The 92,063-nt window shown below is 51.4% G+C and carries 80 protein-coding genes, 4 tRNA genes, 3 rRNA genes, 1 pseudogene and 1 riboswitch; of the genes and pseudogenes, 34 read left to right on the top strand and 54 right to left on the bottom strand.

Features of this window, described 5'->3' with window-relative positions; translation table 11 throughout:
* Nucleotides 1-404 precede the first annotated feature (404 nt).
* On the top strand, nucleotides 405-854 hold the full coding sequence (locus tag BZJ17_RS06660) for an RNA-binding protein (protein ID WP_077458406.1): 450 nt from the start codon (nucleotides 405-407) through the stop codon (nucleotides 852-854).
* Here the strand turns inward: BZJ17_RS06660 and murI are convergent.
* Together murI and BZJ17_RS06650 are read right to left on the bottom strand one after the other, a co-directional pair.
* A complete protein-coding gene (murI, locus tag BZJ17_RS06655; protein ID WP_077640183.1) occupies nucleotides 808-1,626 on the bottom strand; it encodes a glutamate racemase in 819 nt (272 codons plus the stop codon). The two genes, BZJ17_RS06660 and murI, sit on opposite strands and share 47 nt — an antisense overlap.
* Nucleotides 1,627-1,706: 80 nt before the next feature.
* Nucleotides 1,707-3,521: a TonB-dependent receptor gene (locus BZJ17_RS06650; RefSeq protein ID WP_077640182.1), complete on the bottom strand. Its 1,815-nt coding sequence runs from the start codon at nucleotides 3,519-3,521 to the stop codon at nucleotides 1,707-1,709.
* A 31-nt stretch (nucleotides 3,522-3,552) separates the two neighbouring features.
* Nucleotides 3,553-3,786, bottom strand: a riboswitch (cobalamin riboswitch).
* A gap of 122 nt (nucleotides 3,787-3,908) precedes the next feature.
* Between BZJ17_RS06650 and trmA the strand changes: the two genes are divergently transcribed.
* Nucleotides 3,909-5,012 (top strand): tRNA (uridine(54)-C5)-methyltransferase TrmA, encoded by a 1,104-nt coding sequence (gene trmA, locus BZJ17_RS06645; protein WP_077640189.1) that lies wholly within the window; start codon nucleotides 3,909-3,911, stop codon nucleotides 5,010-5,012.
* 91 nt (nucleotides 5,013-5,103) lie between these two features.
* On the opposite strand, the gene BZJ17_RS06640 is transcribed toward trmA, so the two are convergent.
* On the bottom strand, nucleotides 5,104-5,487 hold the full coding sequence (locus BZJ17_RS06640; RefSeq protein WP_069586865.1) for a YijD family membrane protein: 384 nt from the start codon (nucleotides 5,485-5,487) through the stop codon (nucleotides 5,104-5,106).
* A gap of 11 nt (nucleotides 5,488-5,498) precedes the next feature.
* Nucleotides 5,499-6,134, bottom strand: a complete 636-nt coding sequence (fabR, locus tag BZJ17_RS06635; protein WP_069586866.1) for an HTH-type transcriptional repressor FabR — start codon at nucleotides 6,132-6,134, stop codon at nucleotides 5,499-5,501.
* A 195-nt stretch (nucleotides 6,135-6,329) separates the two neighbouring features.
* On the opposite strand from fabR, the gene sthA reads away from it, so the two are divergent.
* A complete protein-coding gene (sthA, locus tag BZJ17_RS06630; RefSeq protein WP_077640181.1) occupies nucleotides 6,330-7,745 on the top strand; it encodes a Si-specific NAD(P)(+) transhydrogenase in 1,416 nt (471 codons plus the stop codon).
* Between the two features lie 62 nt (nucleotides 7,746-7,807).
* Here sthA and cysQ read toward each other — a convergent pair whose 3' ends face one another.
* The 14 genes from cysQ to gspC all read right to left on the bottom strand — a co-directional run bounded on the left by cysQ (nucleotide 7,808) and on the right by gspC (nucleotide 20,366).
* Nucleotides 7,808-8,620, bottom strand: coding sequence for a 3'(2'),5'-bisphosphate nucleotidase CysQ (gene cysQ, locus BZJ17_RS06625; protein ID WP_069591221.1), 813 nt, complete (start codon nucleotides 8,618-8,620; stop codon nucleotides 7,808-7,810).
* Nucleotides 8,621-8,623: 3 nt separating this feature from the next.
* Nucleotides 8,624-9,178, bottom strand: a complete 555-nt coding sequence (gene nudE / locus BZJ17_RS06620; RefSeq protein WP_069591222.1) for an ADP compounds hydrolase NudE — start codon at nucleotides 9,176-9,178, stop codon at nucleotides 8,624-8,626.
* Nucleotides 9,179-9,219: 41 nt separating this feature from the next.
* Complete coding sequence (locus tag BZJ17_RS06615; protein WP_077640180.1) at nucleotides 9,220-9,966, bottom strand: type II secretion system protein N; 747 nt, start codon at nucleotides 9,964-9,966, stop codon at nucleotides 9,220-9,222.
* Between the two features lie 2 nt (nucleotides 9,967-9,968).
* Nucleotides 9,969-10,463, bottom strand: coding sequence for a type II secretion system protein M (locus BZJ17_RS06610; RefSeq protein ID WP_077640179.1), 495 nt, complete (start codon nucleotides 10,461-10,463; stop codon nucleotides 9,969-9,971).
* Complete coding sequence (gene gspL / locus BZJ17_RS06605; RefSeq protein ID WP_157893168.1) at nucleotides 10,460-11,725, bottom strand: type II secretion system protein GspL; 1,266 nt, start codon at nucleotides 11,723-11,725, stop codon at nucleotides 10,460-10,462. Before gspL ends, BZJ17_RS06610 begins: the two co-directional genes overlap by 4 nt.
* Complete coding sequence (gene gspK / locus BZJ17_RS06600; protein ID WP_077455741.1) at nucleotides 11,694-12,698, bottom strand: type II secretion system minor pseudopilin GspK; 1,005 nt, start codon at nucleotides 12,696-12,698, stop codon at nucleotides 11,694-11,696. The genes gspL and gspK overlap by 32 nt, the downstream gene beginning before the upstream one ends.
* Nucleotides 12,695-13,333: a type II secretion system minor pseudopilin GspJ gene (gene gspJ, locus BZJ17_RS06595; RefSeq protein ID WP_069591227.1), complete on the bottom strand. Its 639-nt coding sequence runs from the start codon at nucleotides 13,331-13,333 to the stop codon at nucleotides 12,695-12,697. The genes gspK and gspJ overlap by 4 nt, the downstream gene beginning before the upstream one ends.
* A gap of 12 nt (nucleotides 13,334-13,345) precedes the next feature.
* A complete protein-coding gene (gene gspI / locus BZJ17_RS06590) occupies nucleotides 13,346-13,579 on the bottom strand; it encodes a type II secretion system minor pseudopilin GspI (protein WP_077640188.1) in 234 nt (77 codons plus the stop codon).
* Nucleotides 13,579-14,130, bottom strand: a complete 552-nt coding sequence (gspH, locus tag BZJ17_RS06585) for a type II secretion system minor pseudopilin GspH (protein WP_077640177.1) — start codon at nucleotides 14,128-14,130, stop codon at nucleotides 13,579-13,581. Before gspH ends, gspI begins: the two co-directional genes overlap by 1 nt.
* Nucleotide 14,131: 1 nt before the next feature.
* Entirely contained in the window at nucleotides 14,132-14,590 is a 459-nt protein-coding gene (gspG, locus tag BZJ17_RS06580) for a type II secretion system major pseudopilin GspG (RefSeq protein ID WP_077480046.1), read from the bottom strand.
* 4 nt (nucleotides 14,591-14,594) lie between these two features.
* Nucleotides 14,595-15,830, bottom strand: a complete 1,236-nt coding sequence (gene gspF, locus BZJ17_RS06575) for a type II secretion system inner membrane protein GspF (RefSeq protein WP_077640176.1) — start codon at nucleotides 15,828-15,830, stop codon at nucleotides 14,595-14,597.
* Nucleotides 15,830-17,353, bottom strand: a complete 1,524-nt coding sequence (gene gspE, locus BZJ17_RS06570; RefSeq protein WP_108743789.1) for a type II secretion system ATPase GspE — start codon at nucleotides 17,351-17,353, stop codon at nucleotides 15,830-15,832. Before gspE ends, gspF begins: the two co-directional genes overlap by 1 nt.
* Entirely contained in the window at nucleotides 17,353-19,332 is a 1,980-nt protein-coding gene (gspD, locus tag BZJ17_RS06565) for a type II secretion system secretin GspD (protein ID WP_077640187.1), read from the bottom strand. The genes gspE and gspD overlap by 1 nt, the downstream gene beginning before the upstream one ends.
* 71 nt (nucleotides 19,333-19,403) lie before the next feature.
* Entirely contained in the window at nucleotides 19,404-20,366 is a 963-nt protein-coding gene (gene gspC, locus BZJ17_RS06560) for a type II secretion system protein GspC (RefSeq protein WP_077640174.1), read from the bottom strand.
* Nucleotides 20,367-20,567: 201 nt separating this feature from the next.
* On the opposite strand from gspC, the gene hslR reads away from it, so the two are divergent.
* The 4 genes from hslR to BZJ17_RS06540 all read left to right on the top strand — a co-directional run bounded on the left by hslR (nucleotide 20,568) and on the right by BZJ17_RS06540 (nucleotide 25,825).
* Nucleotides 20,568-20,972: a ribosome-associated heat shock protein Hsp15 gene (gene hslR / locus BZJ17_RS06555; RefSeq protein WP_077640173.1), complete on the top strand. Its 405-nt coding sequence runs from the start codon at nucleotides 20,568-20,570 to the stop codon at nucleotides 20,970-20,972.
* Nucleotides 20,973-21,014: 42 nt separating this feature from the next.
* Nucleotides 21,015-21,890: an Hsp33 family molecular chaperone HslO gene (gene hslO / locus BZJ17_RS06550; RefSeq protein WP_069591237.1), complete on the top strand. Its 876-nt coding sequence runs from the start codon at nucleotides 21,015-21,017 to the stop codon at nucleotides 21,888-21,890.
* 329 nt (nucleotides 21,891-22,219) lie between these two features.
* Nucleotides 22,220-23,848, top strand: coding sequence for a phosphoenolpyruvate carboxykinase (ATP) (gene pckA, locus BZJ17_RS06545; RefSeq protein WP_069591238.1), 1,629 nt, complete (start codon nucleotides 22,220-22,222; stop codon nucleotides 23,846-23,848).
* A 126-nt stretch (nucleotides 23,849-23,974) separates the two neighbouring features.
* Nucleotides 23,975-25,825 (top strand): AsmA family protein, encoded by a 1,851-nt coding sequence (locus BZJ17_RS06540; protein ID WP_077640172.1) that lies wholly within the window; start codon nucleotides 23,975-23,977, stop codon nucleotides 25,823-25,825.
* Between the two features lie 4 nt (nucleotides 25,826-25,829).
* On the opposite strand, the gene BZJ17_RS06535 is transcribed toward BZJ17_RS06540, so the two are convergent.
* Genes BZJ17_RS06535 through BZJ17_RS06525 form a run of 3 tightly spaced genes read right to left on the bottom strand, consistent with a single transcriptional unit; the run spans nucleotide 25,830 to nucleotide 28,134 of the window.
* Nucleotides 25,830-26,774, bottom strand: a complete 945-nt coding sequence (locus tag BZJ17_RS06535) for a bifunctional GNAT family N-acetyltransferase/hotdog fold thioesterase (RefSeq protein WP_077480053.1) — start codon at nucleotides 26,772-26,774, stop codon at nucleotides 25,830-25,832.
* 24 nt (nucleotides 26,775-26,798) lie between these two features.
* Nucleotides 26,799-27,233: a D-aminoacyl-tRNA deacylase gene (gene dtd, locus BZJ17_RS06530; protein ID WP_069591243.1), complete on the bottom strand. Its 435-nt coding sequence runs from the start codon at nucleotides 27,231-27,233 to the stop codon at nucleotides 26,799-26,801.
* A complete protein-coding gene (locus tag BZJ17_RS06525) occupies nucleotides 27,205-28,134 on the bottom strand; it encodes a virulence factor BrkB family protein (protein ID WP_198534108.1) in 930 nt (309 codons plus the stop codon). Before BZJ17_RS06525 ends, dtd begins: the two co-directional genes overlap by 29 nt.
* Before the next feature lie 94 nt (nucleotides 28,135-28,228).
* Here BZJ17_RS06525 and BZJ17_RS06520 point away from each other — a divergent pair, with 94 nt between their 5' ends.
* The gene (locus BZJ17_RS06520; protein WP_077455752.1) at nucleotides 28,229-28,864 is read left to right on the top strand and encodes a DUF2959 domain-containing protein; all 636 of its coding nucleotides are present in this window, start codon (nucleotides 28,229-28,231) and stop codon (nucleotides 28,862-28,864) included.
* Between the two features lie 58 nt (nucleotides 28,865-28,922).
* Here BZJ17_RS06520 and typA read toward each other — a convergent pair whose 3' ends face one another.
* Nucleotides 28,923-30,749 (bottom strand): translational GTPase TypA, encoded by a 1,827-nt coding sequence (gene typA, locus BZJ17_RS06515; protein ID WP_077455753.1) that lies wholly within the window; start codon nucleotides 30,747-30,749, stop codon nucleotides 28,923-28,925.
* Between the two features lie 516 nt (nucleotides 30,750-31,265).
* Here typA and glnA point away from each other — a divergent pair.
* The 6 genes from glnA to add all read left to right on the top strand — a co-directional run bounded on the left by glnA (nucleotide 31,266) and on the right by add (nucleotide 39,686).
* Nucleotides 31,266-32,675: a glutamate--ammonia ligase gene (gene glnA / locus BZJ17_RS06510; protein ID WP_069591248.1), complete on the top strand. Its 1,410-nt coding sequence runs from the start codon at nucleotides 31,266-31,268 to the stop codon at nucleotides 32,673-32,675.
* Between the two features lie 111 nt (nucleotides 32,676-32,786).
* Nucleotides 32,787-33,344, top strand: coding sequence for a DUF4124 domain-containing protein (locus BZJ17_RS06505; protein WP_077640170.1), 558 nt, complete (start codon nucleotides 32,787-32,789; stop codon nucleotides 33,342-33,344).
* 124 nt (nucleotides 33,345-33,468) lie between these two features.
* On the top strand, nucleotides 33,469-34,533 hold the full coding sequence (glnL, locus tag BZJ17_RS06500) for a nitrogen regulation protein NR(II) (RefSeq protein WP_069591252.1): 1,065 nt from the start codon (nucleotides 33,469-33,471) through the stop codon (nucleotides 34,531-34,533).
* Entirely contained in the window at nucleotides 34,526-35,935 is a 1,410-nt protein-coding gene (gene glnG, locus BZJ17_RS06495; protein WP_069591253.1) for a nitrogen regulation protein NR(I), read from the top strand. Before glnL ends, glnG begins: the two co-directional genes overlap by 8 nt.
* Nucleotides 35,936-36,055: 120 nt before the next feature.
* Nucleotides 36,056-38,599 carry an EAL domain-containing protein gene (locus BZJ17_RS06490; protein ID WP_198534101.1) on the top strand — a complete coding sequence of 848 codons (2,544 nt, stop codon included), beginning with the start codon at nucleotides 36,056-36,058 and terminating at the stop codon, nucleotides 38,597-38,599.
* A gap of 85 nt (nucleotides 38,600-38,684) precedes the next feature.
* Nucleotides 38,685-39,686 (top strand): adenosine deaminase, encoded by a 1,002-nt coding sequence (gene add / locus BZJ17_RS06485; protein WP_077640186.1) that lies wholly within the window; start codon nucleotides 38,685-38,687, stop codon nucleotides 39,684-39,686.
* A gap of 49 nt (nucleotides 39,687-39,735) precedes the next feature.
* Here add and hemN read toward each other — a convergent pair whose 3' ends face one another.
* The 5 genes from hemN to BZJ17_RS06460 form a co-directional block, all read right to left on the bottom strand.
* Nucleotides 39,736-41,109, bottom strand: a complete 1,374-nt coding sequence (gene hemN / locus BZJ17_RS06480; RefSeq protein ID WP_077640168.1) for an oxygen-independent coproporphyrinogen III oxidase — start codon at nucleotides 41,107-41,109, stop codon at nucleotides 39,736-39,738.
* A 173-nt stretch (nucleotides 41,110-41,282) separates the two neighbouring features.
* Nucleotides 41,283-41,777 carry a DUF2489 domain-containing protein gene (locus tag BZJ17_RS06475; protein ID WP_077640167.1) on the bottom strand — a complete coding sequence of 165 codons (495 nt, stop codon included), beginning with the start codon at nucleotides 41,775-41,777 and terminating at the stop codon, nucleotides 41,283-41,285.
* A gap of 13 nt (nucleotides 41,778-41,790) precedes the next feature.
* Entirely contained in the window at nucleotides 41,791-42,270 is a 480-nt protein-coding gene (gene yihI / locus BZJ17_RS06470; protein ID WP_069591261.1) for a Der GTPase-activating protein YihI, read from the bottom strand.
* Entirely contained in the window at nucleotides 42,267-42,908 is a 642-nt protein-coding gene (locus BZJ17_RS06465) for a class I SAM-dependent methyltransferase (RefSeq protein WP_069591276.1), read from the bottom strand. The genes yihI and BZJ17_RS06465 overlap by 4 nt, the downstream gene beginning before the upstream one ends.
* 713 nt (nucleotides 42,909-43,621) lie before the next feature.
* Nucleotides 43,622-44,239 carry a c-type cytochrome gene (locus tag BZJ17_RS06460; RefSeq protein WP_069590267.1) on the bottom strand — a complete coding sequence of 206 codons (618 nt, stop codon included), beginning with the start codon at nucleotides 44,237-44,239 and terminating at the stop codon, nucleotides 43,622-43,624.
* A 149-nt stretch (nucleotides 44,240-44,388) separates the two neighbouring features.
* Here BZJ17_RS06460 and yihA point away from each other — a divergent pair, with 149 nt between their 5' ends.
* Complete coding sequence (gene yihA / locus BZJ17_RS06455; RefSeq protein WP_077640166.1) at nucleotides 44,389-45,042, top strand: ribosome biogenesis GTP-binding protein YihA/YsxC; 654 nt, start codon at nucleotides 44,389-44,391, stop codon at nucleotides 45,040-45,042.
* Nucleotides 45,043-45,801: 759 nt separating this feature from the next.
* On the opposite strand, the gene polA is transcribed toward yihA, so the two are convergent.
* Nucleotides 45,802-48,552: a DNA polymerase I gene (gene polA, locus BZJ17_RS06450; protein WP_077640165.1), complete on the bottom strand. Its 2,751-nt coding sequence runs from the start codon at nucleotides 48,550-48,552 to the stop codon at nucleotides 45,802-45,804.
* Nucleotides 48,553-49,003: 451 nt separating this feature from the next.
* On the opposite strand from polA, the gene elbB reads away from it, so the two are divergent.
* On the top strand, nucleotides 49,004-49,654 hold the full coding sequence (gene elbB / locus BZJ17_RS06445; RefSeq protein WP_069590273.1) for an isoprenoid biosynthesis glyoxalase ElbB: 651 nt from the start codon (nucleotides 49,004-49,006) through the stop codon (nucleotides 49,652-49,654).
* A gap of 547 nt (nucleotides 49,655-50,201) precedes the next feature.
* Here the strand turns inward: elbB and BZJ17_RS06440 are convergent.
* From BZJ17_RS06440 to recQ, 4 genes are all read right to left on the bottom strand, one after another.
* The gene (locus BZJ17_RS06440; protein WP_077640164.1) at nucleotides 50,202-50,672 is read right to left on the bottom strand and encodes a GNAT family N-acetyltransferase; all 471 of its coding nucleotides are present in this window, start codon (nucleotides 50,670-50,672) and stop codon (nucleotides 50,202-50,204) included.
* 61 nt (nucleotides 50,673-50,733) lie between these two features.
* Nucleotides 50,734-51,402: a 7-cyano-7-deazaguanine/7-aminomethyl-7-deazaguanine transporter gene (locus BZJ17_RS06435; RefSeq protein WP_077640163.1), complete on the bottom strand. Its 669-nt coding sequence runs from the start codon at nucleotides 51,400-51,402 to the stop codon at nucleotides 50,734-50,736.
* A gap of 112 nt (nucleotides 51,403-51,514) precedes the next feature.
* Nucleotides 51,515-51,817 carry a DUF3630 family protein gene (locus BZJ17_RS06430; RefSeq protein ID WP_077640162.1) on the bottom strand — a complete coding sequence of 101 codons (303 nt, stop codon included), beginning with the start codon at nucleotides 51,815-51,817 and terminating at the stop codon, nucleotides 51,515-51,517.
* A complete protein-coding gene (gene recQ, locus BZJ17_RS06425) occupies nucleotides 51,804-53,684 on the bottom strand; it encodes an ATP-dependent DNA helicase RecQ (protein ID WP_077640185.1) in 1,881 nt (626 codons plus the stop codon). Before recQ ends, BZJ17_RS06430 begins: the two co-directional genes overlap by 14 nt.
* 171 nt (nucleotides 53,685-53,855) lie before the next feature.
* Here recQ and rarD point away from each other — a divergent pair, with 171 nt between their 5' ends.
* The 3 genes from rarD (at nucleotide 53,856) to BZJ17_RS06410 (ending at nucleotide 56,286) form a co-directional block, all read left to right on the top strand.
* Complete coding sequence (gene rarD / locus BZJ17_RS06420; RefSeq protein WP_069590342.1) at nucleotides 53,856-54,773, top strand: EamA family transporter RarD; 918 nt, start codon at nucleotides 53,856-53,858, stop codon at nucleotides 54,771-54,773.
* A gap of 54 nt (nucleotides 54,774-54,827) precedes the next feature.
* Entirely contained in the window at nucleotides 54,828-55,565 is a 738-nt protein-coding gene (locus tag BZJ17_RS06415; RefSeq protein WP_077599905.1) for an AraC family transcriptional regulator, read from the top strand.
* Nucleotides 55,566-55,641: 76 nt separating this feature from the next.
* On the top strand, nucleotides 55,642-56,286 hold the full coding sequence (locus BZJ17_RS06410) for a LysE family translocator (protein WP_077640161.1): 645 nt from the start codon (nucleotides 55,642-55,644) through the stop codon (nucleotides 56,284-56,286).
* 96 nt (nucleotides 56,287-56,382) lie between these two features.
* On the opposite strand, the gene uvrD is transcribed toward BZJ17_RS06410, so the two are convergent.
* The gene (uvrD, locus tag BZJ17_RS06405; RefSeq protein ID WP_069590284.1) at nucleotides 56,383-58,563 is read right to left on the bottom strand and encodes a DNA helicase II; all 2,181 of its coding nucleotides are present in this window, start codon (nucleotides 58,561-58,563) and stop codon (nucleotides 56,383-56,385) included.
* A 241-nt stretch (nucleotides 58,564-58,804) separates the two neighbouring features.
* On the opposite strand from uvrD, the gene BZJ17_RS06400 reads away from it, so the two are divergent.
* Genes BZJ17_RS06400 through BZJ17_RS06385 form a run of 4 tightly spaced genes read left to right on the top strand, consistent with a single transcriptional unit; the run spans nucleotide 58,805 to nucleotide 61,143 of the window.
* Nucleotides 58,805-59,065 (top strand): DUF2282 domain-containing protein, encoded by a 261-nt coding sequence (locus BZJ17_RS06400; RefSeq protein ID WP_077455769.1) that lies wholly within the window; start codon nucleotides 58,805-58,807, stop codon nucleotides 59,063-59,065.
* 54 nt (nucleotides 59,066-59,119) lie between these two features.
* Nucleotides 59,120-59,959 (top strand): DUF692 domain-containing protein, encoded by an 840-nt coding sequence (locus BZJ17_RS06395; RefSeq protein ID WP_077640160.1) that lies wholly within the window; start codon nucleotides 59,120-59,122, stop codon nucleotides 59,957-59,959.
* On the top strand, nucleotides 59,956-60,696 hold the full coding sequence (locus BZJ17_RS06390; protein WP_077640159.1) for a DNA-binding domain-containing protein: 741 nt from the start codon (nucleotides 59,956-59,958) through the stop codon (nucleotides 60,694-60,696). The genes BZJ17_RS06395 and BZJ17_RS06390 overlap by 4 nt, the downstream gene beginning before the upstream one ends.
* A gap of 3 nt (nucleotides 60,697-60,699) precedes the next feature.
* Complete coding sequence (locus BZJ17_RS06385; RefSeq protein ID WP_077640158.1) at nucleotides 60,700-61,143, top strand: DoxX family protein; 444 nt, start codon at nucleotides 60,700-60,702, stop codon at nucleotides 61,141-61,143.
* Here BZJ17_RS06385 and BZJ17_RS06380 read toward each other — a convergent pair.
* From BZJ17_RS06380 to BZJ17_RS17405, 6 genes are read right to left on the bottom strand one after another with little or no spacing between them, the layout of a single operon-like run.
* Complete coding sequence (locus tag BZJ17_RS06380; RefSeq protein ID WP_157893167.1) at nucleotides 61,140-61,868, bottom strand: HAD-IA family hydrolase; 729 nt, start codon at nucleotides 61,866-61,868, stop codon at nucleotides 61,140-61,142. The genes BZJ17_RS06385 and BZJ17_RS06380 overlap by 4 nt on opposite strands.
* Nucleotide 61,869: 1 nt before the next feature.
* Nucleotides 61,870-62,841, bottom strand: a complete 972-nt coding sequence (xerC, locus tag BZJ17_RS06375; RefSeq protein WP_077640156.1) for a tyrosine recombinase XerC — start codon at nucleotides 62,839-62,841, stop codon at nucleotides 61,870-61,872.
* Nucleotides 62,838-63,530, bottom strand: coding sequence for a DUF484 family protein (locus BZJ17_RS06370; protein WP_069590298.1), 693 nt, complete (start codon nucleotides 63,528-63,530; stop codon nucleotides 62,838-62,840). Before BZJ17_RS06370 ends, xerC begins: the two co-directional genes overlap by 4 nt.
* Entirely contained in the window at nucleotides 63,527-64,357 is an 831-nt protein-coding gene (gene dapF / locus BZJ17_RS06365) for a diaminopimelate epimerase (RefSeq protein WP_069590300.1), read from the bottom strand. Before dapF ends, BZJ17_RS06370 begins: the two co-directional genes overlap by 4 nt.
* Nucleotides 64,358-64,365: 8 nt before the next feature.
* Nucleotides 64,366-65,619: a diaminopimelate decarboxylase gene (lysA, locus tag BZJ17_RS06360; RefSeq protein ID WP_077640155.1), complete on the bottom strand. Its 1,254-nt coding sequence runs from the start codon at nucleotides 65,617-65,619 to the stop codon at nucleotides 64,366-64,368.
* A gap of 24 nt (nucleotides 65,620-65,643) precedes the next feature.
* Nucleotides 65,644-65,754 carry a lipoprotein gene (locus BZJ17_RS17405; protein WP_096630268.1) on the bottom strand — a complete coding sequence of 37 codons (111 nt, stop codon included), beginning with the start codon at nucleotides 65,752-65,754 and terminating at the stop codon, nucleotides 65,644-65,646.
* Between the two features lie 77 nt (nucleotides 65,755-65,831).
* Here BZJ17_RS17405 and cyaY point away from each other — a divergent pair, with 77 nt between their 5' ends.
* Complete coding sequence (gene cyaY / locus BZJ17_RS06355; RefSeq protein ID WP_077455777.1) at nucleotides 65,832-66,143, top strand: iron donor protein CyaY; 312 nt, start codon at nucleotides 65,832-65,834, stop codon at nucleotides 66,141-66,143.
* Nucleotides 66,144-66,193: 50 nt separating this feature from the next.
* Here cyaY and BZJ17_RS06350 read toward each other — a convergent pair whose 3' ends face one another.
* On the bottom strand, nucleotides 66,194-68,779 hold the full coding sequence (locus BZJ17_RS06350; protein WP_077640154.1) for a class I adenylate cyclase: 2,586 nt from the start codon (nucleotides 68,777-68,779) through the stop codon (nucleotides 66,194-66,196).
* A 390-nt stretch (nucleotides 68,780-69,169) separates the two neighbouring features.
* On the opposite strand from BZJ17_RS06350, the gene hemC reads away from it, so the two are divergent.
* The 4 genes from hemC to BZJ17_RS06330 are packed head-to-tail and all read left to right on the top strand — an operon-like array spanning nucleotide 69,170 to nucleotide 73,182.
* Nucleotides 69,170-70,105, top strand: a complete 936-nt coding sequence (gene hemC / locus BZJ17_RS06345; RefSeq protein WP_069590307.1) for a hydroxymethylbilane synthase — start codon at nucleotides 69,170-69,172, stop codon at nucleotides 70,103-70,105.
* Nucleotides 70,102-70,866 (top strand): uroporphyrinogen-III synthase, encoded by a 765-nt coding sequence (locus BZJ17_RS06340; RefSeq protein ID WP_077640153.1) that lies wholly within the window; start codon nucleotides 70,102-70,104, stop codon nucleotides 70,864-70,866. The genes hemC and BZJ17_RS06340 overlap by 4 nt, the downstream gene beginning before the upstream one ends.
* Nucleotides 70,859-71,989, top strand: coding sequence for a uroporphyrinogen-III C-methyltransferase (locus BZJ17_RS06335; protein ID WP_077640152.1), 1,131 nt, complete (start codon nucleotides 70,859-70,861; stop codon nucleotides 71,987-71,989). Before BZJ17_RS06340 ends, BZJ17_RS06335 begins: the two co-directional genes overlap by 8 nt.
* The gene (locus tag BZJ17_RS06330) at nucleotides 71,986-73,182 is read left to right on the top strand and encodes a heme biosynthesis HemY N-terminal domain-containing protein (protein WP_077640151.1); all 1,197 of its coding nucleotides are present in this window, start codon (nucleotides 71,986-71,988) and stop codon (nucleotides 73,180-73,182) included. The genes BZJ17_RS06335 and BZJ17_RS06330 overlap by 4 nt, the downstream gene beginning before the upstream one ends.
* A 74-nt stretch (nucleotides 73,183-73,256) precedes the next feature.
* Here the strand turns inward: BZJ17_RS06330 and BZJ17_RS06325 are convergent, their stop codons facing one another.
* The 8 genes and pseudogenes from BZJ17_RS06325 to BZJ17_RS06290 all read right to left on the bottom strand — a co-directional run bounded on the left by BZJ17_RS06325 (nucleotide 73,257) and on the right by BZJ17_RS06290 (nucleotide 80,402).
* Nucleotides 73,257-74,069: a hypothetical protein gene (locus BZJ17_RS06325; protein WP_077640150.1), complete on the bottom strand. Its 813-nt coding sequence runs from the start codon at nucleotides 74,067-74,069 to the stop codon at nucleotides 73,257-73,259.
* 119 nt (nucleotides 74,070-74,188) lie between these two features.
* Nucleotides 74,189-75,071 (bottom strand): annotated as a pseudogene (locus tag BZJ17_RS06320) (ABC transporter permease).
* Between the two features lie 3 nt (nucleotides 75,072-75,074).
* Nucleotides 75,075-76,052, bottom strand: a complete 978-nt coding sequence (locus tag BZJ17_RS06315; RefSeq protein WP_069590320.1) for an ABC transporter permease — start codon at nucleotides 76,050-76,052, stop codon at nucleotides 75,075-75,077.
* Between the two features lie 56 nt (nucleotides 76,053-76,108).
* Nucleotides 76,109-77,662, bottom strand: coding sequence for an ABC transporter substrate-binding protein (locus tag BZJ17_RS06310; protein ID WP_069590322.1), 1,554 nt, complete (start codon nucleotides 77,660-77,662; stop codon nucleotides 76,109-76,111).
* A 92-nt stretch (nucleotides 77,663-77,754) separates the two neighbouring features.
* Nucleotides 77,755-79,473, bottom strand: a complete 1,719-nt coding sequence (locus BZJ17_RS06305) for an ABC transporter ATP-binding protein (RefSeq protein ID WP_077640149.1) — start codon at nucleotides 79,471-79,473, stop codon at nucleotides 77,755-77,757.
* Between the two features lie 640 nt (nucleotides 79,474-80,113).
* Nucleotides 80,114-80,190, bottom strand: a tRNA-Pro gene (locus BZJ17_RS06300).
* A gap of 25 nt (nucleotides 80,191-80,215) precedes the next feature.
* A tRNA-His gene (locus BZJ17_RS06295) sits at nucleotides 80,216-80,291 on the bottom strand.
* 34 nt (nucleotides 80,292-80,325) lie between these two features.
* A tRNA-Arg gene (locus BZJ17_RS06290) sits at nucleotides 80,326-80,402 on the bottom strand.
* A 322-nt stretch (nucleotides 80,403-80,724) separates the two neighbouring features.
* On the opposite strand from BZJ17_RS06290, the gene BZJ17_RS06285 reads away from it, so the two are divergent.
* A complete protein-coding gene (locus BZJ17_RS06285) occupies nucleotides 80,725-81,159 on the top strand; it encodes a cytochrome c5 family protein (RefSeq protein WP_077640148.1) in 435 nt (144 codons plus the stop codon).
* A 55-nt stretch (nucleotides 81,160-81,214) separates the two neighbouring features.
* Here BZJ17_RS06285 and rep read toward each other — a convergent pair whose 3' ends face one another.
* Entirely contained in the window at nucleotides 81,215-83,236 is a 2,022-nt protein-coding gene (gene rep / locus BZJ17_RS06280; RefSeq protein ID WP_077640147.1) for a DNA helicase Rep, read from the bottom strand.
* Between the two features lie 129 nt (nucleotides 83,237-83,365).
* Here rep and BZJ17_RS06275 point away from each other — a divergent pair, with 129 nt between their 5' ends.
* The 4 genes from BZJ17_RS06275 (at nucleotide 83,366) to BZJ17_RS06260 (ending at nucleotide 88,551) form a co-directional block, all read left to right on the top strand.
* Nucleotides 83,366-83,965 carry a TetR/AcrR family transcriptional regulator gene (locus tag BZJ17_RS06275; RefSeq protein ID WP_241836770.1) on the top strand — a complete coding sequence of 200 codons (600 nt, stop codon included), beginning with the start codon at nucleotides 83,366-83,368 and terminating at the stop codon, nucleotides 83,963-83,965.
* 21 nt (nucleotides 83,966-83,986) lie between these two features.
* On the top strand, nucleotides 83,987-85,093 hold the full coding sequence (locus BZJ17_RS06270) for an efflux RND transporter periplasmic adaptor subunit (protein WP_077640146.1): 1,107 nt from the start codon (nucleotides 83,987-83,989) through the stop codon (nucleotides 85,091-85,093).
* A gap of 12 nt (nucleotides 85,094-85,105) precedes the next feature.
* The gene (locus BZJ17_RS06265; RefSeq protein WP_077640145.1) at nucleotides 85,106-88,198 is read left to right on the top strand and encodes a multidrug efflux RND transporter permease subunit; all 3,093 of its coding nucleotides are present in this window, start codon (nucleotides 85,106-85,108) and stop codon (nucleotides 88,196-88,198) included.
* A 92-nt stretch (nucleotides 88,199-88,290) separates the two neighbouring features.
* Nucleotides 88,291-88,551, top strand: coding sequence for an accessory factor UbiK family protein (locus tag BZJ17_RS06260; protein ID WP_069590334.1), 261 nt, complete (start codon nucleotides 88,291-88,293; stop codon nucleotides 88,549-88,551).
* A gap of 55 nt (nucleotides 88,552-88,606) precedes the next feature.
* Here the strand turns inward: BZJ17_RS06260 and ilvC are convergent, their stop codons facing one another.
* Nucleotides 88,607-90,094 (bottom strand): ketol-acid reductoisomerase, encoded by a 1,488-nt coding sequence (gene ilvC, locus BZJ17_RS06255; RefSeq protein WP_077640144.1) that lies wholly within the window; start codon nucleotides 90,092-90,094, stop codon nucleotides 88,607-88,609.
* Nucleotides 90,095-90,225: 131 nt separating this feature from the next.
* On the opposite strand from ilvC, the gene ilvY reads away from it, so the two are divergent.
* Nucleotides 90,226-91,089, top strand: a complete 864-nt coding sequence (gene ilvY / locus BZJ17_RS06250) for an HTH-type transcriptional activator IlvY (protein ID WP_069590338.1) — start codon at nucleotides 90,226-90,228, stop codon at nucleotides 91,087-91,089.
* 182 nt (nucleotides 91,090-91,271) lie between these two features.
* On the opposite strand, the gene BZJ17_RS06245 is transcribed toward ilvY, so the two are convergent.
* The 4 genes from BZJ17_RS06245 to BZJ17_RS06230 all read right to left on the bottom strand — a co-directional run.
* Nucleotides 91,272-91,348: transfer RNA gene (locus tag BZJ17_RS06245), tRNA-Asp, on the bottom strand.
* A 59-nt stretch (nucleotides 91,349-91,407) separates the two neighbouring features.
* Nucleotides 91,408-91,539: ribosomal RNA gene (rrf, locus tag BZJ17_RS06240) — 5S ribosomal RNA — on the bottom strand.
* A gap of 115 nt (nucleotides 91,540-91,654) precedes the next feature.
* Nucleotides 91,655-91,770: ribosomal RNA gene (rrf, locus tag BZJ17_RS06235) — 5S ribosomal RNA — on the bottom strand.
* A gap of 116 nt (nucleotides 91,771-91,886) precedes the next feature.
* Nucleotides 91,887-92,063: ribosomal RNA gene (locus BZJ17_RS06230) — 23S ribosomal RNA — on the bottom strand; the annotation flags it as partial.

Here is a 92,063-nt window from a genome sequence, read left to right as displayed (position 1 = left end):
ATGCCAACCGGCGAAAACAAAACCTCTTTTTGACTCCCCTAACGCGTTGTCGGCGTTAAGTAGGTGGGCTATCTTAATCATTTAAAAACTGACGTCAAGCGTTTATTTTTATTTGATTTTTTGCCCCGACATGGCCGCTGAGCGCTTGCCCTGTGTGCCGTGTCGATGGAGGCGCATTATAGCGACCCGGATCACACTGACAAGGGTTTTTCGCGTTTTTTATTTCGAGTGGACAATAATCCACCTAAAATGATGAATAACCAGCGATTTGAAACATTATAGCTACGCGCCTTTTACCAAGAAGTAACGCTGGTTGATTTTCTAAGAACCATTTAAGGGTACGCCGCTGCCAAATTGTCTTGCGTACCATCACTTTATTACTTGTATTAACGCTTATGACGCTTATGAAATCACCAATTGCTTTTGTATTGATTATCACCATCGCCATCCTCGGTGCCATTGTAGTAAACCTAATGAGTACGGTTTCTCCCGCTTTGGCTTTCGCTGCCGGTGCGGTTATCAGTGGTATTGCCTGCTTATATGCTCCTCAAGCCACAGTGACCGTTGCAACAAAAGAGGAAGAGCCCCCTCAGAGTAAGACGATTTATGTCGGCAACCTGCCCTATCGCGCCAATGAAAATGATGTGAAGTCCCTGTTTGGCGAGCATGGAGAAGTATTTGCGGTACGGTTAATGAAGGACAAGCGTACCGGTAAACGTCGTGGCTTTGGTTTTGTTGTGATGGCGGCTGCGCATGCAGATGATGCTATCGATGCCCTAAACAACAATGTTTACGGCGAGCGAACACTTAAAGTGCGTGAAGCGAACGATCCAAAAAAGCGGGAGCATAGCTAACGCGCTCTAGTCCAATCGAGCGGATATAATCAGACAAGGCGGCGGCTTTTATAGGCGTCGCCGTCGCGTATGCGCGATTGCCATCACTGTTATCGCTAGTGATAGATGCTTGCGGCGTGACCAATGAGGCAACACGACGTGCAATGGCACTGCCGGAGTCAACCAACTGGACCTGTTTACCCATCGCCGCCTGTATTTCATCATGTAAGAGTGGAAAGTGGGTACAGCCTAGCACCAAGACATCGATGTGCGAATCAAACGGTGCAAGTATGGCGCTAAGGTCTTGCTGATTCACCGCCTCCCCTCGCAGTTTACGCTCTGCCATATGTACTAATGCTGTTGTCCCTACCGAGACAATTCGGCAATCTTTGGCGAAATCTGCGATCAGTTGTGCCGTATAAGGCCGGCTGACGGTGGCTGGGGTCGCGAGCAGACCGATAGCTTTGTGTTGACTCAAAGCCGCCGCTGGCTTGATCGCTGGCACCACGCCAACAACCGGTATAGAGAGTGCGTCACGCAGTGTCGGCAGCACGAGTGTCGAGGCCGTATTACACGCGATGACGATGATATCGACTGCATGGCGCTCACAGGTTGCTTTGATCAGAGTAAGTACGCGATGCACTAGGCGTTGATCTTCTAATTCGCCATAAGGGAAAGCGGCATTGTCGAACAGGTAGGTATATTGAGCGCTCGGCAAGCTTGCCTTGATCGCTTGGTAGACAGATAAGCCTCCGACACCGGAGTCAAAGATCAGAATATGGGGTTGCGCCATGATCCAGCCACTCAATAAAAAAACGCCCTTATCATAACGATAAAGGCGTGATTAAAGCTAGTTTCGCCGTGAAACAGGCACTAGTACTGATAGTCTAACGTCATAAAATAGCCGCGTTCAGCTGACGGATAACCACCCGCGGTTTCGTAGTCTTTATCAAATACATTATCGACTTTACCTTTTACGGTCAGATTATCGGTCGCCTGATAGGAAGCAGTAATCGTCCACAGGCTATAGCTTCCCAACATCTCTCCACCGGAATAATCCAGACGTTCACTTTGATACTGCCACTGAGTACCGAGCTGCAGTCGCTCCCATTGGTAGGATGCATCCCACTTCGCTATCCGTTTAGCGCGACGTGCGAGCTGCTCGCCTGTTTTCTCATTTTTAGGGTCTTTATATTCTAACGATATGCGGTTATTTAAAGCGTGGACATCAAAGTTAGCAATAAACTCAACGCCTTCGATCTTAGCTTCGCCCACGTTTTGGTTCTGACCGTTGGGGTAACTACCTGCATACTGAATGAGATTATCAATGCGATTGATATAGCCGGTGAGTGACCAATCAACGTCAGCCGTCACACCACGAAGAGCAAGCTCGGTGTTGGATGATTCCTCCGGCTTGAGTGTTGCATTACCGCCCCATCCGTAAAGTTCAGTCAGACTTGGGGCCTTAAAAGCGGTGCCGTAGCTGGCGACCAATTGATACCCTTCCGCTATCGCAAGACCCGCGCTTGTCTGCCACGTCGTATGTTGTCCGTATTGTTCGTTATCATCCGAGCGTGCGCTTGCCTCAATAGATAGTGCCTCTACTGGACTAAATTGCGTTAAAAGGTAAGTGCCAAGGTTATCACGCGGGTTGATTGCAATATCATCGGGGTTGGTAATCAAGCTTCCTTCATTAAAGGTATCTTGACGATAATCCACACCACCACCAAGCAGCCAATCCTCCGTGGCTTGATACTGGAGTCCCAACGAGGTAGAGATTTGCTCAACATCTGAAGTTTTATTGTTTTTACGGTCACTGCCAGGGCTGTAGTCGAAGTTTTCTTGTTGGGAGATTTCTGCGCTGAGTGTTGCACTCCAGACATCAGAGCGATAGTTCAGCGTGCTGGCCAGTGCTTGGCTTTCTAACCAGCCATGTTTTAAGCTACCAAAATTATCGTAATCGTACTCATTCTGGTACCAGCGCCCCGTGATATCGGCCGACCAAGATGGATTCCAGCGATGACTGTATCCAAGCTGCGCATTGCGGCCGGTAAAACCATGCTGATCACCTTGGTTACTTGTCGTTGGATGAACATTGTATCCATCATTCGACTCATACCCAGCCGCACCAGAGAAGTGACCGTGATCGCCCAATTTTGTTGCCCATGCGCCACTAACAGCATGATGATCCAAACTGCCTACGGTCGCTGAGACATTGGCTCGCTCTTTATTGCTTTTGGTGATGATATTAATCACCCCGCCGATCGCGCTCGACCCATAAAGTGTGGCGCGTGCGCCGCGAATAATCTCAATACGCTCGATACTGTTTACTGGGATCTGATTAAAATCCACCGAGCCTTTGATGGATGACGCCATACGCATGCCATCAATCAAGACTAAAGAGTGGTCTGATTCCGTGCCGCGCATAAAAATAGAGGCAATTTGTCCACGGCCTCCGCTTTGAGCAATCTCGATGCTCGGCACCGTACGCAATACATCGACAAGGCTTCGCGCCTGCAAGCGCGCAATGTCTTGACGCGTTAAGATAGTTGCCGATTGCAACACTGAAGCATCTGACTGCTCAAACCGACTAGCAGTCACCACCACCGTTTCGGTATTTTGCTCGGCCCACGCGCTCACAGGGAGTAATGACGCCGCCACTAGGCTCGCCAAAATCTGTTTGTTCATTGGTTATTCCTTTCTATCGCGAGAATATGCAGCGTTATGCTGCGGGGCGGGCTGTGTTCGGACTTAAGAGCATGGCTTTTTCGCCGCCTACTGCTAACGACTTCCCATCGCATACTGTTAAACAGTATTGGCGACAGTGTCTGGCCTAGCGCCGAGTTAGGGTCGTTCTCTTACACCGCTGCGCGTCAGTTGCGGATTCTCACCGCATTCCAGTGACCAACAGGCTTATACTTGCTGATCGCGTACCCGCTCACGGATAGTAGCCGTCTAGATGGATATTGTCCATTGATAACCCTATTGAATAAAGGAGAATCGTGAGCAAGGGTGGACATGGCTGGGGATTTGTCTAAAATCTGCGCTCATTTTCCAATCGCTGAGGCAGCCATCATGACCAAGGCTCACACCGCCGTTGACTACGACACACAGCTTGCTGAGAAAGTCCAACGACTCACTACCCAACTCGCGCCGTTTCATGCGCCTGAGCTAGAGATCTTTCGCTCACCGGAAACCCACTATCGGATGCGCGCAGAGTTTCGAGTATGGCATGAAGGCGACGACCTGTATTACATCATGTTTGATCCTGCGACCAAGCAGAAGTATCGAGTCGATACCTTTCCTGCCGCAAGCCGTTTGATCAATGATTTGATGCCGCTATTGATGGATGCCATCAAGCCTAACGACGCGTTGCGACGTAAGCTCTTCCAAGTTGATTTTCTCTCCACTTTAAGCGGTGAGATCTTGGTGTCTTTGCTGTATCACCGCCAGCTAGACGAAGAGTGGGGCGAGGCCGCGCAAGCGCTTAAACAACGTTTGAACGATGAGGGCTTTAACCTCAACCTGATTGGCCGTGCGCGCAAGCAAAAGAAAGTGCTAGACCGCGACTACGTTTTGGAAAAACTCAATGCCGATGGTCAGACATTGATCTACCAGCAAATTGAAAACAGCTTTACCCAACCAAACGGGCCGGTGGCGGAGAAAATGCTGGAATGGGCCATTGATTGCACCCGCGATAGCCAAGGTGATTTGCTGGAGCTGTATTGTGGGAATGGCAACTTCTCACTGGCACTAGCGAAAAACTTTCGCCGCGTCCTCGCCACCGAGCTGGCGAAACCTTCGGTACAATCGGCGCAATACAATATTGCCGCCAACAACATCGACAATGTGCAAATTATTCGCATGTCTGCCGAAGAGTTCACTCAAGCGATCAATGGCGAGCGCGAATTCCGCCGCTTAAAAGACCAAGGGGTAACGCTGAGTGACTATCAGTGCAATACCATCTTTGTCGACCCTCCTCGTGCGGGCATGGATGATGAAACCTGCAAAATGGTGCAAGGTTACGATCGGATTTTATATATCTCCTGTAACCCTGAGACTTTGGTCGAGAACCTAGAACGCCTCAGCCAAACACACCGCATTAGTCGCTGTGCGCTGTTCGATCAATTCCCGTTCACCCACCATACCGAAGCGGGTGTGTGGTTGGAGCGTAAATAATTACAGGAAGCGAGTTCGTTACAACGTAAAAAGGCGTCTCTCGACGCCTTTTTTATTCACTCGTTTTAGTGTGCGATTCGCCGCGCAGGGCTCATACGTCAGAGGCTGTATCGTTTTTGGCTTTGCGGCTGAAAAAGCCCAGCTTATGACCCACCCAAAACGCCAATACCATAGCAACCAAAATCGAGAAGAAGTTACCGCCCAATTCTGGCATTTGCATACGCATGAACGCAGAGTACCCAAACGCACCCACTAAGAAACACGCAAACGCGATCAGCGGTGTGCCTTCAGTGAGGGGTTGGCGTTCATGCAATTGGTAACAAGCATGTACGGCCAACACAAACGCTAGAATGGGGAAAATAGAAAACGCCACACCACCGACAAATAGCGTGGCGAGAGTGGCACTGCCACAGATACCTGTGATCAATGACAGTACTAAGAATTTACGCTCAGATTTAACTTGCTCATGTTCCATGTTTTCACCTGTTATGACAGCTTTTTCTGTAATGCCCGCCGCTCACGATCTTTACGATACCAGTAAGCTCCCTTGGCTATCATGCGCAATTGTATCACCATTCGCTCGGCCAATTCTGCCCGTGAATGTGTATCAAGATCTAACGCTTCCGCGCCGGAGTTGAATACCAAGATCACGCAGGCTTCAGCCTGATTGTACGCTTCTTCATAGGTGAGCTGCGTGCGAGACTGCAAATACTCGGTCAATTCTGCGACAAAGTGCTGAATTTCTCGTGCTACAGCCGCACGGAACGCCGCTGAGGTACCTGAACGTTCGCGAAGCAGCAAGCGAAAAACGTTGGGGCTGCTTTCAACAAATTCCATAAAGGTTTCGACCGAGGTACGCACCACACTACCTTCTGCGGCAATACGCTGACGGGCTTGACGCATCAGCTGACGAAGCAGGAGCCCCCCCTCATCGACCATGGTTAATCCCAACTCATCCATGTCTTTAAAGTGGCGATAAAATGAGGTTGGCGCAATGCCTGCTTCACGCGCGACTTCTCGCAAACTCAAGCTCGAGAAGCTTCGCTCCGCACTCAATTGGCTAAAGGCCGCATCAATCAATGAGCGACGCGTCTTTTCTTTTTGTTCTGCTCGAATACCCATCACACTCAACCTGCCGTCATCATGGCGACACTATACGCATTTTTACGTCCTAAATCAGCCAAACACCCTCTTGAACAGCGCCTTGCGTTTTCCACGCGAACGTCCAGATCATGCAGGAAAGTTAACCTTACTGCCAATAAGCGTTAAACTGGTCATAAATGGATGTTGCAATAATGAAAATAAGGTTTGAATCCTATGAGCAAGTCGAATCCTCGCCCTGTTGATCATTTTGATGCGATCGTAATAGGGAGTGGCCCAGGCGGCGAAGGCGCGGCAATGGGGCTAACCAAGGCGGGCAAGCGCGTGGCCGTGATAGAACGCGAAAGCACTGTCGGTGGTGGCTGTACCCATTGGGGCACCATTCCTTCCAAAGCACTGCGTCACACCGTTAGTCGGATTATTGAATTTAATCAAAGCCCGATCTACACCCAGAATACCAAAAGTATTCACAGCACCTTCTCTCAAATCCTGAGCCATGCCGATTCCGTGATCGGCAAACAAACGCGCCTTCGTCAGGGTTTTTACGATCGCAATCAGTGCACGCTGCTCCATGGAATGGCGGAATTTGTTGACGCACATACTTTAGCCGTTCGCCACCCTGACGGCAGCAAAGAGCATTACACTGCCGATCATTTTGTGATTGCGACCGGCTCACGCCCTTATCAACCAGCCGATGTCGATTTTAGCCACGCACGTATTTACGACAGTGATTCAATTCTGTCACTCAAGCATGACCCGCGCCACGTGATTATTTATGGCGCAGGTGTCATTGGCAGCGAATATGCATCTATTTTTCGCGGGCTTGGCGTCAAAGTTGACTTAATCAATACCCGTGATCGCTTGTTGTCATTCTTGGATAACGAAATTTCCGATGCCCTGTCATACCATTTCTGGAATAGCGGGGTCCTGATCCGCAATGATGAAACCTATGAGCGCATTGAGGGCACAGATGACGGGGTCATTGTCCATCTTGCCTCAGGTAAAAAAATGAAAGCCGACTGCCTGCTCTATGCCAACGGTCGCACCGGTAACACAGATAAGTTGAATCTTGGTGCGGTGGGACTGACGCCCGACTCTCGCGGCCAGCTGAGCGTCGACGACAATTACTCGACCGAGGTTGACCATATTTATGCGGTTGGGGATGTGATTGGCTATCCAAGTTTGGCCAGCGCGGCCTATGATCAGGGACGGGTCGTCGCAGAAGCAATTAGCCAAGGCAATGCCAATGCACGCCTCATTGAACATATTCCCACCGGCATTTATACCATCCCAGAAATCAGTTCTGTGGGGAAAACGGAGCAAGAGCTCACGGCAGAGAAAGTCCCGTATGAAGTCGGGCGTTCGCAATTTAAACATCTCGCTCGCGCCCAAATTGCCGGGATGGATGTTGGCAGTTTAAAGATCCTCTTTCATCGCGATACCCGTGAGATTTTGGGGATCCACTGCTTTGGTGAACGCGCCTCGGAAATCATTCACATCGGCCAAGCGATTTTTGAGCAAAAAGGCGCCGGTAATACCATCGACTATTTCGTCAACACGACTTTTAACTACCCGACCATGGCCGAAGCGTACCGCGTTGCTGCACTCAACGGCTTAAATCGCTTGTTCTAAGCGGTACCAATCGCTGTCTCTTACCAAAAAACGGCACCTGACGGTGCCGTTTCGCGCGACTGTTACGATGCACGCAATATCGAGGACCAAGCGAGCGATTCATCACCCAGTACAATAAAGTTGGGGTTTTGCAACGAGTCACGCTCGTTATATGACAAGGGGTCCAACTCGGTACTTAAAATCCGCCCCCCTGCTTGTTCGACAATGCATTGGGTGGCTGCCGTATCCCACTCCCCAGTCGGACCTAGACGCAAATAACAATCTACCGCGCCTTCAGCGACCAAACACGCTTTCAATGCTGCGGACCCTAGTGGGACCAAATCATAGTTGATCTCAGGGGCGAGTTTTTCTGTCACGGCATGAATATCTTGACGGCGGCTAATAGCAATCGAGAGTGAGGTGATGGCCTCTTCTCGCTTCATTGTCGAGATGCGATGCATTTCGCCATCGGGGGTAATTTTCCACGCCCCTTTTTCTTGGCACGCATAATAAGTCACACCCGAGACAGGGGCATAGACCACTCCCATCACCGGATGGTTATTTTCCACCAGCGCAATAATGGTGGCAAAATCGCCACTCCCGGCAATAAACTCTTGGGTGCCATCCAATGGGTCAATCAACCAGTAACGCTGCCATTGCTGACGATCACTGAGCGGCACACCACAATCTTCTTCCGATAACACCGGAATATCCGGGGTTAACGCCGTCAGTTTCTCGGTGATCAGTTTGTGTGCAGCAAGATCCGCGCTGGTGACGGGGGTTTCATCGCTTTTGGTAATTTCTTCAAAATCACCGTCTTGGTAAATATCGAGAATCACTTGTCCCGCTGCGCGGGTAATTTCAATCACATCGGGCAACAACTCAGGCAGTGGCATGCCTCACCTCTCAGATTGTAAGTACTTCAGCGCCATCATTAGTGCGGTGATACTGCGCGCTTCACAGAAATCGCCGTGGGTCAGCAACTCCTCCGCTTGAGCTAATGGCCAACGGATCACCTCAAGTGGTTCGGGTTCATCCCCTTCCAAGGTTTCAGGATACAAATCACGTGCCAACATCAGTGTCATACGGCTTGAGAAGTACGACGGAGCCAGTACGACCTCTTTGAGTGGAATAAGCTCGCGGGCGCCCAAGCCTATTTCTTCTTTCAGTTCACGCACCGCTGCCTGCTCTGGCACTTCCCCTTTATCAATTAAGCCTTTTGGAAAGCCTAGCTCATATCGCTCCGTGCCAGCTGCATATTCTCGCACCAGCAACAAATCCCCCTGTTCGGTCAGCGGCACCATCATGACCGCATTACGGCCCGAAGGCTTCATGCGTTCATAGGTGCGATTTACGCCGTTACTAAACTGGAGGTCGAGCGATTCCACCTTAAATAAACGAGAAGCGGCAACCACTTGCTTAGACAGGATCTGGGGAGGTTTTCGCTGCGTCATATCCTATTTGCACCCTTTACTGATAAGCCTAACAGGCTTGATTAGCCTCGAAAAGAAAAGCGATAGCGCCCTTGTTGATCCGGCGCACCCAGCCAAGCAAGTGGCTCTTTCATTGGCGGTGGGAACGCGGCTTCCGGCTTGAGCCATCCTGAAACAGAGTATCGCCCCGACGGTGTGATTGACAATGAAAACTTATTACTCAGCGAGGAAGACGCACCTTGGCCTTCGGCGAGAATACCTTGCTGCTCACAACGGAGTGTGGCACTGGCTGGGATGTCCGCTAAACGCCCCATTGGCAAGCGTAATGCGGCTTGTTGCCACTGAAGCTGACCATCGAGTCGCTGACAGCCCGCCTCGGTAAAGGCCAGATCGCGTAATACCAGATCCACATGGCCTTCAATCGCCACATTGGCAGGGAGTGCCACAGAACTGGCAAGCAACTGGGCCGGTGCTGACACCAGCGCACGGGATAAAGAAACTGCATGACCATCAAAGCCCACAGTTGCTTTCCCTTTCACCCCCTCAGGGCTGCGAAGACGAATATCCGCTTCTAACGTTGCCGCAGTAAATAAACGGTGTACTTGAAGATCCCAACGAAGTGGACCGACGGTGTAATCTTGCCAGCGTATTTGCGCAATGCGTCCTTTCCACACTGTCCCCTCAATCGCGCCCACTTTAAGTTCAGGCGGTAAAGGGGCCAGACGCAATAGCGATGCGGGTGCGTGGATCACGGCGCTGAGTACAAAAACCAGCGTACAAGCTAAACCCAAGACTATTTTTTTCTTCATGACTATCGTTCTAATTGCAGGCGATTAACCTTCACAACCCCAGCGTTATCTGTCATTTCCGTATCAAGACGCACGACCTGAATACCATGTAAGCGAGCGAGTTGGTCGAGCCAACGCAAAAGTTGGTTAAATGGCAAGGGCTCGACACCCAATTGGACACTCGCCTCACCGGGCTGCAAGCGAGTAATAGTGACACTAAACTCCCCTGCGCTGGCCGCTACCACTTGGTTTAATGGCTGATTACTGCTGGTTGGTGCGCGACTGCTTGCACCTGACTGTGCGCGCAACTGAACAATTTGCTGATGCTTTTGCTGTACATCACTCAGCAAACGTCGCTCACTAGCAAGCGCTTCTCGCGCATTATTCGCTTCGGCTTGAATCGGCGCAATGATCCCCCAGTACAAGACGCTGAGTAGCATCACCAGTGCAGCCACCATTAATAAACGCTGCTCACGTTCACTGAGCGATTGCCAGCGTGCTTTTAACTGACTCATCATGATTCGCTCCTCAAGGTAAACTCACCACTTACGCTGTCACCATTTCGGTTGAGCTGCCCAAGCTCGGTCGTATAGTGCTCGCTCAGCAGGCCGCGCAGTCGCTCAAACTGTGCAAAATCGCTGCCAGAGGCTCGGATCACTAAGACTTCACGTGCTGCTTGATAACGTAACGCTTGCAGGTGAATACCGGGCGTTTTTTCTAGCATCGGCGCTAATTTCGCTAACCAAGGCAAAAGCGCAGCATTGTGTTGCTGTCCTTCAAGACGCGCAATTTCCGCATCCATCTGGCGAACCATGTACGATTGCGTCGGGATGCGCTGATACTGTGGCAACGTCTGGCGAAAGACAGACTCGCTCTGTGCACGTAGCGCTTCAGCCTGCTGTTGGGTATCACGAATCATCAGCCATTGTTCAACGCCCAATAAGGCGCTAATGGCTAACACTAAACAGGCGGCAGGCAATAAAGGTTTGAGCGTTTGCTTAGTCTGGCTTTGTGGCCGATAAGGCCCAGTTAGCAAGTTCGCAGACAGAGCATGACTTTGTGTCGCCAACAGCCCTATCACAGTGTCACAGGGATGCCACTTAGCCTCCGCCTCATCCAGTCCACTGACTGGCCAATCAAGGTCAAGATGGGAAGGACAATATCCATGTAAGGTGAGTGACGGGGCCTTGTCCTCGTCATCCGCATCCACCGGATCCTGTTCCAGCGCCTTTTGTTGTTGAGCTCGCCACGCGTGCGCCCAGAAACGAAGCCAGTCACGCGATCCCACCACACCTTGACTGTCATGATGCCGACACAGCCATTGCTCACCCAGTGGCGCAACCGTCAAATGATTTGTCTGCCACGGTAAACACAGCACATCGGGTAGCCATTGCCGCGCATGAATATCTGCATCCGCCAGCGCTTGCTGCCAGGCTTGCATTTTGTCGTGTGCTACCACCGCCACATGGGCAAGACTGCCCGAGACACTCAAAATACTGACGTGTACCCTGTCCACATCATCGGCCAATGCCTCTTCAAGTAAGTAAGGCACCACTTTATCGCGCTGACGCCGAGAGCCGGGCGGCAAGGTCACCGACCTGAGGGTCACCCAAGTGCTATCCACTAAGATCACCACACGCCGCGTTTGCGCTTGCTCCGTCAAAGCTGACAGATGATCGCATTCACCGGTCGCGGTGACCTGATTGTCACTCACACGCACCTGGGCCCAAAAGATCGGCTGGCTGGCATCACTGATCCTTATTATCAGTCGCTCGCTCACGCATTCCTCCAAAGCGACGACGCACCACGGTTGTGGTGCCATCGTCTTGATAGTGCAATAACGCCTGAATGTGACGTTGGGCAGACGCCACGGTCACATCGGCCTGTAATAAAAAAAACTCGCTGGTCACCGTGAGATGTGGGATCACCTGCTCACGGGCTTTGTCATCGAACTCACTCAGGTTTAACACCGCCATAAAGGCGTCGACATTTTTCCACCCAGCATCAGGGCGCTGTGCGATCACCTGTTTGGCTTGTTCTATCGACAGCGCAGGGGTAAACAGCGCCGCCAGCAAAGGCGCCTGCTTATCCGTCAGTGTATTGACATTGATTTTCAGCTCCGCACTGGGAATCGCACAAACCTGAGCGGATAAACGCTGAAAGACCTGTGCATTGACTCCTTTGACCGCACGCCACTCGCTACGGTCGGCTAACACGGCATCCGCCGTCACATAGGGAGGACGTAAACTCTCATAGTGGGCATCTTCGGCCCCGAGCGACTGATCCAGTTGATTGTTTTCATCGACAAAGTCTCGCGTAGATTGGGCAATCACATCCGCTTGGTACTCATCATCGACCCCACTGCCGACCAAGGCTCTGAGTACCGTCACTTCATAGGGCACCGCACTGCCTAGGGTCGCGCCACGCAGCTGCAAGCTATTCAAATTAAAGCAGGCTTGTGCATCTCGTAAGTGACCACTTACTGTGCCACCTTCTAGCGGAAAGCTGCGCTCTTTCTCGGCCCAACTTTGACTTAAATTCACCGTGTCACTGCCAGATAAACTGTCTCGCAGCACCGCTGCGGCAAGCCCTTCAACGGCCATGCCGTACCAATAGGCTTGCTGAAAATGAAGCTGATTTTCCGCGCGGTTGTAATTAGTAAATAAGCGCGATGCCATGCTACCGGCTATCGCTGTCATTAACGCCATGATCAACATCACGACCAAGAGCGCTGTACCGCGTTGACGACTCATTCTGCCTCCCGCTGTAGCGCTGCAGGCAGCGTTTGTCCGGCCAATAAATACGTCCGTACTAGCTGGCCATAGCGAGGATGGGTAAAACGCAGTTGAATGGCATCGGGCAGTGCGTGAGGGGTATCAAAACTGCTCTGCCAATTTCCTTTCACGTTAAAGCGGAAGGTGAGATCATCAATATCATCCAGCAATGTCATCACCGCCGGTTGTTCACCGGCAGCCTGATCCGGATAGCGCCAACGTAACCGCTCCAACTTGCCATCTCGCTGGCGATAACCCACCGCCACCACTTCGCTACGCGGAAAACGATACTGGGGATTAATCCAACCGGTACGGGTAAAGCGCACGCCCATGGCATCCCCGCCCAGCACCTCTTTGCCTGCGGTTAGTAATTGCTCACTGGGGGCTTGACCATCCATACGCTGGCGTCGGGCGGCCATTTGGCGAAAATCACTGTCCATGATCACCAGTGCACGCTGTAATTGTTGCAACGTTTCTCCCACTTGGCGCGATTGCTCGTCACTGCGCTGCACCGTCTGTAGCACTTGATACGCAGTCAGGCTAATGCTGGCGAAGACCACCAGCGCCAGCAACACTTCCAGTAAGGTAAACCCCTTTTCAGCGCGTGGCGACATAGGTCCTCACGGTTACCAGTGGATTGTCTGTCGATTTTGGGTGGCTTTGTCCGGCACCTTGCCGCTCAGCACTACCTCAGCCAACTGATTGTCAGCCACCATCGCCGCCAAGGTTTTTTGCTCCAGGCGACTTAGTGAGCGGGTATGCTGCCCAGTGGCTTTCATCACACTGAGCGCGGCAACCGCAAAAATGGCCACTGCAACCAGCACTTCCAGTAACGTCATCCCATGTTGGGTCTTAGGCATCATCCACCCTCCTCGGCCCGCTGCCAGCGAAATTGCGCCAGTTCATTGGCCTTTAATTGCCACATGGCACGACCGTCGGTTTCGATGGTGAGCGTAAAGGGAGTGATTTCGCCATTCGGTAATAGCCAAATCTGAGGGGGCGCCACAGCGGTTTCACCGTCTTCTTCAAACATGTTTTCGAACAGCGGTTTGTCTTCAAATAACCGGTCTTGCTGCTGCCAACCAAAGCCATCCATACTTAACGCAAAGCGGCTTTGTTCAGGCAAGGTCCCTTGGGTTGCCCAACGATCACTGCTAACCGTTTGCCAGTTTTCTTCGCCTAACTTCAGCAATTGATAATCATGGTTGTTGATCCGCACCCCGTAAGTCTGCCCTTCCAGCCAACTTTGCTCTGCCCATAACTTAATGCGCTGATACAAAGCTTGGCCGGCTTGCTCGGTCCGGGTGTCAACAGGCTCAGGCCACACCATCACCACGCCTGAGGCGCTGACGGCAATAATCACCACCACCAACAGGATTTCGAGTAACGTGAAGCCCGCCGCCTGACGCATGTTATTGCAGCTCGTTCAGGTTCCAGTTACCAATATCTTGATTGATTCCTTCACCGCCTTCTTGCCCATCCGCGCCTAGCGAGAACACATCAATCACACCATGCTCACCTGGGCTCACATAGCGATAGTCATTGTTCCAAGGGTCTTTAGGCAAACGCTTGATATAACCTTGTGCCGGATAGTTACGTGGCACGGGTTCACTTTGTGGCTTGGTCACAAGTGCATCAAGTCCTTGGTCGGTGGTGGGGTACTGGTTATTGTCCAGTTTGTACATATCCAGCGCATTTTCGAGCGCGCTGACATCTGCGATCGCCTTTTTCACTGCTGCTTTATCTTTGTTGCCCAATAAGTTCGGGGCGACAAAGCTGGCTAGCAAACCAATGATGACCACCACGACCATCACCTCGAGAAGCGTAAAACCTTGTTGACGACGCATCTTGTTCTCCTTGTTTATTATCATAAAATCACAACCCCACCATGTTGTTCATGGCAATAATTGGCATCAAAGTGGCGACGACAATAAAGAGCACCAGACCTGCCATGAGCACGATCATCAGCGGCCCAAACACACCTAATGCCACGTTCACCTGCGCCTCAAAATCTTTATCTTGGTTGTCCGCCGCCCGTGTGAGCATGGATTCAAGTTCCCCACTGCGTTCACCGCTGGCAATCATATGCAACATCATGGGCGGAAAAAGCCCAGATTGATCCAGTGCCACTCGCAAGCTGGCACCTTCTCGCACCTTATCCGCGGCCTCGAGCACTCGGGTACGCACATACTGGTTAGTAATCACCTGTGCGGCGACCTTCATACCATCCAAAAGCGGAATTGCACTGGCAGTACAAATCGCAAGAGTGCGTGCAAAGCGCGATGTGTTGAGGCCTCGTGCAACACGGCCCAAGACCGGTAACGACAACTTTTGTTTGTCCCACGCCAATCGCCGTTGCTTGTCCTTCAGCAATGTGCGTATTCCCACACTGAGTAAGACAAGGGCACCCACGACCCAAATTCCCCATTGAGTAATAAAATCACTAGCGTTGAGGAGAAACTGTGTCGATGCGGGTAAGGATTGGCCGGTTTGAACAAACTGGCCAACGATGTCAGGCACCACGGTCGCCAACAAAAAGGCGACAATCACCACAGAGAAAAACGTCAAAATGGCGGGATAAAGCATCGCTTGTAGTAGGGTTGATTGAATGCGCTGACGATTTTCCACATAGTCCGCCAATCGCTCCAGCACCGTGCCCAAATGACCGGCTTTTTCACCCGCCGCAATCATGGCACGGTACAGTTCATCAAACACTTGCGGATAATCGGCTAGCGCATCAGCAAGGGTATAGCCTTCCATCACCCGCGCGCGCACACTGGTCATCATACTGCCAATACGCGGCTTCTCCGCTTGCTCCGCCACCGCCCGTAAACACTCTTCCAGTGGCATCGCAGCCTCAATCAAGGTCGCCAATTGACGCGTGATCAACGACAGCTCTTGGGTGCTAATACCGCGATTGCGTGATGAAAACAAAGGCCGCGACGTCTCGGTCTTTTGCTGGCTACGCTTGCGTGTGGTCGCGTTGACCACCAATGGCGTCAGCCCTTTGTCACGGAGCTGCTGGCGCGCCTGTCGAGGCGTATCCGCTTCAATCACACCTTTGCGTTTACGCCCTCGCGTATCTAAAGCTTGGTAATCAAACGCCGCCATCAGGTCTCCTTGGTGACTCGCATCACTTCTTCAAGCGTGGTTTTCCCTTGTAGCACTTTGGCCAGTCCGTCGTAGCGGATACTCGGACTCTGTGCGCGCACCGCTTGTTCAATCGCATGCTCACCCGCATCGTGATGAATCAGTGCTTGCACCTTCTCGTCGACCGTCAGCAGTTCATGAATCCCCGTTCGGCCCTTGTAACCTTTGTGGTGACAACGCGAACAGCCCCCCGCTTTATACAAGGTGACGTTATCGCCAGGCTGAGCCAACCCCACATCCACAAACAATTGCTGCTGGCTGGCATCGGCTTGATAAGGGATACGGCAATCGCTGCAAAGAGTGCGAACCAAGCGCTGTGCTAGCACGCCAAGCAAGGAGGAGGAAAGCAAAAAGGGCTCGATGCCCATATCGCGCAAACGTGTTACCGCCCCAATGGCGGTGTTGGTGTGTAAAGTCGACATCACCAAGTGACCAGTGAGAGACGCTTGCACGGCGATTTGAGCGGTTTCTAAGTCGCGGATTTCCCCCACCATAACCACGTCAGGATCTTGACGCAGCATGGCACGCAACCCTCGCGCAAAGGTCATATCGACCTTAGGATTAACTTGAGTCTGCCCGATACCGGGAAGATCAAATTCGATCGGATCTTCTACCGTAAGAATATTGCGATCTTCACTGTTAATGGTTTGTAAGCCCGCATACAGCGTGGTCGATTTCCCCGACCCCGTTGGGCCCGTGACCAGTAAGATCCCATGCGGTTTATGAATAAGATGACGGAAGTTCTCGTGCAATTCAGGCACCATCCCCAACTGAGCCAAGTCGAGTTGTACCGCGTTTTTATCGAGCAAACGCATCACCACACGCTCACCGTGAGAGGACGGCATAGTTGATACCCGCACATCGACGGCGCGACCGCCGATGCGGACCGAGATGCGACCATCTTGTGGCACACGCTTTTCGGCAATATCGAGTTTGGCCATCACTTTGACACGTGATACCAGCAAGGGGGCTAACTTGCGGCTCGGCGATAAGACTTCGCGCAACACCCCATCGACACGAAAACGAATCGACAATGCATGCTCAAAGGTTTCGATATGGATATCCGAGGCACTTTCCTTGATCGCTTCACCCAGCATGGCGTTAATCAACTTGATGATAGGGGCGTCGTCCTCCGACTCAAGCAAATCCTCGCTCTGCGGCAACTCTTCGGCCAATGAGAAGAAATCATCACTGTCTGCATCGGCGCCAATGTCAGCCATCAGCTGCTGCGCATCCGCACTGTCTCGCTGATAGAGTACCGTCAATTGCTGCTCAAAATAGGCCTCATCCACAGTTTCTGGCACTAAGCACGCACCCCATAACCGTTGCACTTCAACCAAGGTCTCAGGAGCCACCGACGGCAAACACAATAATCGTGCCTGCGAGGCATCGGTCTGAATTAACACCCCATGACGACGCGCAAAGCCAAACGGTAACTGCCATTTACTCTCTGGCTCGTTCGCGAGTGCGGCCGTTCGATCCATCATCCTGCCAGCTCCGCTTGTAATGCACGTACTTCGGCCGGCATCACCGCATCACTCTTATAATCAGGTAACACAGGTTTTTGCGCATCTGGCATCAATTTGACCCCATCTTGTGCGCGCAGCAGTTGTTCGGCACGGATGTAATTATATTTACGCTGTGTCACACCATCTGCGGTTAAGCCGGTACGAATAATGGTGGGCTTGATAAACAGCATGAGGTTTTTCTTTTCTGTCCCCGTAGAAGTGGATTTAAACAAATGCCCCAGCACCGGAATATCTCCCAATAAAGGCACTTTGGACTCACTTTCTACAGTACGCTCATCAATCAAACCGCTGAGCACAATCATTTGCTGATCGCCCACCATCACTGACGTGTTTAATTGGCGTTTACCAAAGCGCACATCCACGGCGCCACTGGCCCCCAAGACATTCGACACCTCTTGCTCAATATCCAAGAGCACCGCAGAGCCTTCATTAATTTGTGGGGTAACTTTTAGTTTGATACCCACATCTTTACGCTCGACGGTTTGGAACGGGTTATCGTTATTCGAACCGGTCCGTGAACCGGTAATCACAGGGACTTCCTCACCGACAATAAACGACGCTTCTTGATTATCCAGCACCATCAAGTTGGGTGAAGAAAGGATATTGGATTCGTTATTCGAGGCCACCGCAGTCACCAACGCGGTCCAATCTCCCATAATGACCCCGGCGGCAATACCATTTAATCCACCTAACACTTCATTGAGCGCGGAGTAATCACCTGACTCTTTGATTTCAATAGTTTTTTCTTCACCGTCAATGATCCGCGTTTCGGTACGTGTCCTGTCTTTGGTCGCCTCTAATCCACCGAGATAACTCGATACACCAACTCCTGTATTGGTGAACTGAATGCCACCATTTTCAAGCGAGCCCCACTGGATGCCTAAATTGGCGCCATCAGACTCTGACATCTCTACGATTAGTGCTTCAATCAGTACTTGCGCACGACGAATATCCAGCTGAGAGATCACACTTTCCAAGGTTTTGAGGATATCGGGCGGCGCAGTGATCACCAACGAGTTGGTGCCTTGGTGCGAAGAAATTTGTACCGCTTGCTTTTGGGCACCCGGTTTACTCTTCTCTTCTTTTTCTTTCAGTAAGTTATCTGATACACCTTGGAGAACTTCAACCACATCTTCCGCTTTGGCGTAGCGCAGGTAAATAACTCGACTGTTGCCTGTGGTCGCCATTTCCTGATCAAGCTGTCTGATCAGCTTTTTCACTCGTTCGCGTACTTTAGGTTCACCCGAGACCAAAACGGCATTTAAGCGCTCATCAGCGACAAAGCGTGGTTTAAGGAGATCGGGGGCATTATTGGCGTTGTCTCGCTCATTTAGCGCTTCAACAATCCGTACCATTTCTGCGGCAGAGGCGTGATCTAAACGCACCACTTCCACCTCTTTATCGCCGGCTTGATCCACTCGACGGATAATGTCAGTCAAGCGATTTACGACCGCTGCACGCCCAGTAATCATGATCACATTAGCCGGATCGTAGTGAACTACGTTACCCGCTCCCGCATTGTTAATCAGCTGACGCAACAAAGGGGATAGCTCACGTACTGACACATTTTTTACCGCGACTACGCGAGTGACAACTTCATCCCCCACCACACTATCGTCTTCACCGACCACAGGTACCGGTGAGGTTTTGGCATCTTTGTCGCGGACCACTTTAACGACACCATTTTCCATCTCGACCACGGCAAAGCCATACACTTCGAGTACGTTTAAGAAAAACTGATAGTACTGTTCATCGGTCAGGGTATCGTAACTACGGACATTGATGGTGCCACGAACCGAGGGATCAACAATGATGGTTTTTTCGAGATTACGGCCAACGATCTCAATAAATTCCTGAATATCTGTGCCCTTAAAAGAGGCACTAAACTCAGCGGCGCCGGCTGGGATACCAGAAAAGAGAAGGCTCGCGGCCATCAGATAGGGGATCAGTCGTTGTTTTCCCTTCACGTCACACTCCTACGGCCGCTGACGGCGAACGCTGTGGATTAAAGTTGAATCGAGATGTCATGTTGTTGTCCTTGTCGCTCGATAACCAAGTCAAGCGATCCCTGTTGTTGAATGCGTCCTAGAATATCAGGCAGTGCTGCGGACTGACTTAACGTCAGGCCATTGATAGCGACAGCAATATCCCCTGCCTGTAAGCCGGATTGCTCAAAAAAGATTGGATTGCGTCCCGGTGTGAGGCGAAAGCCCTTCATTTGATCGCCTTCGCGCACTTGTGACAGCTGCACAAAGTCAAATAAGCGTTGCGGGTTCTGACTAAGCTGCTGCGCTAAGTCGGCAGGCCAGTCAGGGCTGGTCTGCCGCTTGGTCGCCATCGACTTTGGGGGCGTCGACGCATCAGTAGGGGAGGAAAAAACGGTCTGCGGTGTACTATCTGCATCGACCCCTGGCATAAGGAGCGCTTCGCGTCTTGACCCTTGGCGTAATATCACCCGATCGGATAAGACTTGATCGACACTGACTTGGGTCCCTTTCACCTGCTCACCCACACCGTAAGTCACTTGACGGCCGCCGTTCGCGATCACGGCCAATGCACGCTTAGGATCGTTACTGGCCACCACGCCAACCAAAGTTAGGCGTAGCCGGGTTTCGGGCACATTGGTCACCGCATGTTGCGTGGGTTGGGCGGCCGCTTGGTAACGCCCAAACAATTGGGCATTGACGATAGGTGCCAACGAAAAAGGGTCCGTCGCAGCACGAGAGGACGACGCCGACTGGCTTGCTGCAGGCAATACAGGTGCAGGTGCAGGCGCATAAAACGCCCACACCATTCGCCCAGCTAACCAAGCCAGTACGAGAAACAGTAAAATGTTTAGCCACGTCGCGAGCCGTGTCACTTGCTGCGGTGACACAGTAAACGTGCCATGCTGGCGTCCTGCCTTACGCATCATCCCTTCCAAACCAAATTGAGTCACCGAGTGTCCATTGATGGCTTTTTTTGCCATCAAGTTCCATCATTAGATTACGAAAAGCTGGGCATACTAGCAAAAACACGATGTGATATTGAGAATTTTTCATTTTTGTCGTAACCCCACATCCTAACGAAGGCAGCACATTTAGGTCGGATTATACCTCGACGCTGTGATACTGCTCTAAAGGAATTTTTGTGCTAATGTCGCCCATCCGGATTGCGCAGGAGTTGAGTCATGAAAACACACGCATCGGCGCCCTTGACGGCAGTCAGGCTAGACAAGTGGCTATGGGCCGCTCGGTTCTACAAAACACGGTCAATCGCACGCAACATGATTGACGGCGGCAAGGTGCATTATAATGGCCAGCGCGCCAAACCTAGCAAAATGGTTGAAGTAGGTGCTGAGATCCGACTTCGGCAAGGACACGAAGAAAAAACCATTACTGTATTAGAATTATCAGAGCAGCGTCAGGGCGCGCCGATTGCGCAAACGCTGTATCAAGAAACCCAAAACAGTATCAAACAGCGTGAGCACAACACGGAAATGCGTCGCTTACACGCACACAATCCGCGCCCAGAAAGCCGGCCGGATAAGAAACAACGCCGAGATATTCGTAAGTTTAAACAAGGCATAGAGTAAGGCCGATCCCACTAACCAGGCCCTAAGCCGGAGAGAGATTGCATGTCAAACGATCAACTACACCGTTACCTATTTAAAGATGTGTCTGTGCGTGGTGAGCTGGTCAAGCTCGATGAAACCTATCAACGCATCTTGGAAAACCAAGATTACCCTGCGCCCGTCCAAGCGCTACTGGGGGAGATGCTTGTCGCCACCAGCTTGCTCACTGCCACCTTAAAATTTGAAGGCTCGATTACCGTGCAACTGCAAGGTGACGGTCCGGTATCCCTGGCGGTAATCAATGGTGATCACCAGCAGCAACTGCGCGGTACCGCACGCCTGAAAGGCGACATCAAAGCCGATGCTACCCTACCTGAGATGCTCGGTAAGGGGCAGCTCATTATCACCATCGAACCGGTCGACGGCGAACGCTATCAAGGCATTGTGGGCTTAGACTCGGATCATCTGCAAGGCTGCCTTGAAGACTACTTTGCGCGTTCAGAGCAACTGGAAACGCGACTTTGGTTGCGCACCGGTGAGTTTGATGGCAAACGTCACGCGGCCGGAATGATGCTGCAAGTGCTACCTGACGGCAAAGGGGACGATAACGACTTTGACCATTTGGCGAAGCTGACTGAAACCGTTAAAAATGATGAATTATTTGGCCTTGACGCAAAAGATGTCCTTTATCGTCTATATCACCAAGAAAGCGTGACCGTTTTCGATCCTCAGTCAGTATGCTTCAAATGCAGCTGCTCACGCGAGCGAAGTGCACAAGCGATAGCCGCCATAGAGCGCAGCGAAGTCGATAAAATGATTGCAGAAATGGGCACGATTCGTTTGCACTGTGATTATTGCGGCAGTGATTATGCGTTTGACAGCGTCGATGTCGCGGCCATCTTTGAGCAAAACGCCGATTCATCGTCACAAATGCAGTGAAAAACGTGCTACATATTTAGTTGCATAAAACAAAGAAACCCAACTTAGTTCAAAAGCCAGCATCAAGCTGGCTTTTTTCTTGGTCTCCTCGGACACATCTCACATTTTTTTGCGCATTAATTTTGTACAAACAATAAGAGCTCTGTGGGTAGCGCAAACGTTTAACTAAGCGTTACCATAGAGGGAGTCACGTCACCTGGTGGTCAGTACCCTACAATCAAAATAGCCCTAGTGTGCGTGCGGTAATTTTTTGCAGTAACTCCCTGAATGGCACTATTCAGGTTGCTAGCATAAAGACAGTTAACAACATCTTACCCCAAGGAGCACCTATGACTGTCCTAAACGTCGAATCCGAAGTCGCCGGCATCGATCTTTCCCGTCATGGTCTGGAAAATGTCAAAGAAGTCATTCGCAATCCCTCTTATGAACAGCTGTTCGAAGAAGAAACCAAACCTGGGCTGGAAGGCTATGAAAAAGGCGTGGTGACTGAGCTCGGCGCTGTGGCGGTGGATACCGGTATTTTTACTGGCCGCTCACCGAAAGACAAATACATTGTGCGTGATGACACCACCCGCGATACCGTGTGGTGGTCCGATCAAGGGAAAAACGATAACAAGCCGATTGATCACGCCGTTTGGAAAGATTTAAAAGCCTTGGTTACCCAGCAACTCTCTGGCAAACGTCTGTTTGTGATTGATGGCTACTGCGGTGCCAACCCTAACACACGTTTACGGATCCGTGTGATCACCGAAGTGGCGTGGCAAGCGCACTTTGTGAAAAACATGTTTATCCGTCCTACCGATGAAGAGCTAAAAGACTTTGAGCCAGACTTCGTGGTCATGAACGGTGCTAAATGCGTCAACAATAAATGGCGCGAGCATGGTTTGAACTCGGAAAACTTCACGGTCTTCAATCTTACCGAGCGCATGCAGCTTATCGGCGGGACATGGTACGGTGGCGAGATGAAAAAAGGCATGTTCGCCATGATGAATTATTTCTTGCCCTTGCAAGACATCGCATCCATGCACTGCTCGGCAAATATGGGCAAAGACGGCGACGTCGCGATTTTCTTCGGCCTATCTGGCACGGGTAAAACAACCCTCTCCACCGATCCGAAGCGTCAGCTGATTGGCGACGACGAACACGGCTGGGACGATCATGGTGTGTTTAACTTTGAAGGCGGCTGCTATGCAAAAACCATTAAGCTGTCCAAAGAAGCAGAGCCCGATATTTACAATGCCATTCGCCGCGATGCGCTGCTTGAAAACGTCACCGTACGCGGTGATGGCCGTATCGACTTTGACGATAACTCCAAAACCGAAAACACCCGAGTGTCTTACCCGATTTATCACATCGATAATATCGTTAAGCCAGTGTCGAAAGGCGGACATGCCAACAAGGTGATCTTCCTCTCCGCGGATGCGTTTGGCGTGCTACCGCCGGTGTCTAAACTGACGCCTGAGCAGACCAAGTATCACTTCCTGTCAGGCTTTACCGCCAAGCTGGCCGGCACTGAGCGTGGTATTACAGAGCCAACCCCCACCTTCTCAGCTGCTTTCGGGGCCGCATTCTTGACCTTGCACCCAACCAAGTATGCAGAAGTGTTGGTCAAACGTATGGAAGCGGCAGGTGCAGAAGCCTACCTAGTGAATACTGGTTGGAACGGCTCAGGCAAGCGTATTTCGATTAAAGATACCCGCGCCATTATTGACGCTATCTTAGATGGTTCGATTGAGAAAGCAGAAACGAAGACGATTCCTATCTTCAATCTCACCGTGCCCGTCTCACTCGACGAGGTCAACGATGGCATCCTTGACCCGCGTGACACCTATGTTGATCCACTCCAGTGGGAAAGCAAAGCGAAGGACCTTGCCCAACGCTTTATCGATAATTTCGACAAGTATACCGACACCCCAGAAGGGGCTGCTTTGGTTTCAGCCGGGCCTCAGCTCGACTAAATCATCCCACTTACGCCCCATAGCAATATGGGGCGTACTTTTTGCCTAGCAGTTGAATTTAGGCCACTTTTGCGCCAGTCTTAATCCATTCATCGTCACCGTTTCTCGCTCCGATAGGATTTGCCCATGCGCATCCTGGCCAAACTGTTTGCCAGCTTGATCATCCTGATTGTCACCGCGCTTTTCGTGGTTGTGGTGCTTCTGCATACCCGTTACAGCACACCTGTCTTTAATGCCTTCGCCCAGACCCTGTTACCCGGTAAACTCACCGTGGCACAAGTGGGGTATCACTGGCGCTCACCACTGCAACTGACATTGATCCAACCGGATTATCAAGCCTCCCAAACCGATTGGCATGCGGACAAACTACAACTTTATATAGACCCCGCGACCTTTCCACACATTGCTTGGCTACGCATTGATGGTATGGATATTGACCTTGATGCGCTGGACGCCAACCCATTGCAGGAATTACCTCAAGGGCTGACTATTGGTCGAGTGCTACTAAGTGATGTCACCCTACACACGCCGCACTGGCAAGCCACCAATGTACGTGCACAACTCGATAATTGGCAAAAAGGCTCCCAAGCCTATGGCACAGTGAAAGGACGAGCACAATGGGAAATAGGCTCGCTTAACGGACAAGGTATCGCCTTAACCCAGTTACTACTGGATGCGAAACCGAGTGACCAAGGGTGGGAAATTCTGGGCGCCTCGATGCAGTGGCAACGCGCTGCAATCAGTGCGCAGGGCCATTGGCAACCCGGCACCCTCTCGCTCGAGCAACTCACTATCAGCGATGCGGTGATTGATAGCGAGCAAACCCGCCAGATCCTCGCGCAAGCACTCGCGGCTTGGCCTCACGATACCGTGTTAACCGTCGCCCGTGCCGACGTAAGACAACTCAGCGCAGAAACGCATCTCCTGTCGGTGAACCAGTTAACCTTCTCGGCGCAAAATCTTCGTTTCGCCCCCAACGCGCCTTGGTGGTATCAACCGGCGATGCGATTGTCATTCAACGCCGATTATCTACGCTGGCAAGGCCAAACTTGGGAACAGCCGCTGGGTGATATCGAGTGGAGAGATAACACAGTGATCGTCAATCAGCTCACCAGCCAATTGCAGGAGGGCTTTTTTGCTGTGTCTGGCCAATTCACCCAGAACAATTGGCAAATAGACCGTTTTCAAGCCAACGGTTTAACCCTCTCTCGCCAAGAGCTTGATCCCCTTCAAGCCCTGTTACCCGGTATACCGACCCAACTGAGTATCACTAGTTTACAGCTAAAGCATAACGAGTGGCTCAACTTATCCCCTGACTTTGCCACCAAAATCAGTGGCATTGATGTGGATGGCCAATCTCTTGAGATCCGCGATGGCGAGCTGGTCAATGGTCTCATTACAGCCAGCGCCAACCATGCAAGTATTAACCAGCAGTGGCTCGCAGAGCCCTACCTACGTCTTGAGGCTCATGATCGTAAGCTTCAGCTGCACCAATTTTTACTGGGTTTTCCCGATGGCCAACTAGCGCTGTCTGGGCAAATCAATCTCGCCGCACCGAGCCAACCTTGGTCACTGGCCGTTGACGGTTTGCAAATTCCCTTGTCCATTTACCATGCTTGGTTCGATTGGCCACTACCGCTAGACGGCTTTCACGATATTGAGGGGCAATGGTCAGGGCTGGCGGGAGACGCACACAGTTTTAAGGTGGGGTTGAACGGTCAGTTAGCCGTCACTTTTCTCGATAGCGCTGCGGCGCAAACCGACCTATCTGTAGATGAGCCTTGGTCTATTCGGCTCGCACACTGGTTGAAAGGGGAGACGGTCCCGCCTGAGGAAAGCCGCTTAGTTCCGCTACCCTTTGCATCGCTGACGCTCAATGCCGATCGCGGTGACATTCGCGCCACGCTCAGCGGCGAGCAAACCCTGTCACTCCGCTGGCCGATTTATCAAGCGACAGAGCCTAACCTCAGCGAATAAGGCGCTAACGCAGCAGAGCCAGTTGCGGGGCCGGCTGGGTCGTTGCCGCATCATCCGATGGCAGTAAGACATAGGTGCCCGTGAACACCCCAGCCTGTTCATCACCACTGAAAAACGCCACTTCTAGCGTCACCCGCGCTCGACGCCCGTTTTCGAGTCGGTCTAGATCGCCGCTTAAACTGTCTAACGACACGCTGGCTCGGGGACGTTCTGCCACCGGGCGACGATAGCGAATATGGCTGTCTGCGAGCACAATATCCGCACTCAGCTGGCGCTCTTTCATCAGCAACCACACCATGCCCCAACCGGCGAGTGTGGCAAGGCTGAAAATGCTGCCTGCGAACATGGTGTGATGCGGGTTTAAATTGGCATTGAGGTTGGCGCACACTTCGAAGCGATAACCGGTAAATTGATTGATTTTAACCCCCATTTTGTCACTAATGGGGATCTGGTGCTGCCAACGCCTTTGCAGTTCAGCGCACCATTCAGGTCGACGCACGACATCCGACAGTGGATCTAAATGCTTCACCATTTGTTGGTGTCGGATAGGGCCACGCTCATCACTCAACTCACCTTGGCTAATAAATTCATGCTTGGCGTAAAAACTGACCGCGTCCTCACGCGCATTACAGACTAAGCGCTTGGCCCCTTCTTGGCGCGCTAAGGACTCTAATGCCATCAACACCAACGCGCCCAGGCCTCGGCTGCGATAGTCCGGTGAAACCGCCATATAACGGATTTGACCGTCATTATCTGGGGTCAGATACAACCGGCCAATCGCTACAGGCTCGCCATTGCCATCGACAATCATTCGATGGCAAGCACTCACGTCATACGCGTCGCGTTCAGAGCCACGCGGTGCATGCCAAGGCTCGCGTAGCATGCGATAACGAAAATCGTAATACCGCGCCAGATCTTGCTCTGTTTGTGGCGTCACCATTCGGAACATGCCTGTCTCTCCCTGTTAGGCTAGTTAAACCTGAAGCCAAAATGTGACCGGTCCATCATTGACCAAACTCACTTTCATGTCTGCGGCGAACTGCCCAGTTTGGGTCTGAAGCCCCGCTTGGCGACAGTGATCACAAAACAAATCGTACAAACGTGCCGCCTCTTCCGGCGCCGCGCCTGAAAAGCTCGGCCGCATCCCTTTTTTAGTATCCGCTGCAAGGGTGAACTGCGAGACCACCAGCAGCTCGCCTCCAGCCTGAGCAACATTGAGGTTCATTTTGCCGGCATCGTCTTCAAATACCCGATAGCCAGTGACTTTGTGCGCCAGTTTGGCAGCCTGCGCATCGGTATCCCCTTTTTCTACGCCTAATAGCACCACCAGCCCTTTGCCGATGGTACCGAGGGTATTGCCCTCAACCGTGACGTTCGCTTCACTCACGCGTTGAATTAAGGCGATCATAACGCTCCTTATTGTCTTCATTTTCAATCACAGCAGGGACAGGTGTGTCTCGCGGCGCCGCATCCCCTTGGGGTTGCCACAGCGTTGACTCATGCAAGGTGGCCGTCACTTGAGCACCAAACAACACAATGCACCAACTAAAATACACCCAAACAAATAAAATCGGCACCACGGCCAGTGCACCGTATATCAGCTGATACGAAGGAAAGTGCGTGACATACAACGCGAACACTTTTTTGCTCAATTCAAACAAAATGCTGGCAGCTGCCGCGCCCACTAACGCATGGCGCAATCGCACTCGGGTGTTCGGCACCAGCGTATACAGTCCCATAAACGTGAGCGTGGTTAACACAAAGGGTAACCCACGCAGCAAGGTGGTTAATAAGTCGCTGGCGACGCCACTTTGTAAGAGCGATAGCGACGTCAAATACGAGCTTAAGGCAATGCTGGTACCAATCAAGATAGGGCCCAGCGTCAGCACCATCCAGTAGATCGAAAAGGCGATCATCATTGGTCGCTTGGTCTTAATCTTAAAGGTGTGGTTCAAGCTCTTATCAATGGCAGAAATGAGCATAATGGCGACCACGAACAAAAAGCTGACCCCCACCGCGGTCATCTTGCCCGCGTTGGCGACAAACTCATTGAGGTAACGCGCGACAATTTCGCCCGCCGCTGGGACGAAATTCTTGATCACAAACTGCTGCAGTGTTTCGCCCACTTGCGAAAAGCCGGGAAAACTCGAGAACGCAGACAGCACCACGGTGACAAGCGGGACCAAGGACAACAAGGTGACATAGGCCATATAGCCGGCGCTCACGGTGAGCCTATCTTCTCCCATTCGTTGCCACAAATGACGAACCATGGCCTGTAGCCAGTCACGTGAGCATTGCCATGAGGGCATGTCACGCAGCGGATTATCGAGCATACCTTGTTCCTAACCTTGTGTTAGCCTTACGCTTATTCAGTGTACATGATTTACAACCAAGGAGTTGCCTGTGCGGGCCGTGCTACTATTTTTGACCAGTTTAACCCTGCTGACCGGCTGTCAGTCTGCCTATTACGCAGCGATGGAGCAAGTCGGCGTTCATAAGCGCGATATCATGGTCGATCGTGTTGAAGATGCTGCCAGTGCGCAGCAAGAGGCACAAACCCAGTTTAACGACGCGCTTGAAGCATTGACCACATTGACGCAGTTTGATGGCGGCGAGTTACAAGCTGCTTACGATACAGTCAATAAGCAATATCAAAAAAGTGAAGCAGCAGTGACTCAGGTTCGTGACCGCATTGATGCCTTGGACGCCGTGGCACAGGCCTTATTTGCTGAGTGGGACGAGGAGCTGGCGCTATACACCAATCCACGCCTCAAACGCGAGAGTGCCCAGCGCTTACGAGCCACACAAGCCGAGTATCAGCGCTTGTATGATGCCATGCAACGCGCCGAACGCACCATGACACCCGTGCTAAATACGCTGCAAGATAACCGCTTATATCTGAAACACAATCTGAATGCACGCGCCATCGGTGCACTCCAAGGCGAATTCAAAAATCTCGCCGGCGATATCGATCGCGCTATTGCCGATATGCAGCGTGCCATTCAAGCGTCCGATCGGTTTATTCAAACCCTTAATTAATCCGTAGGCACAAAAAAAGGCACCCGAGGGTGCCTTTTTGACGCTTCGCATTCACGATTTAGCCTTTACGGCCTGCACGCTTACGCTCAGTTTCAGTCAGTAACTTCTTACGAATACGGATGCTTTCTGGTGTCACTTCCACCAGCTCATCGTCATCGATAAACTCAAGCGCTTGCTCAAGAGTAAACTTGATGGCTGGTGTCAGTACCTGTGCATCATCAGTACCAGACGCACGTACGTTGGTCAGCTGCTTACCTTTCAAGCAGTTAACGGTCAGATCGTTAGAACGGTTGTGAATACCGATGATTTGACCTTCGTACACTTCATCACCGTGCTCAGCAAACAGACGGCCACGCTCTTGCAAGTTAAACAGAGCATAAGTCAGTGCTTTACCCGCCGCGTTAGAAATCAGTACACCGTTAACACGTTGACCGATATCACCGCCTTTAAATGGGCCGTAGTGGTCAAACGTGTGATAAATCAAGCCAGAGCCCGAGGTCAGAGTCAAAAACTCAGTCTGGAAGCCAATCAGGCCACGAGACGGCATCATAAAGTCCATACGGACACGGCCTTTTCCGTCAGGCAACATATTGGTTAATTCACCTTTACGCAGACCGATGTTCTCCATCACGCCGCCTTGGTGCTCTTCCAGTACGTCAATGGTCACGGTTTCAAACGGTTCCAGTTTTTGACCATCTTCTTCTTTGATGATCACTTCTGGACGTGATACCGCAAGCTCGTAGCCTTCACGACGCATGTTTTCGATCAGGATAGACAGGTGCAGTTCACCACGACCGGATACGCGGAACTTATCTGGGTTATCCGTTTCTTCAACGCGCAGTGCAACGTTGTGTACCAATTCTTTTTGCAGACGCTCAAGAATGTTACGCGACGTAACGTATTTACCTTCCAGACCCGCAAATGGCGAGGTGTTAACTTGGAAAGTCATGGTTACAGTTGGCTCATCGACGGTCAACGCTGGCAGCGCTTCTGCATTGCTTGGATCGCAGATGGTATCTGAAATTTTCAGCTCTCCAAGACCGGTGATAGCAATGATGTCACCCGCTGTCGCTTGCTCAACGTCGTTACGCTCAAGGCCCAAGTAGCCCAGTACGCCACCCACTTTGCCGTTACGCTTGCTGCCGTCGGCGCTAACAATGGTCACCTGTTGGTTAGGCTTCACTGAGCCGCGAGTAATACGGCCAACACCGATAACGCCTTTGTAAGAGTTATAGTCCAGCTGAGAAACTTGCATTTGGAATGGGCTGTTGATGTCAACATCCGGCGCTGCAACGTTATCAACGATCGCATTGAACAGCGGTTCCATGTTCTCGCCTTCGGTGGCTTCGTCTAGGCTCGCCCAACCGTTTAGTGCGGATGCGTAAACCACTTGGAAATCTAGCTGCTCGTCTGTCGCACCCAAGGTGTCAAACAGATCGAATACCTGATCCATAACCCAATCAGGACGCGCACCTGGGCGGTCAATTTTATTGATAACCAAAATTGGCTTCAGACCGTGTGCAAACGCCTTTTGGGTGACAAAACGCGTTTGTGGCATTGGGCCGTCAACCGCATCAACCACGAGCAACACAGAGTCAACCATCGACATGATACGCTCTACTTCACCACCGAAGTCGGCGTGTCCAGGAGTATCGACGATGTTGATACGGTAGTCATTCCAGTTAATGGCGGTGTTTTTCGCCAAAATGGTGATGCCACGCTCTTTCTCAATGTCGTTCGAGTCCATGACACGCTCTTCCACTTCACCGCGGGTTGCTAGCGTGCCGGACTGCTGCAGCAGCTTATCCACTAGCGTGGTTTTACCGTGGTCAACGTGGGCAATAATGGCGATATTTCTCAATTTATCAGTCTGTAAGTTGGTCATGGACTCTCTTTTCACTCGATAGACGGGGGCGCGCGCCGAACCTTGGGTTAAACACACCTACCACGACGGTGCCGCCACCTGATTAAAAAAACGGCCGTAATGTACCAGATTTTGTCGCAAAACCCACCTAAATATGTGAATCAGCGCAAAGACAATGACGGACTCTTGTGTTCACACTGGTGAATTATTAAGCAAATACAACGGCTCAGTGAGAAAAAGACCAAGATGAATTTTTAAAGGCAGACCACACTCTCACCGCCATTTGTCTGCTATAACTTCGAGGGCTGCACGGCTGTCGTGCGAATCCAACACCACTGCCGAGTTATTTGCACCATAGCAATGCATTGATGCACAATAATGGTGCATACAGGTAGTGTTTCGGTGCCCATTAATCGTCGCGTTGCCCGTCAATGGGGCAATTAGCACGTTTAAAATTGTTGGCACAGTTTTCGCTTTGTACTGTGCAAGGAGCAAACCCAGCTTACCCTTTTATTTTGACACCGGAGGTTATTTCACATGTCAGTAGAAAACGTGCTCGCATTGATCCAAGAGAACGAGGTGAAATTCATCGATCTGCGCTTTACCGATACTAAGGGTAAAGAGCAGCATGTCTCTATTCCTTCACACCAAATCGATGCTGACTTTTTCGAAGAAGGCAAAATGTTTGATGGCTCATCCGTCGCCGGTTGGAAAGGCATCAACGAATCAGACATGATCATGATGCCTGACCCAAGCTCAGCCGTGCTGGACCCATTTACCGAAGAAAGCACGCTCAACATTCGCTGTGATATTCTTGAGCCCTCAACCATGCAAGGTTATGAGCGTGACCCTCGCTCGATTGCCAAACGTGCCGAAGACTACATGCGCGCAACTGGCATTGCTGATACCGTCCTGATCGGTCCTGAACCAGAGTTTTTCTTGTTCGATGACGTGAAATTCGCCACTGATATGGCCGGCTCTTTCTACAAAATTGATGACGTCGAAGCGAGCTGGAACTCGGGCTCGGCGCTGGAAGGCGGTAACAAAGGCCACCGTCCGGGCGTAAAAGGCGGCTACTTCCCAGTTGCCCCTGTGGATTCATCACAAGATATCCGCTCTGCCATGTCATTAGTGATGGAAGAAATGGGCCTCGTGGTTGAGGCGCACCACCACGAAGTGGCAACCGCAGGACAAAACGAGATCGCAACCCGCTTTAACACTCTGACCACCAAAGCGGACGAAATTCAGATCTACAAGTATGTCGTGCATAACGTCGCGCACGCCTTTGGTAAAACCGCAACCTTTATGCCAAAGCCACTGGTTGGTGATAACGGCTCGGGCATGCACGTACACCAATCACTCGCGAAAGACGGTCAAAACCTGTTTGCCGGTGACAAGTACGGTGGCTTGTCCGAAACCGCTCTTTACTACATTGGCGGTATCATCAAGCATGCGCGTGCCATCAACGCCTTTGCCAACGCTTCAACCAACTCCTACAAGCGTCTGGTTCCCGGTTTTGAAGCGCCTGTCATGCTGGCTTACTCCGCGCGTAACCGTTCTGCGTCTATCCGTATTCCGGTGGTGCCGAGCCCGAAAGCACGTCGTATCGAAGTCCGCTTTGGCGATCCGTCTGCGAACCCATACCTGTGCTTTGCTGCGATGCTGATGGCTGGTCTTGACGGGATTAAAAACAAGATCCATCCAGGCGATGCGATGGATAAAGACTTGTACGACTTACCCGCAGAGGAAGCGGCGGAAATCCCAACCGTTGCCGAGTCCTTGAAAGAAGCCTTGCAAGCCCTTGATGCCGATCGTGAATTCTTGACGGCTGGTGGCGTGTTCTCGGATGACTTTATCGACTCTTACATTGGCCTAAAAGCCGGTGACGTGGAGCGCATCCAAATGACCACGCACCCTGTTGAGTTCGAACTTTACTACTCAGTGTAAAGCGCCCACCAACAGAAATTACGGCCCACCTCGCAGGTGGGCTTTTTTATGTTTGAGCCCGCCTAATGCCGTTTTACACTCAGTGTTTTACCGTGACAAGGCACAACAAACATGAAATGGTTTCTCGTAACTTGGTTGCTTATCACACTGCCTTGTGCAGCCACCAGCGTCTATCAATGGACCGATGCGCAAGGGGTTTTGCATCTCAGTGATACGCGGCCGGTTGGCGAGATGTCGGTCACTGAGTATACGGTGACATCCTTTACGCCATCCACGCCGCCGGTCTCACCTTCATCGAGCCTGACACCTGCCTCTCTCTCAATCGAGCCGGACATCGCCGTGGCGCTCTCACTGCTCCATCCTGCTGAAGGTGCGACCTTGCGCAGCAATCCCGGTAAGCTCAAAGTCTCGGCATCAGTCCGTCCCGTCCATGCAGCCACAGAGTCGGTAGTATTGCTCCTCGATGGTGCAAAGGTAGCGCTTTCCCCCCAGCAAACCACACAGCGAGATCAGCGAACGTTGCATWGGTATATTGAGCCAGTCGATCGGGGCACTCACACGGTGCAAGTGCAATACATTGAAAACGGCAAGGTTATTGCATCATCTCCTGTTCATCGTTTCTTTTTGCACCGTGCACATCTCAATCAATCGTCGCGTCAGACGCACTAGTGAGGCGGTTATCGCCTGATGACAACCGATTGAGTTCACAAAGCCACCGACGGGGGCTGCACGGTGTACAGAGTTTGATTACACTCAATGCACCATTATAGTGCAAACAAGGATTCAGCCGCACATGATGCCAGGGCAACTGTTCGATCATCTGCTAACGGCCATTGTCGTGGTCGACACACAATGGCGTATTTTGTACGCCAATGCAGCCGCTGAGCAGCTGATGCACCAAAGTGTCCGCCGTTTAGTTAACCAACCGCTCACAGAACAGCTTCAACATGCCAGTGTGGATTGGTCACACATCGTCAGTACCACACAAGCCGGACAGAGCTTGACCGACAGTGATGTGACTTGGGTGGTCGACGGTCAACCACAAAAAGTCCAACTTAGCGCGAGTCCGCTATTTGATGACCCAGACGGCGGGAAAATCCTGCTCGAAGTCAATGTGGTTAGCCAGCAGCAACGGATCAGTAAAGAGCTCGCCCAAAAAGCACAGCAACAAGCGGCCAAAGAATTAGTCCGAGGATTAGCGCACGAAATAAAAAACCCGCTCGGTGGCTTACGTGGCGCGGCACAGCTGTTGGAAAAAATGTTGCCCGATGCGAGCTTGGCCGAATACACCCAAATCATCATTGAACAAGCGGACCGGCTGCGTAATCTCGTCGACCGACTACTGGGCCCGCAACGTCCGGGGCTGCGACAAAAGCAAAATATTCATGTGGTGCTGGAAAAGGTCCGTCAGTTAGTCAATCTCGACACGCAGGGCGCAGTCGATATCATTCGCGACTACGACCCTAGCTTGCCGGATTTTGACATGGATCCCGAACAACTTGAGCAAGCGATTCTCAACGTGGTGGCCAATGCTGCCGACGCGGTGCGCGAGCAAGCCGATGGACAAATTACCTTGCGTACACGCACAGGGTTTCAAACCGTGATTCATGGCATGCGTCATCGTGTCGTGGCACAAATCGAGATTATCGATAATGGGCCGGGCATCAGCCCCGAGCTACAAGACACCTTGTTTTACCCCATGGTCACCAGCAAAGTGAACGGAAATGGCCTCGGGCTTGCGATTACCCACCACCTCATTGATCAGCATAAAGGAAAGATTGAGGTTAATAGCTGGCCGGGACACACCTGCTTTATCATCCAATTACCGATTATTGAAAAGGACACCACGCATGAGTAAAGGAACCATCTGGATTGTTGATGATGACAGTTCCATTCGTTGGGTCATGGAGCGCACCTTAAGCGCCGCCAATTTAGCGTGTCAGACATTTTGTGATGCCGACAGTGTGTTAAGCGCACTCCGCGAGCAAACACCCGATGTGTTGGTCTCCGATATCCGCATGCCGGGCACGGATGGGCTCGCCCTTCTCCATCGTGTTCATGAGCAACATCCGGATTTGCCAGTGATCATTATGACCGCACACTCAGATTTGGATGCCGCGGTGAATGCTTACAAAAAGGGCGCATTCGAGTATCTGCCGAAGCCATTTGATATTGATGAAGCCCTAGCCTTAGTCGAGCGTGCACTGGCACATCGCAAAGAGCAGCAAAAGCAGCAAACCACCCAGCCTTCTCAAGCGGACATGCCRGAAATCATTGGTGAAGCGCCCGCCATGCAAGAAGTGTTTCGCGCCATAGGTCGTCTTTCTCGTTCATCGATTTCAGTCTTGATTAACGGTGAATCTGGCACAGGGAAAGAGTTAGTGGCGCAAGCATTGCACCGCCATAGCCCCCGCGCTGACCATGCTTTTATCGCACTTAATATGGCCGCGATTCCCAAAGATTTGATTGAATCTGAACTGTTCGGCCACGAAAAAGGCGCCTTTACCGGTGCAAACTCGGTGCGCCAAGGACGGTTTGAGCAAGCCAATGGCGGCACGTTATTCCTCGATGAAATTGGCGATATGCCACTGGATGTGCAAACACGTTTGCTGCGTGTGCTGGCGGATGGCCAATTCTATCGCGTCGGTGGTCACGCCGCCGTGGATGTGGATGTGCGGATCATCGCCGCCACTCACCAAGATTTAGAGCGCTTGGTGGCCGAAGGCGCATTTCGAGAAGACTTGTTCCACCGCCTGAATGTCATTCGCGTCCATTTACCGTCTCTTAAAGACCGACGCCAAGATATTCCTCAGTTGTGTCAGTATTTTCTCGCCCGCGCCGCGGAAGAGCTCGGCGTCGAAGCCAAACAGCTCCATCCAGATACCAAAGCCATCATGAGCCAGCTACCTTGGCCGGGGAATGTACGTCAGCTAGAAAATACCTGCCGATGGTTAACCGTCATGGCCAGTAGCAATGAGGTGTTACCCAGCGACTTACCTCGCGAGCTGCTTCACCAGCCCACCCGCCTAGCCGAGAACGAAGAGCAAGACTGGCAGCACGCATTAGCGCAATGGGCAGAGCATGCGATTGCCAGCGGCCAACACGGCATTTTGCAACAGGCACTGCCGAGTGTTGAGCGCATATTGTTGGAGTCAGCATTGGCACACACCCATGGTCACAAGCAGGATGCAGCGAAAATACTCGGATGGGGACGAAATACACTCACCCGTAAGCTAAAAGAGCTTAATATTGAGTCATGACTCATTATTAAAACTCAAACACTTTGAACCTCTGCTAAATTTAATAACAGTGATTGGGGTACAATCCGCCAATTGTGTTGGGTTCTTGAGAAGAGTTAAGTTGTTGTACTAATGAGAAACATGCGTCCCCTTTCGATTCGAGCAGCTGTCATGTTACCCGTGTTTCTCGTACTCACGCTGACACTGATTGTGATCGTTTTTACAATCAACAATCATTACCAGTCCAGTTCGCGTTTCGTCGGTAAGTTACTGCTTACCGACTACTCTCAGGGGATAGAGCAGGACTTACGTCAATACCTCGAAAATCCGTTTTACGCCAATGTCTTTGTCGCTGACAGCGTGGCAGCGTGGGCGAAAGATCGCAATCCCACCCCACAAGACATTCGCAATTACTTGCTCAACAGCTATACCTCACTTTTTCAAGCCATGCCTCATATGCAGGTGTTGAGCATTGGTGTCGATGCCCGCGGCGACTATTACGGCTATCGCAAAAGCGACAGTGGCCAATACGTACTCATGGAGCGCAGTGATGATACCGACCGCGCCTTGCGCATCTTCGATGGGCGTACGCCTTTATCTAATGTGATTTATCAAGACGGGGATTACGATCCCCGTGTGCGCCCTTGGTACATTCCTGCCTTTAACCGTGAGCAGCCACGCTGGACCGATATTTATCGCGATGCCGATGAGGTGGGAGAAGTCTCGCTCTCTGCCATTGCCCCCATCCAAATAAACGACAAAGTATGGGGCGTGGTTGCCAGCGACATTAAACTCACCGCTTTCAATCAGTTTTTAAGTGAGCGTCAGCAAAAGCTGGGCGGTGCCTTGTTTATTGTCGATAGTGAAGGGCGCATGCTGGCACACAGCGGCCAAGACAGCCCGACCAATATTCTTCATTTCCCGAGCGTGACCAATAACTCGGTGCTCAACAATACCATCAGGAATATCTCCAATGACTGGCCTCCTGTTCCCTCGCAATTGGGGCAGCCTTTTTATTTTAAGATTGCCGATCAGGGCAATTTTTACGGCACGATCAAGAAGGTAGATATGGCGGCACCTTTCCAGCACGACTGGTATGTGGTGGTAGCCTTGCCCGATCAGTTATTGCTGGAGAGCTTACTCAACCAACAAAAGATCAGTGTCTACCTGGTGATAGCCATGGCGCTAGTTGGGTTAATGGTAGTGTATTTGATTATTCGCCAGCTCACCCGCCCTTTGCGCGATACCGCGGAAGCTGCCGCCAAGCTTGCTTCAGGGAACCTGACGTATCGGATCAACACCTCTGCCAGTTTGCGAGAAATCGCCATTCTTAAAGATGCCTTTAACAACATGTCCGACAAAGTGCAGGACTCGTTCAATGCATTACGTCTACAGGTCCGTCAAGATAACTTAACCCGTTTGTACACCCGAGAAGGCTTATTAGAACAAGCCAACACCATCCGCTATCACGCGCCCAACACTTTAGTGATCCTCGGCATCAACGGGTTTCGCAACATCAACGACAGTCTAGGCCAAGACGGCGGCGATCAACTCCTGTGCACCATTGCTCAGCGCTTAACCGATCTCGCGGATGGCACTGGGATGTTGGTGTCACGGATTCGCGGTGATGAGTTTGCAGTGCTGGCCCCCAACACCACCAATCGCACTCAGTCAGAAGCCTTGGTGAATCAATTGCTCAGCCTGTTCAAGCGTCCGGTCAAAATCGGTAACGATGAGGTCTTGGTCGATGCATGTGCTGGGGTAGTCTTTGGCCACACCTTTGGCGATGCCATTTATGAAGGATTGCAACACGCAGGATTGGCACTGAGTGAAGCAAAACGCAGTGAAACCGATGCCTATGTTTTCTTTGAGGCCAGTATGCAAGCGCGTGTCCAAGAGCAGTCGCGCTTGCTGCTCGAGCTTCATCATGCCGTACAGCACCATGAATTTGTGGTTTACTATCAACCTCTTGTGCGTCTTGTTGATGGCCGTTTCTGTGGCGCCGAAGCACTAGTCCGGTGGGAAAGTCCCAGTCGGGGCATGGTGTCGCCCGCCGAATTTATTCCGGTGGCCGAACAAAGCGGTTTAATCAACCAAATTGGTATGCAAGTGCTTGAACAGGCCGCGTACGATACCGTCGCTCAAATCGAAAAAGGCATGTGGGCAGCGGATTTTCAGCTGCACGTAAACTTATCCGCCCGCCAGCTTTTATCCGCTGATTTTATCGATAAGTTGCAAGATGTCCTGTCGCGTACCCGCTTGCCCGCCGATAACCTCACCTTAGAGATCACCGAATCTCAACTGATGAGCCACGAACAACTGGCGACATCGGGGTTAACTAAAATCCGATCGTTGGGCATCAAAATAGCCATCGACGATTTTGGGACCGGCTATTCGTCTTTGGCATACCTTCACCAGATGGCCTTTGATAGCTTAAAAATCGATCGCAGCTTTGTGCATTCGATGACTGAAAATGTGACCAACCAGCGCATCATTGAAGCCGTAGTAGCCATGACCCGTGGCATGGACGTCCACCTCGTTGCCGAAGGGATTGAAACCCAAGAAGAAGCGATTCGACTGCGTGAAATTGGCTGCCACTACGCCCAAGGGTTCTTGTTTGCCAAGCCGCTTCCTTTGGCCGAACTGCCAACAGAACGGGTAACGGATAAGCTCCCCACGCGATAGTTGTCACATCATCGGCATACTGGCTACTGACGATGTGATGGTCAATCGCTATACTGAGCGCCAACTCACCTGCTGGGAACCGATGATGATAAGAAAAGACCTACCCTTGACGGACTTACACCGCCATCTGGACGGCAACATCCGTATCGAGACCATTTTAGAGCTGGGGCAAAAATTCGCGATGCCTCTGCCGGCAACCAACATCGATGCGCTACGCCCACACGTGCAAGTGGTTGAAAACGAGCCGGATCTGGTCGCGTTTTTGTCCAAGCTGGACTGGGGCGTCGCCGTGCTGGGTGATTTGGATGCAGTGCGCCGTGTGGCGTATGAGAACGTCGAAGACGCATTAAACGCACGCATTGATTATGCGGAACTACGCTTTTCGCCTTACTACATGGCGATGAAACATCAACTGCCTCTGGAAGGCGTGGTGGAAGCCGTGGTCGATGGCGTGCAAGCCGGTAGCCGTGACTTTGGCGTAAAAACCAACCTGATTGGCATCATGAGCCGCACTTTTGGCCCTCAAGCTTGTATGGCGGAGCTAGATGCCTTGCTGACCCAGAAGCATCAATTGGTCGCCATCGATCTGGCCGGTGATGAGCTGGGCCAACCTGGCGATCAATTTACCCAACACTTCACCAAAGTCCGTGCCAGCGATCTGCAAGTGACCGTGCACGCGGGTGAAGCCGCGGGTGCGGCCAGCATGTGGCAAGCCATTAATGAACTCGGCGCGACCCGAATCGGGCACGGGGTTAAAGCCATTGAGGATCCAAAACTGATGGACTACTTGGCCGAAAACCGTATCGGGATTGAAAGCTGCCTAACGTCGAACATTCAAACCAGTACGGTGGCGGATTTGTCTCAGCACCCGGTACGTCAGTTCCTCGATCACGGTATTCTGGCTTCGTTAAATACCGACGATCCCGCCGTCGAAGGCATTGAACTCCCGTATGAATACGAAGTGGCTGCCCCAGCGGCGGGCTTAACTACTGCGCAAATCCACACACTACAAGAAAATGGCCTGACCATTGCTTTCTTGTCTGACAGTGAGAAAGCGGCACTGACCGCCAACGCCGCGGCCCGCTAATTTGCGAACCAAGCGACACAAAAAAACCGCCGTTTGGCGGTTTTTTTGTTTAAATCACTCGCGAGAACTGTTGTTGGCGAGCCCTATCCCGTAAATAAACATCAAAACTCATACAGATGTTACGAATCAACATGCGCCCCGTTTTGGTCACAGCAATGCTGGTGTCGGTCAAGGCGACCAAGCCATCATCGACAAAACACTGCAAGAGTTTCAGATCCTCGGCAAAATAGCCATCAAAGTCGATGTCATACTCGGCCGCAATCTGGGCTTTATCCAAGTAAAAATTACACATCAATGCTTTGATCACATCACGGCGGATCCGGTCATCGCGCTCTAGCATCACGCCTTTGCATAATGCATGGCGCTCAGCATTCACTTGCTGATAATACTGCTTCATGTCCTTTTGGTTTTGCGCGTAACAATCGCCAATCATCGAAATTGCCGACACCCCCAACCCCAGTAAGTCACAATCACCTTGCGTGGTGTAACCTTGGAAATTGCGGTGTAAACGCCCTTCGCGCTGAGCGACAGCCAATTCATCATCGGGCAGAGCAAAGTGGTCCATACCGATAAATTGGTAGCCAGCATCGGTTAATGTGGTGATGGTCTCTTGCAGCATAGTCAGCTTGGCATCTGGCGATGGGAGGTCGTCGTCTTTAATTTTGCGCTGCGCAGCAAACAGCGATGGCAAATGCGCATAATTAAACACCGACAAACGTCCCGGACGCATCGTCAGTACTTGCTCTAAGGTCTTGGCAAAACCCGCTGGCGTTTGTGTGGGTAAACCATAAATTAAATCAAGATTGGTGGATCGAAATCCCAGCTCACGCGCACGCTCAACCAAGGCGTGGATAAAGTCTTCGTCTTGCTCTCGATTGACCAACTGCTGCACTTTTTTATCAAAGTCCTGCACGCCAATGCTAATACGGTTAAATCCCTCACCGCGCAAATGATCAAGCATGTCCAATGGAATTTCACGCGGGTCCACCTCAATGCTGATTTCTGCCTCAGCCTCAAAGTGAAACTCTTGACGCAACAAATTCATCAAACGGGATATTTGCGGTTTGGTTAAAAATGTCGGCGTCCCTCCACCCCAATGCAATTGAGTCACGCGACGCGTGCCCAGCAAAAACGCGCGCTGGCGAATTTCATGCTCTAGCGCATCCAGGTATTCATCCGCTTTATGCTGATGGCGCGTCACCACTTTATTACAGCCACAGTAATAGCAAAGCTTATGGCAAAACGGGATATGCACGTAGAGCGATAAGGGCCGGTCAGGATACTGGCTACAGGCCATATCAAATTCAGCGGCCGTAAAGGCTTCGTGAAATTCTAACGCGGTAGGATACGAGGTATAGCGGGGCCCTGAATAGTTGTACTTATTGATAAGGGCTTGATCCCAAATAACTTGTGGTGAGGACATGGCTTACAATTCCGCAAAGAGCGCTCAGGACAACAGCGCCTAGTGTGCCACAGCTTTTGGTGATGTGTTGAGCACAAACCGGCGCTAGCGATGCGAAAATGTCGGTGAGATCGAGTTTCGCCCAATAATTATAGGGGTATTGCGCGGTCAGAAGATAGACCGCGCGACTGGCTTTAATGGGTCAGGATATGATCAGGGATATGGCGACCGCCCGTAAACGCGAGAATCTCGGCCAACTCGGCCTTAATCGCTTGCTCAAGGCGCGCTTCGTGTTTCGCCCGTTCTAAGTCAAACTTCATACGCTCTTTCTTTTTCAGCGCACTGCGCGCCTCGCCGCGTGGGGTATCTTTCACCGCTTCATACAGCTCAAACAATGCGGGGTAACGGCTATCAAACTCGACCCGTTTATCGCCTTGCAAATGATCCATGATCATATAGAGCCGAATCGCCGCTTCCGATAAATCACACTGATCGTTAAGTGCGGCAAACGCAATCACGTCGACACTCTCGACAATTTTATCGTTGCGCTTGGCAATCGCAGCCTCTTTTTGCTGCGCTTGTAAGGTGTTTTGGCGTTTTAATTTAGCCAGCAACACCCCCGCATAAATGGATAGGCCGAGAATAATTAATCCGCCTAGTCCGGCTAATACCCAGATCCAATCCTGCACCTGTTACTCCTCGTTAGTCGTCCTGTTGTTCAAATTTCGCCAGCAGGTCGTCTTCATCAGTGTCGTCGTCATTGAGTAAACCAAGCTTATCCATCAGCACTTCAATGCGATCGAGCTTCTCATCCACATACGCTTGCAGACCAGAGCCTAACTTCTCACCGTTTTCGATACGATCCAACAACACATTCAGTTGAGGGTCTTGCTCGAGTTTGGCAAGCTCTTGCTCAGGCGTGAGTTTAGGCTGCTTTGGTTTCACCGCATCCGTCCCGAGTGGGATAGGCTTTTTACTGCCAATGCGCGGGTCTTTATTACCTCCGCTGCGGCGCGTTTGCGTTTTACTTTCTTCCGAATGACGCGAGCCGGCTTTTTTACCTTTGCGCTTTTTCTGCTTTTTCAGCATACGCGCAATGCGATCTTGTTCATTCTGATTTTTATCTACGTATTGCGCCGGGCCTTCCGATCCTACGCGGCGCGTTTTCTTTTTACGCGTCATGACAGTGGTTTCCTCATTAAAATTACGTCGTTGCCAACAAATTCAAGCGCAAGGCCCGATTGTGCGGCTAAAAACTCAAAAGTATGACGGCTAAAAAAGCTCACGTGTGTGGGGTCATTTTTGTAATGCCAACGTGAGAATGCCGCTTGGTCTGTGACCAACTTGGTCATCAACCCAAGCCATCCACCGGGCTTTAGCATGGCTTGCCATTGTTGCCAAGCCACGTCGGGTTGATAAAAGTGTTCGATAGCTTCTGTACAGGTAATAAAGTCATACTGCGTCTCTAAGACCTGTGCATCTGGCGCATAGAAGGGATCATAGCAGGCCATCGTGTGCCCTGCGTCAGTCAGCATTCTCGCCAATACCGGCCCCGGTCCACAACCAAAATCGAGCCCGTAAGCATGTTGGGGTAACCGTGTCATTAACGGTGTGAACAGGCGGGACAGAAAACGTTTATAGCCTTCATCCTCAGCATGGTTTTGGTGTAAGTCGTAAATCGCCTTCTCGTCATCCGCCGATAGCAACGCATCACGGTCAACGAAGACTAACTCACACACTGCACACTGGAAGTATGCTCGCTGTTTATCACTATGGTAAGGGTGTACGCCTTGGTGCGCACATAATGGGCAATGCTGCATATCATTCTTCAATGCCAGAAGCTGGCGCGAATGTAGCAGAAAGTGGGTCAATAAAAAAGCGACAGGCATAAAGCCTGTCGCGGTATCGCCTGAGCGATATAAGCGGGTGTCGTCCGTCCTGGTACGTCTTTCGTCCCTGCTTGATGGCGCTGTGCGCCCTTTGTATCAACGTCCTGTTGCTGTGGTGGCTACCTGCCTAACGGTCGCATCCTGCGTCCTTGTCATCATGACAACCACGGCACTGTCCTCGTGCATCACACTCCTTGTGCTAACGCGCTCCATGCGCACCACCTTGGTGGCGTCACCTTCCTAGCGTTTCTCCCGCGCTCCGTGCGGGGGATGCATCAACGTCCTGTCGATGGGGATAGAATACTACAACCATAATCATTGCCTAGAATTACAGCCAAAAAACAGATGGAAACAAAACGACATTAAGCCATAAGTCGCTGAATAGTATGTTTATATTTTATTGTCTCGCATAAATCATATCTATTTTCACGGCAATCTATAGGCGATCTCTTACAAAAAAAGTCGCTCTTTTCGCGGTGCAGCTATCTGCGTCAATAGGGTCAGGTGCGTGGAGTCGGTTCGTATGAGTAAAAAACCGAAGGCAAACGCTAAGCGGGTAAGACGTCAGGCAACAAAAAAGCGAAAGCGGCCTGCGCCCCTTTCGCTTTCGATATGTGTGCGTGTCGCTGCGAGGCGATGCTGTCTTAGTGCAGACCACCAAGATATTTTGACAACGCATCAATCTCGTTGTCGGTCAACTTCGCCGCTACTGAGCGCATCATTTGATTCATATCGTTATGACGATCACCATCGCGGAACATTTTCAGCTGACTCGCTAGGTATTTCGCGGGCTGGCCAGAAATTTTGGGGAAACCAGAAGAAGGCGTACCATTACCGCGCGGACCATGACACGCAGTACAGGCTGCAATGCCACGCTCAGGATCACCTGCCATATAAAGCTGACGGCCAATCGCCACCGAGCCTTCAGGCGTAGTGCCAGGCTTAGGCGTCAAGGTCGCATAGTAAGCCGCGAGATCAGCCATGTCTTGCTCTGAAAGCGGTGCAACCATGCCTGCCATCACAGCATTGTAACGACCTTGCTCTCCGCCGCTTTGCGCGCCGAGCTTAAATTCCTTTAATTGCTTTTCAATATAGTTGGCGTGCTGACCCGCCAAGTTGGGGTAGTCAGGCAAAATGCTATTACCATCGGCACCGTGACAGGCGGCACAGGTATTGGCTTTTGCTTTGCCCGCTTCAGCATCTCCTTGGGCCCAGGCTGAGGCGCTGGCGAGGAGGGTCAATATTAGCGCTAATTTCTTCATGACATTCCATTTATAATTATCAAGCTTCCAGTACCACTACTTCGTTACCGTCATGGTACAATAACCGATCAAAAACCGAGCACGGTTATTTTACACAAATTCACACAAAAGTAATCAGTCTACTACACCAAGACGAGACGGAGTTAACAGTGGAGCAATCGCTTAATTACCGTAACACCCAATTTGTTACCAGCGCACCCGATATTCGCCATCTGCCTGATAATACTGGGATAGAAATCGCGTTTGCTGGTCGTTCCAACGCCGGCAAGTCTAGCTCCCTTAACCGTCTTTGTGACCAAAAGAGCCTTGCAAAGACCAGTAAGACGCCGGGGCGGACACAATTAATTAACCTTTTTAAGGTGGACGATGGTTGCCATATTGTCGACCTGCCCGGCTATGGTTTTGCCCAAGTGCCACTGGAGATGAAAGAAAAGTGGCAACGTTCGCTGGGTGAATACCTACAAAAACGCGAGCAGTTGGGCGGACTGGTGGTGTTGATGGATATTCGTCATCCCATGAAGGATCTTGATCAACAGTTGATTCATTGGGCAGTGCAATCCAACCTGCCTGTCATGGTGTTACTGACCAAAGCCGATAAACTAAAATCCGGCGCCCGTAAGCAACAACTGATGAAGATCCGTGAAGCCGCACTGGCGTTTTGTGGCGATGTAGAGATTGAATTGTTCTCATCCCTAAAAGGCATTGGCGTCGATAAGCTTCGTCGTAAGCTCGACACTTGGTACCACCAAGCGCCTGAGGAGACCGTTCTCGACGAGACTGCCCCTGATGCGGAGCCGGAGTGATCGCCTCTTATACGCCGAGTAAGCTGCATTTATGAGCTCGTCTAGCCTGAAGATGGCAGAGAAAATAAAGTCCCCACCTGAACAGGTGGGGCAACGGGAGAGAAATAGGATTTATCTTATTATCGCGACAAGTTTTATAGACAATCGCCCATAACGCAAGTATCGCTTTGTCGAACCATTAGTCTCGCCGCACATTCACTTTGATTCCTGCCTCAAGGTCACAAAACCATCACTTCGAGCAAAATTGCCAAAAAAAAGCCGACCCTAAGACAGGATCGGCGAATCTTTGTGCGTAAGCGATCTGATAAGACCCCGTAGACACATAAAGAACAAGAAGCTGCGCGCATTATAACCAAGCTCATCACTAGAATTAAAGTAATTACTCTAATTTTTTTGAAAAGAATGAGGATAAGCGAGTCAGCGAAACATAAAAAGGCAGTGGCAGGGTGTCTTCATCGGTTGGGAAATTTCCAATAAAAAAAGCCCCAGTCAGTATCCTGACTGGGGCTGCTGAATCAGCCAAATCCAATAACGTGAAACAAAAGGTCTGAAAGATAGAACATCTTACCTCTGTACCCTACGCCAATAACTGTATATCAAATGCACAGCGTTGAAAAGTATCCTACGTAATTTTTTTTCATAAATTTGTATCGAAATGTGCAAAAAGACGTCAAAACAGCAAGATAAACGGACGAAAAAAAAGCCGACATGATGTCGGCTTTAACTTTTTTGTTATTAAACCACAGGAAAAGCCGTGATTTAGTGGGCTTCACCCCAGTTATTACCGTGTCCAGACTCGGCAATCAGCGGCACGTCCAAGTCCGCCGCCGACTCCATCAGTTTCCGTACTTCACTTTCAACTTTGGATAAAGATGACGTTTTAACTTCCAGTACCAGTTCATCGTGAACTTGCATCACCAGACGGGCGTCATCCGCGGCATTGGCTTGAATCCATTGATCAACCAGTATCATCGCACGCTTAATAATATCGGCCGCCGTTCCTTGCATCGGCGCATTGATTGCCGCGCGCTCTGCCCCTTTACGACGCATCCCATTACGCGATTTAATTTCCGGCAAATAGAGACGGCGACCGAAAATGGTTTCTACATAGCCTTTTTCCGCCGCTTGCTCACGGGTGCGGTCCATGTAGGCCTTTACACCAGGGTAGCGCTCAAAGTAGGTATCCATATAGCTTTGTGCTTCTTGACGGCCAATCCCTAATTGACGGGACAGACCAAAAGCACTCATGCCATAAATCAGACCAAAGTTGATCGCTTTAGCGCGGCGTCGCTGCTCGCTGGTGACCTCGTCGAGGCTTACCCCCATCACTTCCGCTGCGGTGGCGGCGTGAATATCTTTACCGTCACGGAACGCTTCTAGCAAGGCTTTATCACCGGATAGGTGCGCCATAATCCGCAATTCGATTTGCGAGTAATCGACCGCCAAAATGGTATGATCCGGTTCCGCGGTGAAGGCTTCACGAATACGACGACCCTGTTCGTTACGAATGGGGATATTTTGTAAGTTCGGATCGGTGGACGATAAGCGCCCCGTCGCGGTGACGGCTTGATGATAAGAGGTGTGCACACGGCCGGTTTGCGCATTGATCATGCGCGGCAATTTATCCGTGTAGGTCGATTTGAGCTTTGCCAGCCCACGGTATTCCAAAATCCGCGCTGGCAGCGGGTAATCGAGTGAGAGCTCTTGCAGCACTTCTTCATTGGTTGAAGGGCTACCTGATGGGGTTTTCTTCACCACCGGCAGGCCCATTTTCTCAAACAAAATCGCTTGCAGTTGCTTGGGCGAGCTTAAGTTGAACTCTTCGCCGGCAATCTCAAACGCTTCACGCTCAAGCTCAATCAAACGAGTATGCAACGCTTCTGATTGGGTCGCCAACTTGTCTTTGTCAATTAGCACACCATGACGTTCCATACGCGACAACACGCTGACTAGTGGCATCTCATAGAACTCAAAGATGGTTTTCAGTTTCTCGTCACTGGTGACTTTACCAATCAGATATTGGTGCAAACGCAACGTAATGTCGGCATCTTCCGCCGCATAAGGTGCCGCTTGCTCAAGAGGGATTTGGTTAAAGGTCAGTTGTTTCTTGYCTTTCCCAGCTATGTCTTCAAAACTGATGCAGGTGTGCTGCAAGTAGCGTTCAGCGAGGCTGTCCATGTCATGGCGTCCTGCCACACTGTTATAGACGTACGATTCCAGCATGGTGTCATAGGCAATCCCTTTTAAGGTGATCCCGTGACGCGCAAACACACTGGCATCATATTTCAGATTCTGGCCGACTTTCGCCGCTGAGGGATCTTCCAACCAAGGATGCAACACCTCCAGCACCTCATCCAGCGATAATTGAGCCGGCGCTTCCAGATAATCATGCGCTACCGGTACATAGGCCGCTTCACCTGGCGCGACGGCAAATGAAATACCAACCAGATTGGCTTCCATATAGTTGAGGCTATCGGTTTCCGTATCGACCGCAACTACCTCAGCGTCACGAATTTTCTTCAGCCAAGAGTCCAGTGCGTCGCGAGTCAGAACGGTCTGGTAGCCACTGCGGTCAATCGTGGTTTCTTGTGGGATAGGTTCATCAGACACCGCCTCTTCCGGCGCATCGCCTTCATCCAACTCTTTAAGCCAGCGGCGGAATTGCAAGTCACGATACATGGCCACCAAGGTGTCATTATCAGGCTCTTGCTTGACCAGCTGTTCAGGGGTGAAATCCAGTTCAACATCTAATTTAATCGTGGCGAGCTGATAAGACAGGTAAGCGGCGTCTTGATGCTCAGTCAGTTTTTTCGCCATGCTTTTCGCGCCGCGGAAGCTGAGCGCTGCAATCTTATCGAGGTTCGCGTAGATATCATCCAAGCCGCCTAGATTGGCAATCAACGCGGTCGCGGTTTTATCGCCCACACCCGGTACGCCAGGAATGTTATCGACTTTGTCGCCCATCAGGGCAAGGTAATCAATAATATGCTCAGGACCAAAGCCATACTTCTCACGCACCGCCTCAGGATCCATCACCACATTAGTCATGGTGTTGATTAAGGTGACATGCTCATCCACCAGCTGCGCCATGTCTTTATCACCCGTGCTGATCAGGACCGGCATTCCCGCTTTTGAGGCTTGAGTGGCGAGCGTGCCAATCACATCATCGGCCTCCACCCCTTCTACCGCGAGTAAAGGCAGACCCATGGCTTTAATAATCTTATGCAAAGGTTCAATTTGCCCGCGTAGGTCATCTGGCATGGGTGGACGGTTGGCTTTGTACTGCTCGTACATATCGTCACGAAACGTCTTCCCTTTGGCATCAAAAATCACCGCCACATGTGAATGGGGAAATTGTCGCAACAAACTACGCAGCATGTTCACTACCCCAAATACAGCCCCGGTGGGTTCACCTTGGCTATTGGTGAGATTAGGAGAAGCATGGTATGCCCGGTAAAGGTACGAAGAGCCATCCACGAGGATTAACGGATTGTCGGGAAGAGTTGCCATATCAGAATCTTGGTTGCCAGTTAAACACGTTAGCTGCTAAGCATGCCACGAGTCGTCATTCCTGTTAACCACGGTTTTTCACATCCATAGCCTGAGCTGTGGATAAGTTTGTTGGTAAATATTTTATAGGGTTTTGATTTCGTCTAAATACTCATGAATTTTGATTTTTAAACACCTTAAAAACAAACACTTATCCCGAATAGCGCAAAAAGGATCTTGATCGAAAAAGGATCCTTGGGTGTGGAAAAAGAAATCACTTGCTCTGCATGAGGTTGCAGAGAAAGTCATCACAAACTGCGGAGATAATCACCAATTTAGTTATCGAACTTGGCTACTATTTCGCTTAACCCAGCACCAATGCGACACTGTTGAACGCAATTAAGCGTAGACGCGTTTGGTCGATTATCCACATTGATTGCGATAATTTTAATCTCGATACAAGGAGAGCATCATGAAAAAGGTGGCTGTTATCTTATCTGGCTGCGGCGTGTTTGACGGTGCCGAGATCCAAGAGGTAGTCCTATCCCTGCTTGCCCTCGAGCAAAACGATGCCCAATGGCAATGCTTCGCACCAGATATCGATCAGCACCATGTGATCGATCATCGTACCGGCGAAGCGATGAACGAGACACGCAATGTACTCACCGAAGCCAGCCGTATTGTTCGTGGGGAGATTCTTCCGCTAACGGATTTAAACGTCGACCACTTCGACGCCTTACTGGTTCCCGGCGGCTTTGGCGCCGCGAAAAACTTATCGGACTTTGCTTACAATGGCGATCCGGTGCAAGTCAATCAAGAGATGTTTGCGGTTTGCCAAGCCTTCGCCCGTGCAGAAAAGCCCGCCGGCTACATGTGTATTGCCCCCATCATGATCCCGCAGATCTATCCAAAAGGCGTCAAGGGCACCATTGGCAATGAGCCCGATATCGCTGCCGCCTTTAATCGGATGGGCGGTGAACATATTGAGTGTCCGGTATCAGATTATGTATTAGATCAGCGCCACCATCTCCTGTCCACGCCCGCCTATATGCTCGCGACGTCAGTACTGGATGCCGCCAGTGGGATCAATCGGATGGTGAAAAAATTGGTAGAACTCGCCTAAGACACGCTCATCCGCACAGAAACGCAGCAGAGAAAAAGAAAAAAGCGACGCCGAGATGGGCGTCGCTATAACAAGTGAGCGCAAAAACAAAGCTGTAATCAGAACAGTTTGCTGGCCCCAATACACTGGAAGCAATGTGAGCAATGTCGTGCCTTCAGAGCTGAGCATGTGGGCTTTGCCCTGAACGCAAGTTAACAATAACCATTCTCATTCCCATTTTCAACACTTAGTTGAGAATCTTTTTCATTTATTGATCTTGTGCTCAGACTCACTCGCTGTCATCAAACTGTTATTGCACCCAAAGTCATCACGCTAACAACTTTAGTCATCACGCTAACAACTTTGGTTCGAAAAGCCAGTGCCCAGAAAAGAAAAAAGCGACACCCTGAGAGGTGTCGCCTAGCAAAAATAGGCTAACTTAATCACTGTTTGATAAGCGCCCCGCTAATACACTGGAAGCAATGTGAGCAATGTCGTGCCTTCAGAGCTGAGCATGTGGGCTTGGCCCTGAGTGCAAGCTAATAATAACCATTCTCATTATCGTTTATCAAGAAAAAAATACGCTTATTTTTTCACTCGCTGTACATTTATTGATCTGCTTCTCAAAATAAAGCCGGTAATCGGCAGGCTGACCTTTTTGCTCCACCGCAACCATCTGATAGCCATGACGCATCAGCATGCACACCATCGCGGTGAAGCGATTACGTGATTTGACAGCAAGCGTTTGATAGCCAGAAGCCGCTACCCACGCTTCTTGAGCCTTGAGTAGCGCTTTCGCCACTCCTTGACCTCGGGCCGCTTTGGTTACCCCGCCCAGCCAGCTATAAAACTGCGTCTGACTGGTGGCATAGCCTATTTTGGCACCGACAGGCTCACCGTTTTGGTATGCGACTAATGCCAATGCTTTGCGTCCCGCTAATCGCGCGTGACATTGATCCAAGGATACACCTGCATCCAACTCGGGCACGCTGTTAAGCACCGTTACCGCATCTTCTAAGTGCCCAGCACGAATTTCCATCTCACCTCCTCGCATTGACGTAAAAAAAGAGCCGCGATGCGACTCTTTATTCTGCTGCTGATTAGGACGTTTGCTGCACCGTCGCCGACGGCGTCACCTGTGTGATTCGTCGAATAATCAGGTTTAGCAACACCCCATACATAGGAATAAACAGCCCCAAGCTAATAATCAGCTTAAAGGCATAGTCTACCAAGGCAATTTCAACCCAGTGCTCGGCCATAAAGGCATCTTGGCTTTGGTAAAACGCAATCGCGAAAAAAGCGAGTGTGTCTGACGCATTACCAAACAAGGTAGAACAACTCGGCGCGACCCACCATTGGCGCTGCTGGCGTAACCGATTGAACACATGAATATCTAAGATCTGACCCAGTAAGTAAGCCATAAAGCTGGCAATCGCAATCCGAGCGACAGTGAGGTTAAACGTGCCCAGTTCCGCAAACCCTTGGTAACTGCCTTGATAGAACAAGACGGATAACACGTAGGAAATCAGCAGTGAGGGCACCATTACCAGCAAGATAATACGGCGTGCCAATGCCGGACCATAGATCCTGACGGTTAAATCAGTGGCCAAGAAAATAAACGGAAACGTAAACGCCCCCCACGTGGTGTGGAAACCCCAAACCGTAAAGGGGATCTGCACCAAGTAGTTACTGGAGGCAATGATCAGTAGATGAAAGATCACGAGGTAACCCAGCGCTTTACGCTGCTGAGCAAGAGAAAAGTGGCTCATAGTGCACCTTTTTGTCATTGGGGGCGAGGGAACCCAAAATACTTAGCTACCCGTCTACAGGCAGCGCGAGGTGGCGAATTATACAGCAATCAAGCGACGGTGCCAGCGCAATTTAAAGAGGCGGATGACGCGTCCACCAGCGGCGCAAAAAGGTAATCACCTCATCGCCCTCCTCATCCAGCGCTTCTAACCACACGCTCTGGGTGTAATGTGCTGCTTTAAGCATCAAACGCGTGCCTTCAAAATCAATCAGCCAGGTCATCATATCCGCGTCTTGTTGCCACTCCAGCACAGAGGCTTCGAGGGCTTGCAGCAATGGCTGACAGATTTCTTTGCCATTATCCGCATCCAGCTGCGGCTGATAAAACGCCAAGGTGTTGTCGGACGCTATCAATTGCCAATTACTCGGTGCCATAGCCGTACTCGCTCAAACTCAAGTGATCGTCAATCAAGTCCAAAAACGCATCGCCAAATTTTTCGAGCTTGCGCTGCCCAACGCCACTGACCGCTAGGAGCTCCGCTTGCGATGACGGCAGCATCTCGGCCATTTCCATCAAGGTTGCGTCGTTAAACACCACATAAGGTGGAATATCTTCTTCGTCAGCAATGGCTTTACGTAACTTACGCAGCTTGGCGAACAGTTTTTTATCGTAATGGCGCTGGCTCAGCTTGTTGGCCTTGGTGCGAGGGCTGAGGCCAATACGCGGTACCGCCAGCTCAAGGGCAATCTCGCTGCGCAGTAATGGTCGCGCTTGTTCAGTTAACTGCAGCACCGAGCTACGGGCAATGTTTTGCACCAAATAACCGCGATGGATCAATTGGCGAATAATGCTTACCCAGTATTCATGGCTCCACTCTCGCCCGATGCCGTAGGTAGAGAGCTTGTCATGGCCATGATCTTTAATGCGCTGATTTTGCATCCCGCGCAACACTTCCACCACGTATCCAACCCCGAAGCTTTGGTTAACACGGTACACGCACGACAGCGCTTTTTGTGCTTGTTCGGTGCCATCAAAATGGGTGGGCGGGTCGAGGCAAATATCACAGTTGCCACATGGGGTTTGCCGATGCTCGCCAAAGTAGTTTAGGAGCACTAAACGGCGACAGGTTTGTGCTTCAGCAAATGCGCCCATCGCGGTCAGTTTATGGCTTTCGACCTGCTTTTGGGGCCCATCCGGCTTTTCTTCCAAGCAGCGATGGAGCCATCCCATGTCGGAGGGGTCATACAACAACACCGCTTCAGCCGGCAGTCCATCTCGCCCTGCTCGGCCGGTTTCTTGGTAGTAAGATTCAATATTGCGCGGCACATCATAGTGCACCACAAAGCGAACATTGGGCTTGTTGATCCCCATTCCAAACGCCACGGTCGCCACCACAATGTTGACATCATCACGTTGGAACGCCTCTTGGACTGATCCGCGCGCCTCTGTGGTCATCCCTGCATGGTAAGCGGCGGCGAGCATATTGTTATCACACAGTTTTTGAGTGACTTGCTCAACCCGCTTACGGCTATTGCAATAGACAATCCCTGATTGGCCGCGTTGACCACTCAGAAACTGCACTAATTGGGCCAAAGGTTTGTGCTTTTCCAGCAAGGTGTAGCGAATGTTAGGGCGGTCAAAGCTACCCAGATGTACCAGCGGATCATGCAGGGCAAGGCGGGACAAAATATCCTCGCGCGTGGTGGCATCCGCGGTGGCAGTCAGCGCCATCACCGGCACGTCAGGAAAGTGCTGTTTGAGCTGGCCTAAAGAGGCATATTCACGACGAAAATCATGCCCCCACTGGGAAATACAGTGCGCTTCGTCGACCGCAATCAACGCCAGTTGCCACTCCGTTAAGCGATGGAGAAAGTCACGCCCTAGCGCGCGCTCAGGCGAAACATAGAGTAGTTTCACCTCCCCCTGATTTAGCGCACGCAAAGTATCCGCTTGCGCCTCAGGCGTCATCGCTGAGTTTAAGCACGCCGCCGCAACCCCATTGGCATTAAGCTGGTCAACCTGATCTTTCATCAATGAAATCAAAGGTGAAATCACCACGGTCAAGCCAGTGCGCACCAACGCGGGGATCTGATAGCACAGTGACTTCCCTCCCCCGGTCGGCATAATCACCAAGGCATCACGCCCCGCAATCGCTGCATCAATCACCGCTTGCTGACCCTCGCGGAACTGGTGATAACCAAACACCGCTTTGAGTACCTGGTGGGCAGGACTCACAGCAGGATCAGCGGTAGCGGCGTCAGTTTCGGTTGACGCATCGGCATGGGCGGGGGTGGCGGACATAATCAAGCTCATTACTCAAACTGGCGCTCATTCTACCGACACCCCGTAAGCGATGAAACCCTGAGCACAGAGAAAGGTGCTTGCGCCCGCCCTTACAACTTGTTACATCTAGGCAACATGCACACGTTCGTGTTCATCCCTGACCGACACTTATAACGAGACTGCGCTGTGATTCCTGATCCCAAACGCACACGCCAAGGCGTGTTACTGGCCCTTGCGGCCTACATTATGTGGGGTATCGCCCCCATGTACTTTAAAACGGTCAACCATATTCCGGCGCCCGAAATTTTAGCGCACCGGGTATTGTGGTCGTTTGTCTTTTTGGCATTGCTGCTTTTTTTCACCCGTCGCTTTTATCAGCTCAAGCCGATTATCCGCGAGCCGAAAAAGCTGTTGATGCTGATGCTCACCTCTTGCTTTATTGGCTGTAATTGGCTGATTTTTATCTGGGCGATTGTCAATAACCGCATGCTGGATGCCAGCCTTGGCTACTACATTAATCCACTGGTGAACGTGGCGCTGGGGATGATCTTTCTTGGTGAGCGTTTCCGCCGTCTACAGTGGCTTGCGGCCGCGCTAGCGTTGGTGGGGGTATTAGTACAACTGATCACCTTTGGCTCACTGCCTTGGATTGCGTTGGTGCTGGCCACTAGTTTTGCGATTTACGGCTTACTGCGCAAAAAAATCAATCTCCCTGCGGTGCCAGGGTTGTTTGTGGAAACCTGTACACTCTTGCCCGTTGCGCTGATTTATCTTTGGCAGTTTGCCGATACCCCCAGCGCCAACTTGCTCGATAATCCCATCAACCTCAATATGCTACTGGCCGCTGCCGGTTTGATCACCACGGTGCCTTTACTGTGCTTTACCGGCGCCGCCACCCGCTTACCCTTAACGGTATTAGGCTTTTTCCAATATATTGGCCCTAGCTTAATGTTTTTACTTGCCGTCGGCTTGTATGACGAACCCTTTACCCCAGATAAAGCCACCACCTTTGCCTTTATTTGGGCCGCCTTGGCGATATTTAGCTTTGATGCCTATCGGGCACGCCGACCTAAATCCTCGCTAGAGCAAGCGTCGGCGATTGACTAAACGAGTAAGGAGAACGCTCTGACGACCCAGCACCAAGCCACCCAGATAGCCGGCGTGCGTATTATCGAAGGCCATTTTCATCATGAGTCCTTCAAGCGCCACTATCATCTTGATTACCATATCGGGCTGATCACCGCTGGGGCCCAGCGTTATTACTACCGCGGTGCGAGCCATGTTGCGCGCCGCGGAGAGCTCGTGATTATGCCTCCAGGTGAGGTACATGATGGCACTGCCGTCGACCAACATGCCTATAGCTATCGCGTGATCGCGCTGTCACCGCAATGGCTAACAGAGCATTATCATATTGGTAATGACACCATGCCCTTCACAACAAAGCCCTTGGCACGCGCATGCTGGCAACGCGTGTATCAACTGAGTGAGCAGTTGATACACCAGCCCGATTCACTGGCTTGTGAGTCCGCGCTAGTCGCCGCCATAGAGCCATTGCTGTATACCCACAACGCGCAACATCCACAAGCACCTCTCACCCAAACGCAGCTTAAGCAGTTGCGAGAATACATGCATGCCCACTTGGAAGAGGGGGTTGAATTGTCACAGCTCGCCCAGCTAACACATCGGTCCGTGCCACAGTTTTGTCGCCAGTTTAAGCGCTCAACCGGTATGAGCCCTTACGCCTATTTCCTCTGCTTACGCCTCGAATCAAGCTTGTTAGCGATTCGTGCTGGCACGCCGCTGAGCACGGTTGCCCATCAACACGGCTTTCATGATCAAGCACATTTTGTCCGTGCTTTTTATAACCACTTTGCCCTGCTGCCCTCACAAGCACGCTAACCATGATAAGAATCTACAATACTCCTGCGAAGGCTATGGCGTATCTTGCCCTTTTCATGCTTAAAAAGAGGTTAGGATGAACGAGCTGACTATTCTCGCCACCCTGGCGGGGGTGCATATGGTTGCACTGCTCAGCCCCGGGCCCGATTTTGCCTTGGTGCTCCAAAATGCAACCCGTTATGGCCGTGCTACTGGCTTGGCGATTGCACTAGGGTTATCGCTCAGTATTTTGGCGCACACAATACTGAGCATTACCGGCATCAGTCTGTTGGTGCATCAGCACCCGCAACTGTTTATGTGGGTGCAAGTGGCAGGGGGCAGTGTGCTGATGTATTTAGGCCTTAGCGCAATCAAAGGTTTGCTCGCCGCCACCAAAGCGCCGGCGCAAACCACCAATGATGCGCCTGCAGTACGCGGCCAAAAACAGGCCTTTTGGAAAGGGGTGCTGACCAACCTTTTTAACCCTAAAGCCTTGGTGTTTTTTATTTCGTTGATGAGTACCTTGGTGCCGGCCAGCATGTCTGCCAGTGGCAAAGCCATGGCCGTGGCGGTGGTGTTCCTACTCTCATTAGGCTGGTTTTCGTCGCTTGCCTGGCTGCTATCAGGCAGTCGCGTACAGCAAGTGCTCACCAAAGTCGCCCCGGTTATCGATGGCCTGTGTGCGTTGTTGTTTTTGCTGTTAGGTGGCGCGGTCGTTTGGCAAGCCGGCGTGTTCGGCTAACGCTGCGGCTGAAAAAGTGCAGGCAATGGAGTCAATACCAATACGCCCAGCCAAGGCTGGGCGTATGTGACGTTTTTTGGCGTTAAGCGGCCGAGATTAAAGCGCTTCCAGTTTGGCGTACTGAGTCACCAACCACTTAATCCCTTCCCCATTAAAGGCAACTTGCACGCGGCTTTGTCCGCCACTGCCTTCAAAGTTGATGATGGTGCCTTCACCAAACTTAGGGTGTTGAACCCGCTGACCCAAACTAAATCCGGTTTGGTTAAAGTTCTCCTGAGTCTGCGTTTTGGAAAAACGACCACCGCTTGCAGCAGGGCGTGAGACATTGGCACGCATACGCACTTCTTCCAAGCAGGCCTCGGGCAGCTCACGAATAAAGCGCGAGATCTTATGAAACATGTCTTTGCCGTACACACGGCGCATTTCTGCGTAGGTCAGATAGAGTTTTTCCATCGCTCGCGTCATGCCGACATAACAAAGGCGACGCTCTTCTTCTAAGCGACCCGCTTCTTCGGCTGACATCTGGCTGGGGAACATGCCCTCTTCCACCCCGACCATAAAGACTAAGGGGAACTCGAGGCCTTTGGCACTGTGCAAGGTCATCAATTGGACCGCATCATCAAACTCGTCCGCTTGGCCTTCACCGGCCTCAAGGGCGGCATGGGCCAAGAATGCCGACAGCGGTGTCATGCCTTCCGCTTCCGCCTCCTCGGGCGGCGTAAATTGGCGCGTGGCCGTCACCAACTCTTCCAAGTTATCGACGCGTGCTTGCGCTTTTTCGCCTTTTTCTTGCTCATACATGGCACGCAAGCCGGAGTGACGGATCACTGCATCGGTTTGTTGATACAGTGCCATGTCACGGGTGTCATCTTCTAGCGCATTGACCAACTCGATAAACCGGCCCAATGCATTGGCCGCGCGTCCTGCCAGCGCTTTTTCTGCCAAGATTTGCTCGGCAGTGTGCCATAAAGTTTGGCCGCGATCGCGCGCCGCGCCACGAAGCGTCTCAAGGGTGCGATCACCAATCCCACGAGTGGGCGTGTTTACCACCCGCTCGAACGCCGCATCGTCATTGCGGTTAGCCATCAAACGTAAATACGCCAGTGCATCTTTGATTTCCTGACGTTCGAAAAAGCGCATGCCGCCGTAGATACGATAAGGCAGGCCGGCTTGAATTAAGGCTTCTTCCAGCACCCGAGATTGGGCGTTGTTGCGGTATAAAATCGCGCTATCAGTGAGTACGCCACCTTCGTCTTGCCAAGTTTTGATTTTCCCGACCACAAAACGCGCTTCATCCAGTTCATTAAAACCGGCATACACAGAGATGGGCTCACCCTCTTTGCCCTCGGTCCACAGGCTTTTGCCCATCCGGTCGGCATTGTTTTCAATCAGGGTGTTCGCCGCTTGCAAAATCGTACTGGTTGAGCGGTAGTTTTGCTCCAAGCGAATGGTCTGCGGGGTGGTGAAATCGTCCAGAAAACGCTGAATATTTTCGACTTTCGCGCCACGCCAGCCGTAAATGGATTGGTCGTCGTCCCCCACAATCATGACATGCGCCTGTTGGCCGGCCATCATACGCAGCCACGCATATTGGATGTTGTTGGTATCTTGGAACTCATCCACCAAAATGTGCTGGAAACGTGCTTGATAGTGTTCGCGGATCACCGCTTTATCGCGCAATAACTCTAAGGTTCGCAGCAAGATCTCGGCAAAATCCACCAAACCGGCGCGGTCACAGGCTTCTTGATAAGCCTGATAAATCCGCAGCCAAGTGCTCTCAACCGGATCATGGCGGGTATCAATGTGCTTGGGACGCAAGCCTTCGTCTTTTTTGCCATTGATGTACCAACTCGCTTGCTTGGCGGGCCAGTGTTTTTCATCCAAGTTTTGCGCTTTGATTAACCGGCGTAGCAAGCGCTGCTGGTCATCTGAATCAAGAATTTGGAAGTCTTGTGGCAGGTTGGCGTCTAAATAGTGGGCACGGAGAATACGATGGCAAATGCCGTGGAAGGTGCCGCACCACATGCCAGAGGCGGTGCCTTGCATCAATTGCTCGATACGACCGCGCATTTCCGCTGCCGCTTTGTTGGTGAAGGTGACCGCCATCACCGAGAACGGCGATGCCTCTTCCACCCGCATCAGCCAAGCCATACGATGAACCAGCACCCGGGTTTTACCACTGCCAGCACCTGCCAACACCAAATGGTTGCCGAGCGGCGCGGCCACGGCTTCACGCTGTTTGTCGTTGAGTCCGTCAAGAAGAGTTGATACGTCCATCGCCACCTGCCATTTTACTGGGTATTTATACACTGGTTAGCGATTATACCAGCTCACCACTAAATTGCGCGCCCGATCCCGACGCAACTTTTTTAAACAAACATTCAACAAGTTAGCCCTCACCATGCAAAAAAACGCTTAAGTGGTGAAAGATTGCGCAGCGTTTTCCTATCTTGGTTTATATGCCCACCACGAATCAGTGGGCTGATAACACCAATACGGAACAAGAAGAGGAAGCATGATGAAACACACTAACCTAGCGGTTGCCGCTGCTGTGACAGGATTACTGGCTGTAGGCGCGACCACACTCACTAGCGCACCGGCCCACGCGGCAGAAAAAGAAAAATGCTATGGCGTCGCCAAAGCCGGACAAAATGACTGCGCCACCAACACCAGCTCCTGCGCGGGCACCTCCACCGAAGACGGCCAAAAAGATGCGTTTGTCATGGTGCCTGAAGGCTTGTGCGATCGCTTAGCTGGCGGCAGTACCTCGTCATCCTGATATGGCGCGCCCGGGCTTGCCCCGGGCTTTGTCACTTGATCACAAGGAGCGACCATGGATGAGGCAACCGTTTTGACCGGCGTGGGGCTCAGACAACCCCATCTCGCCTACTTCGACCAATATCGCCCAAAGCTTGGCTGGTTAGAAATTCACAGTGAAAACTATTTCCGCCCTCACCGTCCTGCTTTTTCAACCCTGATGCGATTACGTGAGGATTACGCCATCAGCTGTCATGGCGTGGGATTATCGCTGGGGAGCGACGAGCCGCTTGATCGGACCCATTTAGACAAACTGTGTACACTGGTCAAACACGTCGAGCCACTGTTTGTGTCTGACCACCTAAGTTGGAGCCGGATAGACGGGCAGCACTTTCACGATTTACTCCCCCTCCCCTATACCGAGCAGGCATTGCGAGTATTTTGCGCCAATGTGCAACAGGTTCAAGATGCGCTACAGCGCCCCCTACTGATTGAAAATCCATCGAGCTATTTATGTTTTGCTCAGGGTGACTACCACGAATGGGAATTTATCGCCGAAGTGCACGCTCGCACGGGCTGCGATTTGCTGCTCGATTTAAATAACGTTCATGTCAGCGCGTTTAACCATGATTTTAGCGCCAGTACCTACCTTGACGCAATTCCCGCCCATGCGGTGAAAGAAATTCACCTTGCGGGGTTTACCGTCAAACACACCCCCGCAGGAGAAATTTGGATAGACACCCATAACCAACCGGTTAGCGAGGCGGTGTGGACGCTCTATCAACAGTGGATTGRCCGCCACGGCCCTCGCCACACCCTCATAGAGTGGGATAGCGACTTGCCTTCGCCCGAGCGATTGTTAGCAGAAGCGGCCAAAGCCCACTCCCGACTGGCTCGACACAAGGAGGCGGTATGACGCTGGCAACCCTGCAGCAGGCCTTTGCTGCCACATTGCGAGATGATCCACAACCGCTGCCGATAAAAGACCGTCGTGTTGCCGCTGACAAGCGATTGCAGATTTATCGCAACCATTATGTGGTCACCCTCACTGACACCTTAAAATGCGTGTATCCCAAGACCTGTGCACTATTAGGTGAGGCGTGTTTTGATGCGGTAGCGCGTAATCATGCGATGATGCATCCCCCGCAAACCGGGGTGATGGAAGACTATGGCGCACAGTTCGATGCGACCTTGCGCGCCCTACCCAATATTATCGAGCCCGTGCCGTGTTGCGCCGAGCTTGCCCGTTTTGAGTGGGCACAAGTGGTACTCACTCTCGCCCCTCCCTCTCCGGCGTTTGAAGGCAGCGCGCTCGCGTTGCTAAGCCCTGAGCAACAAACGCAAGTTTGTTTACCGCTCAACCAGCAAGCCCGTTTATTTGAAAGCGACTACGCGGTCAGTGACGTATGGCAAGCGATCGCCACCGAGCAGTTCGAAGGCTTGGTGGTCGAGAAGCCGCAATCTTTGTTATTGGTTGCTCACCAAGACAAGGTGCATTGGTACACGCTCAATACCCGTCATGTCAGCGTACTAAAAGCCTGCCCCCACACACCATTAGGCCACCTGTCAGAAGTACAACTGGCGTGTGTGTCTGAGCTCGCGGCCATGAACGCGTTTACCACCCCAACGACTGCCTGCAATGGTAAGGAGTAAGCCATGTGGATAACCACAATCAATCACACCTTCGCCCGCGCGCTTACCCCACTGCAACCGCTACTGCTGTTGGTGGGTCGCGTCTATGTGGCGTGGATTTTTTTTCAATCCGGGCTAATCAAATACCAAAATTGGGACAGCACCTTATACCTGTTCGAGTTTGAGTATCAGGTGCCTTGGCTGCCCTGGCAGCTGGCCGCATATTTAGGGACCGCGGCGGAGCTGATTTTGCCGGTATTTGTTGCTTTGGGCCTGCTCGCGCGTCCCATGACCTTGGCGTTATTTGTATTCAACATTGTCGCGGTCGCTTCCTATCCACTGCTCTGGGAGCGTGGCTATGATGACCACATTATGTGGGGCGTGATCTTATTGGTGGTCAGTGTGTGGGGGCCGGGTTGGCTTAACCTCGATAACTGGCTAGCCCGCAAACAAAGCGGCACCGTTTAGCGGTGCCACTGCTGAATAAGGGTATCGAGCTCAGATAAATCGTCGATCGCCACATCCGGTAAGGTACGTCCTTTGCGCATCATCGGAGATTGGCGCTCTGGGCGGATCCAACAAGCTTGCATGCCCGCTTGGCGCGCGCCAGCCACATCCGAACTTAAGTGATCGCCCACATGTAAAATACGCGCCGGGGCGATGCCCAAGGCCTGCGCCGCCTTATCAAACATCTCCGGGTTCGGCTTGGCCGCACCGTGTTCACCGGCACGGAAAATATGCTGGAAAAACGGCGTCAGGCCAATCGCATCGGTGTCGACGTTACCGTTAGTGATGGCCACCAATGGCAGTTTCTCGGACCAAGCTTTTAAGTAAGCCACACTTTGCGCCGGCGGAGTAAAGTCACTGCGATATCCGCAAAAGAAGGTGGTCGCCGCTTGGGCTTGTGCACGCGCCTTCTCCGCGGTTAAACCCACATGTTCACCGGCAAGCGTCAGCTGGGCAACCCGCATCGCAGTAACATCAAAGCGTTGGGCAGGGTTCTCATCACGGGCTTGGCGGCGAAATCCCGCAAGGGTGGCTTTATCAAGCGCGGCGAGCGGTGGGCAGTGCTCACTCAAATAGTCGCTTAGCGCCGCCTCCGCGCGTGCGATCACCGGCCAGTTATCGTACAAGGTATCATCCAAGTCAAAACTCACCGCATCAAACGCGTTTAAGCGACGATAAAATTTCATATCACGACTCCGAGTTGTTTTTTTTGCCTGCGCTGGGTTTACGAGCCCCTGTACTGCGGGCACGAGGATGCGCCGCGTCATACACTTTCGCCAAGTGTTGAAAATCCAAGTGGGTATAAATTTGTGTGGTGCTTAAATCGGCATGGCCAAGCAACTCTTGCACCGCCCGCAAATCCCCAGACGACTCCAGCATGTGAGTAGCAAAGCTGTGGCGCAGTTTGTGAGGATTAATATGGCTGTTCACCGCCTGCTTTTGTCCCCACTCCGCCATACGCTTTTGCACGCTACGGTGCGAAATTCGCTGGCCGAGTTTAGAGATAAATAGCGCCTCTTCTGGCCCTTTGAGGAGCTGGTTGCGCACTTTTAGCCAGTTCATCACCCAGGTTTTCGCCATGCCGGAAAAAGGCACGATACGCTCCTTTTCCCCTTTACCGGTGACACGCAAATCCCCTTTACGTACCGAGACATCACGCACGTTGAGATCCACCAGCTCGGCCAAACGCAACCCTGCGCCATACATCAGCTCCATCATCGCCCGATCCCGTACCGACAGCGGGTCGTCTTGCTCCACCTCGAGCAGCTGATTCATTTCATCCACATCAAGGTTTTTCGGCAACTGGCGCCCTTGCTTGGGCGCGGCGACCCCTTTGGCTGGGTTGGCGGCAAGCTGTTCGGTTTGTACGAGATAGTCGAAAAAGCTGCGCAGTGCGGACAGCCGCAACGCAATACTGCCCGGTTTGAGGCCATCGCGTTTGGCTTGGCTCGAAATTTGTCGCACCCAGTCGGCATCCACATCTTGCCAATGGGCGATGCCCCGCGCGGCCAGAAAGTCGACAATCTTATCTAACTGGCGCTGATAATTACGTTGCGTATGGGCACTGAGGCCCCGTTCGCTGAGTTGATATTGATAAAAGCGGTCAAGAGGGACCGTCAGTGAACGGGGAGCCGCTTGGTCAGACGTTACCGCTGTCACTGACGCTCACCCTTGTTCGTCCACTGGCTACATAAGATGGCCAAGTGTGCCGCCAGCTGTTCGATAAAAAGGGTGTCCATTTCTGGCTGAAAGTGCCCGCCATCTGCGCTCGCAAAGCTCAACAGTCCCCACTCTTTGCCTTCCCCTTTAATCGGTATCAGCGCAAAAGAGCCGAGCTCCGGTGGCGTTGCCATCACTACTTCAGCATCCACACGGCGCAAGCGTCCGAGATAACAACGACGTCCGGCAAAATGATGACTCTTTAATTGATCCACCGCCTGACGTGAGATGGTCTGCAGCCCGTCGATAGGCGCATACACCCGTAAGCTGACGCTCAGTTGCAGTTGCTCGCTAAGCGTCGTCAATGCTTTTTGCACCGCCTGCGGCGTATTAGCACGCAGCAGGGCCTGATGCGCCTCGGCAAAGGCACGAAACAGGGCATCGTTTTTTGCCCCTAGACTCATCAGTTGGGTAATGTCTTCTTCCAGCTCCGCCACCCGCTCACGCAGGCGCTTGAGTTGAATTTCCACCAGCGATACTGCACCTTGCTCGCCATGTGGCACGGTCAGCTGCGTCAGTAAATCGCGATGGCGAATAAAAAAATCTGGATTGTCTTTTAAATACGCTGCCACCGCCTCATCGCGAAGAGGCATGGTTTCCAGTGTCGAAGCTTCTACCCCATCATTCATAATTGCAATTGTCCATCAAATACATGTGTCGCTGGGCCTGTCATTGATAAGGGATGACCCGGCCCACGCCAGCGAATGCGGAGATCTCCACCGGGTAAACTCACCGTTACTTGCTCATCAAGCAGGCCTTGTATAATCCCGACCGCAACCGCGGCACACGCGCCACTGCCACAGGCTTGGGTTTCACCAGCGCCGCGCTCGTACACTCTAAGCTTAATCGCATTGCGGGAAAGGATCTGCATAAAGCCGGCATTGACCCGTTCAGGGAAGCGTTCGTGACTTTCAAGTAGCGGTCCCAAGGTGTCCACGTCGGCATGGTCAACATCCTCGACCACAGTTACGACATGCGGGTTGCCCATGCTCACGGCGCCGACAAATAAGGTCTGTTCCGCCACCCGCATCAAGTAGGTTTTTTCTTGTGAGTTGGCACGAAACGGAATTTTCCCCGGCGTGAATTCCGGCTCGCCCATGTTCACGCGCACCTGATTGTCGTTTTCAATGTGCAGTAGCATTTTACCGGCTTGGGTGCTCACGCTGATCTGATGCTTATTGGTTAGCCCTTTCATTCGCACGAAACGCGCAAAGCAGCGCGCACCATTGCCACATTGCGAGACTTCCGATGCGTCAGGATTAAAAATGCGATAATGGAAATCTGTCTCAGGATCGTAAGGCGGCTCCACGACCAATAGCTGGTCAAAGCCGACGCCACGATGACGATCGGCCAAACGCCGAATCAGATCCGGCGAAAAGAACGCGTTTTGCGTGACACAGTCAACCACCATGAAGTCGTTGCCCAGCCCGTGCATTTTTGCAAACTGTACCTGCATGCCAATCCTTATTCTGGTAGGCGCTGTTCAAGCTGCCATAACGACGCCAAGTTTTCGCGCTCGCGCACAAGGTGAGCTTGGTCGCCATCAACCATGACCTCGGCGGGGCGGCAGCGTGAGTTATAGTTTGACGCCATCACAAAGCCATATGCGCCGGCTGAGCGTACCGCCAGTAAATCACCCGCTTGTAACACCAGCGAGCGGTCTTTGCCCAAGTAATCACCCGTTTCGCAAACTGGTCCTACTAAATCATAGGTTTGTGGCTCCCCTTGGCGCGGCACCACGGGAATGATTTCTTGATAGGCTTGATACAGTGACGGACGAATTAAATCGTTCATCCCCGCATCGATAATGGCAAAGTTTTTGTGCTCACTGTGCTTGAGAAACTCAACCTTGGTCAGCAACACCCCCGCATTGGCGGCAATCGCACGGCCCGGCTCAAAAATCAGCTCAAGATGACGATGATTGTCCAAACGCGCCAACAACGCTTTGGCATACTCAGATGGCTGAGGCGGTTTCTCGTCGCTATAGGTCACGCCTAATCCGCCACCCACATCCAGATGACGAATCGTAATGCCTTCATCACCCAAGGTATCAATCAACGCCAACAAGCGGTCGGTAGATTCAATAAAAGGCGCGAGCTCGGTCAGTTGCGAGCCGATATGACAGTCAATGCCTTCGACCTTAAGGTGTGGCAAGCTGGCTGCATAACGGAAACTATTCAACGCCTCCGCAAAGGCAATGCCAAACTTATTTTCCTTTAAGCCCGTTGAGATGTAGGGATGAGTGTTGGCATCTACATCAGGGTTAATACGCAACGATATCGGCGCTTGCACACCCAACTCGCCCGCGACTTGATTTAAGCGGTCGAGTTCAGAGTGGGACTCCACATTGAAACATTTGATGCCCACTTCCAGTGCACGACGCATTTCTGCGGCCGTTTTCCCCACGCCAGAAAACACCACTTTCGCAGGATCACCACCGGCGACGAGCACGCGCTCGAGTTCACCTTGAGAGACAATATCAAATCCTGACCCCAAGCGTGCCAGCACATTTAACACACCGATATTGGAGTTTGCCTTAACGGCATAGCACACCAAATGCGGATGATCGCCCACGGCGCGATCAAACGCGTGCCAATGGCGCTCAAAGGTTGCACGTGAATAGACGTACAAGGGTGTGCCGTGATCATCGGCAAGCTGGGTCAAAGGCAATGATTCGGCCCACAGCTGGCCGTCGTCCTGATAATTGAAATAGTCCAAGGTGTTCTTCCCTGTCGTCGTTGGTTATTGATTTTGCGTCGGTTGTTCGTCCGGATAATGCAGGGGCCCTTGTTGGCCACAGCCGGTCAGTGTCATGATGCCAGTGAACATCAGTAAAATGACGAGTTTTCGCATAGTGAATGCCAGTGATTATCGAGTCAATGCCCTCTATAATCGCATCACAACCATGAAAAGCAATAGGATGTAACGGGATGAACACAACGGAATATCATCAGTTGGTCGATTTACAAATGCAGGCCATTGAAGAAGGTATCGATGACTCAGGCGCCGACATCGATTATGAGAGCGTTGGCAACGTAATGACGCTGGAGTTCGATGATGGCAGCCAAATCATCATTAACCGCCAAGAGCCGATGCAAGAAATCTGGCTCGCGTCGAAAAGTGGTGGATTCCACTTTGCCCTCAAAGACGGCGAATGGACCTGCAGCAAAACGGGACTTGTGTTGATGGATCTGGTGCAGCAAGAGTGCAGCAAGCACGCAGGCGAACCTGTTTCTTGGTGATCTTAATGGACAATCGACAGAGCGCGAGCCCCACGGGCCGCGCTCGTTGACTATTTAAACGACGCTACCTGACCGGATAATCCTTGATGTGGCGGCTGTCGCGGCGGCTGCCATTGTGGATCGCATTTAAAGGGCAAGGCTTGGGTTTCACCCTGCTCATCGGTCACGATTTGATAAAACTGCGGCAAGTTAAAGTTGATAAAATTGGCACTGTAGCTGTAGCGGTCATGAGAAGAGGTATAGAAACGGTTTACCCCTTGCACCATCTCAGTTTTGTCCCCGCTACACTGACGATACACTTCCACCCGATTGTTTTCGTCGAGAATATACAGGTTGTAACCATTGGTACAATCTTCAAAGAAAAACTGCACCAAGCCTTCGCTGGCGTAGGCATCAACCACTTCAGGCGGATGCACATCTTGTGGGTTGTCGACCACCATCACCGGCGTGCCGTTGACCTTGTTGGTGGAAATACAGCGATAAAAATCAACCGAGTTTTCTAACCGCTGTACTGACACGCCTCGACGTTCGAAAAACAAACCATGAGTCTGCTTACCGATGCGTAAGGCTTTAAATCGGCGGCGCTTTTCCTTTTCAATTGGTTTTAAGCGCAATTCAATGCACTCAGCGACCAATTGATAGACCAGATTACGAATTAAGCCACGCATCTTGCTTGAGTAGCAGAACACGTCCACAGACTCTGGGGGCAGCGCATCTTGGTGCATTTTGCCCAGCATGGTTTTCAATGCTTCCAAAATGGCATCATCGCCACGGTAATTCAGGGTCCGAACTTCATTCCACGAGTTGCGATAAACGAGATCGACACTCCCCACCAAACAGGTTTGTTCGGGGCCGTAGCTGAAAATATCACTGTTTTTGAAGTCAAAACGCATCGACGGTTTTTTGTATGCCGATGTTGGGTCTTGCTCTAAATTGACAAACAACGCGAGCTGGCGAATTTCACACGGACTCGACAGCGCATCCAGTGTCGGGCGCGGTGGACGTAATGAGAAGGTGTTACGCATGTCACTGACTAGCTGATACAAGGTATCGATATCAACATCCGCATCGCGCACCACGGTGTGCAAATGGGTTGACTCCGTCAGCAAGCCGTTAAAAAACGCCCACGCCACCAGCTTGGATAAATAAGCATTGTGCTCTAGCGGCGCGCGACCAATGATATCGACCGGATCAAGCGAGTGCTTATACAAATACCAACCCGGCGCATTGGTGCGCCCTTCCGAGACCTGAATAAAGGTGAGATCCGATTCATGTAAATCCGGCGAAATTTGCGGATTCAATAAGGTCACTTTACCCGGCAATTCTTCAAAGGCGGCATACAGTTTACGCGCGAGAATACTGATGTCTTGCGGGCTAATCGCGGACGTAATATCGTTGCGACGAGCAAAGCGGATCAGGTTCCGATAGCTTTGCATCAAGGCGTCAAGCAGCTCGTTGTGCGCGTATTTTACCTCCTCGACTTTCCAGTAACGGCGGTTGTCGAGGTAGGCCAGCGCCTGTTCATCCCAGCCCCACTCACGGGTTAGCAATCGCAACACATCACGACGCCATGCGACCGAGCCGGTCGACGGCGCCTGCGTCAATTTCTCATGGGTTTTTAGATAAAAACAACGACGTACAAGGTCAAGACGACGGGTGTCACCAATGGATTCCAAATAACGGGTGACTTTTTCCAGCATCAAATAATAGGCGTCGGACTGATACACATCGACCCATCCGGCATAGAAACGGCGTTTGCCATCCACACTCAGAAGCTGGGTGCCGGGATACTGCCATGAGTAGGCTTCGAGCAAAATTGCTTTGAGGACAGACTTGTACGGTGAATCAATGCTTTTATACAGTTGCCACAAGCTTGAGCCAAAATATTCTTCGGCTGGGATGGTCGGCAGACCACCAAAGTCGACCCAATCTCGACGGTCAAGGCCATGATCAGCGACCAGCGTATCCACGTAGTCCTCGTAGCACGCTTCCATCTCTGGTGGCACCATGTACCACAACAGTTTTTGGCCGGCGAGTCGCATGGAGGAGCGATAAAACTCATCCAGCAAAAGAAAATGCTGACTGGTGCCACAGTTGTCACTGGTCATCGCCTGTGACAAGTGGTGGCGAAAACGGCCCTCACAGACCACAAAAAAGTTCGCTTCTACCCCTTGGTTTAGGGCCCACTCTGAAATGGCGGTGCACTTGGCATCCAGCATCTCGCGCTGCGCCGCGCTGACGGAGGCATCCACACACACCCAAATATCGAGGTCACTGGTCAAGCTTTGCCCCATGGACCCGGTGCTGCCCATGGTATACATGCCTTTAATAGGCAGACGCTGATCGTGCTCAAAACGCGCAGTTAGAGAGGAGAAACGGGTGTCTGTGTGGATCAAGCAATCGGAGACAAACTGACGTTGTGTCTCATCAAGCTCGTAATCGGCAATGCCAAAGGGCACGCTGTCGTCAAAAAACCCCGGTAAAGCCGGATGGTTTAGGTGTAAAAGCACTGGTAGCACATCGAAAACCGCTTGAGCCTGTCGGCTCATGGCTGACCGCGCGCGATCCATTCTCACACGGTTAAACGCCTCGATGCGTTCAGTTTGCTGTTCAACGTATGTTTGCAAGGCAATCATCCAGATTCGTTGACATCCCGGTCAACAGGTCGACGTTACTGTCTTCACCGTATCCGCCCAATTGCAGATAACAAAACGTGATCAATGTAACACTCTAGACAACTCGGGTAAAGCCAATAACCCCGATGCCTGTGTGGTGGTATCTATGCCGCACTATAGGCGATTTTTGAGACCAACATCAATCTTTTTCGCTCTACAACCTTAGTCGTAGACCAGCAAAAATGCCGTCTTTCCAAGTAACAATTTGCTGTAATAATAAGCGATTGATCACATTTTTTCACCTATATCGCGACCAGCACGCCATAAATGCGCAAACGCGTTAGGAGAGATTACGTCCAGCGCAGCGCCAATGATAGGATGGGCGCCATTGTGTAAGAAGGAAAGTAAATCATGTATTCAACCCCCGTACGCATTGCGACACGCAAAAGCCCTCTGGCCTTGTGGCAGGCGGAGTTTGTTAAAGCGGCTCTTGAGCAGTCACACCCAGGTTTATCCGTCGAGCTGGTGCCGATGGTCACAAAAGGTGACGTGATTCTGGACACACCGCTCGCCAAGATTGGCGGTAAAGGGTTGTTTATTAAAGAGCTCGAGCAAGCCATGCTCGACGGTCGCGCCGATATCGCCGTGCACTCGATGAAAGACGTCCCGGTCGAATTCCCTGAAGGACTGGGGCTAGTCACCATTTGTGAACGTGGCGACCCGCGTGACGCCTTTGTCTCTAATCATTACGACAGCATTGATGCATTGCCCGAAGGGGCGGTGGTAGGCACCTCCAGCTTGCGTCGAGAATCCCAACTTCGTGAGCGCCGCCCCGACTTGGTGGTCAATACATTGCGCGGCAATGTCGGCACGCGTCTCGGTAAACTCGACGATGGCCAATATGACGCCATCATCCTCGCGGCAGCCGGGTTAAAACGACTGGGCTTACACGATCGCATTCGCAGCGAAATCCCGCCAGAAGTGATCTTACCCGCGGTTGGCCAAGGTGCCGTAGGGATTGAATGTCGATTGGATGATGAACGTATTCGTACCTTGTTGGCCCCGCTGTCTGACGCCAACACCACTCAACGCGTATTGTGCGAACGCGCGATGAACAATCGCCTTGAAGGCGGCTGTCAGGTGCCGATTGGCAGTTATTCAGAAATCCAAGGCGACAAAATCTGGCTACGTGCGTTAGTCGGTGAGCCCGATGGCTCTACCATTCTGCGCGGCGAAATTACAGGGCCGCTCGAGAAAGGCGAACAACTGGGCACCGATCTCGCCGAGCAACTGCTCGCCCAAGGCGCACGTCAAATCTTGGATAAGCTTTATCAAGACGACGCATGACCATTGTTGTTGTTCGCCCCGAGCCGGATTGCAGCCAATTAGTCGACCAGCTTGCCCAACACAAGCTGGCGGCCTTACCTTGCCCACTGGTTAGCTTTACGCCGGGGCGAGATTTACCGTCACTGCCCGCGCTACTTTCCTCTCTCCCCGCAGGTAGTGTGTTAGTGGCCGTTAGCCCCCGCGCGGTCGCATTTACCCATCAAGCCCTTCAGCAACAGGGGTTAGCGTGGCCGCGTCATTGTCATTATGTGGCCGTCGGGCAGCGCACGGCCAACGAATGGCAGCAGGTTGCCAACCAGCCGGTACAGTATCCTGCGCGAGAAGACAGCGAAGGCATGCTCTCATTAGCACCTTTTAACGTGATAAAAGGGAAGCAGGTGGTTATTCTGCGCGGAGAGAGCGGACGCGATATGATGGGGCAAACCTTGCAGTCGCAAGGCGGGCAAGTTCACTATTGCGAGGCCTATCTACGACAATGGGCGATTGAGCCTTTAGTATCGCAAGTAGTAAGCTGGCCACAAGACACGATTACCACCGTGGTGGTAACTAGTGGTCAACAATTAGCCCACTTTGATCAACTTATCACACTGAGCGGACAGCACTGGCTGCGCCAATGCCGTATACTGGTGCCCAGTAAAAGGATTCAAGATCAAGCGACTGCGCTCGGTTTTGACACGATTACGACCGTTGACAGCGTGGCCAATGACGCACTGGTTAACACGCTGCTGAGGTTAAGAAAAACGGGACTTTCGGATGACTGACAACAAAAACACCGACACCAAGCAAAGCAAGGCCACGACTCCCTCTTCACCAGATACACACGCCTCGCACAGTAAAGCGGCGCCTAATAAGCCTAAACCTGCCACACGCAGCCGAGGCGGACTAATATTAGGTGCAGTTGCCATCGCCATCGCGCTAGGGTCGAGTGGTTGGCTTTTCTACCACGGCCACCAACAAGCCACCGTGCTGCAAAATACGCTATCCGCGCAGCAAGCGCAGATTGCACGCCTTGAGCAAGCCCTAAATGACCAGCAACAGACGGCAGCAAAAGCGCGCGCGCAAGTGATTGATGACACCCAAACACGCCTAGCGCAACAAGACAATACCTTGAAGAGCTTGCAAAAAGCGGTAGCCGAAGTGAAAGGACGCCGTCCGAATGACTGGCTGCTTGCCGAAGCGGATTACCTAATTCGTATGGCCGGACGCAAGATTTGGCTCGAGCATGACGCGCAAAGCGCCACCGCGCTGATGGAAGCGGCCGACCATCGCATTGCCCAGCTCAACGATCCTTCTTTGATGCCTATTCGTCAGGCCATGGCCGACGACATTACGGCGCTAAAAGCAGTAAAACGGATTGATCGAGACGGCATCGTGCTGCGTTTAACCAGTATGCAACAGCAGGTCGAAACCTTACCGCTTGCCAATGCGGTGATCCCTGACGCGATTGAAACCGAGAAGCCGGTGGTGAGCGAATCGGTCAATGACTGGCAAACCAACCTCACTACCTCCGTGAAAGACTTTGTCGATAACTTTGTTACCTACCGCAAACGTGATGGCAATGTTGTCCCGCTGCTGTCGCCAACACAAAGCTACTATCTGCAAGAGAACGTCAAGAACAAGCTCGATCAAGCAATGCGCGCGGTCTATCAAGGCAATGATGCCTTGTATCATGAGGCCTTGGGTATGGCCAAAGATTGGACACTACGGTTTTATAACCAAGATGCGACCGTGACGGAACGCTTTGTCGAGCAAATCGATGCACTCGACCAGCAAAGAATCGGCATCGATTTACCTAACAAGCTAAAAAGCCAAGCCTTGGTCAGTGATGAAATCGACACCCGACTTCGTCGAGACATCGCGCCACTCACAGGAGGTCAGTCATGATTAAACTCCTACTGCTTGTCTTAGCGCTGGTTGCCGGTCTGCTCGTCGGTCCGGAACTTGCTGGTCAACAAGGGTATGTACTGATCTCTGCTGCCGAGCAGACACTTGAAATGAGTGTTACCACTCTGATTATCCTCATTATTGGATTGATTGGGGTGTTATGGGTGCTCGAGTGGGTGCTGCGCAAGCTGCTCTCGCTCAGTAGCACCGCGAGCGGTTGGTTATCAGGACGTAAACAACGCAAAGCACGCAAACAAACCCAAACGGGATTGATGAAATTACGCGAAGGCGAATGGAAGCAAGCGGAGAAGCTATTAGCAAAAGCCCGCCCTTTCAGTGACGCGCCCATGCATAATTTACTGGCCGCAGCAGAAGCGGCGCAGCAGCGTCAAGATCTTCATGCCAGGGATCAATACCTCCAGCAAGCCGCTGACCTTAACGCGAACAGCTTGGCACTTGCCCTGACCCGTGCACAACTACACAGCCAAAGCGGTCAGTACGAAGAAGCACTGGCGTCGTTGCGTGCCATTAAGCGCCAGCATCCTCGAAATCCGGTGATGCTATCCCTGCTTAAAGACACCTATATTCAACTGGAAGATTGGTCGGCGTTATTGAATTTGCTGCCCACACTGAAGAAGGCTCAGCTTCTCGATGGGACGCAATTGGAAGCACTCAGTGAGCGTGCGGAACTCGGTGTCATGGCACACATTGCCAGCCAACAAGGCACTGAGGGGCTGCTAACCCACTGGAATCGACTCTCAAAAACCAAACGCAGCCAACCCGCTCTATTGGTGGGGCTGGTACGCCACTTAGTGGCGCGCAACGCGGACTCTGAAGCCTATATTCTACTGCGAGAAGCCTTGAAAAAACGTCCGGAGGACAGCCTGATTGCGCTGCTCCCCAGCTTAAAGCTGCCTGACATTCATCCCGCCGTGGTCATGCTCGAAGAGCTCCTCAGGTACGACTCTCGTAATCCTGTCACCCATAGCGCGTTAGGCCAGTTGCTGATGCAACAAGGGAAATGGCAAGACGCACGTAGCCACTTTGAGAAAGCCCTCGAGTATCGTGCGGACGTGACCGACTACGCATATCTCGCCGACGTGTTGGATAAGCTCAATCAAGGAAAAGCGGCCAGCGATGTCTCTCGCACCGCACTCAAACTTGCGCTACCCGAGCAACCGCCTGCCGCTTAATCGTGGAAAATGAGACACAAGCAAACGAAAACGCCCCGCTTCAAGCGGGGCGTTTGTTATTCTTCATCCGAGCGTCAACGCTTTTTGCACAATACGTTTAACGCCGCATCGGCATTACGTGTCACCACTTTCCCAGTGCGGGCATCCACGCCCATTGCTCCTTGCACCCAATAAGGTAAACGCATAGGCAACTGATCGGTGGCCTTAGATACCGCGGTCAAATCAGCTTGGCTTGCCAGCATCATGCCCTCTTTTTGGCACCGTGCCATCGCGCCTGCATAGTCAATACGCAACCAATTGATATCCTTTTCCACATATTGCTGATCGCCGGCTTCCGGCTCAGGCAAACCAAAATGATTCAGGTTAATGGTGGACGCGCTCGCTGGCATGGTTGATTTTGCCATCATCGATGATGACGTCACAGACTTCGCCTGCGTCGCTAAAGGGGGTAAACGAATCACGGCCGGTTCCGATAGTGGCTGGCGTGTTTGACGCATAACAGCCTTTTGGGTGGGTCCGAACTGGCGCACACGCTGTAACACCAAACGCGCCACGTCAGGGTTATCATATGGACCAATCAGGCAACGCCCGCGCCCATCACGGAGATGCACCTGAAACGGCAAGTCTGGCAACCCTTGACGCAGCGACTGGAAAAACGCGCGCGATGGCACACCTTCCGTTGCCCCACACTGGATCCAAAACGCATGGCTATTTGGGTCAAGCGTTTGGTTGCCCCACAATCCTTCACCAATATCGCACTGCTCACCAATAATGGGCCAGCCTTGTTGGTGGTCAATCACCGCACACGGCGTTTGCGCCGCATTCACTGGCGCACTGATCGCCCATGTTGCTACGGCACTCACCGCAAGACGTCGCAACCACCTCATGATTTGCTCTCCTGAAAACCGAATGTTGTCAGCTTAAGCAAAGTGACGCGGCGACTCAAGCGAGCGCTGCTCAGCCTGTTAGCTTCCAACAAAAATGGCTGCAAACGCAGCCATTTTATTCACCCTTTATAGATTTTGGGGTTGAAGACATCCCGCAGCCAATCGCCCAGTAAGTTGATAACTAGTACCAATAAGACCAGTACGATGCCAGGAAAGGCGGTGATCCACCACGACCCCGAGAAGATATAGTTAAATCCGATACTGATCAGTGAGCCCAATGACGGCTGATCGACCGGCATGCCCAAACCCAAAAAGGATAGCGCCGCTTCCGACATAATCGCGTTAGCGACCTGCACCGTCGAAATGACCAAAATGGGCGAAAGACAGTTGGGCAAAATATGGCGGAACATAATCCGCGGGGAACGAAAGCCCATCACTCGCGCCGCTTCGACGTACTCTTTCTTCTTTTCAGCAAGCACAGACGCTCGAATGGTGCGGGCATACTGTGGCCATTCCGCCACCCCGATAATCACCACCAGCATTAAGATCGCATATTGGCTGTAAAACTCACTGCCAAAGCTGGCTTTAAAAATGGCCGAGACAATGATCGCCACCATCATGGTCGAGAACGATAACTGAATATCGGCAATTCGCATGAAAAAGCTGTCGATTCGTCCGCCCACACAGACCAATGGTCAGGGAGATACGCAGACCATAAATCATGGTCGATAAAATATCGCGCCCTTGGTTATCCGTCCCTAATAGGAAACGCGGATCGCTCCACTCCATCCATGCCGGGGGTAATTCTGAGTCCATAATATCAATCATGGTCAGATCGTAAGGATTGGTCGGCGCAATAAGCGGGGCAAATAGCGCCAACAAGACGAACAGGACAAAGACGGTAAAACTTGCCATCGCGACTTTGTCACGCTTAAAGTGATAGAGAAAATCTGAGGCTAAAAAGCGCTGCCAACGGTTTGGCTGAGTGGTTGTTTGTGTCATTGCCTATGCCTCCTTACCAGTAAGATTGACCGTTGGGTTGATAAGGCCATAGAGCAGATCAACAAAGGTATTCGTGACCACAAATATCAAGCCGACAAAAATTACATAAGCGGTGATCAGTGGCGTATCCACACGGTTAATCGCTTCAAGGAAGAGAAACCCCGTGCCAGGCCATTGGAAGACAGTTTCCGTCAAAATGGTATAGGCAATCATGGTACCAATTTGTACCCCACCGACGGTGACAACGGGCAACATGGTATTTTTCAACGCGTGCTGGTAGTACACCTTCTTCTGGGGCAAGCCTTTGGCACGCGCAAACTTCACGTATTCAGTGCCAAGCGCTTCCAGCATTTCAGAGCGCACTAAGCGAATAAACAGCGGTAACATGATCGATGCCAGCGAGACCGCGGGCAGTACCAAGTGCGCCAAGCCATCCAAGGTGAAAAAGCCGGACTCCCAACCAAGCCAATTGGCCGTTTCACCTCGCCCATACGACGGCAACCAACCTAACTCAATCGAGAACACATACATCAACATGATGGCGGTTAAGAAAACAGGTATCGAGATCCCCACAATACTGAAGCCCATGATGACTTTGGTGAGAATGCTATTGGGATGAATGGCAGAATACACCCCAAGTGGGATCGACACGACAACGATAATTAACGCCGCCCCAGCGACGAGCTCCAGTGTCGCTACCAGCTTATCTAAAATCACGTCCACCACGGGACGTTTAAAGAAGTACGAATTTCCCAAGTCGCCCTGTACCGCTTTACCGATAAAACGGGTGTACTTGGTAATAAAGGGATCGTTAAGTCCCATCTCATCGCGCAGCGCGTTACGCTCCGCTTCTGATACTGATTGCCCCACCAGCTCCCGCAAGGGGTCGCCGAGGTTGTCCTGGATAGCAAACGCCACCAGACTGATCACAAACATCACTACCAGTGCCTGAACCAGACGTTTGACTAAAAACGTTACCATGTTTGCCTCTAAGCGATTGGAGATGAAGGGGCCTTATCAGGCCCCCTTTTACACCCTTACTCGACGACCAAATCGCCGAAATAAGGGAAGTTCATACCGTTAACAATCGGTTTGATGTTGACGTTATTTTTGGCGGCCCATGAAGGATCCTGCCAGTGCAGAGGAAGGAAAGCAGCGTCGTCATACAGGATCTTCTCGACTTTTTGCAGCATGGCACTGCGCTTCTCGAGATCGGTCTCTGAGTTCGCCGCCGTGACCAGTTTGTCGACTTCACTGTTTGAGTAGTGACCACAGTTGTACTGGCCCTTACCTGTGTCCGCATTGCGGGTCATGGTCAAGAACTCGGTAAAGTTGGCGGAGTCTTCAGTATCTGGGTGCCAGCCGATCATTTGCATGCCCGCTTCACACTTATCAAACTCTGGCCAGTATTGCGCTTTTGGCATGGTTTGCAGATCGACCTTAATCCCAATCTTCGCCATCATCGCCGCAACCGCTTGAGCGATTTTTTCATCGTTCACATAACGGTTATTCGGCGCAATCATGGTGATCGAGAAACCATCTGGGTAACCCGCCTCTTCCATCAGCTTTTTCGCTTTGGCCAAGTCATAACGCGGCTTTAGATCAGCATTGTAGCCTGCATACCCGACGGGGCTTTGCTGGCTAGCTGGCGTGGCGGCGCCTTTCATGATTTTTTGCGCGATACCTTCGTTATTGACCGCATAAGCAACCGCTTGACGAACACGCGGGTCTTTAAACTCATCAACAACACTTTGGTTCATTTGGAAAGTGATCACGCGCGTCCCTGGCATGGTCACCAACTGCAAGTTATCAGAGCGTTCGATACGGCGGTAATCATTCGGTGACACCGGCGCAATCATATCCACATCACCTGACAACAAGGCAGCGACGCGGGTGGCGTCTTCTTTAATTGGGCGTAAGGTGATGTTGTCGACATTGCCTTCGCTTTCTTTGTCCCAGTAGTTTTCGTTGCGCTTAAATTCCACAACAACGCCTTGCTCACGCTCGGCAACCACGTAAGGACCGGTCCCTGACAGGTGTGTTGACGCATAGGTTGAGCCATTTTTCTTCAGCTCTGCTTTGTCACGCCCGTCTTCGGTTTTACCACTGTAGTATTTGCTGTCCATCGGGAAGACATAGGTCATCACGTTTTCAACCAATGGGTAGGTGCCATCCGTGATCACGTCTACCGTATGCGCATCGACTTTTTTAATATCAACAATCGGGGTGAAGATCCCTTTGAAGTCTGGCGAGGATTTGAGGCGCTTGAACGTCCAAACGACATCATCAGCAGTAAATGGGTTACCAGAGTGGAACGTCACACCTTCACGCAAATTAAAGCGCACCGTTTTGTTATCCATGCGCTCCCAAGAGGTCGCGAGGCGTGGCTCAAAGTCCATCTCTTGGGTGAAACGGACTAACGGATCAAAGACCATATGAGAAAGCTGCAACGTGCCACCAGACAGTTGCTCATGCGGGTCAAGTGAGACAGGATCCGCATCGTAAGCAATGGTGATATCCGCCGCGGCTGCGCTAAAGCTTAGGCCTGCAGCCATCAGCGCCACGGCAATCTTGCTCTTCATTGTTTTCATTTGCATAGCTCCTTTATGCGTAGGGGAGTGTCCCCTGCTGTGTTTGCATCGGTAATCAATTGCGGCCATCTGGCCGCGACGGCACAGGCTAACTATGCCGTTTGCAAACCTTCCGTGCTCATTCCCTTAAATTCCGGCATCAATGAAATCAGCTTGCGGCTGTATTCATGCTGAGGATCGGTAAATAGTTGCTCGGTCGGTGCCACTTCCAACAGCTGACCCTTGCGCATCACACCAATGCGATCACACATTTGTCGAATAACTGGCAAATCGTGACTGATAAACAGCATGGTGAGATTGAGCTCGTCTTGTAGGTCTTTAAGCAGGTTTAGAATTTGGGCCTGCACCGACACATCCAGCGCCGACGTAGGTTCATCACAAATCAATAAGCGCGGGCGCGTTGCCAGTGCGCGGGCAATTGAAATCCGCTGACGTTGGCCACCAGAGAACTCGTGAGGGTATTTGATCCCCGCGCCACGTCCTAATCCAACATGATCCAATAAATCCCCAACGATCTGACGGATCTGAGACTCATTGTCTGCCAAGCGGTGGAAGCGAATAGGCTCGGCGATAATGTCATAGATTTTCATCCGCGGATTCATTGACGAATACGGGTTCTGAAACACCATCTGCATTTGACGACGAATCGGACGTCGCGCCCGTTCGCTCTTAATCGCGGTGAGATCAATGCCTTCAAAAATGATTTGTCCGGTATTGGGCGGATACAGTCCCGTAATCGCACGGGCAATGGTCGACTTACCCGATCCTGACTCGCCCACCAGCCCGAAGGTTTCACCTTCGACAATATCGAAGCTGACATGATCAGACGCTTGAACATATTCGCGACGGCTGGCAAATAACGAATCTTTGGTAACAAAACGCAGCGATACGTCTTTGACTTGCAATAACGGCCCGGTATAAGCGCGCTGATCTTGGCTTTGCCCCAACCAATGGTTTTTAATATCCAGCTCGACGGTTTCGCCAGCTTCTTCGATATAGTTAACCAGTGGAAAGCGATCAAGCTTGATATCTGAGCGTGGTACCGCTGAAATCAGACTTTGCGTGTAAGGATGTTGTGGCTCACCGAGTACTTGTTGGGTGGTGCCAATTTCCACCAAATCACCGCGATACATCACTGCAACGCGATCAGTAACATTCGCGACCACACCCATATCATGGGTCACCAACATACAGCCGACGTTTTTCTGCTGACACAAGTCACGGATGAGTGTCAGGATTTGGTCCTGTATTGATACGTCCAATGCAGTGGTAGGCTCATCGGCAATGATTAAATCGGGCTCACCGGCTAGGGCGATAGCAATCACCACACGCTGGCGCATGCCGCCAGAGAATTGGTGGGGGTACTGTTTAATGCGGATTTCTGGATCCGGAATCCCCACTTGCTCCATCAAGGTCAACGCCCGCTGATAGGCTTGCTGCTGAGTCACATTTAAATTGGTAAGAATGGTTTCAGTCAGCTGCTGCTCCACCGTGAACAGTGGGTTTAACGATGTCATGGGGTCTTGGAAGATAAAGCCAATCTTATCCCCACGAACCTTGCGCATCTCATTGGGCGTCAGACCAGAAATCTTTTTGCCATCGAGGTACACATCGCCGCTGGCTATCCGTCCCGGTGGGCTAAGTAAGTCAATCACCGCGTTGCCAACCGTCGACTTACCCGCGCCGGACTCACCGACCACACCAACGATCTCGCCGCGTTCAATGGTAAATGACAGTGATTTCACTGCCGCATGTACGCCATGACGAGACGGATACTCTATTCGTAGGTTATTTACTTCTAGCAGTGCCATTTATCATCCTTGGCATCGTCGAATGTGACGATGTACTCCTTGTCCAGACTGAGCCCTGTTCAACCGATACCCAGTAAAAAATAGGGGAATTCCAATCTGGCAAACATTTCACAAAAAATCAACAACACAGCAGGATATGCCATAATCCTGCTTAAGGGTCGAATAATCATTCACAGCCATTCTCTGTAAATTCACCCCAAAAGATACAAAACACATTTCATATCAGTGAAATACAGACTCATTGCCGTGTCACAGTTGTAAAACAAATTACGCATAAGATAAAGCCCAACCAGTTAACACTCATAAAACATTGCCAGTGCTTTACGCTGATATTCACGGCATAAATTGTTATCTGTTTTATCAATAATAATAATGGCAGTGTTTTACCCTGTATAATCTTAGGTATAGCAGCAGTATCGCGTAGCCGCTGATATCGGGCAGATTCAGGTTTTTTTCTGTGTGGGATTCTTGATTAAGCTCTAATTTCTGACTTTTTCTTCATGAAGCCGCATCATCGCGACAAAAAATAAATAGGCAGGCAAGGTGGGTTAATCAGACAGGCATCAACACAGACACACCTATCATGATAAGCAGACCTAGAAACGAAAAAACCCCAGCCGTTAGGCTAGGGTTTGAATGGTGGTCGGTGAAGAGGGATTCGAACCCCCGACCCTCTGGTCCCAAACCAGATGCGCTACCAAACTGCGCTATTCACCGACATTTTCGCTTTTAGCGAGAATAATGGGGTGGCTGACGGGACTTGAACCCGCGACAACTGGAATCACAATCCAGGGCTCTACCAACTGAGCTACAGCCACCACTGATTTTTTGCCATCTATTTCTATCCCGGAATGGCGCGCCCGACAGGATTTGAACCTGTGACCTTTGGCTCCGGAGGCCAACGCTCTATCCAACTGAGCTACGGGCGCTTGCCCCGTTGGCGGTGACGAATATTACGGATATCGTTACCAGCCGTCTAGCACTTTTTTTAATTTTTTTACTGACTGGTCTCTTTTTGGACAAATTGCGTAGAAATCGTCAGTTAGGTCTCTACTATAACGGTTTAACGTAACAATCTAAAGCGCTATAATCACCTAATCTTTACACGGGGTTAACCTACCCTGTTTGGGTGAGCCCGTAGAGAAATATGAATGTCGCGGCCGAATCACGTCTTCATTGATTCACCCTTTGAGGTTGGCGACAAAATAAGACGAAAAAGGCGTAAGCCACCAGTAATGTGGGAGTGTCATTGTGAGCGCAAAGGGAAAGAGTCTACGTCATATCATGGTTGCCTCTGTGGCTGCCTTCATGTTTGCTTCAGCCGCACAGGCGCTTGAAGTCTCAGAGAGTGAAAAATCCGCCATTGCCGAGCGCATTGCCCCGGTTGGTGATGTATACCTTGACGGTCAAGCCCCGGTCGAAACGGCTGCCGCTGAACCGACGGGTCCACGTACCGGCGATCAGGTATATAATACTTACTGCACTGCGTGTCACAGCACAGGCGCAGCAGGCGCACCAAAAATCGGTGACGCCGCCGCTTGGGGGCCTCGTGTCGACAAAGGCATGGAAACCCTCACCAAACACGCTATCAACGGCTTTAATGCGATGCCTGCCAAAGGCACCTGTATGGACTGCTCTGACGACGAGATCGTTGCCGCGATTGAGCACATGCTAGACGCGCTCTAAGACGGAATGGTTGTTGCGTTCGACTGAGTAATAAAAGGCGCCGTATCAACGGCGCTTATTTATTTTGATTTAACATCGCTTTTAGGTTCGCGATCGCGGCTTGTCCCTTCTCCATGCGCTCTTGTTGTGAAACGGGCTTTTTGTTCATCTCCCATTCCACATCCTCAAACGGCAATTCGTCGAGAAAACGACTGTGCTGCGGCTTAATCAATTCGCCAAATTGGCGACGCTCTTTACAGACTACAAAAGTCAGCGCTTTTTGTGCCCGCGTGATCCCCACGTACGCCAAACGCCGCTCCTCATCGATATTGTCTTCGTCGATACTCGACTGGTGAGGCAACAAGCCTTCTTCCATACCAATCATATACACATAGGGAAATTCGAGCCCCTTAGACGCATGTAAGGTCATCAGCTGCACTTGATCAGCATTATCATCGTCTTCACCTCGCTCCATCATGTCGCGCAGCGTAAGGCGCTGAACCACTTCTCGTAAACTGCGCTCGGTGTTGTCCGGATTATCGCCCTCTAAATCAGCCACTATCCAGCTGTAGAGATCCGAGACATTTTTCATCCGCATTTCCGCCATTTTGGGGCTGGACGAGGTCTCATATAGCCAGTCTTCGTAATGGGTATCACGCAACAACGCCCTTACTGCGGCAACTGTATCGCCACGTTCAGCCTGATCGGACAATTCAACAATCCAACGTGTGAACGCCTGTAACGAGGCCAATCCTCGGCCTGACAAATGCTGCGTCAGTCCTAACTCGAAGCTCGCCGCAAACAAGCTTTTGCCTCGCTGGTTTGCGTAGCTACCCAGTTTTTCCAGCGTGACAGGGCCGATTTCGCGTCGCGGAGTATTCACAATACGTAAAAAGGCGTTGTCATCGTCTTGGTTGGTCAGCAAGCGCAAATAAGCCATGATGTCTTTAATTTCTGCGCGAGCAAAAAAAGAGGTGCCGCCCGATATTTTGTACGGGATGCGGTTTTGCATCAGCGCTTTTTCGATGAGACGAGACTGATGGTTTCCGCGATAAAGGATGGCGTAGTCTTTATACTGAGTGCGTCCCAGAAAGCGATGGCCAATCAGCTCACCCACCACACGCTCGGCTTCATGCTCTTCATTTTTCGCCGTCAATACCTTTAGCATGTCCCCATCAGGTAATGCTGAGAAAAGCGTTTTTTCAAAAACATGCGGATTATTGGCAATCAAAATATTGGCGGCACGCAGTATACGGCTGGTTGAGCGGTAGTTTTGCTCCAATTTCACCACGTGCAAGCGCGGAAAGTCTTGCTGCAGGTAAACGAGATTTTTCGGCTGGGCGCCTCGCCATGAGTAAATCGACTGATCGTCATCCCCAACCACCGTAAAGCGCGCACGCTCGCCCACCAGCAGTTTTACCAACTGATACTGGCTGGTATTGGTATCTTGATACTCATCCACGAGCAGGTAACGAATGCGTGCTTGCCAGCGCTCCCGAACCGCTTGATTCTGACTAAGTAACGCCACCGGCATCAATATCAAGTCATCAAAATCCAACGCATTGTACGCCCGCATTTGTTTTTGATAACGCGCATAGCAGGCAGCGAATAGCTGATCGCGCTCACCTTGCGCCTGCGCCAGTGCCTCATCAGGCCCCAGCATCGCATTTTTCCAATTCGAGATGGTATGCACTAATTGACGCAGCAAATCTTTGTCATTATCCAGCTCATCTTCGGTCAAGGTTTTGAGCAAGGCCAATTGGTCTTGGTCATCAAAGAGCGAAAAGCCCGCCTTGAGCCCCAAGGTTTTATATTCTCGCCGAATGATATTCAGACCTAGGGTGTGGAAGGTTGACACCATCAGACCACGCGACTCTTGCTTGCCGAGCGTTTGCGCGACACGTTCTTTCATTTCTCGCGCTGCTTTGTTGGTAAAGGTGACCGCCGCAATATGACGCGCTTTATACCCACACTGTTGAACCAAATAGGCGATTTTGTGGGTAATAACACGTGTTTTTCCTGAACCGGCTCCCGCTAAAACCAAGCAAGGGCCGGAAATATGGCGCACCGCATCGGACTGCGCGGGGTTAAGTTTCATGGTGACAACGCCTCTTTTTAACCTGAGTTGGCATTGTAGAGGGAAACACTCACATGTCTATCTTACGCGCGCTTGTCGCAAAGATTGACTACACTTTGCGCTTGTCACTCGCGCAAAAAACAGACTAAAATGAATGAACGTTCATTCACTATTGATACCATGCACAGTATGGATAAACGCACCCAAATTTTGTCAGCCACTGAGCAACTCATTGCGACACGTGGGCTCGATAAAGTCTCGATGCAGCAAGTCGCCAAGCATGCTGGCGTAGCAGCTGGCACCATTTATCGCTATTTCGATGACAAGGATGACTTACTCCGTCAATTATCGGCGCATCTGATGATGCAATGCGCGACACACATTCAACATGGGGTTAAGGATGAACCAACACTGCGCGACCAATTTGAACGCCTATGGCGCAATACTTGGCACATGATGTTACAGCGCGACCATCTCTTGTTATCACGTGATCAATTCGAAGCACTACCACGTGATGGCCATGCACACACTCAGCAGGAACGCATCGCATTTGCTGACCTTTATCGGGTGATTCAACAAGGTAAAGACCAAAGGCTATTCAAACCCATGGACGATGACGTTTTGATCGCTCTCGGGCTAGAACCGGCGGTTTGTTTAGCTCGCAAACAGGTTCGGGGTGTTATAACCCTGAACGATGATGCTATCGCAGATGCAATTCGCGCTTGCTGGGATGCAATTTCTCTTCACTAACGACGTTCGGAGCTAACTTCGATGAAAAAATGGTTTTTTGTCATGCTGATCCTTGCACTGCTGCTGTTTGGCAGTGTGATTGGCTTTAACCTGTTCAAGCAGCAAAAGATAGCGGAATACATGGCAAATATGCCGGAACCAACCCATCCGGTGACGGCCGTGACGGTTGCCGCTGAGCCATGGACCCCCACCATCGACGCAATTGGTTTTATCGAGCCAAATCAAGGGATCACCCTGACCACACAAATTGCTGGGGTGGTCGATGTGATCAATTTCGAATCAGGCCAAACCGTCGAGCGGGGTCAAAATTTGGTGGAACTTGACTCCAGTGTTGAAAAAGCCAACCTTGCCAGCACCCAAGCGCGCCTACCTGCTGCGGAAGCGAAGTTTAAACGCTACCAAGGTCTGTTTGCCAAAGGCTCCATCTCTAAAGAGGCACTCGATGAAGCCGAAGCGAATTATCGTTCGTTACAAGCGGATATCACGGCGCTGAAAGCCACCATCGCCCGTCGTAACCTCCAAGCGCCGTTTGATGGGGTCATTGGTTTGCGTAATATCTTCATGGGTGAATATTTGCAGCCAGGTACCGATATTGCTCGTTTAGAAGATACCTCTGTCATGAAGCTTCGCTTTACCGTGCCACAAACGGACATTGCTAAAATCCGTCTCAGTCAGCCACTGCGTATCACCGTTGATGCGTATCCAGAAATGGAATTTATCGGCTCAATTAGTGCTATCGAGCCAGCCGTCAACAGTCAAAGCGGCCTGATTAAAGTGGAAGCCAACATTCCCAATAACGATGGGCAACTGCGCTCAGGGATGTTTGCCCGTGCAGACATCATTTTGCCCACCATTGAAGATCAAATCGTGATTGACCAAACCGCGATTAACTTCACTTTGTATGGCGAAAGTGTTTACGTGATCCGTGAAGAAGATGGCGAAAAGCGTGCTTATCAGCAAGTGCTTAAAGTGGGCGAGCGTCGTGGCCACCAAGTCCGAATCATCGATGGTCTCGCACCTGGCGATCTCGTGGTAACGTCCGGCCAAGTGCGCTTGAGCAACGGTTCAAAAGTGAAAATCGTCGAAAATGACGCTCTCACACCACCAGAACAATTACCTCAATTGTAAGACGAGGATGTGATGCGCTTTACTGATATTTTTATCCGGCGCCCAGTACTGGCAGCCTCAATCAGTATACTGATTGCGCTGCTAGGCTTGCAGTCGCTCTTTAAGATGCAAGTCAGGGAATACCCGGAAATGACCAATACCGTGGTCACCATCACAACCAGCTACTATGGTGCCAGTGCCGATTTGATTCAGGGGTTTATCACCACTCCACTCGAACAGGCCGTCRCCCAAGCTGACAATATTGACTTTATGACCTCAGAATCGGTGCTGGGGACCTCGACGATTACCGTCAACATGAAGCTAAACACGGATCCGAACGCGGCACTGGCCGATATTCTTGCCAAGGTCAATTCGGTGCGTGCACAGCTTCCGACTGAGGCAGAGGACCCGTCGGTATCGATGTCGACGGGTTCAACCACTGCGGTGATGTATATCGGCTTTACCTCACCGGAGCTCGATTCAAGTCAGATCACTGATTACCTCGAACGGGTCGTGAAGCCTCAGCTGTTCACCGTGAACGGGGTGTCGAAAATCGACTTATACGGCGGGGTGAAATACGGTCTACGTGTTTGGCTGGATCCTCAGAAAATGGCCGGGTTTAACCTAACGGCCACGGATGTCATGTCGGTACTGAGTGCCAATAACTACCAGTCCGCCACCGGTCAAGCTATCGGAACCTATATGGTTTACAACGGTAGCGCCGACACCCAGGTGTCGACCCCAGAAGAGCTCAGTAATTTGGTGGTCGAGACCCAAGAGGGTCGCGTGGTGCGCCTTGGGGATATTGCCAAAGTCTCGCTAGAGAAAAGCCATGATCGCTTCCGCGCCATTGCGAATGGCTCAGAGGCAGTGGTCGCGGCGGTCAATGCAGCGCCTACCGCCAACCCCATTGATATTGCCGAAGACGTGACTGCAATGCTCCCCGAAGTCGAGCGCAACATGCCGGGCAATATCCAAATGAACGTACTGTATGACTCTACCAAAGCGATTAATGAGTCCATTCATGAGGTAGTAAAAACCATCATTGAAGCGGCCATTATCGTACTGGTGGTGATTACCTTGTTCTTGGGCTCATTCCGCGCCGTTATCATTCCTATCATCACCATTCCATTGTCATTGATTGGTGTGGCCTTGGTCATGGAAATGATTGGTTTCTCGCTGAACTTGATGACGCTACTGGCGATGGTATTGGCCATCGGCTTGGTGGTTGACGATGCGATCGTGGTACTCGAAAACATCGACCGACATATTAAGCTGGGTGAATCGCCTTTCCGCGCGGCCATTATTGGTACGCGGGAGATTGCCGTGCCAGTTATCTCAATGACACTGACACTGGCGGCTGTGTATGCCCCTATCGCCATGATGGGCGGGATAACGGGCTCACTGTTTAAGGAGTTTGCGCTTACACTTGCCGGGGCCGTGTTTGTCTCGGGGATTGTGGCACTGACCCTCTCGCCAGTGATGTGTTCATCGATGTTAAAAGCCCACGCAAAGCCAAGCCGTTTTGAATTGGCGGTCCACCGTTTCTTAGACGGTATGACAGAGCGCTACGCGGGCATACTGGATAAGGTGATGCAACGTCGTCCGGTGATCTTGTCTTTCGCCGTGATCGTGTTTGCGACCTTGCCGGTTCTGTTCAGCTTTATCCCCAGCGAGCTTGCGCCTTCGGAGGATAAAGGGGTGGTCGTGATGATGGGTACTGCTCCCTCGACCGCTAACTTGGATTACATCCAAAACACCATGGCAGAAGTGAACCAAAAGCTCGACGAACAACCAGAAGTGGCCTTCTCTCAGGTCTTCTCTGGCGTACCTAAGTCGAATCAAGCATTTGGTATTGCTTCTCTGGTGCCATGGAGTGAGCGTGAAGCCAGTCAGTCAGAAGTCGTGAAGCGCATGGCCGAGGAAGTGAAAGACATTCCGGGCATGAAAGTCACCACCTTTGAGATGCCAGAGCTCCCCGGCGCCTCGTCTGGCCTGCCAATTCAATTCGTGGTGACGACACCGAATAACTTCGAAAGTCTCTATCAAGTGACGGCTGAAATCATGTCAGAGGTTCAATCTAGCCCGAATTTCGTCTATTCGGAGCTGAACCTTAACTTTGACTCGGCCACCATGAACATCAGCATTGATAAAGATAAGGCGGGTTCCTACGGCGTGACCATGCGAGACATCGGTGCCACCATTGGTACCATGATGGCGGATGGCTATGTGAATCGTATCGACTTTGATGGACGCTCTTATGAAGTGATCCCACAAGTTGAGCGTAAATATCGCCTCAACCCTGAGTCTATCGAAGGTTATTACGTACGCGCGGCAAATGGTGAGTCAATTCCACTCGGTTCGCTGATTGATATCGACATTACCGCAGAGCCACGTTCACTGCCGCACTTCAACCAATTGAATGCCGCCACAATCAGTGCAGTGGCAGCGCCTGGCGTAACCATGGGGACCGCTGTTGACTGGTTTGAAAGTAAAGCGGCAGAGTTGCCTAAAGGCTATCAACACGATTACCTCGGTGAATCTCGCCAATACGTCACAGAAGGTAGCGCACTCTATGCCACCTTCTTGTTCGCGCTGGCGATCATTTATTTGGTCCTTGCGATTCAGTTTGAATCCTTGCTCGACCCACTGGTGATCTTGGTCTCTGTACCGCTCGCCATTTGTGGTGCATTAATTGCACTCGCATGGGGGCTGTCGTCGATGAATATCTACTCGCAAGTCGGGTTGATCACCTTGATAGGTCTGATTACCAAACACGGTATTTTGATCTGTGAGGTGGCGAAAGAGCAGCAGCTGCATCATCAAGCCAGTCGGATGGATGCGGTCAAAGAAGCAGCTAAAATTCGCTTGCGTCCGATCTTAATGACCACTGCAGCAATGATTGCTGGTCTGATCCCTCTGATGTTCGCGACCGGCGCAGGTGCCGAGCAACGCTTTAGCATCGGGATTGTGATCGTGGCAGGTCTTGCTATCGGTACCTTGTTTACCCTATTCGTTTTGCCAGTGATTTACACCTATCTGGCCAGCAAACACAAACCACTGCCTGTGTTTGTCGAAGACGATGAGCTCGACAAGCTCGATAAAGACTATCACGCGTCACACTAATTAAAGGGCCTTCGGGCCCTTTCTCTTTTGTCATCTTTCGACAAGCTGTCCGTATTTACATAGAATAAAGGCAGTTAATGAAGGAGTATTCCATGTTTGACCCCAAAAAACTTGAGCAAGTGGCCAAGCAAATTCACGACGCCATGCCTCAGCCTGTCAAAGAGTTAGGCACGGATATGGAAAGCCGTGTGCGCCAAGCCATTCAAGGTCAGTTGACCAAGCTCGACGTGGTAAGCCGTGAAGAGTTTGATGTGCAGACTCAGGTGCTACTACGCACCCGTCAAAAGTTGACCGAGCTTGAAGCCAAACTCGCAGAGATGGAAAAAAAGCTTAACCAAGACACTGACGCCTAAATTCATCATTAAAAAAGCCTGACCACTGGCCAGGCTTTCATCTCATACTGTGTCGTTAGTGGTTATTAATCGCGATTTGCTTCATATCAGTCATATAGCCTCGCAATTCCTCACCGATATACTCAATCGGATGATTACGAATACGGTCATTAACCTCGATTAAGGTGGCGTTGTCGACCTGATTAGAGGCTTCTCCGAGTCCTTTACCAATCACATCAGCACCCACTGTTGGCATAAAGTGTTCGCGCAGCAGCGGTGTCGCGACGTTTGCAAATAAGTAGTTACCGTACTCAGCCGTATCTGAAATGACTACGTTCATTTCATAAAGACGCTTACGCGCGATGGTGTTGGCAATCAAAGGCAATTCATGCAATGACTCGTAATAGGCTGACTCTTCGATAATGCCGGATGACACCATCACTTCAAAAGCAAGCTCAACCCCTGCACGCACCATAGCAACCATCAAAACACCGTTATCAAAGAACTCTTGCTCACTGATGCTTACATCCGACTCGGGATAGTTTTCAAAAGCGGTCTGTGCCGTTTCTTCACGCCATGTGAACAGATCTTTATCGCCGTTTTCCCAATCGGCCATCATAGTCGCGGAGWAATGGCCAGAAATGATGTCATCCATATGTTTGTTATAAAGAGGACGCATCAGTTCTTTAAGCGACTCCGACAGTTCAAAGGCTTTGATTTTCGCTGGGTTGGACAAGCGATCCATCATATGGGTGATGCCACCGAACTTCAGCGCTTCCGTAATGGTTTCCCAGCCGTACTGAATAAGCTTACCCGCATAACCTGGCTCAACACCCTCTGCGATCATTTTCTCGTAGCAAACGATGGATCCGGCCTGCAGCATGCCACACAAAATAGTTTGCTCCCCCATCAGATCGGATTTCACTTCTGCTACGAATGAGGAGGCGAGTACGCCAGCACGGTGACCACCGGTTGCAGCGGCCCATGCTTTCGCAATCTCAAAGCCTTCACCTTTAGGATCATTTTCTGGGTGAACGGCAATCAGTGTCGGAACACCAAAGCCGCGTTTGTATTCTTCACGCACCTCGGTACCTGGGCACTTTGGCGCAACCATAACCACAGTAATGTCTTCACGGATACGCTGACCGACTTCGACGATATTAAAGCCGTGTGAGTAGCCGAGCGCGGCGCCCTCTTTCATCAGTGGCATTACAGTTTCAACCACGTTGGAGTGCTGTTTATCTGGCGTAAGGTTAATCACCAAGTCTGCCTGTGGGATCAAATCTTGATAGCTACCCACTTCAAATCCATTTTCGACCGCGTTTTGATAAGAAGGACGCTTTTCATCAATGGCAGCCTGACGTAGTGCATAAGCCACATCAAGACCCGAGTCACGCATGTTTAAGCCTTGGTTGAGCCCTTGTGCACCACAGCCCACAATCACCACTTTTTTACCTTTGAGAAATTCGGCCTCGGTGGCAAATTCATCACGATCCATAAATCGGCATACGCCTAATTGTTCCAATTGTTGACGTAAATTCAGGGTATTAAAGTAGTTCGCCATGGGGTGCTCCATTGATTCAAATCCGTGATTGGGTGTGTTTTCACCGCGTATTTTTGATACTACCCTAACCACTATATTGCCTAAAGTGATATATTCACAACATAACATTGCAGTTACAGCAACAATAAATTATGAATGCAAAGCAACTCACAGGTTTTCTCCACCTCTGTGACACCAAAAGCTATACCCGAGCCGCACAAGCAATGCACGTCAGCCCTTCTGCGCTGAGCCGAATCATCCAACGTCTCGAAGAAGATATTGGTCAGCCGCTGTTTATTCGCACCAATAAAGCGGTCGATCTCACCCCAGCAGGTAAAACGCTGCTTCCCGTCGCACGCGATATCCTGCAGCTTTGGCACACCACGAAGGCCAGTATCAATGAACATGCCTCTTTGCTCGGCGGCAAGCTCACGCTCTTTTGTTCAGTCACGGCAAGCTATAGCCATTTACCTGAGCTCCTCGCGCGGTTTCGTCAACAATACCCAAATATCGAGCTACAACTGCTGACCGGCGACCCCGCTCAAGCAGAAGAGAAAGTGCAAGATAATAGTGCCGACATTGCTATTGCCGCTAAACCCAAGCGCTTATCATCTAGTTTGGTGTTTCAACCGATTGATACAGTCAGTTTGTCGGTTATCGCGCCAGCAATGGCCAGCAGTGGCATTGATCTACAAGCCATTGACTGGCAGCACACACCGTTAATCTTGCCCGAAGCAGGGACAGCGCGCGAACTCGCTGATCAATGGTTGACCAGTAAAGGTATCGAGCCAAACGTCTACGCACAAATAGCAGGCCACGAGGCGATTGTCAGTATGGTGGCATTAGGCTGTGGTATTGGTGTGGCGCCGGACGTGGTGATTGATAACAGCCCCGTAAAAGATAAGGTTGAGCGCTTACGCCAAGAAATTGTGCAACCTCTCGAGCTGGGCCTTTGTTGTAAAGCTTCCCGCGCAAAAGAGCCTTTACTCAACGCCCTACTCGATGTCATGCGATAAACACAAAAAGCCCCAACACAATGATGCTGGAGCTTAAATGCAAAAAACCCCAGCTTTTCAGCTAGGGCTTCTAAGTAGTGGCGGAGGGCCGGGGTTGCGGGCAACCGGGACTCATTCGCCCGCAGGGCGAACCTGGCCAATAACAAAAAAACCCTACTAAAATTAGCAGGGTTTCTAAGTAGTGGCGGAGTGGACGGGACTCGAACCCGCGACCCCCGGCGTGACAGGCCGGTATTCTAACCAACTGAACTACCACTCCGCACCAATTCTGTATGATTAAAGGCTTATATCTCTTTGCTTTAATCAATTGTATTCAAAGCCTGGCGATGTCCTACTCTCACATGGGGAGACCCCACACTACCATCGGCGCTGCTTCGTTTCACTACTGCTTCGTTTCACTACTGAGTTCGGCATGGAATCAGGTGGGTCCAAAGCGCTATGGTCGCCAAGCAAATTCGGCCCCCGGCGTGACAGGCCGGTATTCTAACCAACTGAACTACCACTCCGCACCAATTCTGTATGATTAAAGGCTTATATCTCTTTGCTTTAATCAATTGTATTCAAAGCCTGGCGATGTCCTACTCTCACATGGGGAGACCCCACACTACCATCGGCGCTGCTTCGTTTCACTACTGAGTTCGGCATGGAGTCAGGTGGGTCCAAAGCGCTATGGTCGCCAAGCAAAATTTGGTGTGTCTTCACTTTTCAGTCAAAACACTTAATCTAGAAAGCTGTTCGTTCTCGCCACAATCAACTGGCTTTATTTTAAGTCCAACCCAAAACCTCTTGGGTGTTGTATGGTTAAGCCTCACGGGCAATTAGTACAGGTTAGCTCAACGCCTCACAGCGCTTACACACCCTGCCTATCAACGTCGTAGTCTACGACAACCCTTTAGAGAGCTCGAAGCTCTAGGGATGACTCATCTCGGGGCCAGCTTATCTCGGGGCCAGCTTCGCGCTTAGATGCTTTCAGC

The organism is Salinivibrio sp. IB574 (assembly GCF_001996205.1).
In the GTDB taxonomy this organism is placed as follows: domain Bacteria; phylum Pseudomonadota; class Gammaproteobacteria; order Enterobacterales; family Vibrionaceae; genus Salinivibrio; species Salinivibrio proteolyticus.
The sequence above is the reverse complement of the archived record's forward strand: the minus strand, read 5'-3'. Positions and strand labels throughout refer to the sequence as shown.

What these genes read in the sequence shown, in the direction of transcription:
- BZJ17_RS06660 (WP_077458406.1), top strand. Translation starts at nt 405, where the DNA reads ATGAAATCACCAATTGCTTTTGTATTGATTATCACCATCGCCATCCTC.
- murI (WP_077640183.1), bottom strand. Translation starts at nt 1,626, where the DNA reads ATGGCGCAACCCCATATTCTGATCTTTGACTCCGGTGTCGGAGGCTTA.
- BZJ17_RS06650 (WP_077640182.1), bottom strand. Translation starts at nt 3,521, where the DNA reads ATGAACAAACAGATTTTGGCGAGCCTAGTGGCGGCGTCATTACTCCCT.
- trmA (WP_077640189.1), top strand. Translation starts at nt 3,909, where the DNA reads ATGACCAAGGCTCACACCGCCGTTGACTACGACACACAGCTTGCTGAG.
- BZJ17_RS06640 (WP_069586865.1), bottom strand. Translation starts at nt 5,487, where the DNA reads ATGGAACATGAGCAAGTTAAATCTGAGCGTAAATTCTTAGTACTGTCA.
- fabR (WP_069586866.1), bottom strand. Translation starts at nt 6,134, where the DNA reads ATGGGTATTCGAGCAGAACAAAAAGAAAAGACGCGTCGCTCATTGATT.
- sthA (WP_077640181.1), top strand. Translation starts at nt 6,330, where the DNA reads ATGAGCAAGTCGAATCCTCGCCCTGTTGATCATTTTGATGCGATCGTA.
- cysQ (WP_069591221.1), bottom strand. Translation starts at nt 8,620, where the DNA reads ATGCCACTGCCTGAGTTGTTGCCCGATGTGATTGAAATTACCCGCGCA.
- nudE (WP_069591222.1), bottom strand. Translation starts at nt 9,178, where the DNA reads ATGACGCAGCGAAAACCTCCCCAGATCCTGTCTAAGCAAGTGGTTGCC.
- BZJ17_RS06615 (WP_077640180.1), bottom strand. Translation starts at nt 9,966, where the DNA reads ATGAAGAAAAAAATAGTCTTGGGTTTAGCTTGTACGCTGGTTTTTGTA.
- BZJ17_RS06610 (WP_077640179.1), bottom strand. Translation starts at nt 10,463, where the DNA reads ATGATGAGTCAGTTAAAAGCACGCTGGCAATCGCTCAGTGAACGTGAG.
- gspK (WP_077455741.1), bottom strand. Translation starts at nt 12,698, where the DNA reads ATGAGTCGTCAACGCGGTACAGCGCTCTTGGTCGTGATGTTGATCATG.
- gspJ (WP_069591227.1), bottom strand. Translation starts at nt 13,333, where the DNA reads ATGTCGCCACGCGCTGAAAAGGGGTTTACCTTACTGGAAGTGTTGCTG.
- gspI (WP_077640188.1), bottom strand. Translation starts at nt 13,579, where the DNA reads ATGCCTAAGACCCAACATGGGATGACGTTACTGGAAGTGCTGGTTGCA.
- gspH (WP_077640177.1), bottom strand. Translation starts at nt 14,130, where the DNA reads ATGCGTCAGGCGGCGGGCTTCACGTTACTCGAAATCCTGTTGGTGGTG.
- gspG (WP_077480046.1), bottom strand. Translation starts at nt 14,590, where the DNA reads ATGATAATAAACAAGGAGAACAAGATGCGTCGTCAACAAGGTTTTACG.
- gspF (WP_077640176.1), bottom strand. Translation starts at nt 15,830, where the DNA reads ATGGCGGCGTTTGATTACCAAGCTTTAGATACGCGAGGGCGTAAACGC.
- gspE (WP_108743789.1), bottom strand. Translation starts at nt 17,353, where the DNA reads ATGGATCGAACGGCCGCACTCGCGAACGAGCCAGAGAGTAAATGGCAG.
- gspD (WP_077640187.1), bottom strand. Translation starts at nt 19,332, where the DNA reads ATGGCCGCGAGCCTTCTCTTTTCTGGTATCCCAGCCGGCGCCGCTGAG.
- gspC (WP_077640174.1), bottom strand. Translation starts at nt 20,366, where the DNA reads ATGGCAAAAAAAGCCATCAATGGACACTCGGTGACTCAATTTGGTTTG.
- hslR (WP_077640173.1), top strand. Translation starts at nt 20,568, where the DNA reads ATGAAAACACACGCATCGGCGCCCTTGACGGCAGTCAGGCTAGACAAG.
- hslO (WP_069591237.1), top strand. Translation starts at nt 21,015, where the DNA reads ATGTCAAACGATCAACTACACCGTTACCTATTTAAAGATGTGTCTGTG.
- pckA (WP_069591238.1), top strand. Translation starts at nt 22,220, where the DNA reads ATGACTGTCCTAAACGTCGAATCCGAAGTCGCCGGCATCGATCTTTCC.
- BZJ17_RS06540 (WP_077640172.1), top strand. Translation starts at nt 23,975, where the DNA reads ATGCGCATCCTGGCCAAACTGTTTGCCAGCTTGATCATCCTGATTGTC.
- BZJ17_RS06535 (WP_077480053.1), bottom strand. Translation starts at nt 26,774, where the DNA reads ATGTTCCGAATGGTGACGCCACAAACAGAGCAAGATCTGGCGCGGTAT.
- dtd (WP_069591243.1), bottom strand. Translation starts at nt 27,233, where the DNA reads ATGATCGCCTTAATTCAACGCGTGAGTGAAGCGAACGTCACGGTTGAG.
- BZJ17_RS06525 (WP_198534108.1), bottom strand. Translation starts at nt 28,134, where the DNA reads ATGCCCTCATGGCAATGCTCACGTGACTGGCTACAGGCCATGGTTCGT.
- typA (WP_077455753.1), bottom strand. Translation starts at nt 30,749, where the DNA reads ATGACCAACTTACAGACTGATAAATTGAGAAATATCGCCATTATTGCC.
- glnA (WP_069591248.1), top strand. Translation starts at nt 31,266, where the DNA reads ATGTCAGTAGAAAACGTGCTCGCATTGATCCAAGAGAACGAGGTGAAA.
- glnL (WP_069591252.1), top strand. Translation starts at nt 33,469, where the DNA reads ATGATGCCAGGGCAACTGTTCGATCATCTGCTAACGGCCATTGTCGTG.
- BZJ17_RS06490 (WP_198534101.1), top strand. Translation starts at nt 36,056, where the DNA reads ATGCGTCCCCTTTCGATTCGAGCAGCTGTCATGTTACCCGTGTTTCTC.
- add (WP_077640186.1), top strand. Translation starts at nt 38,685, where the DNA reads ATGATAAGAAAAGACCTACCCTTGACGGACTTACACCGCCATCTGGAC.
- hemN (WP_077640168.1), bottom strand. Translation starts at nt 41,109, where the DNA reads ATGTCCTCACCACAAGTTATTTGGGATCAAGCCCTTATCAATAAGTAC.
- yihI (WP_069591261.1), bottom strand. Translation starts at nt 42,270, where the DNA reads ATGACGCGTAAAAAGAAAACGCGCCGCGTAGGATCGGAAGGCCCGGCG.
- BZJ17_RS06465 (WP_069591276.1), bottom strand. Translation starts at nt 42,908, where the DNA reads ATGCAGCATTGCCCATTATGTGCGCACCAAGGCGTACACCCTTACCAT.
- BZJ17_RS06460 (WP_069590267.1), bottom strand. Translation starts at nt 44,239, where the DNA reads ATGAAGAAATTAGCGCTAATATTGACCCTCCTCGCCAGCGCCTCAGCC.
- elbB (WP_069590273.1), top strand. Translation starts at nt 49,004, where the DNA reads ATGAAAAAGGTGGCTGTTATCTTATCTGGCTGCGGCGTGTTTGACGGT.
- BZJ17_RS06440 (WP_077640164.1), bottom strand. Translation starts at nt 50,672, where the DNA reads ATGGAAATTCGTGCTGGGCACTTAGAAGATGCGGTAACGGTGCTTAAC.
- BZJ17_RS06435 (WP_077640163.1), bottom strand. Translation starts at nt 51,402, where the DNA reads ATGAGCCACTTTTCTCTTGCTCAGCAGCGTAAAGCGCTGGGTTACCTC.
- BZJ17_RS06430 (WP_077640162.1), bottom strand. Translation starts at nt 51,817, where the DNA reads ATGGCACCGAGTAATTGGCAATTGATAGCGTCCGACAACACCTTGGCG.
- recQ (WP_077640185.1), bottom strand. Translation starts at nt 53,684, where the DNA reads ATGTCCGCCACCCCCGCCCATGCCGATGCGTCAACCGAAACTGACGCC.
- BZJ17_RS06410 (WP_077640161.1), top strand. Translation starts at nt 55,642, where the DNA reads ATGAACGAGCTGACTATTCTCGCCACCCTGGCGGGGGTGCATATGGTT.
- uvrD (WP_069590284.1), bottom strand. Translation starts at nt 58,563, where the DNA reads ATGGACGTATCAACTCTTCTTGACGGACTCAACGACAAACAGCGTGAA.
- BZJ17_RS06400 (WP_077455769.1), top strand. Translation starts at nt 58,805, where the DNA reads ATGAAACACACTAACCTAGCGGTTGCCGCTGCTGTGACAGGATTACTG.
- BZJ17_RS06390 (WP_077640159.1), top strand. Translation starts at nt 59,956, where the DNA reads ATGACGCTGGCAACCCTGCAGCAGGCCTTTGCTGCCACATTGCGAGAT.
- BZJ17_RS06385 (WP_077640158.1), top strand. Translation starts at nt 60,700, where the DNA reads ATGTGGATAACCACAATCAATCACACCTTCGCCCGCGCGCTTACCCCA.
- BZJ17_RS06380 (WP_157893167.1), bottom strand. Translation starts at nt 61,868, where the DNA reads ATGAAATTTTATCGTCGCTTAAACGCGTTTGATGCGGTGAGTTTTGAC.
- BZJ17_RS06370 (WP_069590298.1), bottom strand. Translation starts at nt 63,530, where the DNA reads ATGAATGATGGGGTAGAAGCTTCGACACTGGAAACCATGCCTCTTCGC.
- dapF (WP_069590300.1), bottom strand. Translation starts at nt 64,357, where the DNA reads ATGCAGGTACAGTTTGCAAAAATGCACGGGCTGGGCAACGACTTCATG.
- BZJ17_RS17405 (WP_096630268.1), bottom strand. Translation starts at nt 65,754, where the DNA reads ATGCGAAAACTCGTCATTTTACTGATGTTCACTGGCATCATGACACTG.
- cyaY (WP_077455777.1), top strand. Translation starts at nt 65,832, where the DNA reads ATGAACACAACGGAATATCATCAGTTGGTCGATTTACAAATGCAGGCC.
- BZJ17_RS06350 (WP_077640154.1), bottom strand. Translation starts at nt 68,779, where the DNA reads ATGATTGCCTTGCAAACATACGTTGAACAGCAAACTGAACGCATCGAG.
- hemC (WP_069590307.1), top strand. Translation starts at nt 69,170, where the DNA reads ATGTATTCAACCCCCGTACGCATTGCGACACGCAAAAGCCCTCTGGCC.
- BZJ17_RS06340 (WP_077640153.1), top strand. Translation starts at nt 70,102, where the DNA reads ATGACCATTGTTGTTGTTCGCCCCGAGCCGGATTGCAGCCAATTAGTC.
- BZJ17_RS06335 (WP_077640152.1), top strand. Translation starts at nt 70,859, where the DNA reads ATGACTGACAACAAAAACACCGACACCAAGCAAAGCAAGGCCACGACT.
- BZJ17_RS06330 (WP_077640151.1), top strand. Translation starts at nt 71,986, where the DNA reads ATGATTAAACTCCTACTGCTTGTCTTAGCGCTGGTTGCCGGTCTGCTC.
- BZJ17_RS06325 (WP_077640150.1), bottom strand. Translation starts at nt 74,069, where the DNA reads ATGAGGTGGTTGCGACGTCTTGCGGTGAGTGCCGTAGCAACATGGGCG.
- BZJ17_RS06315 (WP_069590320.1), bottom strand. Translation starts at nt 76,052, where the DNA reads ATGGTAACGTTTTTAGTCAAACGTCTGGTTCAGGCACTGGTAGTGATG.
- BZJ17_RS06310 (WP_069590322.1), bottom strand. Translation starts at nt 77,662, where the DNA reads ATGAAAACAATGAAGAGCAAGATTGCCGTGGCGCTGATGGCTGCAGGC.
- BZJ17_RS06305 (WP_077640149.1), bottom strand. Translation starts at nt 79,473, where the DNA reads ATGGCACTGCTAGAAGTAAATAACCTACGAATAGAGTATCCGTCTCGT.
- rep (WP_077640147.1), bottom strand. Translation starts at nt 83,236, where the DNA reads ATGAAACTTAACCCCGCGCAGTCCGATGCGGTGCGCCATATTTCCGGC.
- BZJ17_RS06275 (WP_241836770.1), top strand. Translation starts at nt 83,366, where the DNA reads ATGAATGAACGTTCATTCACTATTGATACCATGCACAGTATGGATAAA.
- BZJ17_RS06270 (WP_077640146.1), top strand. Translation starts at nt 83,987, where the DNA reads ATGAAAAAATGGTTTTTTGTCATGCTGATCCTTGCACTGCTGCTGTTT.
- BZJ17_RS06260 (WP_069590334.1), top strand. Translation starts at nt 88,291, where the DNA reads ATGTTTGACCCCAAAAAACTTGAGCAAGTGGCCAAGCAAATTCACGAC.
- ilvY (WP_069590338.1), top strand. Translation starts at nt 90,226, where the DNA reads ATGAATGCAAAGCAACTCACAGGTTTTCTCCACCTCTGTGACACCAAA.